The sequence below is a fragment of the Acinetobacter sp. H1(2024) genome, assembly GCF_046557555.1.
GTDB classification, from domain to species: Bacteria; Pseudomonadota; Gammaproteobacteria; order Pseudomonadales; family Moraxellaceae; genus Acinetobacter; species Acinetobacter seifertii.
Genome location: NZ_JBKGFO010000002.1, coordinates 57,672 through 173,014, shown reverse-complemented (window position 1 = coordinate 173,014; position 115,343 = coordinate 57,672). Strand labels below are relative to the sequence as shown.

The following is a 115,343-nucleotide window of genomic DNA, read 5'->3' as shown; positions in this document are numbered from 1 at the left end:
AAAACTCCACCTCCAATTAAGAAGTTTATTCCTGAGTTTATTAGTTTAAGACTAGAGTTTGATTCAGTGGCTTTGCCAGATGAAAAAACTGAAAATCAGGGTGAAGAAATAACCGAATACTTTAACTCTCAAGCTTTTACAAAAAAGATGGGAAAGTAAAATTGTTTTAATAGGTTCAATTTTTCAGTAATCGCCTTCGGGCGATTTTTTTTAATCATCTTGTCATAATCAACAGCTAATTTAAGCTTATAAAAAGAAAAGATGAAGATTGTTGCGAACAACAAAATCAAAAAGCAATTTTCAAGTAAAGCTGGTCTGTTGTAATTAAGCTAATTCGAAAGAATTGGCTTTTTTGTTTTAAGCAAGTTTTGCTTCTAAAAGTATAGTGATTTGAATTGTTGAGCTTCTTTAAAATTATTTTTATGGATTGTTTAGAGCTAATATCTAATTGAATTTTATAAATAATGAATGAGTTAATCAATCATTAAAACTAAATTGACCTCCCAAATTATAGGCATTATTCTTCTTTCTTTTATGGTAGAGCGGAAGTGGGACACCTTTTGGTGTGCTGGTGTCTAACCAGTCTGTCAACCTTCTTTCGTTTTGCCGCCATCATGCAGTTTTGTCGTTTAAATTAAGTTAAATTAACATTTAGTTTAATTATCTAATTGAATGAAAAATAATAATTATTTCACTATTTTCTATTCAATACGACATTGACACTCTAAACCTTGCCGATTATCCTTTGCCTGTTGGCCTACATTGCCAGCCGACTTTGACAGGTCGGATACCCAAAGCACACGAAAAAGAATTTCTTTTTTGTGGGCATCCCTGCGTGCCCCCTCTGCGGCGGAACGGGAGGGGGACACCTTCGGGTGTGCTGATCTTTTGGGTATCAGTCTGTCAACCTTCTCTCGTTTCGCCACCATTATTTGACAGTAATATGGTGAAACTTCTTTATTACCCAAAGGAGTTCGCACATGCGTACTAATTCTTTTTCATTCTTGGCCTTTGCCAAATTCTCTCTGCCCATACCACTTAAAAAGTCTATAAAACGGTTTAATCGACTCTAGGTTTTCTACACCTTAAGAATCGTTACGACCAAAAATCATAGCCACAATAAAACCGAGATAGGCGAGCACACCATTATTGTGCGGCTTTCTTATGCCTGTATTTAGCACTCATTTTAAGAGTGAGGGTATTTATATCTCTTTTATATACAACAAAAAATTATTTTAAGCGGTAAAACTATGCGAAATTTAGAAACATCTTCCAAAAAACTACATGTAATTCAAACTACCATTCAACTCATGACGATACATGGGTTCCATAATGTAGGCGTAGACCTGATTGCTAAAGAAACCAAAATTGCAAAAGGTACGCTTTACAACTATTTTCACTCAAAAGCAGGCCTTATTGAAATATGCCTGTTACTGCAAAAAGAAACGCTCATGGAAAAAGTAAGAGAGGTACTAGAAACAACCCAATATTCCACTTTGACTAATAAACTCAGACAAATTTATCTATTACATGCCGACTTAAATAGCGCTTATTACCTACTGTTTAAAGCGGTTTTTGAAACTAAATTACTTTATCCTCATGCTTACCAAAGTGCTGTGCGTTATAGACGTTGGCTAAAAAATGAGATTTTCTGCCTTATAGCAGAAACTAAAAAAATGGCTTCATATACAGAAGCTGAGTTGTTGGTATTTATGATAGACGGAGCAATTTTGAGGCTTTTAATTTCAGATAAAATTGAAGAACAAACTAAGTTGTTAGATTACTATTTGATGAGGGTAATCTAACAACTCATTGCTGCCCAAGCTATTGAGCTTGGGTTGCTAAATACCTATTACTGTAATGCCATCATATTTGTTTTCGACTCTCTCAAGAAATTTGGTAATTTCTATGATCATGTTGAGAGCTTGTGGTTTAAAAAAATTGAAGTGATTTGCAAACCATTTTGTTTCTTTTTCGAAAATGAGCTTTAACATCTTATCGTATTTATCTAACTGATTTATAAATGAATGAAGCTTATACAAATCTTTTATAATTTCTTTGATATTTTCAGAGTCTATAAAAGTATTTCCCCAATGAAAAAACTTTTCTTTATCTCGGTTAAATAAATTTTCAACGAGTGAAAAAGCAATTTCATCAACAACTATAGAGTCGATACAATTTTCATTTCTATCGAGGTCCATAGGTATCACTTGAATATTTAATGATCCTACTAAACCAGAAACAAATTTAACGTCAAAATTAATTTTCATATTAAATAGCTGAATAAATTAAATTTTATATATTCCAAATTAAACTATTTATCTTACATATTTTTATAGAGATGCAAAAAAAATTAAGCAAAAGATACTTAGTATTCCAAAGATGACCACAAAAGTAGAGAGAGCCTTAGCATATCTTTTTAAAAGAATAGATAGAGTAATTAAACAAGCGAGATAAGAGAGCAGGGATACAACTATACATATCGATATCCAAGCATAACCACGCCCCCCTTCAAAGTTGGATATATTAATTGTCAGAAGTTGGGCAATTAAACTACCAATGGCCAGACTGGCTGGTAAACCTAATATGAGATAACAAATGATAAGTCCAATAGGGGTATGTTGCTTAAATGATGAATTTAGTAAATTATTATCTGTTTTCATAAAGTATTACTTGTAACGTTTTATATCTAAATTATTGAAATAAAAGGTGATAGCCTCATTTTAATCAGAAGCTATCCGAGATGAACATAAATTGATTTCTTTAGAAAATATAGTGTCTGATTTAGATGGTCTCTAGTTCAATTAATGTATTGATATAGTTCCATGTTTTCTCTGGTTCAATTGGATTCTCTTCGCAAACCGAACCGTTGATTAAGCCATCTAGAAGCGAGAGAAATAGGTGAGTGAGCGTTATAGGGTCCTTTATTTCTAATTCCTTAACAATAGAAGTAGTGGTGTCAAATAACCAATTCCGATATTCATCTAGCACGACATGAATAGTTGGATATAAGTTTCCTACATCCATTCGTGCTTTATGAAATGGACACCCTCTGGCACCATTTAGATTTACCCAATTGATATACCACATATAGAGTTGTTCTAATTTTTCCAAAGGAACTGATCGTGTAGATATTTGCTCTTCTACCGCAATCTGGATATCAAGTTTTAGTTCCTGTAGGCAAGCGGCCACCAGTTCTTCTTTAGATGGGAAATGTTTATAAAAGGTCGCTTTGGCAATATCAGATTCAGCAATAATTCGGTCTATACCGACAGCAATATAACTTTCCTGAATAAAGAGCTGAGTTGCTGTTCTTAGAATAATTTCTCGTTTTGATGGTTTTTTTAATTTTATTTGTGCATTCATAAGGGCTTATTGCATTTTGTTGAAGAGTTAAGCTTGGTATTTTAGTTGATAGAGGGACTGTTAGACTAGTCGATATGGTTGAAATTTAAACAAAAGAAAGACAGAACTGTATGTATTTAATCGCATATCTTGGATTATGATCTAATCTATAAAAATGTAATGTTTAATTTAATAAGATTTATCAAATTTTAGAGATTTTTGCTTCATTTGGCACATCGTTCGATATGTCTCTATTTTCCAGATAAATTCTTAAATAGTTGTTTTTTTCTTAAAGTTTAAATGAGTAAGATATATTATTTTTTTATATTAAATAACTGAATAATTTAAATTTTATATATCTGAAACTAGAAAGATTTACCTTAAAAAAATCTACTCAGTTAGATAAACATAAATGAGCCGAATAATTAACGATATAAAACTATTGGAGAAAGCTGTGGATGAACACAAGTTAAAAACAAAAGTCGGCACACTTGAAATGGTCGTAGCCATGCTGCTTTCAGGTAGTATTGGCCTATTTGTGATTAAATCAGGTCAATCACCAATTAACATCGTATTTTTCCGCTGCCTTATATCAGCCTTATGCTTAATACCCATCTGTTTGTTTTATGGTCATTTTAAAAAAGTATATTTTGGCAAAAAAGAACTATTTCTAATGGTGAGTTCAGGCTTACTTATTATTTTTAACTGGGTTCTGCTGTTTGCTGCTTTCCCTAAAACATCTATCTCTTTAGCTACGATTGTTTATCACGTAAACCCGTTTGTGATTTTATTTTTAGGGGCTTTGGTCTTTCATGAAAAGTTAAATAAAAATGATGTGCTATGGACCCTAGTTGCTTTTGCTGGGCTAATTGTAATTATTGGTTTAGGTAGTGCCTCGGTCAACTCCAGTGAGTTAGCAGGTTTAGGCTTGGTTCTTATAGCTACTACACTGTATTCAATATCGGTTCTAATCACTAAAAAACTAACTAACACGCCGCCTTTATTAATTGTGCTTATACAAACCTTAAGTGGAGCCATTGTTATGACTCCGTTTATTTCGGTTTTTGCAAATCCACCGATAGGCCAACAATGGTTATTTGTACTTGGGTTAGGGGTTTTACACACAGCATTTCTTTATTATTTGATGTACTCGGCAATTAAGAAAATACCTTTAAATAACATTGCGATCTTATCTTTTATCTATCCTATATCGACCATAGTAATTGATTATTTCTTCTTTGATCATGTGCTGACCAATACTCAAATTTTAGGTGCAGCTTTAATTTTATTGGGTGTGCTCGGAGTAAAGTTGCATTGGAATGTTTTTGGGTTGAAAAGATTAAAATAGCAATACCAAGAGTTTTGCTTATCAACAAAGTTGCGAAAATAAGTCATTAAATATTAAATTGCAATTGAGGTGAGCAAAATGAAAAATCAGTGGATAACAGACGAAGATAGATGGCAAGCAATTGTTGATCGTAATGCAGAAGCTGATGCATATTTTGTTTATGGCGTGAAAACCTCAGGTATGTATTGTCTGCCATCAAGTACAAAAAGACTGCCTAAAAAAGAAAATGTAGTTTTCTTTGAGAACGTCGCGCAAGCCGAGAAAAATGGTTATCGAGCAAGCCAAAAAATACAAAACAGACTTTCAAATGCACACGATCCAAAGCTTGTAGAGAAAATCGAGAAAGCGTGTAGATACATCGAACTACATGAAGAAAACTTGTCTCTATCAGATGTGGCCGATCATGTAGGAATGAGCGCATATCATTTTCACCGAGTTTTTAAGCAAATTACTGGCCTAACGCCTAAAGGCTATGCCGATGCCCATAAAAGTAAAAAGCTAAGAGAAAACCTAGACGAAAATATCAGTGTGACTGATGCAATATTTAATGCAGGTTTTAATTCAAATAGTCAGTTCTATGAAAATTCAAATTCGCTATTAGGTATGACAGCGAAAGAATGGAAATCTGGCGGTAAGGGTGTACGCATTTTTTTCGCCATAGGAGCGTGCTCTTTAGGAGACATTTTAGTTGCCCAAAGCCAGAAAGGCATTTGTGCAATTTTATTAGGCGATGACCCTGAAAAGCTTTTAAATGATTTGCAAGATAAATTTCCGGAAGCCGATTTGATTGGCTGTGATGATGAGTTTGAGCAACTGATTGCCCATATTGTCGGGTTTATTGAAGCGCCACAAATCGGATTAGATTTACCACTAGATATTCAAGGGACTGCATTTCAACAAAGAGTATGGCAAGCCTTGAAAGAAATTCCTGCGGGGCAGACGGCCAGTTATTCTGATATAGCCCAAAAGATAGGTTCACCTAAAGCGGTTCGGGCTGTTGCAGGGGCGTGTGCAGCAAACATGTTAGCTGTTGCTATTCCATGTCATCGTGTTGTTCGAAATGATGGTTTTATTTCGGGGTATCGTTGGGGCGTGGAGCGTAAACGTGCATTATTAGAGAAAGAAGCAGAACTGGCACGAAACTAAAATTGTTTTAGTAGGCTGTTTTTATAGAGTTAATTTTTTCAAAACAGCAAGAATCAGAGAGTCTATTTTCTTCGGGTTACTCAAAATATATCCATCAATTTAATAAAGATGGAATTGTGAGTATGAGCAGATTAAAAGACAAAGTGGCTATTATCACGGGTGCAAGTTCAGGTATAGGTTTAAGTGCCGCATCGCTATTTGTAGCCGAAGGGGCGAAGGTTATTCTTGTTGCACGTCGTGAGCGTGTTTTAAAAGAGCTTTGCGATAGTTTGAATCGAGACGGCGCCGTTGCGCACTTTATTGCAGGGGATCTTAATGACCCCACAACCATGCAAAAAGCAATTGATATGGCTACGCAATATTATGGCAGGTTAGATATTGCATTTAATAACGCAGGCCTGTTGGGAGAATATCAACTGACTCACGACACAACCGATGACAATTGGAATCATGTGATTCAGAGTAATTTAACCAGTGCTTTTCAGTCTGCCAGAGAGCAGCTTAAAGTCATGTTAAAGCAGGGCTATGGTTCAATACTGTTTACATCTTCTTTTGTTGGTCATCATATCGGGTTTCCTCAAATGGCGGCTTATGCTGCAAGCAAAGCAGGACTCATTGGTCTAACCAAAGTGATGGCAGCAGAATATGCAACGTCAGGCATTCGAGTAAATGCACTTTTGCCCGGTGGGACAAATACTTCAATGGGTCAAGAAGCGGCACCTTCTTCAGAAGTCTTAGAGTTTATAAAAAGCATACATGCCATGAAACGTTTAGCTGAACCCGATGAAATTGCAAAGGTGGCGCTCTTTTTAGTGAGTGATGATGCAAGCTTTATTACAGGGAGTGCTGTACTCGCCGATGGTGGAGTGACTATTTGTAAAACCTAGATAAACAATGAATAAGTTGGTCGTAAAAAAGTGAGGCTGCTAGAGCCTCACTTTTTATATGTACTTATTTTCCTTTTTTGGTTTTTAAATACTCGGCATAAGCTTCATCTGCGAAGCGTCTTAAAGAGTCACCAATTGCAGCATATTGGTATTCATTAAGGTTAGCCAATGACGCACGGGCAGAAGGGTGCTGCACACCAAAACCAGAACCCGGCAATAAAACCACACCTGTTTCATCTGCTACTCTAAACAATAGCTCTGTCGGATTTTTATTTTTCATCACCCAGTCGGCAAACTCATCACCATAGAGAGTGCGTGAGGTATTTTCAAGGTTAACAAGGGTGTAGTAGTCCACAGCATTTGGATCTGTTGGAACCTCGACACCAAGCTGTCTATAAAGTGCTGCATCGCGTTCACGTACAACAGATTTGACCGCTTTTTTATAGCTTTGGCGTGAGTCCATCATATTAAACAATGCAAATAAAACCATTTGCACTTGTTGTGGGGTAGACAGGCCCGCAGTATGGTTTAGGGCAACATTACGGCTGTCTGCAACTAAACGGTCAATAAACTTAATACTTGATGGGTCTGTAGTTAAAGATGAATAGCGCTCTTCAAGCTCTTTCTTCTCTTTTTTCGATAAGTTCGCAATTTGTTTATCAAGCACATTGTTATTTGAAAGTGCAATGACACCAAGTCGCCAACCAGTCGCACCAAAGTATTTAGAGAACGAGTAAACCAAAATGGTGTTATCAGGACAGATCGCAAAAAGTGATTTGAAGTTATCGGCAAACGTACCGTAAACGTCATCGGTCAAAATAATCAGATCGGGGCGTTTTTTGACAATATCCGCCAAAATCGCAAGACCTTCATCACTCATTTTTACCGATGGCGGGTTACTTGGGTTGACTAAGAAGAATGCTTTAATAGACGGATCTTCTAACTTTCTAAGCTCTGACTCTGGATATTGCCAGCCGAGTTTAGGGTCAGCCTCAATGAGCACTTCTTCAAGCTGGTAGTCATTAAGTTTTGGAATTTCCAGATATGGTGTAAAAATAGGACTACCAATGGCAATGCGGTCGCCGTTTTTAATAATTTTATTTTCTTTTAATGAGTTAAAAATATAGGCCATTGCGGCTGTTCCGCCTTCAACAGCAAACAAATCTAAGTCTCTTTTTTGCATACCTTGTACGCCCATTTCTCGTAAGACGTACTCTTTAATAATCGTTTCACTTACTCGGAGCATACGGTCTGGTACGGGATAGTTACAGCCCAGAATACCTTCAACCATTTCAAGTAAAAAAAGATCTGGGTCTAAGCCTAATTGGTCGCGTACATAAGATACGGCTTTACCTAAAAAGACAACGCCTGGTTTATCGCGGTTTTCCAAAATGAAGCTGTCAAAACGTGACTGGAGTCCAACAGGGCGAGGGAAGCCACCTAGACCTTCTGGCATATATGAAAACGAAAACTCGGATTCGGTTGCCGAAAACAGACCTAGTTGAAAGAATGCTCGGCGTGGGATAGTCGCAAGAAAGTTCGGATTGCCTCGGCCAGCATTTAACATCATGCGGTCAGTTCGGCTTTGAGCTAATTCTATTAAATTATCTTTCAGTTCAAACGGACTGAGTTTTGCGTATTTAGAATAATCGACTTTCCCCATGGGATGTCTCCTTAATTATAGTGAGATGAATAAAATTTCTAATTCAATGTATAAAATCAGGCTAAGCCTACGATTAGTGGTCCGAGTAAGGTCAAGAACACATTTGCGAGGGCATAGGTGATTGCGAAAGGAACAGTCGGAATTGAGTTGCCTGCTTTGTCTAAGATGGCACCAAAAGCAGGGTTTGCACTACGTGAACCAGATAGCGCTCCAGCCATTACCGCAACGTTGCTATAACGCAGAACATAACGAGCAAACAGCATGGAAAGCAGCAACGGAACCAGTGTTACAACTACTCCAATCATAAAGAGTGAAAGACCACTTTCTTTAATGGTTTGAATGGCCTGTAAACCTGATTGTAAGCCAACCGCTGCAACAAAGCCTGCCAGACCCAAGTCTTTAAGAAGCTGTGAAGCCGCTAATGGCATATTGCCATGCACCTGATTTCTACTACGAATCCAACCAAACAGAAGACCTGACAGTAAAGCTCCACCGCCAGCACCAAGCGTTAATGGCACATCACCTAAACGAATCACAAAAAGACCAATCACTAAACCAACGACAAGACCTGCACCATGAAAAATCCAGTCTGTTTTTAGGCTTTCAGGTAAGGCTTTACCAGCTTCTTTCACTAAACGGTCAAGGTCACTTTTTGTACCATAGACAGTAACGACATCACCTTGCTTTAGAACGGTGTCGTCACTTAAAGGTTGAGTTTCATCGTTACGTTTAATCGCAAGTACATAAATACCGTGCTTCAAATAGGCTGGAGTATTGGCCTTAATATCCCCTAAGGTACGGTTAATGTATTTGGAATTTCTTAAGATGACATCGCTGGTATCCATAATCATTTCCATACCCTGCGATGATTGCAATTCGGGTCCGATTTGCTCGGCTACGGAAACTACACTGGCACGGCGACCGACCAGCAATACCACATCGTCTGTTTGTAAGGTGAGTTCAGGAGCAACATCAATAAACTGATCTTTACGTTTTAACCGTTCAATCGTAATGCTTGCTTCTTTTGCTTCAAGTTCCGCAATAGTGTGTCCATTGGCTTGTTTAACTTTATAAATACGCCCAACAATTTCCGGCATTGCCAGTTCCTGACCCGGTGCGAGTTCAAAAGCACCTTTAAGTCGTTCACTTTGAGCTTTTAGAGCATCGTCGTGAATTTCTTTACCCATAAATTTAGGCAAGATATTTACACATACAATGATTGCGCCCAAAGAACCGAAAATGTAAGTCACCGCATAGCCAATCGCGACATTTGCTTGAAGTCTTTGAATCTCAGCCAGAGGCAGATCGAGTCTGGAAATAGCATCTCCGGCAGTACCAATAATCGCAGATTGAGTCATGCCACCAGCCGCGAGTCCGGCCGCCAAACCTTTATCGAGATGGAAAATTTTAGCCATAACTAAAACGGTGACTAAACCGCACACGGCCATAAATACGGCTAACAAAATTTCTTTTATAGACTGTGGCCCGAGTGATTTAAAAAACTGGGGTCCACTTTCAAAGCCTACCGCGTAAATGAAGAGCGCAAATAAAATTGCTTTAACGCCGTTATCAACAGGTACACCGATAAGACTTAGAACAACTGCTACAAGTAGGGAGCCTGCGACTCCACCAAACTGAAATTTTCCAAACTGGAACTGTCCAATCCAGAAGCCAATTGCGAGTGATAAGAACAATAATATTTCGGGGCTATGTTTTAAAACACCTTGTAACCATTCAATCATTTTGATCTCACTTTTATTATTAGATCTATCTTTAATATATAAATTTATTTATTTTTCATTTTTAAAATACTATATGAAAATTACTTAAGCAAACCTTCAAGTCTAATGATTTTCTTAAGTTTAGTTATAGAAAATAAGTCATTTAAAGTGCTTGTGATGTATGTATGTCACTAATTCTGAGTGATTAAATCAGCTTTGGTTTTGAATGCAAGGTAAAATTTTTTTACAATAATATAAAGAATATTTTATGAAATAAAATTGTCTTTGAATTAATTTTTTTTGCATATGTTTTTTGTAATTTATTGATATATAGTAATTTAATATTTTTTACTGTCGTTTAAGTAATGGTTTTTATTCAAATTAAAAAATAATCTACTTAAAAATGAGTTTCTGTTAACTAGATAGCATAATTTAAAGTTTAATATATTTAGAATATATTTAAATAAATCTTCATAATAAGACTTATTTTAAAGAAACAATATAAACTCAACTTGAGGGATTTTCATTTTTAAATAAAAAGCTTCGTGTTATGGAAGCTTGATATTTAAAAATATTTATTACCTCAAAAATAGTGGTTTATAGCGATTTAAAACTTTGAAATTACTGTTTCGAAGCTAACATTTTTAAGTAACTATCTGCTCGTAGCGCATGACCAAAGCACCAATCTTCTGGGCTATTTTGCACAATCACAAACATGACATCTTGCTCTGGAATCTTAAATTTTTGATGGAGCTGTGCTGTTACATGCTGCATTAAATCTGATTTTTGCTGAGCTGTTCTGGCTTTACCGGAAGTGATGTATAGCAGCATGAATTTTTCAGTGCGGGAAGACTCCACCCAGTAATCAGGATCAACATATATATTGCCTTGAGCCAAGTGCTCAAAGAAATGAAAGCAATCATTTGGGGGAGTATCAAAATAACTTTCCATACAAGTCTGCACAATTTTTGATATCTGAGCTTTTTCATGATCTGTATATGCATAACTGGTTGTAAAGCGAATCATGGGCATGACCATATCTCCTCTGGCATATGTTCAAGTGCTGAAATTGCCGTAGGTAAGCCTGCATAAAAAGCAATATGGGTAATAGCTTCAATAATTTGTTCTTTCGTGATGCCTTCAGTTAAGGCATTTTTTATATGCCATTCAAGCTGCGAATAACGCCCTTGTAAAACAAGCGCAGTGATCGTAATAAAACAACGTGTTTGAGTATCAAGCATCTGTCTTTGCCAGATATCCGCAAATAAATAGTCTTTGCCGAACTTATAAAGTTTGGGCGAAATCATTTCCAAATTATGAATATCAATTTTTCTGAACATTTTAGATCTCAACATTGATGCTGTTGTTGCTAATATGGCAGTTTGGTATAGTTAAAAAAATCAAAACTTTTCTAACTAATAATTCGGTTTTTATGAATGATTATACTAAACCCCCAACCAATCTTGATTTAGATGCCTTACGTGCATTCGTTAAAGGAATCGAGCTTGGGAGTTATCAGCTAGCAGCACAACACTTATGTCGTTCACCGGCCGCAATTAGTGCGCAATTAAAAAAGCTAGAGCAACAAACAGGTTGCCAGCTTCTTAGAAAACAGGGGCGGCTATTAGAATTAACCCCAAGTGGTGAATTATTGTTGAGCCATGCAAAAAACATGTTGGCTTTGAACGATACTGTGCTTTTAAAGCTGCATCAGACTCAAGCGAGTGGAGTCATTCGTTTTGGTTTACAAGAAGATTTTGCTGAAGGAACCTTACAGCAACTTATCGCTCAGTTTATGTTGCAGCATCCAAACGTACAGTTTCAAATTCGGGTTGACCGCAACCTTAACTTGATTGATAAAGTACAAAAGCAAGAGCTTGATTTAGCACTTATATGGCAGCAAAAACCAGTAATTGAAAACTTTCATGAGCTTAAAAGTGTAGAGACAAAATGGTTATTCTGTCCTCATCCCCATATCTTGCAAATCATTGAAAATAGAGCCTCCATACCACTTGTGGTATTACAGCAACCTTGTATTTTAAGGCAAATGGCGATTGAGGTACTTGAGAAAAAGGGTATTGCTTGGCATATTGCTTATGAGTGTAACTCAGTCCAAGGGCTATGGCCTGCTATACGGGCGGGGATTGGCATTAGTCTAAGATCATGTTTTCAAATTCCACTAGATATTCAGACCATAGAAACTGATGTACTGCCTGAACTTGAGACTTTAAACTTTGGTCTTTATTTCAATTCCACCACACAATCAGTACATATTATTCAGCAGTTTCAACAATATATTGAACAGCATCTGCGGTAATTTTTTATTCTCAAATTTGTATTGCCCAGTATAGTTTTTAGATTGCTTTATATTTTAATTTAACTTAGTAATAAAAGAGTTTGTGTAAAACAGTTAAATAATAGCCCTTAGAGTATGCCTATGAAGCTTAAAGAATTAGCAGGTTGCGAGGAGTGCGATACCGTCTATCGTAGAGTTCCGCTTGCTTATGGAAAAAGAGCTTATTGTGTTTGCTGTGGTGCAGAGCTTTATCGGCATACTAAGCCATTTACGACTTTATTGGCCCTCATTTTAACGGCCTTAATCGTATTTGTTATTGCCAACAGCTTTCCGATTGTAAAGATTGAACTGCAAGGGAATATATCTGAAACCACTTTATTGGGTGCCGTATGGGTCATGTTTCATTATGATCGGGCTTTTGTCGGTGTCTTAATTTTAATTACCACGTTTATTGTGCCACTTTCATATTTGTTATTAATGGCCTATGTACTGGGTACGGTCAGTATATTTAAAAGACGACCAAAGTTTTTAGTAGTTGCCTTACGAACGCTTTATTTTATGAGAGTGTGGGGAATGGTTGAGGTATTCCTGATTGGAATTTTGGTCACCCTTGTAAAGTTAATGGGTATGGTGCTTGTTATTCCGGAAATTGCCTTGTGGGCATTTGCGGTCTTGAGCTTATTGATGGTTTATATTACGTCCATAAAGGTCAGTGACATATGGAACGAAATTGATAGGTCACCACTATGAAAACAATAAAAAAAGTGACTGCACTCAAGGCCGAAAATACCGATATGGTTCTAAAGCAATATCCACGAGCCAAAGATCTATCGCTGATATTGTGTCACTGCTGTGGGTTATTAAACTCATCAAAAATAGATAAAGTAGTCGCTGCTAAAAAGAATAAAGTTTTACGCTGCGTTAGATGTCGTAGTGTATTGCATGAGCGCAAACAGGGAAGTCTAAACCGTACCTTTGCTCTAGTTGTTGCTGCAACTATTTTGTATATACCGGCTAATGTACTGCCGATGACAATAACCGATTCACTTTTAGGCAGCCAGAAAGACACCATCATGAGTGGTGTGATTTATTTTTGGCAAAATGGAGACTATTTAGTGTCGGTGGTCATTTTCATGGCCAGTATTTTTATTCCGATGCTTAAGCTATTTATTTTGTATTTCCTATTATTGGTTGTATATATACAGTCATCGGCAGCTTGGAAATTTTCACCAGAGCAATGTATCAAACTTTACCGAATTGTAGAGTTTGTCGGACGTTGGTCTATGATTGACGTCTTTGTGGTCGCTTTATTAACTGCACTTATTCAGATTCAATCGCTTGCGACTATTTTGGCAGGGCCAGGTTCAATTGCTTTTGGTGCAGTTGTAGTCTTAACCATGTTTGCATCTTTAAGTTTTGACCCACGTATTATTTGGGATAATTTTTACGCATCCCAAAATACCAATAAACCCAATGATTTTTCTTCGGAAAAAACCACAGTTATTCAGGCGGAGCATTCGTCCTTGAATAATGATTCCATTAATCCCAGTCAATAAAAGAAAAATGAGTATGTCTGAAAACAAAACAAACGGCGGTACATCAGATCATCATGAGACTGATGTTGAACTGGAAAACATGAATGATTTACCAGAACCGCAAGAAAAGAAAAATCGGTGGAAACCTCTATTAATTTGGATAGTTCCATTGGTTGCACTTTTAATTGCACTTTCACTCGCAGTGAAAGCGTTGCTCTCTAATGGGCCAACAATTGAAGTATCTTTTCGTACAGCAGAAGGCTTAGTTGCAGGTAAAACAACTGTGCGCTATAAGCAGGTTGATATTGGTGTTGTACGGCAAATTGATCTAGCCGATGACCGCTCACATATTATTGCGCGAATTGATTTACGTAAAAATGCTAGCAACTTTGCCGCGCAAGATTCACGTTTTTGGGTAGTACGACCACGTATTGGGACAGGTGGCGTTTCAGGCATAGACACTTTATTGTCAGGTTCATATATTGAAGTAGATGGCGGTAAGTCACCCGAGAAAAAACTTGAATTTACGGGTTTAGAAATACCACCAGTGATTACTTCCGATGTGCCGGGTAAAGAATTCTTTTTGAAAGCCGATGACTTGGGATCTTTAGATATCGGGTCGCCGATTTATTACCGTCGAATTAACGTCGGACAAATTACTGCTTATAAGCTAGCTGATGACGGTAAAAGTGTGCAGCTTCAGACTTTTATTCGTGCACCATACGATAAGTTTGTGACTACAGATGCACGCTTTTGGCAAGCAAGTGGTATTGATGTGAGTTTGAATGCTTCAGGCTTTAATTTAGATACTCAGTCGCTTGCGAGTATTGTTGCTGGCGGTATTGCTTTTGGTTTCCCTGAAAACTCAAATGCGACTGTAGCGGCCAATAAGAGCAGCTTTAATCTTTGGGACTCAAAATCCGATGCGCTCAAAGAACCAGATGGTCAGCCACGTGGCGTGATTATGTACTTCGATCATTCACTTCGCGGTTTAGCTGCTGGTGCGCCAATTGATTTCATGGGTATTGAAATTGGTAATGTTAAATCGATTAATGCGGAGTTCTATAATAACTATAAGCAAATTCGTATGCGCGTTGAGGCGGTCATTTATCCGTCACGTGTTGAAAATGGACAGGCACTCAATCCAAATAGCAACATTTTCAAAGATTTTGTTGAGCATGGATGGCGTGCGCAAATGAGAACGGGCAACCTCTTAACAGGCCAAAACTATATTGCCTTAGATAAGTTCCCTAAAGCGAAACCAGCTAGCTTACAAATTTTGAGTGATAACCGTGTGGTGATTCCAACCACTCCAACTGAGTTGAGTGGCTTACAGGCACAGGTTTCTCAAATTGCCGATAAGTTAACTAAATTCCCATTAGTTGAAATTGGGCAAGATGTTCGTAAAACGCTTAAAAATATGAATACAGCCATTGAGTCTACCGACAAGCTGGTTAAACAGTTAGATGGTAAAGTTGCACCTGGTTTACAAGCAACCTTAGACGATGTTCGTAAAACTGTAAGATCGTCCGAGTCTATTTTGTCGAGTGATGCGCCGTTACAACAAGACGTACGTAAAGCATTGCAGCAAATGACACGTGCAGCAGCTTCATTACAGCTCATGGCAGATTATATTGAGCAACATCCTGAATCAATTATTCGTGGTAAGACACCAGAGGCCGATGATGAAAAATAAAAACACTCTATCTTTTCAACATCTCAAAGCAGCCAAATGGCTGCTTGGGAGCGGCCTGTTTTTAACGGCAGTTGCTATGACGGCCTGTTCGAGTTCACCAACGCCGAACTACTATACGATTAGTCCTAAAATAACTCCGGCAGTTAGTTCAAGTATTCGAGTCATTGAAGTTCTACCTGTTGGACTGCCAGACCGTTTAGATCGTGCGCCTTTGGTGCTACAAGACAGTAGTGGCAAGTCTACGGTGTTAAACAATGAGCGCTGGACGTCGACTATGAGTACACAATTACGCGATACTCTGTCCGCAGGTTTACAGCAAAAATTAGGCGCAATCGACAGTTATAGCAGTGGGCTTGCTGGAAACAATCAGCCTTTATATCGAGTTTCTACAGACTTTTCTCATTTTGATATTGTTGATAAAAGCTATATTAATATTGCGGTGTCTTGGGTCGTGAAGCGTCAAATACCCCCAACTCAATTAGAGTCATCTAATCCAAAAGTCATTACCAATGCAGGATCTCAGCTTAATTGTAGAATTGCGTTTAAACAGCCAATTGATCAGAAAGCTAAGAAAATGGATGCAATTGTAAGTGCTTCAAGTGAGGCGATGGGCCAGATTATTAATTCGGTTTCTTCTTCAATTATGGCATTAGATTCAAACAAAAAAGTAGTGATCACGAATGGTGTTTGTTCGTAGTAAAATTTTCTAACACAAGCCTTTATCTGTCTAAAAACAGATAAAGGCTTTTTTATTTTAGTTGCCTCTATAGGTTGAGTAACCGTAAGGGCTAAGTAGTAACGGAATATGGTAGTGGTTTACGCTGCCGTCCACTTTAAAAATTACGGGTACTTCACTAAAGAACGTTTGCTGTTTGTTCTTTTTAAACCAGTCTTCAGTTTTAAAAGTAACTTTATAAACGCCTTGCTCAAGTTTCTTATTTTCTGGATAGAGTGCAGTAATACGACCATTTGAATCGGTCACTTGCTGGTTGAGTTTTACCCACTGATTATTGGTGTTTTTTTCTAAAACGACTTCAACCTGAGAAGAGGGTAAACCCGTTTCTAAATTTAACACATGCACACTCAGCGGATTAGTTTGTGCAAATGTAGCCGAAGCTATAAATAACGAAGATAAAGCAATAAATGATTTTGTCATGTTGAACTAACTCCTTATGAATTAAAAACGGTTTCAATGGCTTTGCTTGCACATTGATTGTCATTTTGTGCACCGCCAGCACCCGCAACGCCAATTGCTCCGATTACTTGGTTCTCAAAACGGACAGGTACGCCACCGCCTAACAAAAGTAAATTCGCTACGGTGGTTAAATTTTTTGCATCGGGGTTTTGGTTACTGTTTTGGCTTAAAACTAAGGTCGATGTTTTGGTAGATAACGCGGTATAGGCTTTTTTCTCGGCAGCCATTAAATTATGTGGCCCTACCAGCTCATGCCGTTCGGCAGTTAAAGGATTACCGCCGCGATCTACAACAACAACCGCAATGTTTTGATTTAATTTTTTGCATGCCTCTTTAGCACTGTCAGCTAACAGGTGGGCAGTTTTTAGATCTAACGAATAAACTTGATTCAAAGCAGGGGGCTGTGCAAAAGTACTATTACCGAATAGCACCGCTGCTAACATCAGCCAGTTCAATTTTTTCATGTTGATTGCCTCTAAGTCGCTTTGAAAATCTTAAACAAATTGCTTAACTTCAAGCGTGACAATCACATTACAAAGTTGTCATCTTTCAAATGAGTCTCTACAAAATGCGTATCCTTATTATTGAAGACGAGATCAAGATCGCCACTTATTTGGTCAAAGGATTAAAAGAATCTGGATATCAAGCGGAGTGTGTTCACTTAGGGATGCAAGGTTTGGAAATGCTAAAGAGAGATCAATATGACTTGCTTATTCTTGATGTGATGTTGCCGGACATAGACGGCTGGAGCGTATTACAAGTACTCCGCCAGTTTTCAAAAATTCCGGTGATTTTCTTAACGGCAAAAGATCAGGTCATAGATAGAGTGAAAGGATTAGAGTTGGGTGCAGATGATTATCTGGCTAAACCGTTTTCCTATATTGAACTATTGGCACGCATTAAAAGTTTGTTAAGACGACAGCAATATCTGCAAGAAAATGAACTGTCTATTAGCGATTTAAAAATGGATTTGGTTGGTCATAAAGTTTGGCGTAGTGGCAACTTAATCGAACTGAGTAAAACCGAATTTAACTTATTACGTTATTTATTGATCAATAAAGAGCAAATCGTGACGCGCAGACAAATTGGTTCCGAAGTTTGGAATATTAACTTTGACACCGATACCAATTTTATTGATGTCGCTGTACGCCGTTTACGAAGCAAAATTGATGAAGGTTATGAGTTAAAACTCATTCATACCATACGTGGCTTGGGCTATAAAATATCGGTTAGCTTATGAACTTTAAATTTCTGCGTTCGCTTGAAGTCCGTATTACATTACTGGTCACGCTTTGTTCTGCCTTAATTTTATGTTCCGTCGGCTTTATGACCTATTTAGGCATTAACCAGATTTTATTGAAGCAACAAGATAAAGCTTTAGCAGAGCGAATTAACCGTTTGGAAATTTTGCTACAAGACAGCGAAAATGTAGAGCAAATTATTGCGCGGCCTAAACTATATCAAAACATGCTTGGCAACCAAGACAACTTGTTTCTGCTCATCCATAAACACAAAGCTTTAATTAATATCAATCCGCTTCATATTCAGTTACCTGAGTTTGCAGAAAAAAACACTCTTCAATTTCAAGATTTAGCCAATAACCCATATCCAACCCGAATTGCTTGGAAAACCATAACGATTAATCAAGAGCTTTATTTGCTTATTGCAGGTAAACAGTGGTCGGAACGCATCAATATTCTTTTACCTTTTCAAGAAAGTCTCTTGATGTATGTGATCGGGGGCGTGTTTGCAATCTTTGCGCTTTGCATTTTAGCGTGCCATTTAGGTTTACGGTCGTTACAAGAGCTTCGCAAGCAAACTCATTCTATTAACGTAAACCAGCTACAGAAACGGTTAAACCTCTCAAATTCTCCTTTAGAAGTTGAGCTGCTTTCAAAAGATATAAACCACATGCTTGAGCGTATTGAAAAAGGCTATACGCAGCTCAACCGTTTTTCTGAAGATATCGCTCATGAGTTCCGTACGCCTTTAAATAATTTGATTGGGCAAACCGAGATTGCTTTAACTGGCGAACGTTCGATTGAGCAATATGAAGATTTGATGGTGTCTCATTTAGACGACTACCACAGATTAAAACGCATGATTGATAGCATGCTTTTCTTGGCAAGAGCCGATCAGAGGATGGTTCTTGTAAACAAACAATATATAAATGTCCAAGACGTTATAGATAACCTATGCCAAATTTTTGAATATCAAGCTGAGGAACAAGACTGCCATTTTAGTTTAAATTTAGAAGTCCAAAAGTTATTTGCAGATTCTGAGCTATTTCAAAGAGCAGTTTATAACTTGATTTTAAATGCGCTGGTTCATGGTGGGAATAAGCGAACTATTTTTATTAAAAGTAAATATAAGACACTTGATCACAAGAAAGTGGTGAGTCTAAGTGTGATAACCAGTGGTATTTCAATTGCTGAACATCAACTTGAGCATCTTTTTGAAAGATTCTATCAATGCCACTCAAGTCGAAGTGATGAGAACCAGACAGGTGGATTAGGTTTATCAATTGTCGCTTCAATTATGGATTTACATGAGGGTCTTTACCGCGTTTATAACACGGTTGAAGGTGTGTGCTTTGAGCTTGATTTTCCAGTTCTAGACACTTCAAAAATATTAAATTAAATACTTAATAGCGCTCATTAATTTTTAAAATTCACACTTTGTTCACAGCACACTGCAGTATGGTTAAGCATATTAAATAAATATAGGAGGATCATTGTGAAATTATCATTTAAATCACTTGTTGTGAGTACTGGCCTTGCTATGGTTAGTGTAGCGCTTCCTTTTAGTACGTATGCAGACAACAACACGAAACCTGTCGCGGTTGAGTCTATTGATATTAATAAATACGCAGGTAAGTGGTATGAAATTGCACATTTACCTATGTTTTTTCAGCGTAATTGTGTAGCCAATACAACAGCAAACTATTCTATTAACGCGGACAAAACCGTAGGTGTATTAAATAGCTGTACCAATAAAAAAGGTGAAATGATTTCATCTGAAGGTGTGGCTTATCCGCAAAATGACGGTAACAGTAAATTAAAGGTGAGCTTTTTACCTTCTGGCCTCAGATGGATTCCTTTTACCAAGGGTGATTATTGGGTTTTAAGAGTAGATCAGGACTATAAGGTTGCTTTAGTGGGTGGCCCTAGCCATAAATATTTATGGATTCTTTCTCGTAGCCCTCAACTTGATGAAGCGACATACCAGTCTTATCTGCAAACTGCGAAAAAGTATGGTTATGATGTTTCTAAACTTGTTAAAACTACACAGTCTAAATAGAAAATAACTGATGAAGAAGATCTTAAATTTTATTCGTAATTTTAAGATCTTCACATAAAATTCATTGCGCATTTTCTAAATTAAAAACAGAAAAGAAATGCTTTAGATCAGGAAGAATCAATGTCTAAATTTTTTCTACGCTGGATCGATAGCTGGTCAGATTCAGAAAATGCGCAAATGAATACGTCTAGCGAATATGTCATTGAGAAGAAAATTCAATGGTTAAGAATTATTCCTTTTATTTTATTACATATCGCTTGCTTGGCTGCGTTTTGGGTCGGCGTGTCTTGGTTCGCTGTGATCTTTATGCTCGGTTTTTATTTTATACGTATGTTTGCGATTACCGCTTTTTTTCACCGTTATCTTTCGCATAAAACTTTTCAAACCTCACGTATTGTTCAATTCATATTTGTACTCATTGGAACCATGAGCGCGCAGCGCGGACCATTATGGTGGGCAGCGCATCACCGTTATCACCATCATTTTACCGACACCGATCAAGATCCTCATTCAGCGAAAGCAGGCTTTTGGTATTCACATGTTGGTTGGTTTTTAAATGAGCAAAATTTTGCCACTCGAAAAAAAGTCATTAAAGACTGGTTGAAGTATCCAGAACTAATTTTGCTTGATCGATTTTGTCTGCCTATTGTGATTCTGACGGCTTTGGCAATTTATGGTTTAGGTTCATGGTTAGCTCGACATCATCCCGAACTAGGGACAAATGGTTTACAACTTTTAGTGTGGGGATTTGTGATTTCTACTGTTCTTCTAATTCATGCAACTTTATGTATTAACTCGCTTGCTCATCGCTATGGTTCACGTGAGTTTAATACCCCAGATGATAGCCGTAATAACTTTCTACTTTCTCTAATTACACTAGGTGAAGGCTGGCACAATAACCATCACTTTTACGCGGGCAGTGTACGACAAGGTTTTCATTGGTGGCAGATTGATATCACCTTTTATATTCTCAAAGTCATGTCTTTATTTGGTTTGGTATGGGGGTTAAAACCCGTACCGAATAAAGTTTACCAATATAAAAAAATTAAAGATCTACCAATAAAAAAAATTGAAAATGGGGAAGTGTTATGAAGATTGCCATTATTGGTTCAGGTATATCGGGGCTTTATACCGCTTGGAAATTGTCAAAACAACATCAGGTTACGGTATATGAAAAAAATAACTATTTTGGTGGTCATACTGACACGCATGAGCTGAATATAGACGGTGCTAAAGTCGCGGTAGATAGTGGTTTTATTGTGTTTAATGATTATAACTACCCGTTATTTACCGATATGCTAAAAAAATTAGGTGTAGAAACTCAAAGCAGCGATATGAGTTTTTCGGTAAATAATCTGGTGAGTGGGCTTCAATATAACCCTTCAAAAAAGTGGTCGCTGTTTGCGCGTCCACAGAACTTTTTAAACCGAAAGTTTCTGCAAATGTTGTCAGACTTGCTGCGTTTTTATGATGACAATAAAAATATTGATGTGGCAGATATTGAGCCTACTTTAACCATAGAAGAGTATTTGGACCTTCACAAATATAGTCATGAGTTCCGTTATGAGCATCTTTATCCGATGTGCGGTGCCTTATGGTCGGCTCCGGTTGAGCAAGTAGGTCAAATTCCATATCGATTTGTGGTGAGCTTTTTTCAGCATCACCGCATGTTACAGTTAAAAGAACGGCCGCAATGGCAAACGGTTAAACACGGTTCAGCAAGCTATATTCGTGCGATTCAAAAGAACTGTCCATCTCTTGAATGGAAGTTTGCTGAAGTAAAAGCTGTGAGCCGTTCGCAAGAAAAGGTGTTGATTGAAACCGTTGAAGGACAATCACAATATGACTGGGTCATTTTTGCAAGCCACGCTGACGATAGCCTAAGTTTATTAAAAGATGCGTCATCTCTGGAACAAGAAATATTAAGCCAATTTGGTTATCAAGATAATCGAATGGTGGTTCACCGTGATCTATCGATTATGCCTAAAAGCCGTTTGCAGTGGGCAAGTTGGCATGTACATGTAACGCCAACATCACAAGTTGAAAATGATACGTCTGCTATACATTACGGGTTTACATATTGGATGAATAATTTGCAGAACTTATCCTGCAAAACTCAAATTTTCTCTACCTTAAATCCAAATATGAAAATTAAACCCGAGGATATTTTGGTGGAACGTCAGTATCGTCATCCGGTATTTGATGCAAAAGCAATTCAAGCCCAATCACGCTGGCACGAAATTAATGGACAAAATCGTACTTCATTTTGTGGAGCGTATTGGGGATGGGGCTTTCATGAAGATGGGGCCCGTAGTGCAGCTCGTGTTGTAGAGCAAATCTTAGCGTTATAAATTTTAAAAGCAGGAGGCTTCTCAAATGTTATTAAATAAACTTGCTATAGCTCCTGCACTTATTCGTCATAGACGTTATAGCCCTAAAGAGCATCAATTCACTTCGACTTTAAATTATTTGTGGTTCGATCCAGATCAATTAAATGAAATTTCAAAAGATTGCTCACTTTGGTCTACCGATCATTGGAATGTACTAAAACTATCTGAAAATGATTTTTTAAATATGTATCGTGGTTCTATAAGGGATAGAGTAGAGAAAGCAATACTTCAAAATAACAACTCACATTTCCGACCAGATTGGCAAATCAGAGTATTGGCTTTACCTCGATGTTTAGGTTTTCGTTTTAACTCGGTCGTATTTTATTTTGTTCTAACTAAAACTGGAAAACCTGTATTTATTGTTAGTGAAATTACCAACACCCCTTGGAATGAACGAAAAGTTTATGTTCATGATTGTACGAACCAATACAGTCACATAAAGGATTATGAAAGTTTCGATTTTAAATTTGAAAAATCATTTCATGTTTCGCCGTTTATGCCTATGCAGTTGACTTATCGTTGGCGTTTTAGTTTTTCAGATCAACAAAATGTCATTCATATGCAGCTCTTTGAAGAACAAAATCAAGTCTTTGACGCCACTATGCGCTTTGAACTTATACCCATCACATTTCCTTCACAACAATATCGATATGCTGTTAATAACAGCTTGGCGCCTTTTAAAATGCTGTTTTCAATATATTTAGAGGCATTTAAGTTGTGGCGAAAAAAAGTGCCATTTTATCGTCACCCTAAAAAGATCAAGGTAGATAAGACATGATAAAAACATTTCTATATGGTGAAGATGACTCAGTACCATTACTACTCAAAAGCCTTCTCAAATTACGTCATGGGCAGATTACTTTTCAGGGTGCATGGAATGGTACGGTGGGTGAAGTATCAGACTTGCATGCTGTGGTTGAAGTACATAATCCTTTATTGATGGAACTCATTTTAAAAAATGGCGTTTTAGGTGCAGCAGAAGGTTATATCCGTGGAGATTGGAGCAGCCAGCAACTTGTCGAGTTGATTCAGATCTTGGCGCGTAATCGAGATGTATTAGACCAGCTTAATCAAAATATGTTTGCCCAAGCGAGCCAGTTTTTTCTTAAAGCTTGGTATAAAAATAGAAAGAACTCTATAAGTGGTAGCCGTAAAAATATTGCCGAGCACTACGATCTAAGCAATGATTTTTTTAAATTATTTTTAGATCCATCTTTAATGTATTCGAGCGCCGTTTTTGAAAATGAAAATATGACACTCGAAGAAGCATCAGATTTAAAAAAAGAAATTATCTGTAAAAAGTTGGATTTAAAACCATTAGATCACTTGGTGGAAATCGGAAGTGGTTGGGGTGGTTTTGCAATTTATGCAGCTCAGCATTATGGCTGCCGAGTCACTACCATTACCATTTCGCAAGCCCAATACGATGAAGCGATTACCCGCGTAAATGAAGCAGGTTTAGCACATCGTATTGATGTGCAATTAAAAGACTACCGTTTGCTCGAAGGTAAGTTCGATAAGCTGGTTTCAATTGAAATGGTTGAAGCAGTTGGTGCACAGTATCTATCGACATATTTTGATCAATGTAGAGCACTTTTAAAACCTAAAGGTTTGGCTCTTATTCAAGCCATCACCATTGAAGATTTTCGCTATAAAAAAGCACTCAATACTGTTGACTACATTAAACGCTATATTTTTCCCGGTAGTTTCATTCCGAGTGTGAGTGTATTAACTCAAACCGCGTCTGAGAGTGGTTTAAGGCTAAAGTATTTAAATGACATTGGTCTAAGTTATGCGCAAACACTTCATCATTGGCGAGAGCGTTTTTTAGCTGCAAGGGAAGAGGTATTGGCTCTAGGTTTCGATGAAAACTTCATTCGCATGTGGGATTTCTATTTATGTTATTGCGAGGGCGGTTTTAAAGAAGGCGTAATAAGCAATGTTCACTTGTTGTTTGAAAGTACCAGTTACTAGTTCAAACACCTTCAGCAAGGAGACAGCTCATGTTATGGAATTTGCTCATTCTGGACTTACTTATCATGTTGATAAGCTGGTTACTTGCAACTCTAAATGGTCGTGCTGGAATAGTAGATGCTGCTTGGAGCTTCTGTCTGGCAATTAATATTATTGTGTCTTCTTTACTCATTTCAGTTGCTCCAGTTGAAGTAAGGCTATTTATCGGCGTGTTTAGCGGTTTATGGTTTTTAAGACTATTTTGGCACCTGTTAAGACGTTATCAGTCTGAACAAAAAGAAGATGGTCGATATGCAAATATGCGTCAGGCCATGGGTAAGTTCCAGCATTTTGGCTTTTTATTATTCTTTATATTTCAAACATTTTTAGTGTTTCTGTTCTTTTTACCGATGTGGACATTGCTTAACGTAGAAGCAGGCTTATGGAGTAGTGAATATAAAATCGCTTTAGTGATTGCAGCTGTAGTTATGGCGATTGCTTTCATAGGTGAGCAGCTTGCCGATCAGCAATTATACAGATTTAAGTTAAATCCGGAAAACCATGGCAAAACCATGGATCAAGGATTATGGCGTTATTCACGACACCCAAATTACTTTTTTGAATGGTTACATTGGTTTGCCTATCCCATTATTGGTTTAGCTGCAGACGAATATTTATTGTGGATTTATCCTGTGTTGATGTGGCTATTTTTATACTACGTCACGGGTATTCCATTTAGTGAAAAACAAGCAATCAAAAGCCGCGGTCAAAATTATCTTGATTATCAACAAAGAACTTCAATGTTTATTCCGCGAAGACCCAAAAAATAGGTGCTCATATGGATTTTATTGTTCATCAGTCTCTAAAAATTGTTGAAAGTGGTGTGATTCCTGATCATGCAATTAGAGCTGCAATTCGTGCTTTAAGTAAAAAGCGCTTAATTCAAGAAGGCCGTTATGACCCTGAGCAAGGGGCACAGCGCTATATGGACGTTCTTAATTTACTCAAAAAGAGTGAAATTGCTGTAGAAACAGATAAAGCAAATGAACAGCACTATGAGTTACCGACCGAGTTTTTTCAGACAGTACTTGGAAAAAGGCTTAAATACAGTGCATGTTACTTTCCAACCAAAACAACAACTTTAGATCAGGCAGAAGAGTTGGCACTTCAGCTTTACTGTGAAAGAGCACAACTTAAAAATGGTCAACAAATTTTAGAGTTAGGCTGTGGATGGGGGTCTTTAACCTTATGGATGGCAGAAAACTTTCCACATTCACAGATTACGGCAGTTTCAAACTCTGCTACCCAGAAAAAGCATATTCTAGGGCAAGCAAAGTTGAGAGGTTTAACGAATGTTGATGTACTCACCTGTGATGTAAATGTACTCGAATTAGATAAAGGTCAATTTGATCGTGTTGTATCGGTCGAAATGTTTGAACATGTCCGGAACTATCAACGTTTATTTGAGAAAATTCAGGGATGGTTAAAGCCAGACGGGCTACTCTGGTGTCATATTTTTTGTCATCGCTTTTTGCATTATCCTTTTGAAGTAAAATCAGACTATGATTGGATGTCCAAGTATTTCTTTACTGGCGGTTTAATGCCTTCAACGTCAACTTTTTTGCATTTCCAAGAGCATTTAGAGTTGGCTCAGCACTGGCAGTGGTCGGGTGAGCACTATATGAGAACGGCAAATGCTTGGCTTGATAATATGGATAATCAAGAGGAAGAGCTCAAGCCGTTGTTTCAGAAAATCTATGGAAAAGATGCCAATATTTGGTGGCAACGCTGGCGTATTTTTTTCATGGCTTGTGCTGAACTTTTTGGGTTTGAGCAAGGACAAGAATGGGTCATTGGTCACTTTTTATTTAAAAAGAGACCTTTGTAATTTCTACAGCCTATCCCGGCGATAACGATATGATAAGAACTCGACGCGATGGCAAATCTAGCCATCCATTAGCCAAAATGTTCAATCGATATTATTGGTTGCAGATTGCTCTAATCGCATTATCGATTGTGGTCGGGTTGGCTTGTAGTGCTTGGGTAATTAAGGGTTCTTTACTTAAAACTGCTTTAGAACAGGAAATGGAACATTACTGGTTACGTATAGATCGTAACCCGAACGCAGATTTGCCAGATACTAAAAATTTATATGGATATCGATGGAATACCCAGATAGCACCTCAACCTTTTAAAGATATGCATTTAGAGAGTGGGGTACATCGAATCTTTATTGATGGTAAAGAACGTATGACCGTATACGGTGAGCGTAATGGACAGCATGTACTTTTGGTATTTGGCGAGAGTAACGTCAACAAGCTGATTTGGTTATTTGGACTTGCTCCACTGATGTTCAGTTTATCTGTTTTATACAGTTTTTTGTGGTGGTCAAACCGAAGAGCAAGACGCTATTTTTCCCCAATTACCCGTTTGGCAAATGCATTAGAAAATATTGATTGGGCACATCAAGACACACAAGCTTCACCTTTTAAAGATATAAATACCAATGGCAATATGGAAGCAGAGTATCTGAAACAAGCCTTGGAAAAATATCATCAGGTCTTAAGTGAGTTTATTCGACGCGAGCGAGAGTTCACTGGAGATGTAAGTCACGAACTTCGTACTCCACTTACGATTTTAAAGGGTAATGTTCAGCTTTGTCAGGCTAGATACGGTGATGATAAAGCCTTAGTTCGACTTCATAATACGATTGAAGATATGCAATTATTAGTCGACACTTTACTCGCAATTGCACGTAATACAGTAAAAAGCCTACCATCGGAAAAAAATTTCCTATCACAAATTGTGCGAGACTTAGTTGAAAGCTTGCAAGTCATGAGTGAGAGTAAGGGTATACATATTCATATTCACCCAGACTCAGCAGAACAACCGCGCTGGTTATATCCTTCTATGACCAAAATGGTTCTAGGTAATATTTTGCGCAATGCCCTCAATTACTCTCAAGGCTCACAAATTGATATTATTCAGCAAAAAAACAGTTTGATTATTGCTGATAATGGTATAGGGATTTCTTTACCTAATGATGTAAAGGTGCAAGAGCTTAGCGATTCACAGCTTTCTTTAAAAGTTAAAGGTCATGGCATTGGGTTGCAACTGGTACAGAAGCTTTGCAAACAATTAGGATGGAGAGTCGAACTGTTTGATCGGCAATACTATTTAGCTACACATCCTGAATTAGACTTAGAACAAGCAACAGGTTTAATTGTTGTGGTATATCTAAGTTAATCGGCCGAATTTTCCAAAGCAATCTTTAAACCGACACCTGCTACTGTGTGTAATAGTTTAGGGTCAAATGGTTTATCTACCATTTTTCTTAAGTTATAAATATGACTGCGTAAAGCATCACTTTCAGGTTCTTCGTCTCCCCACAGCTCCATCATAAGCTCTTGCTTGGTAACCACTTTCGGAGACTGGCGCATCAAAATTTTTAATAGTTTAAATTGGATAGGTGGTAATTCAATATTATTTCCAGCGCGAATTACAGTTTGTGTTGCGCTATCAAGAATTAAATCATGAATCTGAATTTTATGATTCGCGACTTCACCCGCAGCTCTCTTAATTAAGGCACGAATACGCATCACTAATTCATTAAAATCAAATGGCTTAACTAAATAATCATCTGTGCCAGCAGTAAATCCTTTAAGTTTGTCGTCTAACGTATCTCTGGCTGTCAGCATCAGCACTGGAATATCAACCCCTTGTTCAGTACGTAACCAATTACAGAGGTCATAACCAGAACCATCGGGTAAATTTATATCAAGAAGTAAAAGATGATAGTGCTGTGATTTTAGAAAAGAACGGGCTGCATCTAAATTACGTGCATGATCGATGACATAACCATGCACTTCAAGAAATTCACAGACTGTTGCCGCCAGTTCAAAATGGTCCTCAACCATGAGGATAAAGTGATTACCCATAAGATTTTATTAAGCCATTAATTTAATAGTTGTTGTTTTAATTTAGCATTAAATGGTTCGCTACCAAACCAGATTTTAAAATATTGATTTGCATTTGGATTATTTATAGAACCCAATAGTTTTTGATTTAATTTTAACTCCAGTTTTTGATTTTCATGTTGGTAATAAAGACTATATAAATCTCCGCTCTTAATTGGTCTATAAAGCTCATTAATATGATTAAGTGGAGATTTTGCATCAAATCCACTAATATTTTTCTTCAAATAGTGTGCTGCCGCCCGCTTAAATGCCCATTCGGGAATATCCCGGTTATAGCTAAAATCCATTTTTATGCTTTGGTTTTGCCAGCTTTTTAAGCAATCCTCAGCAAAGTAACTGACATTTCCTACTTTTTGACTCGTTACCGTTAAAGGTGCTGAACTACATTTCTTTAGTTCAGCTGCATTTGTGTGAGATGCAATTAAAATACCCAGAAGTATTAAGATTCGGTTTTTTTGAACGGTAATATCCATTTATAAACTCCTCCAAATACAGGTAAAGAACGATAAAGACCGTTTGCTGGGTCCCAGAAATCTTGTTGAAAAATGATTTTCTGTTGATCATTAATTTTGATTTGGCTAATTCCGTAGGAAGCCATAGTTTTTGAGCGTCCTAGCATTTTAAAGTCATAGGTCATATACCAATGGATATAAGCGCTATCTTGATGATGTGTTGCACTTATGAGTTTGACTGTGACGTTACTGACGCGTGTGTTCATACCCTCAAAGTGTTTAATCAAATCTTTTTTCTGAGAGAACTGTGAGAGTGTATCGTTGATATAGAGCTGATCTGCATAAAGATTACTTGCATTACTTACAAAGGATGGTGTGCCCAAAGTATTAAATGCAGCAACAAAGTGATTACCAATCTCTAGTGCTTGTTCATCATTTAATGTAACACCAGTAATTTGTTGTTCGGCTTTACCATAATCACCTGAATAACTAGGCACACTTTTGCATGCTGTTAGACCTACTAAGGTAATCAGCCCTAGGGCAGTAGTTATAATTTTCATGAATGAATCCTAACCAACTTTATAAGATTAAATTAAAGAGGCTGTCGTGAAATTTGCGTGAATTCTTATATTTTTTGATGTGCGTTTAATGGTGGCTTCTTTGAAGTAAATAGATCTTCATTAACTTAAAGTTTTCTATAAGAATAATAGTTATGAAGAAAATAATAGATCTTTTTCGAAGAAGATAACATCCATATCCATATAACTAGATGAGTTGGTTTTTTCAAAACCAAGCTTATTTAATAGGTTGTGAGCAGGTAAATTATCTTTTTCTGAAAAAGCGATCACATGCTTAAAATTTCGATTTTTCATGTCATCTAGTAACTTAAGTGAAGCTTCAACAATATAGCCTTTATTTCGTTGAGTTTTAATAAGTCTAAAACCTAGTTCAGCTTCTGTTTTGCCATCAACTTCACAAGTTTCAAACCCACAATAACCAATAATTTGATGAGTATCTTTTAAGACCACAGCCATTTTGCCAAAATTATACTTTTTATAATGCTCTAATATTTCAAAAAAACGAGTCGTTGCAGCCTCAAGTGTTAAGTGACCATAAGGTGAAAAAGCCATAAAATCTTTGTCTTGTAACATCTCAATGACTGTAGATAAATCTTCTTGAACAAATGGTTTTAAGATTAAGCGGTCTGTTTCTAACATAAAGTTTTTATTAATTAGTTTTAAAAAATATATTTTATAAAATAGTTTATAGATTTAATAAAGAGAGCAATTTCCTTCTAGTCGCATTTAGCTTTTTATGGCTATAAAGAATAGATCAAATACAAGGACTGAAACGAATGAAAACGATTGGTTTAATAGGCGGAATGAGCTGGGAGTCTACATCGCTTTATTATCAACAAATGAATAGAACAGTTCAGAACAAATTAGGCAAGTTACATTCGGCTAAAGTCATTTTAAATAGTGTCGATTTTGAAGAAATAGCCGCTTTACAAGCAAAAGGTTTATGGCAAGAGGCAGGCGAATACTTAGCTCAGCAAGCAATTAATTTAGAGAAAGCTGGGGTAGATTGTATAGTGTTATGTACCAATACCATGCATAAAGTAGCTCCTCAAATTGAAGAGGCGATTACGGTTCCCTTTATACATATTGCTGATGCCACAGCAAAAGAAAGTTTAAGTCAAAATATCCGAAAAGTTGCACTGTTGGGAACAGCTTTCACTATGGAGCAAGACTTTTATAAAGCCAGATTACAAAACCATGGAATTGAGGTGATTATTCCAAATGAAACCAGTCGCAAAACAGTACATCGCATTATCTATGACGAATTATGCTTAGGCGTGATTAACCCAGATTCACAACAAAAGTATATGACCGTGGTAGAGGAGCTGATTGCGGAAGGTGCCGAAGGTATTATTTTAGGCTGTACTGAAATTTGTATGTTGATTGGTGATGTTAAATTTTCTGTACCGTTATTTGACACCACCACCATTCATGCAAAAGAAGCTGTAAATTTTGCTTTAGAGCAAAAAGCTAACGCTAACTCTGTTGCAGATAAGTCTATATCAGTATGACCTAAGCTTTTAATCCTTTTTAAAATAAGAACGGATAACTGTCCAATTTGTTGAAAGCCAGCAGATGAGTGAACCGGCTGTAACCATAGCTGTTCCTTGCCAAAAGCTGATTGATAACTCGGTTTGTAAAACCAACATGGCAAGCAGAGAAGAGATGATGGGCGTAAAGTAAGAAGCTACTACTAGCATGGTGGTATTGCCATGAATAATGCCAATATTCCATGCCGCATAACCTAGTCCAATTGCAGTGGATGCAAAGACTAGAGATAAAGTCGTATTTAAATCGAGTGATGGCAAAACGGCTTGACCACTAAACAACAACTTTAGCCACAAGGTTGCAGCAACGCCAATAAAGAAAATAGAAATAGGGTTTTGCCCTTTACCTATTTTCTTAGTCAACACGCAGTAAAAAGCCCAAATTATGGCACCTATAAAAGCCAAAATATAACTTAGAGGATTGCTATAAAAGTTGTCGATAACTCGACTTAGACTAAAATCTCCATTTCCGGTCTGTATAAAAATAATGCCGAAAATTGAAATGATTAAGCCCAAAATAATAAATACATTAAATTTTAGCTCTTTAAAAATGACAAAAGCTAAAACCGTCAAGCTTGGCCAAAGGTAGTTCACAATGCTTACTTCAATCGCTTGTTGAGCAGTTTTTGAATAGGCAAGTGCAAACGAAAAACATAGTTCATAAGCGATAAATAAAATTGCACCTAAAATTAAATATTTTTTAGAAATTAACTTAAAATTTGGCACTCTAAAAATAATTAGGAGTAGCAACGCACTTAAGGAGTAAATCAGTGTAATGCCAATATCTGGGCCGATGACAGTCGTGATATGTTTTACAAAACCCACCATAGAGGCCCACATCAGGATGGCACTTAAACCAATCAGTGTTGCTAAATTTTTTGACATAAGAAATAAATGAACTGAATTAAATGCCTGAGCTAACGTGAAAGTTAAAAATAGTTAAAGTAGGTCAGGGTAAAGGAATTTTTAATTAAAAAATAGTGCATTTAAAAAGCTAACTTAAAAAAACAAATCGTAAATATTTAGAATTATTTTAATTTTTGATAGGTATGAACTTAATCCTTATTTCGTCAGATAAATATAAAACCAACTTTAGTAAAGTTCGGCGGTCATTAAACGTTAAGCTTGTGTCGTGAAATGTAAAGTGGCCCATATCCTAACTGTTGTAATTTTGGTTATTGCTTTTATAGGCACTCAATAAAAAACCAAAATATGGAATAGGACATGACGTTGACGAAAGCTATACGTTTCTATGGAACAGGAACGCCAGAAGTAATGCGCTATGAGGATGTAGAAGTAGGAGATCCCAAAGCAGGGGAAGTACGCCTACGTCATGTGGCAGTCGGTTTAAATTATGCCGATACATATTTTCGTAATGGAACCTATCAAATTCCAATGCCTAATGGCATGGGCGTCGAAGCTTCAGGTGTTGTTGAAGCTTTAGGTGAAGGAGTGACTCAGCTTAAAGTAGGTGATCGAGTTACTTATACAGGTTTTTTAAATACCTTAGGTGCATATAGTACCCACCGTCTAATTCCAGCAAATGCTTTAATTAAATTACCCGAAGAAATTTCTTGTGAAACAGCAGCAGCCATGACCATGAGAGGACTGACCGCTGCTTATCTGATGCGCCGCATTTATGACTTTAAAGCAGGCGACTCAATTTTATTACATGCAGCCGCAGGTGGTGTTGGGCTGATTGTTTCTCAGTGGGCTAAATTACTTGGCTTGACTGTTATCGGTACCACATCTTCAGAAGAAAAAGCTGCCGTAGCGCGAGCTCACGGTTGTGATCATGTCATTAACTACAGCCATGAAAATGTTGCCGAACGCGTACGTGAGTTAACAGGTGGAGTGGGTGTAAATGTCGTGTTCGATAGTGTCGGTCAAGCGACTTTTATGAGTTCATTAGACTCTCTCAAACGCCGTGGTTTGCTGGTCTGCGTAGGAACTGCATCGGGTCCAATCCCTGCTTTTGATCCGGTATTACTTGCCGTGAAAGGATCATTGTTTGTCACACGTCCAGCTTTGGCAGATTACATTGCAGATCCTGTTGAGAAGAAAGAACTGGCAAATGAATTATTTGATCATGTTCGACATGGACGAATCAAAATTGAAATTAATCAGCGCTATGAGCTAAAGGATGCCGTGCAAGCTCATCGTGATTTGGAAGCACGTAAAACAATAGGTTCATCAATCTTTGTAATTTGAAAGGATTTCTTATGCAAATTGAACAGTTAACTTGCAATATTGGTGCAGAGCTCAGTGGCGTCAAACTTGCTGATGCGATTTATGATGATGGATTATTTGCTGAAATTCGCACACAACTACTTAAACACCGTGTGTTGTTCTTGCGAGATCAGCACTTAACTCGTCAGGATCATGTCGCATTTGCAGAAAAATTTGGACAGCTCGAAGATCATCCTGCGGTAGGCAGCCATCCTGATCATCCGGGTTTGGTGCAGATTTACAAGCATCCCGAAAGTCCCGTCGATCGTTATGAAAATGCTTGGCACAGCGATGCAAGCTGGCGCAAGGTTCCACCGATGGGATGTGTGCTGCACTGTGTTGAATGCCCACCTGTAGGTGGTGACACTATGTGGACCAATATGGTCATGGCCTATCAGTCTTTACCTGACGATATTAAAGAGAAGATTGCAGACTTACGCGCTTATCACAGCATAGAAGCGAGTTTTGGTGCAGCCATGCCACTTGAAAAACGCTTGGATTTAAAAGCAAAGTTTCCCGATGCTGAGCACCCAGTGGTGCGTACTCATCCTGAAACAGGCGAGAAAATTTTATACGTCAATGCGTTCACAACTCACTTTAGTAACTATCACACCAAAGACCGAGTCAGATTTGGACAAGATGCCAATCCGGGCGCAGCTGAACTACTGCGTTACTTAATTTCTCAAGCTTATATTCCAGAGTTTCAAGTGCGTTGGCGTTGGAAGCCTAACAGCATTGCAATCTGGGATAACCGCAGTACACAACATTATGCAGTCATGGATTATCCACCTTGCCACCGAAAAATGGAGCGGGCCGGCATCATTGGTGACGCAACCTATTAAATCTATAGGTTAATAATTTTATCTAATTGAAAATTCTAAAAATACATAAGGAGATGCACATGCAATTCTTTGACGACTCATTGCACCCAGAAAATATGGAAAAAGTGGTAATCACGGTTGCGCCATATGGACCCGAATGGATGCCAGAAGACTTTCCCGAAGATATACCAGTGACCATGGATGAGCAAATACAAAAAGCTGTTGAGTGTTATGAAGCGGGCGCGACGGTGCTGCATTTACATGTCCGTGAGCTTGATGGTAAAGGCTCTAAACGTTTGTCAAAATTTAATGAACTTATCGCAGGTGTTCGTGAAGCTGTGCCTGACATGATTATTCAGGTAGGTGGTTCGATTTCATTTGCACCCGAAAGTGAAGGTGAGGCTGCATTATGGCTAAGTGACGACACCCGACATATGTTAGCTGAACTTACGCCAAAGCCCGATCAGGTTACGGTGGCAATTAACACTACCCAAATGAATATTATGGAATTGCTCTATCCTGAATATTTAGAAGGGACTTCATTGGCACATCCAGCGACTCAGGCAGCATATGCAGAAATGACTGTGCCAGCTGGCCCTGCATGGGTCACTGAACACATCAAGCGCTTATGTAAAAACAATATTCAACCGCACTTTCAGTTAACCGGTATGCACGGACTTGAAACCCTAGAACGTATGGTGCGTAAAGGATTGTACATGGGGCCTTTAAACTTAACTTGGATTGGAATCGGTGGCGGTTTTGATGGTCCAAACCCATTTAATTTCTTTAATTTTATTCATCGCGTACCTGATGGATGTACTTTGACATCAGAATCGCTACTCAAAAATGTATTGCCTTTTAACACCATGTCGATGGCAATGGGTTTACATGCCCGTGTGGGTAACGAAGACACGATCATTGATCATCACGGACGCCGTTTTTCATCTGTAGAGCAAATTAAGCAAACCGTTCGGATTGCCCATGAACTAGGCCGTGAAATTGCCTCAGGAAAAGAAGCCCGTGAAATTTATCGTATTGGGGTGCAATACAACAGTATTGAAGAAACCCTAATCGCAAATGGTATGGCACCCAACCGTAAAGCAGGACAAAAGGGCGTGCCGCAACGTAACTAATGTGACAAGGTCTAACGGAATGTAGACCTCAATTGTAGTGCAGCTGATTCGCTTTAATTTTAAAAGTGCGTTGCTGCACTAGCTAAATAGAAATTATAAAAAATACAAGGAGGTCGTATGAATGCACATCAGTATTCAGATCAGATGAGCGATGTTGATACGTCAATCAATATACCTCGTCGTTATGCATGGCTTGTTTTTGCTTTGACATTTGGTTTGCTCATTTCAGATTACATGTCACGACAAGTCTTAAACGCAGTCTTTCCTTTACTTAAAAATGAGTGGTTACTCAGCGATAGTCAGTTAGGTTTGCTCAGTGGCATTGTCGCCTTAATGGTGGGTTTATTGACTCTGCCGTTGTCATTAATGGCAGACCGTTTTGGGCGAGTGAAAAGCTTAGCCATTATGGCGACGTTATGGAGTTTGACGACTTTAGGATGTGCACTGGCTGAAAATTATGAGCAAATGTTTATTGCTCGTTTTATGGTTGGTGTGGGTGAAGCTGCTTATGGCAGCGTTGGAATCGCGGTGGTTGTGGCTGTTTTCCCACGAGAAATGCGTGCAACACTCGCCAGTGCTTTTATGGCGGGTGGTGTATTTGGCTCGTTTTTGGGTGTGGCTTTAGGTGGTGTACTCGCACAGCATTTCGGTTGGCGTTGGGCATTTGGAGGAATTGCTTTATTTGGTCTTATTTTGGCTTTTCTATATCCAATTTTAGTGAAAGAAAACAGAATAAACGCAGCACCTCAAAATAAAATTCGTAGTAAAACTCAGCACATTAAAAGCCCTTTAAAAACTTTATATTCAAGTCGTTCAGTCATTGCGACTTACATTGGTAGTGGTCTGCAATTATTTGTTGGTGGCACAGTGATTGTCTGGATGCCGAGTTATCTCAATCGCTATTACGGCATGAGTACCGACAAGGCAGGTGTGATGGCAGCGGTCATTTTGCTATGTAGTGCAGTAGGCACAATTCTATGCGGCATGTTGTGTGATTATTTGGGCCGTAACTGTCCAGATCGTAAAGTCAGTTTAGCGATTACATACTGCTTGCTCGGTTGTGTTCTTTTATTCATTGCTTTTGCTGTGCCTGCGGGACGTAACCAGTTACTTATCATCTGCCTCGGAATGTTTATTGCTCTAGGAACCAATGGGCCATCTAGTGCCATGGTGGCCAATCTCACACATAACTCAGTTCATGGCTCTGCATTTGCAACACTCACCTTAGCTAACAATTTTCTTGGTTTAGCGCTTGGTCCTTTAGTCGTTGGCAAAGTATCTGATGTGATTGGTTTACATAGCGCATTTCAACTGATGCCATTGGTCAGTATTGCAGCCGCAGCCGTATTTTTTTATGCCAAACGCCATTATCACAAAGATATCGCACGCTTTGAGCAGCAAGGAATAACTGAGCTTAAAAATCATTCAGGTAACCAAATACAAAAATGCGGGATGAATAACAAATGATGATTCGGCAATTACACATTGATGTATTTTTTGACTTTATTTGTCCTTGGTGTTTGATCGGAAAACGTCAGTTACTGATTGCTATAAATAGATTTTATCAGCTATACCCTAAAGTCAAAGTTGTCGTGCACTGGCGAGGTGTTCAGCTCATACCTGATTTAGCTGTTGAAGGTGTACCGTTTCAAACGTTTTATTTGAAACGGTTAGGTAGCTTGACAGCAGTTCGTATGAGACAAGAACAGGTCAATAAAGCTGCAAATAAAGTTGGGCTCAAGATCGATTTTGAGCAAATTAAACGAATGCCAAATACGGCCAAAGCTCATCGCTTATTTGATAAAGCTTTAAAGATAGGAACTCCTGAGCAGTGCAATGCGTTGTTAGAACATCTCTTTGCTGCATATTTTTATGATGGGTTAGACATCGGAAATACCACCACTTTATACAAAATCGCCAAACGCTGTGGTTTCCCGCGTGATCTGATCAAAGATTTGCTTATTCAAGATCATCAAGATTTTATCTCTGCAAGTACAGGAGGTAACGGCGTGCCTTACTTTATTTTTGATCGGGCTTCAGCCTTGGTGGGCGCGCAATCAGCAGATGCACTTTATCAAGCGATGCATGAAGCACTTTTGGGGCAAGGAGAGTTGATATGACCAACCGATTTGAAGTGCCTTTTGAAAAAATTCCCAATTCAGGTGAGCGAGCTTTTTTTAAAATTGGAGATAAAACTCTCGCACTATTTAACGTTACGACTCAATTTTATGCAATCGATGACAGCTGTCCTCATCAGGGCGCATCGCTATTTAGTGGACGTCTAGAAGGACGAGTGATTCAGTGCTGTGCCCATGGTCTACGTTTTGATTTAACAAGTGGCTGTTTGGTTAATTCCTCTCAGCTCAGAGTTGCAACTTATCCCGTAGAAGTGATCGAGGACAAGGTATTTATTGTGATAGGTTGTGGGGAAAATCATGAGTAGTTTAGTTTTGAAAAATTTTTCCCAGCGTACAAGAGAATTAGCACCAGGCTTTGTGGTCAGTTCGGTCGTTGCTGCGGCTGCCTGTTTTTTATCAGAGCACTATGGTGCGCCAGTCATGCTATTTGCACTACTGCTCGGCATGAGCGTGAATTTTTTAGCTGCTGAAAGTAGATGTAAGGTAGGTATCGAGTTTACCGCACGTAGTGTGCTCAGAATGGGCATCGCGTTACTCGGCATGCGTATAACTTTGGGGCAAATTACCGCACTAGGTTGGCAACCTGTTGCGTTAGTTGTCACTCTGGTTATTGTCACAATCGCCGTTTCTGTTATTGCCGCTAAAATCTTAGGCTTCCAAAAACTATTTGGCATGCTCACTGGTGGATCAACGGCAATCTGCGGTGCTTCAGCCGCATTGGCACTATCGGCTGCTTTTCCAAATCATCCGCAAAAAGAAAAAGCGACTTTGTTTACCGTGATTGGCGTGTCGGCACTTTCAACCTTTGCCATGATTGTTTATCCAATGATTGCAAAGTGGTTGGAGTTATCGCCACAAGCTGCTGGTGTGTTTCTTGGTGCTACGATTCACGATGTGGCGCAAGTGGTCGGCGCTGGTTATAGCATGTCTACTCAAACAGGTGATACGGCGACTGTAGTTAAACTGATGCGTGTGGCGATGCTGCTTCCAGTAATCGTTTGTGCGGCTATGATTACCCGCATGCAAGGTGCAGATTCAACAGGAGAGCGACCACCATTACTGCCTTGGTTTGCTGTTGGCTTTCTACTACTCGCTTGTATTAACAGTACAGGATGGGTGCCAACGATGGTTCAAAATGGAATTAATGACTTATCACGCTGGTTTTTAGTCATCGCAATAAGTGCTTTAGGAATGAAAACTCAGTTAAAAGAATTAGCATCGGTCGGCATTAAACCGATTCTTTTAATGATCGGCGAAAGCATATTTTTAGTGGTATTGGTTCTTGGGCTTATGCGCTTGTGGTTTTAATTTTAAAAAATTAGACTTTTAAGGAAGTTCTGGAGTGGTTTTCCAGCTTCCTTATATTTTAAATGACTTGATTGGGCTTCACATAAAGAGCAATTAATTGAGCAGGGCTTTATTGCGACTACGCCACATATTCGGTGACATACCAAATTGGCTAATGAACCAGCGCGTAAAAGAACTCGGCATTGAGTAACCTAAAATATCAGACACTTGAGCAAGTGAGTAATTTAGATTTTTTAAATAACGAAATACGAGGTCTTTGCGTACTTCATTCATTAAATCACTAAAACTCGTTTGAGCTTCTTCTAATCGACGCTGTAAGGTCCGTACATGAATACCATGTGTTTGAGCGACTTGATCAATCGTAGCGCGACCCATTGGCAAAAGAAGATAAATACTTTTACGAATATCAAAAATCATGGTCGATTCATTACTATTTTGCAAAATATCTAAATAACGCTGTGCATGGTTGGCCATAGCCAGATTTGCTTGAGGGTTTGTTGTATCAAGTTCGGCCGCCGTACAAACAATGCCATTAAAGTCACTACCAAACTCGAGCGCACAGCCAAAAATGCGCCGATGCAAAGTTAAATCGCTAGGCGGGTTATGAGTGAAATGTACACTTAACGGCCGCCATTTTTGCATCATGAGTGCTGCACAAAAACGATGGGTGATTCCTAAAGCAAGTTCCGTTGCTTGGCGGCTATACCCGCAAGTTGTGGTTATAACTTCTTCTCGAATAACAACTGTATCGTCAATTTCTTCTATATATATTTCAAGTGAGTTATTGAGTAAATTCCTATAACGAACAATCGTTTGTAGCGCTTCTCTCAAAGTATATTGGTAGCTTAATAATAAGCTCAGTTCACCAAAATCCGCGATTTCGCGTTGCTCAGCCATATGTAAACCGAATACATCGCAATTACTCATTTGGGCTGAGTCTTCAAGCAAGGTAATGGCTTTATCTACAGGAATACGTTGTTTAAGATCATTCAATTGAGTTTGGCTAAGCCCAACACGTGATAATAAATGGTAGGGATTCAGATCTAATTGCTGAGCAACTGCCAAATAATTTTTTAAAGAGGCGGTATGCGCAAGAGGCACCATTTTATTATCTCCTGTTCTTAATCAGCCATATTCCTTACAGCTCATACCTAGTTATAACTAAAATATCTGCATTACAAAAGCTTTTATTTAAGCGCCTAATCATGATGTCGATTCAATTTTAAAGTTATTCTTTTAATTCATTTGTAATTACAAAAACTAATTTAATTAATTTACGAAATTTTAAAAAGATGTGTCGTCAAATGAAAAGTCCGTGACGTCTTATGTACACCATTAACTGAAATGAGCCTTTATTGTGAATGGAGTTTTATAAAAATTCTTAAGCCTCCTAGATGGCAAAATTCACAGGCGTCGAAATGGAAAAAATACAAACTAAAGCAACAATTTTAATTATTCCAGGGTTACGCGATCATGTTCCCGAGCATTGGCAAACGATCTTAGAAACAAAGCTAGCAAAGGTTCGCTCTGTACCACCTGTAGAAACTAATAAACTCAATTGTGAAAATAGAGTTGCTGCTATTCAGGCACAACTCGAACAAATACAAGGGCCTGTCATTTTAGTTGCACACAGCGCAGGCGTATTGATGACAACACACTGGGCTGCAAAATATCAAAGAGCAATTCAAGGTGCTTTGCTTGTGGCTCCACCTGACTTAAACGAAAGCTGGCCAGAAAATTATCCAAGCCCAACCGTACTTCATCAAGAAGGATGGAGTCCTTTACCTAATCAAACACTACCTTTCCCCAGCATTTTGGTTGCAAGCACCAATGACCATTTAGCTCGGTATGAAGCTGTAAGTGAAATGGCAGAAAAGTGGGGTAGTCAACTCGTAAATTTAGGTGAAGTGGGACATTTAAACCCTGCATCTGGCTTTGGCTATTGGCCTTTAGCTGAACAATTCATTCAACAATTAGATCAGGTCGAACAACCTGCCTAGTACAAAAAATATCTGCTTATGTAAACCATTTAAAAGCCAATGGATGGCTTTGAGTAATAAGCAATAAATAAAAAAAATCATATTTATAGGGAGATAATATGATGGGTCATTACGTCTATTTAAATCAAAGAAATAATTACGTTTTATATATTCAAAGAATAGGTGTTTCATTAAGTCTGATTTTATTTATGTCTAAAGCAAATGCAGCTAGTTTTGATATTGATAAAGACTGGAAGTTCGATACAAAAACGACATTAAGCTTAGGAGCCAGTTGGAGTACGCAAGATCCATCCGTTTCATTACTTTATCGGCCTGACGCAAACAAAATAGGCAAACAAGGTGCTAGCATTGATGTGAATGGTGATGATGGGCGAATGAATTTTAGTAAATATGATGCCATTTCACAGATCATCAGAGGTATAACTGAAGTTAAGCTAAATGGAAAACAGCAGGGTGCGGTCATTAGCACTAAATACTGGTATGACCATGCCTATGAGACAGGACAAGGAGACTTTAAACCCTTTAATGATTCAGCATGGCCAAGGCTCGCAAAGTTCAAAGGTATCGATTTATGGAATGCCTATATATGGAAAGATTTTGAATTGGGCGATGGAAAAAGCATCAATTTAAAATTAGGCAAACAGACTTTAAATTGGGGGAAATCTCAGTTTTTTCAAAACGGTTTAAATTCGGTGAGTGCATTTGATTTTGCTGCAATTAATCGACCGGGTGGTGACGCAAAAGAAAGAATCATTCCAACCGAAATGTTTTCGTTCGACACAAGCATTAATAAAAATTTGAAAATAGAAGGGTTCTATCAATTTAAATTTAGACCTTCAGTTGTTGATGGTAACGGAACTTTCTTTGAGATTTCAGACTTTGTGCCCGAAAATGCAGGTCCAGTTCTGATTGCTGGAGGTGGAGATAAATTATCAGATACCGCAATTCGTTTACGTACCTATATTCCACGTGCAGAAAGTAGAAAAGCAAAGGATAACGGCCAATATGGTATTGCTTTAAAACAGACATTACCAAGTTTAAATAATGCTGAGTTAGGTATTTACTATGCGAACTACCATAGCCGTAATGCAAACTTTGATGGAACCGCTGTAACAGCAGCAGGACCCGAACATTTTAATAGCGCAAGTTATTTTTCTATCTATCCTGAAAATATCAAAATGTTTGGATTAAGTCTGACTGGGAAAGTTGGAACAACAACCATTTTTAGTGAATTAACCCACAAACCTAATCAACCTTTACAACTAAACGGTACAGACATTGTCTATGCTCAAGTGCTATCGGAAGGAACACCATTTGCGCCGCCGGGAAAAACTGTTGAATTAGGTCAATATCTTCAAGGATATGTACGCTTACCTGTAACACAATTTTCGGTTGGTGCAACTGATAGCATATTCAATATTTGGGGTGCAAATTCGCTGACGTGGTCTACAGAGTTTGGCTTAAACCATATTGCAGATATTGGTAATCATAGGTTTGGCCGGACAGGCGCATTTGGCCGTAGTGAACTTTCAACAGGGGCTTATAATCCTGAAACAGGCGAATTTAAATGTACGCCGTATAGTACAGCTCATCTTACCAATGCAGAAATAGACAGCTTAAATGAACGCTTTTGTAATAAAAACGGTTTTTTTAATGAATGGTCATTTGGCTACCGATTACGTGGCGCATTAAATTACCAAGATATTTTACCCTCTACAGTGATTACGCCAAGTCTTAGTTTTAGACATGATGTTTATGGATATAGCCAAAACTTTCAAGAAGGGCAAATGAGTGTAAGTGCGGCGTTATCTATGACTTATCAGCAAAAATATACAACAGAGATTGCCTATAATAACTTTTTTGGTTCTAATGAATTTAGCACGGTAGATGATCGAGATTTTGTATCATTAACATTTAAAGCTAATTTTTAGTTCAATTATTTTATAAAAATATAGAAAGACTCGTTATAAATGAGATTTAGATGTAGAGGATAACTTTTGAAATTTAGATCAAAAATTGATTGGTGGCTTTTATTAATATTTGTTGTGATCACTGCCAATATTATTTTTAAAATTTATCAAGAAGTTCATCATTCTTCTATAGGCACCAATTTTTCGCATCTCATGATTTATAGTTTAGTCATTTTGGTTATTTGGCTTCCGGTCTTTAACACGTATTACGTAGTAGAAAACAACACATTAATCATTAAGAGCTTGGTATTTCGATGGAAAATTAATATCAATGATATTACTCAAATAGAACCTACCCATAATCCACTTTCTTCTCCAGCACTATCATTAGATCGGCTCAAAATTAGTTATATGAAAAATGGAAGAATAGCGAAGGTGATGATTTCTCCAAAAGATAAAGAGGGCTTTTTAAATACTTTACGTAAAAATCCTAATGCTAAGTTTTAATTTGTAGTTATGATGAAGGGGATTTAAGTGCCTAGAAAACACTCGGTTATGTATTAAAATTTTTAAAATATAGACTGTACTGCTCAGCACAGTTAAATAAATAAACTATAAGTCTCTCTTCTAAAGCATTACCCTGTGCATATTACGAAAAAATAAGAAATGGAGATAAAAGATGCTTACACGTTTTTTACTGCCGACTTTAGGTACTACTGTTGTATGTGTACTTGCAGGATGTGCTTCATCCTCTCAATATCCAATTACCGAGAGTTACGGTCCAGAACCAAAGTTACCTGAACCAAAAACAAGCTTAATTCCAACCGTAAATATAGCACCAGCGAAGGGCTGGCCTAGTGGTGTTGCACCAACTCCGGCAGAAGGCTTAAAGGTAAAAGCATTTGCTAAAGGACTTGAACATCCACGTTGGCTCTATGTATTACCGAATGGTGATGTACTGGTCGCTGAAACAGATGCTCCGCCTAAACCGGAAGACAGCAAAGGCATTAAAGGTAAAATTATGACTTTTGTGATGAGACGGGCAGGCTCATCTCATCCGAGTGCTAACCGTATTACTTTACTCCGTGACACTAATGGAGACGGAGTTGCTGATCAGAAAACGGTATTTCTTCAAAATTTAAACTCACCATTTGGTATGGCACTGGTAGGGAATAACTTATATATCGCCAATACGGATGCACTTGTGCGTTTTCCTTATCAAGAAGGTGAAACAAAAATTACTGTAAGTGGCACTAAAGTATTGGACTTACCTGGTGGCCCTTTAAACCACCATTGGACCAAAAATGTCATTGCCAATCGTGAAGGGACAAAGCTCTACATTACCGTCGGTTCTAACAGTAATGTTGCTGAAAATGGTCTAGATCAAGAAAAAGGCCGTGCACAAATTATGGAGTTTGACATCGCAAGCGGGCAGTCACGTCCATTTGCAACTGGACTGCGTAATCCCAATGGTATGGCGTGGCAACCTCAAAGCGGTAAACTCTGGACGGTTGTTAATGAGCGTGATGAAATTGGTAGCGACCTAGTACCCGATTATATGACATCGGTTCAAGATGGCGCTTTTTATGGTTGGCCTTATAGCTACTATGGTCAACATGTAGATATACGTGTAAAACCACAAAATCCTGAAATGGTGGCTCGGGCAATTAAACCTGACTATGCATTAGGTAACCATACTGCTTCTTTAGGTCTCGCATTTTATGCAGCCGAATTGATGCCACAATTTAGAGGGGGGGCGATCATCGGTCAGCATGGTTCATGGAACCGCAAGCCACACAGTGGGTATAAAGTCATTTTTGTACCATTTAGAAGTGGTCAGCCTTCTGGTCCACCGCAAGATATTTTGACTGGATTCCTCAGCGATAAAGGCAAAGCCTATGGACGCCCTGTGGGGGTAGCAATTGATTTTTCAGGTGCCGTATTAGTTGCAGATGATGTAGGCAATACAATTTGGCGTGTTTCACCAGTTGCAGAGACAACTTATGAGACCCCATATAAAAATAAATAGCTTTTACTCGGTTGATGTCTTCATTATTTTGATTTTATTTTGATATTTTAAAATAACTAACTAATTTATCCTTATTTTAGATTGATTAGTTAGTTTTATTTATCCATCTATCTTTTAGTTTGAGTTAAATGGGGTTCTTTTTACAATTAATAATTAAATTTTGTTAGCATGCGCCGTATAGATAAAAAGAATTGTTGATATGAATTATGACCGATCAATTAAGAGCAAGATTTGAAAATTTAGAGCTTAATGCAGGTTTAGGAAAAATTAGTGCTTTTATTTCCATGGCATTAAGCCTACTTTGCCTTTTCGGTGCTTTATGTTTTTTATTTCCCAGTGTGCTGACAACCCCAGAGTTACGTCCGCTTTATGCAAAGCACTATAGCCTTTTTTATTATGGACTAATCACAGGCATTATTATTAGCGCTGGTTTTGGAGCATTTAGTGCAATCATACGACAAAATCGATATGGCTTTTATGGTTTATGTTTTGCACTCATAGCAGCAGTATTAGGCTGTGGTGTTATTCATGCTCCAGTCATTCCAAGCGTACCATTTTATGCAGGCATTGATTATTTTGTACTTACCCTAGTCATCTTGGCTTTTATTTTTATACCCCTTGAAGGCTTTTTTGCTAAAAACCCTGAACAAAAGATCTTAAGAGTGGGCTGGGTGACCGATATGAAATATTTCATGGTCAGCCATATTGGTATTCAACTATTTAGCTTCTTAACGGTTATGCCAATTCAATATTGGATTACGCATTTACCTGATAACCCAATTGTGCCATATGTTCAAGCTCAGCCGATTTGGCTGCAATTCATTGAATTGCTCATTGTGGTTGATTTTACGGTGTATTGGTTACATCGAGCCATGCATGAAGTGAACTTTTTATGGCGTTTTCATGCGATTCATCATTCGACTGAATATATGGATTGGTTAGCATCTTCCCGTTTACACGTTGTCGAAGTTTTAATGACTCGCTTTATTGCCACTTTACCGATTTTTCTTTTAGGGTTTCATACTTCTGCTGTTTTTGCCTATTTAATTTTTATTTCATTTCACGCTATTTTTATTCATTCTAATGTACGTTTTCGATTTCCATATTTACGTTGGTTTATCGCAACACCAGAATTCCACCATTGGCATCATTCCTCTGAAAAACCTGCGATTGATAAAAATTACGCTGCTTTTATTCCACTTTATGATGTTATTTTTAAAACCGTATATATGCCAAATCACTTGGCGAGCGTGTATGGTACGGTAGGGTATAAAATTCCAAATAGTTTTATAAAACAGTTTACTTGGCCATTTAAAAAGTATGTAAAACGCTTTTTAAAACGCTGGCGTGACCAGTAAATATTAAAAAAAAAAGCCTCAGTTCGAGGCTTTTTTATATAGTTATTTATTTTTAAAATTTTTAAAAATCATGAAAAGGGCAACAAGTGATAGTAAGACAATAAAACAGATGTAGCTATTTGCCGTACTCATCAGCCCAATTTTTCCTACAAAATACCCAGCTAAAATTGCAGGAATACTAAAAGCCAAATAACTTTCAACGAAAAATGCTGCCATAAGTCCAGCACGTTCTTCTGGAAGAGCCAGCGGCATTACACTACGAATGGCTCCCATAAAAGCCGTACCAAAACCAACGCCAGTAATAATAGAACCTAAAAATAAAACTACAGCATTGGTTAGGTTAATGGCGATGAATAAGACAATGGCACCAATAGCAATCGAGAGAGTACCGGTTAATAAAATACGAAAATTTGTCGACTTTCTAAGCGTTAATATACCTGCCGCACCAGAAAGGGCGAGCGCCATAAACATAATACCGTTTAGCCATGCCGATGAAGTATGGAAAATTTTTGCTAGTAAAGATGGCATGAGTGACAAGAAGAAACCACTGACCATCCAAAGTGCAATATTAATTGGGCTAATACTTAATAAAGCACTTTTGGTTTGCGGAGGAATAGCCATCGTTGGTTTTAAAGAAGCAAGCGCACCAGCTCTTTTTTGTGCAGTCTCTGGGGTAAGAAAACTTAAAATGAGTTCACAAATAAGAAGAAAACATAAGAATTCAAAAACAAGCTGTAACGGGTGAGCGGAGAGCTGCAAAATAGAACAAGTCAAAAAAATCCCAACAGCCATACCTATCATTGGTGCAATACTATTAATCAGTGAGCCATGAAGCTTACTAAAATCTAAAATGGCTGCTCCTATAGCTGAAACAGCAAGCCCTGTTGCGATTCCTTGTAAGCCTCGTGCGATAAATAGCATCGAAACATCTGAAGCAAATAAAAAGAAGCTCATTGAAATAATTTGTAGAGAAATGGCTGCAATAATGACTGGTCGACGCCCAATATAGTCAGACAGAGAACCAATAATCAGTAATGATCCCAGCAGCGTAAAAGCATAAGTTGCAAAAATTAAAGTTAATGTAACTGGTGAAAATTGCCATATCTGTTGATATAGGCGGTAGAGCGGCGTTGGTGCACTAGATGCAGCCATAAATGTCATAAGCGTAATTGTGTTGAGTGTCAAAGCGCTTGTAGCATCTAATTGAAAAACAGCTCTCGACCGTTTTGAACTTGAATTGTTCATAGAACATGAATAACATAAAAGCGAATATTTAGCTTTTATACATTATTTTGACACTAAAGCAAATCCTTAGCTTTAGTGTATTTTGTATATAGATATAAATATTTATAAATTTTTTGATCCCTTTACAGAGTTTATAAATGGCAAAAGTTGTTAGTGGATTACGCCCTGGTGGTCGCAGCGAGAGAATACAAACTGCGGTACATAATGCTGTAAAAGAATTACAAAAAGATTTCGAGCAAAGCCAAATTACAATTCCAATGATTGCAGCACAAGCAGGGGTAACGCCTTCAACCATTTACCGTCGATGGGGCGATATCAATCAGCTATTTTCAGATGTAGCTTTAAATGAACTCAAACCAGATATGGAACCCAAAGATTTAGGTTCATTTGAACGAGATATCACAGCATGGGTTGAACAATATTTTGAAGAATATGCTTCTGAAGTTGGGCAAGATTTATTACGAGACGTACTCTATACGTCAAATTCGGATTCTAACAATGCCCGTAAATGTGAAACCTTAATTATTCAACAACTCGACATTATTCAAAATCGAGCAAAATTACGTAATGAGTTCACTATACCGAACCAAGAAATAATCGAGACTGTAATCGCACCTATGCTATTTCGGATTCTATTTACCAATCAGGAACTAAATTTGGATTACGTACATAGTCTTTTAAAACGCCTATTCGTTTAAGCATATAAGCCTCTTCGTTTTTTTTAGATGAAAATGGCTAATTTAAATAGCGGAATATATAGGTTTTTGTTTTTATTAAATAATTATATATCAATTTTTCTTATTATTTAAAAATTAAATTCTCATAATTTAAAATAAACATGAAGTTGCTTTAATCATTTATTATTGAAATGTGTATTTAGTTAGTTCCAAAATTAGATTTAAAAGTCTTTAGCTAAATTACTAACAGAATAAATTTAATAATAAACATGTTCTTATGAGATTTAACAATAATTTTTATCAAATTTAATTGTTAAATAGTGCAGTAAAATATGAACTTTATATACAATAAATTACATGATTTTTGGTTTTAACATTTTTTAAATTTATGACACAGGGTGTTTTTTATTCTTTACAATGGCTTCACTTCCTTTAAAGCAGCTTGTGGTGCCCGCTTTATATTTTATTTTTTTATCCCCATCGAACAGGTATTTAGATAATGGATTTCAATACCCTTGACCAAGAAACGGTACAGAAAAAACAGAAATTTCACCAAATTTTGTATGTACAGGTCATATTTGCAATTATTTTAGGCGTTTTAATTGGTCATTTTTACCCCGAACTTGGACAGAGCTTAAAACCGCTTGGTGATGCATTCATCAAAATCGTTAAAATGATTATTGCTCCCGTAATCTTTTTGACTGTGGTTACCGGTATTGCCAGCATGACGAACATGAGTCGGGTTGGACGCGTGACTGGTAAAGCAATGCTATATTTCATTACTTTCTCAAGTCTTGCACTTGTGGTTGGTATGATTGTGGCAAACATTATTCAACCAGGTAAAGGTCTAAACATTGATCCAGCAACCTTAGTCAGCGATAAGGTAAATACTTACGTTGAGAAGGCTCATGCCACTAATATTACTGACTTCTTCATGAATATTATCCCGCAAACACTGGTAAGTCCGCTTGCTGGTGGTGAAATTTTGCAGGTTCTATTTGTGGCAGTACTATTTGGTATTTCTTTAGCTGCTTTAGGCGATCGTGCACGTCCAATCACTGATTTCCTAAATAACTTAACGGCACCAGTTTTCTACTTGGTTGGCATGTTAATGAAACTTGCGCCAATTGGTGCTTTTGGAGCTATGGCATTTACTATTGGTGCTTATGGAATCGAATCAATCGGTAATTTATTACTATTGATTATGACTTTCTATATCACGGCTGTACTGTTCGTACTAATCATTTTAGGTGCTGTAGCGCGTTACAATGGCTTTTCAATTATTGCTTTGATTCGCTATATCAAAGATGAACTCTGGTTGGTTTTAGGTACAAGTTCATCTGAAGCAGCTTTACCATCTTTAATGGATAAAATGCAAAAAGCAGGCTGTGAAAAATCTGTAGTGGGCTTAGTTATTCCTACAGGTTATTCATTTAACCTTGATGGTACTAACATTTATATGACTATGGCTGCTTTATTTATTGCACAAGCATGTAATGTAGACTTATCTATTAGCGAACAACTTGCATTACTTTTAGTGGCAATGGTGAGTTCAAAAGGTGCAGCAGGGGTAACTGGTGCAGGCTTTATTACACTCGCTGCTACTTTATCAGTTGTCCCATCTGTACCTGTGGCAGGTATGGCGCTCATTTTAGGTATTGACCGTTTTATGTCTGAGTGTCGCGCATTAACTAACTTAATTGGTAATGCATGCGCAACAATTGTTGTTGCTCGTTGGGACAAAGCTCTGGACAAGGACGTTCTAGATAAAGCATTAGGTAAATCTAAAACGAATTAATTATTTAAAATTTTAATTCGAAATAAAAAACCTGTAGCAATTGGCAATTTGGGAGAGGCGCCATGCTACAGGTTTTATTATATCTAGTCGAAAATTTAATTTAAAAAAACTATCTTGTATGTAAATGCTTAATTATGGGAGGCCAATATAAAATTTTCACAAACTCTCATATAGATCTACTTTGAAAGTAGAACTTTTAAGTTGCCTATACTGAAAATAGTATATGCAAAACAGCTCAAGCTTACGCTTTTAAGTGATCCTCAAATTCTTCACCTAATTGCATTGCTAAAGCATTGCCTGCCAAATCACACGTGACTAAGCCATACTCTTTTTTAAAACTGAAAGTGAAACCTTTTCCATCGGCCAAGTTTTTAACCGAATACCCTAATTTTTCTAACCAAATACGGAACGCAATTAAATTTTTAGCTTTAACAACCTTTTTCACGTGAGAACTCCTTCTTCTATCCGTGTCTTACACCTTATTTATTAATAGGGATTTACCTAGATTTTTTAAAGGGGGAAAACTTTGTTTTATTTTGCAACTTGTAAAAAAAGTAAAATAGATAATGTAATCTCTTTCACTTTATAAAATTATTCGGTTTTTATGTAATCAATTTATGTTTGTTTAAAATTTAAATAATTGTTTTTTATGTAAATTTTAAAATATAAAGTTTGGGGTAAAATTTAATCAAAGTAAGTTAATTTAAAATCAATAAATGTAAAAAATAATTTCATGAAACACGCGCTATTCAAAAAGATACAGTTTTTAAAACTGAACTGTATCTTTCTATAAATCCGATTAACTTAGAAATTATCTTTTAAACTACGTAAATGAGCGAACTCTTCCACACTTTCAGCACGTAAAAATGGATTAGTAGCCAATTCTAGTTCAATACTACTTGGTAAGGTAATTTTACCTTCCGTGCGAAGCTTACGAACTTGTTCTGCACGTTCTTGTAATGCGTGGTTTTCAGGTTCAACACTTAAGGCAAATTCAGCGTTAGAAAGAGTATATTCATGTGTACAATAGACTTTGGTTGTGGTTGGAAGAGCTGCGAGTCGATTTAAAGAGTTATACATCTGTTCTGCTGTACCTTCAAATAGTCGGCCACACCCCATTGCAAACAAAGTATCTCCACAAAAGAGGGCATTCAGTTCCTCAATAAAATACACAATATGTCCTAGGGTATGACCTGGTGTGGCAATAATCTCTGCCTTTAAATCATTAAATTTTAAATGGTCGTCGTGTTGAAGGGGATGGGTAATACCAGGAATTTTGCTTAGCTCATCTCTTGGGCCATATACAGCCAAATTAGAGTTAGCCGTTAAATCTGCAACGCCGCCGATATGATCTTTATGCCAGTGAGTAAGCCAAATTTGCTTTAAGGTTAAATGATGGTCATTGCAAAATTGAGTGACTAATCCACCTTCTGTTGGATCCACAGCAACAGCTTCACGAGTTTCAGTATCTTCTAAAATCCAGATATAGTTTTGTAGGGCATTTTGCACATCAATAAAATGAATTCTATAACGCATTGTTTTATCCTGAAACCAAATCCAAAGAGTAATCACTAATTTTGATAATAACAGAAAATGGCATTAAGCCATGCACTCAACTTTTTAATGACAAGAGCTTATAAAAACAAAAAAGCCCCCGTTTAGGGAGCTTTCTATATAAATGATTTAGCGGATCTTAGAGAGCCAGTTGCCCAAAGTCTGTACAATTTGCACTAAAAGCAAGAGGATAATGACTGTTAAAATCACAACGCTTGTATCAAAACGTTGATAGCCATAGGAAATGGCTAAGTCACCAATACCACCAGCACCAACTGCACCAGCCATAGCGGTCGCACCAATAAGGCTAATCGTGGCAGTTGTTAAGTTCAAAATAAGAGAACTACGAGCTTCAGGTAAAATAAAGCGTGAAATAATCTGCCAAGGTGTTGCACCCATTGCTTGAGCAGATTCGATAATTCCTTCATTTACTTCAAGTAGGGAAGTTTCAATAAGTCGGCCCATATATGGTCCAACATAAATCGTTAAAGGAACGATCGCCGCCCATGTACCAATCGAAGTACCTACCAAGAACTTGGTGAGAGGAATAACAGCAATAAGTAAAATAATAAATGGCAGAGAACGCAATGCATTTACAATTGGGTTAAGCAAATGATAAATGAATTTGTTTGGTAAGATTCCTTCTGGGCGAGTTACAAGCAGAATAATGCCTTGGATGAAGCCCCAAATACCACCAAATATAAGCGCAAAGAACACCATATTAAAGGTTTCTTGTAATGCAGTTACAAACTGGTCCATAGAAAGGGAACTTTGCCAGAAAGGCTGAGTAAGTTCAGTTAACCATTGTACGATTAAATCTCTCATACTTGATCTCCTGATTGAACTACGCTCACTTCATTTTTTTCTAAAAACTCAATCGCTTGACTGATCAACTGCGGGTCACCTAAAAGCTGTACAAACATTTGACCAATCACTGTGCCATTAATTTCAGTCATATTGGCAAATAAGATATTTAAACTAATATCATATTGTTTAATAAGTGACTGAATTACAGGTTCTTGAGCCGAACGCCCTAAGAATTGTAGGCAATAGATGCTGTGGTGATGTTGATTTTCTAATTGATTTAGAATGTTAACTGGTAACTGCTGATGTAAGACAGTTTGTATAAAGTTTTTAGTTGTTGGATGCTGAGGATTACTAAAAATATCAATAGTTGAGCCTTGCTCAATCACTTTACCAGCTTCCATAACTGCAACATGGTCACAAATAGATTCAATGACATCCATTTCATGAGTAACCATAACAATTGTGATTTTCTGTTCTTGATTGATTTTCTTTAAAAGCTCTAGAACTGATTGAGTAGTTTGCGGATCTAGTGCAGATGTGGCTTCATCACATAATAAAATTTTAGGATGATTTGCCAAAGCACGAGCAATACCAACACGTTGCTTTTGACCGCCAGACAGTTCATCTGGATAGGCATCTTTTTTATGCTTAAGATCAATAAACTCTAATAATTCATTTAAACGCTTTTCACGTTCTGCTTTTTTGTAATTTAGCAGGCGCATTGGCATTTCGATATTTTCAGCAACTGTTTTGGTTTGAAGCAAATTGAAATGCTGAAAAATCATACCAATATTTGCACGCTCCTGACGTAATGAACGTGCATCTAAAGCAGTGAAGTCCTTTTGATTAATAATAATCTGACCTTCATTTGGTCGTTCGAGTAAATTAATCAGGCGAATTAAAGTACTTTTACCTGCACCACTATAGCCAATAATGCCGAAAATACTGCCCTCTGGAATCTCTAAATTGATTTGATCGAGTGCGCGTATGGTTTGGCTTTTGAGCTGATAGTGCTTTGAAATGTTTTTAAATTGAATCATATCGTCAGAAACTATGCTTGAAAGAAAAAACAGGCAAAGATAATTTGCCTGTTTCACGTTTGGGCTATTATATTACTATTTAGCTTCTGAGAGATAGCTGATTGGTTTGTCTACGTCAACTTTTGTTCCACCAAAGTGTTCTTCAATGTATTTTTTAACAGCTGCAGTGTGGTAAAGCTTACCAACTTTTTGCAAGACAGGATCATTTTTACGTGATTCAGCAGTTGCTAGAACGTTTACACTAATTTTTGAGATTTGATCAATAGGTTCATAGAACATAGAATCTTTGAGTACGTTTAAACCTCCCTCGAGTGCTATGGTATTATTTAATACAACTGCATCAAATTCATTTTTAAGACGTAATGCAGTTTCCATTTTGATTGGTTTGATGTTGATCTTTTTGGGATTTTCGATAACATCAATTGGACTGCCCTGAACAGGATTATAGTCAGCTTTAAGCTTGATTAAGCCAGCAGTTTGTAACAAGAGTAGCGCACGAGATTCGCTGGCAGCATCATCCGGGATTGAAATAATTGCACCTTCAGGAAGTTCTTCAATTTTTTTGTATTTACTTGAATAAATCCCCATTGGCTCAATATAAGTGGTAGAAACCGCTGCAATCTTATCCGGGTTTGAATTATTAAATACAGTAAGATAAGAATAAGCTTGGAATGCGTTCAAATCTACTTCTTTATTTGCAACTGCTGTATTCATTGAAACGGAGTCTGAGAAGTTTTTTACTTCTAACTTCAGTCCAGCAGCTTGGGTTTCAGGTAAAGATGCGATATAACGCCAAATGTCAGCATCCGAACCTGTAGAGGCAATTACTACCGTTTGTACTTTGGTACTATCATTGTTTTGTTCGGCTTGTTGAGCATTTTCTTGTTTGCTACATGCTGTCAATAATACTACTGACATGCTTAAAAAAAGGCTGATCAGCTTTTTCATTTAAAAAAGTCCTGATTAAGATATAGAACAATAACGATTGATCTATATCAATATGAAAAGAGAGGAGTTGGAATTACAACTAGTCTAAACTCTGTGATCTTTTTCTGGGGTTCCATAATTTGCTTGCATATTTTGGCTATAACAGAGGGTAATTGTTTAATAAACAAAAACTGTTTCCCCAAACAGTTCATCCCCAACAGTAGCCAAACGAGCATTCATAAATTTAGAATATTAAAAAACTCTCTACAGGCATAATTTGTAGAGCAAGTCTTTATGGAAATTATTAAAACAGCAGTGTCTGATGACAGTTACAACTATGTACTAATAATAGCAATAAAAATGTAGTTGATATAGAGGGCTTTTTTCTATTTGTTGATATCTTAATAAATCTTCTAAAAATTTATATCATTTTCTTCTATTGGTGCACAAAATAAAAAAAGCTTCCTAAATAGGAAGCTTTTTTTTGCTAACTTTTATTCAGCTTTTTCACGAGCAATCGCGCGGTAACCGATGTCACTACGGTATTGCATACCTGTGAAAGTTACTTGGCCGCATACTTCTAAAGCATTAATTTGTGCTTCAAGAACGCTGTCACCTAAAGCAGTTACGCAAAGCACACGTCCACCAGAAGTCACAATGTGACCATCTTCACGAGTTGCAGTACCTGCATGGAAGATTTTAGTATCTTCAGGTGATTGGCCGATACCAGAAATCACATCGCCTTTACGTACGCTATCTGGGTATCCTTCTGCTGCAAGTACAACACCGATTGACTTACGCTCATCCCACTCAGCTTCTTTCGGTAAATTACCTGCAATACCTGCTTCAACCAAATCAACAAGAGATGACTTTAAGCGCATCATGATTGGTTGAGTTTCAGGGTCACCAAAACGGCAGTTAAATTCAATTACGCGTGGTTGACCTTGTTCATCAATCATTAAACCAGCATATAAGAATCCAGTGTAAACATGTCCGTCAGCAGCCATACCGTCAACAGTTGGACGCATAATTTCCGTCATTACACGTTCAAAAACATCTGGAGTTACAACTGGAGCAGGAGAGTAAGCACCCATACCACCAGTGTTTGGACCTTGATCACCTTCAAAAATACGTTTGTGATCTTGTGAAGTTGCCATTGGTAAAATATTTTTACCATCAATCATACAAATGAAAGAAGCTTCTTCACCAGCAAGGAACTGTTCAATTACAACGCGTGAACCAGCATCACCAAATTTGTTGCCTGCAAGCATGTCATCAATCGCTGCAAAAGCTTCTTCGTTGGTCATTGCAACGATTACACCTTTACCAGCAGCAAGGCCGTCGGCTTTAATAACGATTGGTGCACCATTTTTTTCAACGTAAGCTTTCGCTGCATCAACTTCAGTAAATACATCGTAAAAAGCAGTTGGAATGTTATGGCGTTTTAAAAAGTGCTTAGCAAATGCTTTTGAGCCTTCAAGTTGTGCTGCATATTGAGTCGGTCCCCAAATTTTTACACCAGCTTCACGTGCAGCATCTACTACACCATTTACTAATGGTGCTTCTGGACCAACAACAACGAGTTCAACATTATTTTCTTTAGCAAAAGCAATAATTGCTGGGTTGTCTAAAATATCAAGTTGAACATTAACGCATTTTTCTTCTGTTGCAGTACCAGCATTACCAGGTGCAACAAAAACTTGAGTAACTTTGGTATCTTGCGCGATTTTCCATGCTAAAGCATGTTCACGACCACCACTACCTAAAACTAAAATATTCATTTTTAATTTGTTCCTTAACTTTAATCCTTTTTCATCCCCCTCTATTTCTCAAAGTGGAGAGATAGTTCCATTATTGTGGAAAACCCTCCTGAATAAAAGGAGGGTTAGGGAGGACTAAATTTAAATTAGTGGCGGAAATGGCGCATACCAGTGAAGACCATTGCAATGCCAGCTTCATCAGCTGCTGCAATGACTTCTTCATCACGCATAGAACCACCTGGTTGAATAATGCACTTAATACCAGCTTTAGCTGCATTATCGATACCGTCACGGAACGGGAAGAATGCATCAGAAGCCATAACAGCGCCTTCAACAACCAAACCAGCATGTTCCGCTTTAATTGCAGCAATACGCGCTGAGTTAACACGGCTCATTTGACCCGCGCCTACACCAATAGTTTGACGGTTTTTTGCATAAACAATAGCATTTGATTTTACATATTTCGCAACTTTCCATGCGAAAATAAGGTCATCAATTTCTTGTTCAGTTGGAGCGATTTTAGTAACAACTTTGAGATCATCTTTCGTGATCATGCCCAAGTCTTGGTCTTGAACAAGTAAGCCGCCGTTAACGCGTTTATAGTCAAGTTGTGGAGCACGTGCATCAATTGCAGGTAATTCACCACATACTAAAACACGAACATTTTTCTTCGCACCAGTCACTTCAAGTACGCCATCAGCAATACTTGGAGCAATAATAACTTCAACGAATTGACGGTCAACAATTGCTTGAGCAGTTGCAACGTCTAACTCGCGGTTAAATGCAATAATGCCACCAAAAGCAGATTCTGGATCTGTTGCATAAGCTAAATCATAAGCAGCTTTAATGCCGTCTAAAGAAACCGCAACACCACAAGGGTTAGCATGTTTTACAATTACACAAGCTGGTTTAGCAAATGATTTAACACATTCAAGTGCAGCATCTGTGTCAGCAATGTTGTTATAAGACAATTCTTTACCTTGTAATTGTTTTGCTGTAGAAACAGATGCTTCTTTTGCGGTTGCTTCAACATAGAAAGCAGCAGATTGGTGTGGGTTTTCACCGTAACGTAAATCTTGTGCTTTATTCAATTGAGTGTTGAACGTACGAGGGAATAAATCAGCTTCACCTTCGGTCTTACCAACGCGAGCGCCTAAGTAAGAAGCGATCATGCCGTCATATTGAGCAGTATGTTCAAATGCTTTAACAGCTAAATCAAAGCGTGTTTCATAAGAAAGTGAACCAGCAGCTTTTAATTCGTTAATCACTGTATCGTAATCTGAAGCATTTACAACAATACCCACAGAAGCGTGGTTTTTAGCAGCAGCACGAACCATTGTTGGACCGCCGATGTCGATATTTTCGATAGCATCAGCAAGTGAGCAGTTAGGTTTAGCAACTGTAGCTGCAAATGGATAAAGGTTGACTACAACTAGATCGATTGGATCAATGTTGTGTTCTTGCATAACTGCTTCGTCTAGACCACGACGAGCTAAAATGCCGCCATGAATTTTTGGATGTAGTGTTTTTACACGGCCATCCATCATTTCTGGGAAACCAGTATGTTCAGATACTTCAACAACAGCAATGTTATTATCTTTAAGCAACTTATATGTGCCGCCTGTAGATAATAATTCTACCCCTAAAGCTGCAAGGTTTTGAGCAAATTCGACAATTCCTGTTTTGTCTGATACAGAAATCAAAGCACGTTTAATAGTCATGATGTTCAAGTCAACAATTTCAAGTCTACGGATTAAAACCAATTAGAAGCATAAAAAAATGCCCACGACGTCGTGAGCATTTTATCATTTATTCACTCATTAAACCGTGAGCTTTTAACTTTTTGCGTAAAGTGCCGCGGTTTAGTCCAAGAATCTCTGCGGCACGTGTTTGGTTGCCACGAGTATATTCAAGAACTACAGATAAAAGAGGTTTCTCCATTTCTGCTAGCACCATGTCATATACCTGAGATGGTTGCTCACCTTGCAATTGTGCAAAATAATGACGAACTGCGCGATCCACGTGGATGCGAAGAGCAACATCAGATTGTGCAGTAAAAATAGGAGATTTGCTATTCATGCGAGTTAATCCGAAAATCAAATACTAGCTTGGGTAAAGTAGTATATAAATGTGGTCTAAAATACGGAGTCCTGTTTTAGATCCTAAAACAGTGACTCTAAAACATAAGAACAATTAGCTTGCCATAAATCTTCGTATTGAGTAAAAAATAAGCGTAACAATAGTTAAATATTTGTTACAGCCCCCTCAAAAACAAAAAAAGTTAGGCTATGCGCTTAATTTAGAAAAGCACACATGCTTAACAGTATATTTTTTGAATTGAGAGCGAGGAGTATATGAGTCAAAGCTTTCGTGGCGCGTATCATACCATTGTCTAGGAAAAAGTGAGCAAATTAACTGCATTTTTTTTTATTTTTTTTTCACTTTTTTTACAATTTAGGGGTGGACAATTTCTAATCGATAATTTAGTAAGCTCTTTTTGCTTTTATTTAAGACAAATTGGAATCTAAAAGGTGTATTGGTTGGAATACGTTGAATTCCACGTAAATTTTCTACCAAGTACTGATTAGGTGTGAAAATGATTTGTTCTTGATCAGTTTGTGAACCAAAACTGAGTTTTAGGCTTGGTAGCTCAATACTTTTATTATTTTGATTGACCAAAACACCTGAAACTTGAGTATGTTCTGAATCAATTCTACGTAGTTTCACTTTCTCTATATTAAGAAGTTCGTATTGTTCAGCTGACTTACTGCAATGCAAAATTTCGCATACATAATTAAATGCATGACTAATAGCAGGACTCTGTTGCATGAGTTTTGGGTTAAACCAGAGAATCTGAAAAGTGAAAACCAAAAGCAGAATCAGATTTGCCGAACTCCAAAGCGTATAATATAACCAACTATGTTTTTTACCATGATCTTGTTCGGGGGAGGTTGCTTGCTCTGCTAAGTTGAGATTCGGTAGTGCATTGATTGGTTCATTATGAAAATAATTTAAATTATTTAAATATGTCAGAAGATCAATATTAGAGTTTTCAACTTTTTGATCAAAGATATCTAACACATGAGAGTGAGTCATATATCGTGTTTGAATAGAACCATTGGCTAAAACAGATGAGTTTGTTGGTTCTGGCAGTTCGATACTAACCAAGTTGGTAAGAGCATTAAAATTTAAATTACATTTAGGGCAACAAACCATACCCTGAGCAACAGTTAACTGGGTAAGAGAAACTTTATAAACTGTTAAACACTTAGGGCAGCGGGTTTGTTTTTCATTCATGAGTTAAATAGTCTCAGTTTATTGTTTTGCATTTTCCTGAAATGCGACACCAATTTTCTTCGCGCTTTTCAATATCTAATATATCAAAAAATTCAGAATAAACACCTGAAACATCAGCAACTTGCTCTTCAATTACACCAGCAAGTGCGAACTCACCATCAGATTTAACTAATTTTGCAAACTCTGGCGCAAGTGCCATTAAAGGTCCTGCTAAAATATTTGCAACTAAAACATCTGCTTGTTGAGGTTTGAATTCTTGATCAAACTCTTCAGGGAGGCCAACATATAAACCATCTAGAACGCCATTGAGCTCAGCATTTTGTTTTGTTGCTAAAACAGCTTGTGGGTCAATATCTGTCGCATAGACTTTTTTAGCACCTAATAATAAAGCTGCAACACCTAAAATGCCTGAACCACAACCATAATCAATTACGATTTTATCTTTAACATCAGTTTTGCCTAACCATTGTAAGCATAAGAATGTACTTGCATGGTTACCTGTGCCGAAAGCTAGACCTGGATCAAGTTTAATATTGGTCGCGTCTGCTTCTGGTGGCTCTAACCATTCAGGTACGATCCAGAATTTTTCCCCAATTTGAATAGGTTCATAATAATCCATCCATGCGCGTTCCCAAACTTGGTCTTCAAGTTCTTCATGACGCATTGGCACATCTGGAAGTTGAGCTTTTAAGAAAGCTTCTAATGTATCGACATCGATTGGGTCTTGTTCGTCTTGTTGATAGATACCTGTAACAATGACTTTATTCCATAAAGGTGTTTCACCTGGTAATGGTTCAAGTAGAGCCTGATCTTCGGCATCATCCAGAGTTACGCTTACCGCACCTAGAGACATTAATAGTGTTTCTGTGAATTCAACTTGTTCTTGATCAACGGTAATGTGTATTTGTAACCACTTCACGAAAAGGACCTAAAATTTTATTTAAAGGTCTATTGTAGCCGACTGGAGTATTTTAAAAAAGAAAACGGCCCATCTTTAATGGACCGCTTTTTGAAAATCATACTGTGTTATAGAAAAACTCAAATGTTCTTCTACATATTAAATTTAAATTACATTAAGGAGCAGGGGCTTTAAACTGTAATTTGCCGTTTTCATTTGGTTGGCAAGTACCGTTAAAAGTTGCGCCATTATGGCTATAAGATACCCATTCACCCTGACGTTTTTTAGCACAAGCTCTTAGCTGTTTTTGCATCTCTGATTTGCTTGAATCGGCAGCATGATGAGTTGCTTTGCTGGATTTAGCCGTATGAGTCGACTTTGCAGTATGATTGGTCGCAGCGTGGGTCAACGTTACGCCTGAAAAACAAAGGAGAGATGCAGTTAAGATTTTTAACATGGTGCTTTTCATTTTGTGTTCCTTCTAGTTACGTTAGTTTTAAAGTCATATAAGTGCTGTACAATTTTTATTCTAAAATGAAATATTTCAAAAAACATTCACTTTGTATTGAATTCATGCAACAAAATGTCAAAACATGTGGTGTAGCGTAAATCATGTGATGACAATTTTGTAATTATGTACATCAATAACCAGATAATTTTGCTATAATGTTCCGTCTTTTTTTTCTGGTGTTTTTGTACTCATGCACTATCCTAAAGTTTATGATGTTATCGTTATCGGTGGCGGTCACGCAGGTACGGAAGCGGCACTTGCTGCGGCGCGTATGGGACGACAGACTTTGCTTTTGACCCATAACATTGAGACTTTGGGTCAGATGAGCTGTAACCCAGCAATTGGTGGTATTGGTAAATCACATTTAGTACGTGAAATTGATGCACTTGGCGGTGCGATGGCTTTGGCTGCCGATAAAGGTGGTATTCAATTCCGTATTTTAAACTCACGTAAAGGTGCGGCAGTACGTGCAACGCGTGCTCAGGCTGACCGTGTTCGCTATAAAGCTGCAATTCGTGAGACTTTAGAAAACCAAGCAAATCTTGATATTTTCCAACAAGCGGCCGATGACCTGATTGTTGAAGGTGATACTGTTAAGGGTGTTGTTACCCAAATGGGTATTCGCTTTGACGCAAAAACTGTTGTGTTGACTACAGGTACATTCTTAGGTGGTGTTATTCACGTTGGTTTAGAAAAATCAAGCGGTGGTCGTGCAGGAGATCCTCCTTCTATTGCACTTGCTCAGCGTCTTCGTGAATTAAAACTGCCAGTAGGTCGTTTAAAAACTGGGACACCACCACGTATTGATGCGCGCTCAGTTGATTTCTCTGTTATGACACCACAACCGGGTGACTTTCCGTCTCCAGTGATGTCATTCATGGGTGATGCTTCGATGCATCCTGAACAAGTGAACTGCTATATTACGCATACTAACGAAAAAACACATGACATTATTCGTGGTGGTTTAGATCGTTCACCAATGTATACCGGTGTCATTGAAGGTGTAGGTCCGCGTTACTGTCCTTCAATTGAAGATAAGATTCATCGTTTTTCTGATAAAGACTCGCATCAGGTATTTTTAGAACCAGAAGGTCTCGATACTCATGAGCTTTATCCAAATGGTATTTCGACTTCATTACCATTTGATGTTCAGTTTGAACTTGTTCGCTCAATTCGTGGTATGGAAAATGCCCATATTTTGCGTCCAGGTTATGCAATCGAATATGATTATTTCAATCCGCAAGCTTTGAAATTCACACTTGAAACCAAAGCAATTAACGGCTTGTATTTTGCAGGGCAAATTAACGGTACTACCGGTTATGAGGAAGCGGGTGCCCAAGGTTTACTTGCTGGTTTAAATGCTGCACGCCGTGCTTGGGAACAAGAAGAGTGGACACCTAAACGTGACCAAGCTTATATGGGCGTATTGGTTGATGACTTGATTACTTTGGGTACAAAAGAACCATACCGTATGTTCACTTCACGTGCGGAATATCGTTTGATGTTACGTGAAGATAATGCTGATCAACGTTTAACAACAATTGGTCGTGAACTTGGTTTGGTTGATGATGTTCGTTGGGCTGCTTATTGTGAAAAAATGGAAGCAGTTGAGCGCGAAACATCGCGTCTACAACATTTGTGGGCGGCGCCTAACAATCCAATGGGTAAGAAATTTGTCGAAATGACTGGTGCTGACTTGAGTAAAGAATGTAGTGCGATTGATTTACTCAAACGTCCTAATATTAGTTTTGCTCAAATTGCAGAGCTTACAGGTTCGGAAGTTTCTGAACAAGTTGGTGATCAAATTGAAATTGCTGTTAAATACGAAGGTTATATTAACCGTCAGCATGAAGATGTAGCTCAATTAAAGCGTCTTGAAGAAACCAAAATTCCAGCCGATTTCGATTATGATGTTGTTTCTGGTCTATCGCGTGAAATTACTCAGAAATTGAAAACTGTTCTTCCAGAAACGTTAGCTCAAGCGAGTCGTATTCCTGGTGTTACCCCAGCTGCTGTTCAACTTGTAATGATCACGATTCGTAAAAATAACATGATCAAAAAAACAGCTTAATCATTTAAGTAATTAAAAAAGCCCAGTTAAGACTGGGCTTTTTTATTTTCTGATCAAAAAATATATGGAAACTTCCTAAGGAAGAAAATAGATTTCGCTTCCTTTTTTTCTTATTTCACAGGTTTTAAAACGAAGGTTATATTAAATTCACGTTCAAAAAAGAGGGCTTTAAATATGACAATGAAATCGATTCGTTACAATAGAGATGAAATGGCATGCCAATGCTCATGTTCAACATAGCGCAAAACAAGAGGCAGATCAGTTTTGGTGGGGGAGAACATATTGATCTGAACATAACTAAAAATATAAATTCCAATATAAAATTAAGAAAATGATAATTCAAAATCTAAAGAGAACCTTGAGGTTCTCTTTTTTATATCTATTTATTCTCAGATTCAATTTCTCGTACAGCATTGTTTACTTGAATAGGTTCGATACGTAGTAGTTTTTTCCCAAAACTTCGTAACCACCACACTAGTTGAGATGTAAATGGAACGGTTGCTGTAACTTCGACAATGTTTTCTTCAATTGGAGTAATTGTTTGATCTTTACTTAACTGGCTTTCATAAAAAGTTTTAGCGGTTTGCTCAGTCATTGTTAATGTGAGTTGAATAGACTCTGTAGGTTGGTTGTAATCTACTCTAAAACCTAAAGCACCTGAGTCAATATAGTGATCAATATCAAAGTTGACGGGGTGAAGCGCACGACTTTCTAAAACTTTTGCTGATCTGAAACGGTGCAAAGCAAATGTTTGTACTTCAGTTTTGTCATGTCGGGTGCAAATTAAATAAATGACAGCACCTTTTTGGACCAAAGCAAGTGGATTTAAAATATAAGTTTTGTCTTCACCTTGGTTTACACGAGCTTGATATACACATTCAATTTGTTTGTCTTGTAGCAAGCCTTCGTATATAGCTTGTTGAGCAGCACGATCGACCACAGGTGGAATAAGCGGCTGACTTGCTGGCACAATGCGTACACGATTAATCCATTGCCTTACATTATTTTGTGTAGATAGACTCCGTTTTGCCAAGTCAAACCAGGGTCCCATTTCATCTAGTAGGCTAGGTGGAAGCAAATGTTTGAGATGTTCTTCAACCATCATAAAGGTCACCGCTTGAGAGCTTGTCATATGCGGTAAGCTTTGAATTGGAGCATCTGATTGCCAACGCCAGCCTTGAGGTACGGCTTTATTGCTTTCAATTGGAAAACGCTGAGCAATTTGATTTAAATCACGCTGAATTGTCCTTAAACTGATTTCAATACCTTCACGCTCAAGCATTTCTTGTAATTCTCGAGTTCCGATCCATTTACCGGTAGGGAGGCGAGATAAAATCTGCCATTGGCGATATAAACTATTTGAAGTTTCTTTTTCTATTACAGACATAAGCGTAATAAATCTATATCCAATTGCTTTGGTGTCACCACAATAAAAAAACTTTACACATTTAGCAAGTTTGTCAGATTCAGTTTGTGGCTACCGTTACAATCAATGCTAAAATTTAGAAGAAAGTTATAACAATGAAAGCCAATAAGTATTATAGATATATAAGTGGCACTGAAATTGCTTATTTAAAAATGAAATATAGATAAATGATAAGACGAGGTTGCTATGTCAGAACAAGAGAAAGACCTACAAGCCGATATTGAATATTTTTTACAAGAGCAGGCGACCAACGCAGCATTACTTAACCAGAGTCCATCGTTTATAGAAAATCTTTCTGTACAGACGAATTTATTTGAACAACTAAAATCGCAGTTTTTCAATGAGATGTTAGATGATGTAACTTTTAATGGTGCAGCTTCTAAAAAAATTGAGCAATGGTTGAGTATTCGTACCTTAGATGAACTTAAGCAATTAAATGCTCAGGCCAAACAGCATTTTCTCTATCAAGGGATTACTTTTAATGTATACGGTGATAAAGAGGGCGCGGAACGGACGATTCCTTTTGATTTAATTCCAAGAGTTATTGAAAAAAAACAATGGGAAAAAATTGCAGCAGGCTGTGCGCAGCGAGTTAAAGCTTTAAATTACTTTTTAGATGATATTTATCATGGACAACATATTTTGAAGGAGAAATTAATTCCAGAGAATCAGATTGTTTGTCATGAGGCTTTTCAGCCACATATGCTCAAGCATTCACTAAAAGGTAAAATTTATTCTCAAATTAGTGGAATAGATATTATTCGTGATGGCGATGGGGAGTTCTTTGTACTAGAAGATAACCTAAGAACACCTTCAGGGGTGTCATATATGATTGAAAGTAGAAATATTAGTCAACAACTTATGCCTGAGCTTTGTGCTGCCAATAATTTACAAGGAATTGAACATTATCCAAGTTTATTAAAAGAAATACTTCAAGAAAATTCAGAAGTTGATCAACCCTTTATTGTGGTCTTAACTCCAGGGCGTTTTAACAGTGCGTTTTATGAGCATGCTTTTTTAGCGCGTGAAATGGATGTGCCACTGGTTACTAACCGAGATTTATTTGTAGAAAATGATCAAGTTTTTGTTAAAACCATTCGCGGGCGCCAAAAAGTTGATGTGATTTATCGACGTTTAGATGACGATTTCTTAGATCCACTTGCATTTCGACCTGATAGTGCTCTTGGGGTAGCGGGGCTTATGTCTGCTTATTTACAGAAAAATGTAGTGATTGCCAATGCACCTGGTACAGGGGTTGCTGACGATAAATCAATTTATCCATATGTTGATCAGATGATTCAATATTATTTGGGAGAAACACCAATTTTAAAGAATGTACCTACTTATCAATGTCGAGAAAAAGAACATTTGGATTATGTACTCACTCATATTGACCAATTAGTAATTAAAGAGGCTCAAGGTTCTGGTGGTTATGGCATGTTAATTGGACCTAAAGCGAGCTCATGTGAAATTGATGAATTTAGAAAAAAACTGATTGCTACACCGCATGAATATATTGCGCAACCAACATTAGCTTTATCTGTTGCACCGACTTTAACAACATCAGGGGTGGCTGAACGTCACATTGACCTACGACCGTTTGTATTGAGTTCTCCTTATCGCACTGAAATTGTACCCGGAGGCTTAACACGAGTAGCCATGCAGGCAGGATCTTTAGTCGTAAATTCCTCACAAGGAGGAGGTATTAAAGATACATGGGTTGTTGAGACATTACATTCCTAATCGTTGGTTAAAGAGGAAATTTATGGTTTTACTCAATTCGAGTGCACACCACATTTATTGGTTGGGCCGTTATTTAATGCGGATTAAATTTGCTGTATCACACTTGCCATTTACAAATGATGAAAAAGCAAGTCAATTTGCATCAGCATTTGGGTTGGTTATTGAGCAAGCGGAATTACTGAATTGCTATATGTTAGATACTCAACAAACATATTCATTACTGAACCAGTTCGCTATTGCCAAAGATAATATCCATGAATTAAGAGGAATATTATCTTCTAGTGCGTATGCAGAATTGAATCATGCGATTAAGTCTATTCAAGCTAACCCTGAGTCATTAAATCAGGCTTTGGATAAATGTAATCAAATACTTAGTGCTGAACATGAGGATATTGCCCTTTTTCTGCAATTGGGCCAAAAGATTGAACAATTCGATATACAACTACGTTTTCAACAAGACCTTACAGTGCTTTTACAAGATTTGGAAAAATTACTCAAACGACTTAATGACTTAGGGTGGGATAAATTAAATGAAGTGTGGACATTGTTGAAAGATCATCCAAATTGGGAGGGTTACTATAATTTCACACAGCAGTTGGAATATATGTTCGAGGCATAATTATGAAACTGATGATCAATCATCAAACGCATTATCACTATACGGAAACTGCTAAAAACAGTATTCAGTATATTAAAATGATGCCTCAAACATCATTACATCAGCATGTCTTGAATTGGGCAATCAGTGTGCCCGGAGATAAAACTCTCAAAAGGGATATCTTTAATAATATTTGGTTAACGGCTACTCAGCGCTATGAGTATCAGCATTTAACTTTTATGGCGCAAGGGATTGTCGAGCTTCTTAATACAGAAATAGGTGGAGTAGATGTATCTATACCTATGAGCCTATTTCTTCAAAATACGGAAGCCACAAAATATGATTCTGAAATGTTGGATTTTGCTCGGAGAATTGTAACGGTAAAAGATAGAAAACATATTGCTTTACTCAGTGAAAATATTTTGCAAAAGATGCCTTATCAACCAGATAGTACCTCTGTTCATACGATTGCTACAGAGGGTTTTCATGCAGGACAGGGAGTATGCCAAGATCATGCACATGTTTTAATTGCTATGTGCCGTGCGTTACAATTACCAGCACGTTATGTCTCTGGTTATTTATTTGATCAAAATTCCCCCCACCTTGCCAGTCACGCTTGGGCGGAGGTATTTTTAGATAATCAGTGGTATTGTTTTGATGTAAGCAATCAATTGTTTACACCAATGCATCATATTTATCTTGCGGTTGGTCGAGACTATCTTGATGTTGCGCCGATTAGAGGTGTGAGAGAAAAAGGTGGAGTCGAAAATATGATGTCTGTGGTTCAAGTGTTGGCCTGTTGAATGTGAAGAGAGCGAAATGACCTATTGTTGTGCACTGAGATTAGAGCAGGGTTTGGTGTTTATAAGTGATACTCGAACTAATGCAGGGGTCGATCATATTTCTGTGTTTCGTAAACTTCATACTTTTGGTGTGACGGGTGAGCGATTTATTGCTTTGCAAACAGCAGGTAATTTAGCAACAACACAAGCGGTTATCGGGCATTTGCAAAATGCCCTTACTTTGCAGCAAGAGCCTAATCTATATAGTATTAACACAATGTTTGAAGTGGCTGATCTAGTTGGTAAGACTTTAAAAAATGTTTTAGAGGATATTAGCTCGGATACTCAAGAACAAATGAATTACGCCTGTAGTATTTTAGTGGGTGGGCAAATTAAAGGAGGCGATATGCAGCTTTATAATGTTTATCCACAAGGTAATTTTATTTGTGCAACGACAGATACGCCTTACTTTCAAATTGGTGAAAGTAAATATGGTAAACCTATTTTAGATCGTGCTTTATATTATGCTATGCCGTTGGATGATGCGCTGCGCTGTAGCTTAATCTCGTTTGACTCGACGTTGCGTTCTAATGTTTCAGTAGGTTTACCTTTAGATGCGCTAGTCTATACTAAAGATAGTTTTGTAATCCCTATGGGGAAGCGAATTAGTGAAGATGATCCTTATTTTTCACAAATAAGTCATCAGTGGTCGGATACTTTACGCCGTGGACTGCAAGAAATGCCAAAACCTACCGATGATTATTGGCGTTAAAAATGACTTTAAATAAAAAATCCAAGCAGAGCTTGGATTTTTTATTGATTAAATTATTAAGTGCTTTGGCGGACTGGTCGAGTACTTAAGCGACAAAGTAATTCATAACCAATTGTGCCATTTGCATCAGCAACATCATCAACTAAACGATGTTTACCCCAAAGTTCAACTTGAGTACCGAGTTTTACTTGGGTATTTGTGACATCAATTGCAATCATATCCATACTAACTCGCCCTACAACTGGGCAAAGTTTGCCATCAACAGCGACAAAATTTTGCTTTATATAAGCTCGTGGATAACCATCCCCGTATCCAATAGAAACTATTGCGATATCCATAGCCTTTTGAGCGCAAAAAGTAGAACCATAACCAACATGTTCACCAGCTTGAATATGATTTAACGCGATAACTTCTGCTGTGAAAGACATGACTGGTTTTAAATCAAGCTCATGTACTGTTTTATCTGCAAAAGGTGAAGCACCGTAGAGCATGATACCAGGACGTACGTAGTCGAAATTTAGTTCTGGCCATTTAAAAATAGCGGCTGAATTACAACAAGATGCTAAAACTGGATCACAAGCTTGTTTTACGTGCAAAAATTGTTGTTTTTGCTGCTCGTTAAGTGGGTGTTCAACATCTGCATTAGCAAAATGCATCGCAAGTACACAAGTAAATCCTTCAGATTTTAAAGTTTTAATAACTTCAATAATTTCAGGATTTTTAAAACCTAAGCGGTTCATACCGCTATTTAGCTTAACCCATACTTTTAGACCTTGGGCGATATAGGCTTGTTTATATTTAATTAACCACTCAAATTGTTGTTGATGGTGAATTATACATTCAAATTTTTCTTTGATAGCGATAGGCATTTCATCTTCAGAAAACACCCCTTCAATTAAAGTTACAGGTTGCTTAAATCCGAGTTGTCGAATTTCCAAGCCTTCTTGTAGACAGGCGACACCAAAGGCATCCGAGGCATTTAAGGCTGCTAAACAGTCTTTGACTCCATGTCCGTAAGCATTGGCTTTGACCATACTTACGATTTTTGAATTTGCTGCGAGTTGTTTGACACGGTTTAAATTATATTGAAGCGCTTGGCGATCAATATAAACTGTTGCTTGACGCACCCTCATTTACTCCTTTGGGCTAGAGATAGAGTTTATTCTTCATCATCATATTGGCTGTAATACTCAGGAGAGAGATTACTAAAACGAGTATATTGACCTTCAAAGGCAAGACGCACCGTACCAATAGGCCCGTTACGTTGTTTACCAATGATAATTTCTGCGGTGCCTGCTTCTTTAGATTCTTTGTTATAGACTTCATCACGATAAATAAACATGATTAAGTCGGCATCCTGCTCAATCGCACCCGATTCACGTAAGTCAGACATTACTGGGCGCTTATTTGGTCGGTTTTCCAGACTTCGGTTAAGCTGAGAAAGTGCGATAACAGGACATTGCATCTCTTTCGCTAATGCTTTTAAGCTACGTGAAATTTCCGAGATCTCGCCAACACGGTTGTCACCCATACCCGGAACTTTCATGAGCTGTAAATAGTCGACCATGATGCAGCCGATTTTACCATCGTGCATTTTGGCAACACGGCGAGCACGGGCACGGAGTTCGGTTGGAGGTAAGGCTGACGAGTCATCAATATACAAATGCATTTGCTGAAGTTGCAGGATGGTACCTGTAACTTTAGTCCATTCATCAGCATCTAAGTTACCAGAACGCAAATGTCCTTGGTGAACTTTACCCATTGCCGAAATTAGACGCATTGCAATTGAGTCTGCTGGCATCTCCATCGAAAATACCAAAGCTGGAAGTTGGTTGTATTGCAAGACGCTTTCAACCAAGTTCATTGCAAAGGTAGTTTTACCCATAGATGGACGTGCTGCGACAATAATTAAATCTCCCGGTTGCATACCAGAAGTTTTATTATCAAGTTCTAAGAAGCCTGTGGTTAAGCCTGTAATATTGCCATCGAGTTTTGAGAGCTCATCAAGTTTGCTAATCACGTCAGCAGTTACAGAGCTAATTGCTTTAGGGCCAGAATCTTTTTTGTTGTTATTATGCTGTTCTGCTAAAGAAAAAATACTGGTTTCAGCCAAATCTAAAATTTCACTTACACCTCGACCTTTCGTGTCATAAGCATTTTGCAAAATTTCAGTACTGACTTTAATCATGCTACGTAGCGTAGAGAATTCTTTAATTTTGGTCGCATAAGTTTCAAGGTTATAGAAACTCGAAGGCGAGTCAGCCATAAGCTGCATCAAATATTCTTCACCACCGATTGCACTAAGTAAATTTTGTTTTAAAAGCCAGTCATTCACTAAGACCGCATCGTACGGTGAATTTTCCTGTGCCAATTTTTCAATCGCGCGATAAATATATTTATGGCGAGTGGCATAAAAATCATTTTCTTTGAGTAGATCGCTGACTTGCTCAAAAGATTCAGCAACAGTCATCAGCGCAGCAAGCACAGCTTGCTCGATGGCTAAATTGTGTGGGGGAGTGCGAAACTCTTTAAGTTGGCCTGATTCACTCGTCTTATTTTCTGTTGGAGATGAAAGCGTTAAAGAAGTGGCATTCGCCTGAGACATAATTAGACCTGATGATAAAATGTGTACACAAAAAAGGGTTTTAAGCCGAGAACTATCTTAAAACAAAAATAAATAAACTACCTAATTAAAAAACCAATTAAACTGAAGAACTGATCAGGAATTAATATATCTAATTTTATTGCATAAATTTAAGAGATAAAAAAAGAGCATGCGTGAGCATGCTCTTTTTTTGATGAGAAATTACTCAGATACGATAGTAACGAGAACTTCTGCAACAACATCATGATGCAATTGGATTGCGATGTTGAATTCACCAGTGTGACGAAGCGCACCATTAGGTAAACGAACTTCTGCACGGTCAACTGTAAGACCAGCATTCGTTAATGCGTCAGCGATGTCACGAGTACCGATAGAACCGAAGAGTTTACCTTCGTCACCAGCTTTAGCAGTGATAACGATGTTAACTTCGTTCAATTGTTCAGCACGTGCTTGAGCAGCAGCTAAAATTTCAGCTTCTTGCTTCTCAAGTTCAGCACGACGAGCTTCAAAAGCAGCAGTGTTAGCTTCAGTAGCTGCAACTGCTTTACCTTGAGGGATAAGGAAGTTACGGCCGTAACCAGCTTTAACTGATACTTTATCGCCTAATTTACCAAGGTTCTTAATGCGTTGTAATAAGATAACGTCCACAGATCACCTCACTTATGGTTGTCAGTGTACGGAATCAAAGACAAATAGCGAGCTTGTTTGATAGCAAGTGCTAATTGACGTTGATAACGAGCTTTAGTACCAGTGATACGGCTAGGAACAATCTTGCCGTTTTCAGTGATGTACTGTTTTAAAGTGTCGATATCTTTGTAGTCGATGTACGCAACATTCTCAGCTGTAAAGCGGCAGAACTTGCGACGACGGTAAAAACGTGCCATTGATGTTCTCCTTATTCAGCTTCTTGAGCAACTTGCTGTGCTTCTTCGCGTTGAGCTTTACGCGCACGCTTTTCTTCAGCACTCTTAGCAAGCAATGACTCTTCAGTGATTGCGTGTTCACGACGGATGATAAGGTTACGAATGATTGCGTCGTTATAACGGAATAATTCTTCTAACTCATCAAGCGTAGCTTGACCACATTCAACATTCATAAGAATGTAGTGCGCTTTGTGAATTTTGTTAATTGGGTAAGCCAATTGGCGACGGCCCCAATCTTCTAAACGGTGAATTTGACCTTCAGCTTCTTTGATCTGAGAGATATAGCGTTCAACCATACCTACAACTTGATCGCTTTGGTCTGGGTGTACCAAAAGTACGATTTCGTAATGACGCATTGTCAGCTCCTTACGGTTTAAACAGCCCCTAAAAAATTAGAAGCAAGGAGTCATAGCTAAAATATAATATAAATAGCTACGTCGCATAAAATGCGAAGGCTGAATTATAGGTAAAAATTAGACTAAAAACAAATCTTTTGATAAGAAATATGAAAACTTGTTTTAGAGGAGGAAATCCTCCCTTAATTAAAAGAGAGGAAGATTTGGAGCGGGGGATTGATAGGTAAAGCTAAAACTTAAACTTAACAAAGTAATTAAGATTACTGAGTAAAGAAAAAAGCGCTTGGCCCAAAGTTGGTCGTTTTCGGCTTTAAATCCAATAATTGATAAGTAGAACCAATATGCGGTCAACGCATTAAAGGTAATTAAAAAGAATATATTGGTATAGCCAAAACAATATAACCCATTCAAAACAGCTGCAAATAACAGGATATATATTACACATTCAATTTTCGTGCGATAAATTGAACGCGCTACAGGCAAAATTGGAATTCCTGCATTTTTGTAATCATCAAAACGATAAATTGCAATTGCCCAAGAGTGGGGCATTTGCCATAAACCATATGCTAAAAACAAAAGCAGGGCTGCCACATCAAATTGATGAGTTACTGCTGTATAACCAATAACAGGAGGGCTCGCTCCGGAGATACTACCAATAACGGTTTGATGGATTGAGGTACGTTTAGTCCACAAGCTATAAAAACCGACATAGACAACAAAACCAATGACTGCAAATAAAAATGCGTAACCGTTTACACCAAACCATAAAATGCTAAAACCAATTAATCCAAGTACAAATGCATATACAAGTGCAACAGTAGGAGAGATGGTTTTTTTAACAAGTGCACGGTTTTGTGTGCGCTGCATTTTTATATCAATATCTTGATCTATAACATTATTAACAACACAGCCAGAAGCAACAACTAACGTTGTTCCAATAAGGGTGAGTAATAATAATAAGATGTCTATAGAGCCTTGGGCGGCTAAGAAGAAGCCGCCCAAGGTGGTAATGAAATTACCGAAGAGAATTCCTGGTTTAGTCAGGAATAGATACTTTCTCAACATGACAATCAGTTTAGATCATCATATTGTAGTGAAGGTAATTCATAATCCACACAGAACCAATTAAAAGTACAGCGATACATAGAATTGTGTAGATAAATGCAATCATATTCCAACGTTGTTCAGATGATGTATTCATGTGTAAGAAGTACACAAGTTGTACAAGAACCTGAGCAACAGCAGTAATAGCAATTACTGTAACTAAAAGACCGCGGCTAAAACCACCTGCCATCACCATCCCGAATGGGATGATGGTAAGAATAACAGATAGAATAAAACCTACAGTGTATTGCTTAAAGTTACCGTGTGACGCACCAGCAGCATTATGCTCATGACTACTCATTAGAGAACTCCCAGTAAGTAAACGACGCTGAATACACAGATCCAAACGATGTCAAGGAAGTGCCAGAACAAGCTTAAACAAGCAAGACGACGTGTATTCGGTAAAGTCAAACCTTTAGTCTTGATTTGATACATCAATACTAACATCCACACTAAACCAGAAGTTACGTGGATACCGTGCGTACCAACCAAGGTAAAGAAAGACGACAAGAATGCACTATGAGTTGGACCATGACCTTCCTCTACAAGGTGATGGAATTCATAGAGCTCCATACCGATGAAGGTTGCACCAAAAAGGAATGTAATAAATAACCAAGTGATCACTTGATTTACATTCTTTTTATAAGATGCAAGTACAGCAAAACCAAATGTTACCGATGAAATCAATAAGGCAAATGTTTCAGTTAAAACATAGCCTAATGAGTTATGGAACAGGTCATATGCACTTGGAGTTCCTGCTGGAACATGACTGCTTAATACAGCGAACGCAATGAAGAGTGATCCGAAAAGAATCAAGTCACTCATCAAGTATGTCCAGAAACCAAAGACGGTTAAGTCAGTATCATCATGTTCATGATGACCATCGTGGCCGTGGTTGTCGTGATGAAGTACTTCAGCCATTTCCTTAGTCCTTCTTCAAGTGTTTTTCAAGTAAAGCATAGCGTTCGTTTTCAATACGCTCAACTTCAGCAGCTGGAACATAGTAATCAACATTCTTAGTGAATGAGCTTACGATCAAGCTAACAACAGCAGAAACGAATGAAACAACAACGAGCCACCAAACATGCCAGATGAGTGCAAAGCCAAGAAGTGTAATGAACATTGCAATGACAAAACCAGCAGCACGATCAGTCGGCATGTGGATGTCTTCATATTTAGTGTTACGTGCGTATGCTACACCATTTTCTTTGTCAGTCCAGAAACGGTCAACACCGCTAGCATCTGGTTCATGCGCAAAGTTATAGAATGGAGCAGGGGAAGAAGTTGCCCACTCAAGCGTACGAGCATCCCATGGATCGCCTGTAAGGTCCATGTTGTCTTTGCGTTGTAAGAAACCAACAATGATTTGCATTAAGAAACATGCAATACCAATCGCAACAAGAACAGCACCAAATAATGCAATCGCAAGGTATGGGTCCCATTCAGGGTTGTCATATGTATTCAAACGACGAGTCATACCCATGAAACCAAGGATATAAAGTGGCATGAATGCAAAATAGAAACCAAAGAACCAGAACCAGAACGCAGCTTTACCCCATGCTTCATTGAGCTTCCAACCAAACATTTTCGGCCAGTAGTAAATGATGCCGGCAAACATACCAAACACCACACCACCGATAATTACGTTATGGAAGTGAGCGATCAAGAATAATGAGTTGTGTACTAAGAAGTCCGCAGGTGGAACAGCCATAAGTACACCAGTTAAACCACCGATACCGAATGTTACAAGGAAGCCAAGCGTCCATAACATTGGAGTAGTAAAGGTGATGCGACCTTTATACATGGTGAATAACCAAGAGAAGATTTTCACACCAGTAGGAATCGCAATAACCATGGTCATGATACCGAAGAACGCGTTAACGTTCGCACCAGCACCCATCGTGAAGAAGTGGTGAAGCCATACAACGAACGCAAGAACAGTAATCGCGATAGTTGCATACACCATAGACTTGTAACCGAACAACGCTTTACGAGAGAAGGTTGCAACGATTTCTGAGTATAGACCAAATGCTGGTAATACCAAGATATATACTTCAGGGTGGCCCCATGTCCAGATCAAGTTCACGTAAAGCATTGGGCTACCGCCAAGCTCATTTGTGAAGAAATGGAAGCCGAAGTAACGGTCTAGAGTAAGCATTGCAAGTGTACCTGTTAATACAGGGAATGATGCAATGATTAATACAGCCGTACAAAGTGAAGTCCACGTGAAAATAGGCATGTCCATCAATTTCATGCCAGGTGCACGCATTTTAATGATGGTAACGAAGAAGTTAACACCAGATAAAAGCGTACCTAGACCAGAAACCTGAAGTGCCCAGATATAGTAGTCAACACCTACACCAGGAGAATATTGAATGCCAGATAGAGGAGGGTAAGCCATCCAACCAGTTGCAGCAAATTCACCTAATACAAGTGAAAGCATCATTAAACCAGCAGCACCAGCGAATAACCAGAAGCTTAAAGAGTTTAATAATGGGAAAGCAACGTCACGAGCACCAATCTGTAGTGGTACAGAGATGTTCATCATACCTACAACGAGACCCATTGCTACGAAGAAGATCATGATTACACCGTGTGCGGTGAAGATCTGGTCGTAGTGGTCAGGATGTAAGTAACCTTCGCCGCCGCCTTTAGCGAGGAAAAGTTGTAAACGCATCATGATTGCATCGGCGAAACCACGCAGAAGCATGACAACAGATACGATGATATACATGATACCAATTTTTTTATGGTCTACAGTAATAAACCACTCATTCCACAAATATCCCCATTTTTTGAAATAGGTGATACCGCCAAGCACTGCAATTGCACCAATTGCCATAAGGACCATGGTGACAAGTACGATTGGCTCTGTCGGGATAGAGTCCCAACCCAGTTTACCAAAAATCATATCCATGTCTTATTCCCCTTGAGCAGCGTGTTCAGCTGCAGCATGAGTGTCAGCTGTTGCATGTTCAGCAGAATGGTCAACACCATGATAGTTACTCATATAATGGTTGATAACTGTTTCAAACAGTTTTGGTTCAACTGAAGAGTAATAAGTCACAGGGTGCGGCTTAGTCGGGAACGGTTTCATCGCTTCTGCTTTAGCAAGTGCTTCTTGATCACCAGCAGCTTTAGCACGATTTACTAAATGCTCGATTTGGTGCTTAGAACGGTCGCCATCACGTAAGGTTGCCAATTCAGCTTGGTCAAGCGTAGCTTTTTGAACTGCTTCTGGATTAATAGTTGAACCCTTACCAGCTTTAACAGCTGCTACCCATTCATTGAATTGTTGCTCTGTAACGCTATGCGCTTTGAAACGCATTTGAGAGAAACCATAGCCTGAGTAGTTAGAAGAGAAACCACGATATACACCAGTTTCATTTGCTAACAAATGAAGGTGAGTTTGCATACCTGCCATTGCGTAAATCTGACCGCCTAACTGTGGAATGAAGAATGAGTTCATTGTGAAGTTGGAAGTGATTTTGAAGCTTAACGGAGTTTTTTCTGGGAAACGTACTTCGTTAACAGTCGCAATGTTTTGTTCAGGATAAATAAAGATCCACTTGAACTGTTCAGCAATAACCTGAATAGTTAAAGGTGCTTTATCTGATTCTAAAGGACGGTATGGGTCATACTTGTGGGAACCCCACCAAGTTAACCAAGCTAAAATACCAATAATAATGACAGGGATACCCCATACTACAACTTCAATTGCAGTTGAGTGTGCCCATGTAGGTTTATAGTCTGCATCTTTATTTGACGCACGATATTTCCAACCAAACCATAATGCCATGATGATTGAAGGAATCACCACAAGTAACATTAAATAGATCGCAGTCATCATAAGGTCACTTTGACCTTGACCAACTGGACCTTTAGAGTTTAGAAGTACCATATCACCACCACACCCAGTCAAAAGTGCGGCAAGCGTTGATAAAGACAATACAGCTAAAATCGTTTGTCTCATTTTACAACCTCGGTGAAGAGTCCCATTCCCTAATTAAATATGGGATAGCGATTAAAGTGTCGCATGATTGAGAATGCTAGTCTTAAAAATTTAGACTTCTCAATGATGCGACACCGCTACGTTGTAGGGCATTATGCCTCATATCGACAAACTAAGCTACACATAAAGCAGCTTGAAATAATTGTTTTAAAACCCGATTTTTTTTGTAGGGTATCGAATCTTGATAGAGCTTTTATTTAAATATCAATTCTCTATAGAAAAAAGGAGGTGGGGTTCCTCCTTTTTTTTAGACTTTAAATGAATGAGTCATTCACACTCATTTGATCACTTTTGTTCTTGCAATTTTGTCATGTAGAGCCTGTCGTTTTTGGCCTAATGCAAAAGCATAGTCAATAATTGTGCTAATAGGCATAAACAGTAAGTTCAATATAATGAAAACGATACTTCTGAGTAAGAAGACACGCGTTAAATTAACTTTACCATTAGTTTCAGCATCTACAATCTTAATTCCGACAATTTTCTTACCTATACTTTGACCAAATTTGGTTAAAAGAAAAGCTTGGATAGCGAGCATGATGACGACATAAACTAACATAGTATGCCATGCTTCAATCGGGATAAGCGTAAAAAGCTGTTGTTGAAGTTCTGCTGCTTTAGTTGAGGCAACTTCTGCAGATTGCATCTGTTTTTGTAACTCAAAAAGTTGTTTATATTGAGCTTCGTTAAAGAAGAAAGAAGGAATGGCTGCAATAGGTAACCAAAGTAATAGGTCAATAATTTTTGCAAGAGCACGAGATGAAATTGAAGCAAGTTCATGTGCTTTAGTTTCTACACGGATGTGCTGAATTGTCTCATTATGAGTCGTATTTGTATTTGCTGAAAAAGCAGAATAACCCGTAGGTTGATATACAAGTTTACCTTGGGTTAATTCTCCTAAAGCTTTCCACTCTGTCATGCCTTCATGCCAAGCTAAATCAGTGAGTAAAACCTGTTGGCTTGCCAACATCTGATTTAGTTGTTCTAAGGTATAAGGCCCAGCTTGTTGATTATTACGTGCCAAGTAAATTTGCATAAGTAAAAATTCTCTATTCTAAAGATGAAAAAAGACCCACGGATGGGTCTTTTTCTATAACAAATTAGATTTGCTTGATTTTTTCTTCAGCAAGGAAGAACCATGTATCTAAAACTGAGTCAGGGTTAAGAGACACTGACTCAATACCTTGTTCCATTAACCATTTTGCAAGGTCAGGGTGATCAGATGGTCCTTGACCACAGATACCCACATATTTGCCAGCTTTACGACAAGCATGAATTGCCATAGAAAGAAGTGCTTTAACAGCAGCATCACGTTCGTCAAATAAGTGAGAAACAATACCTGAGTCACGGTCTAGACCAAGTGTTAATTGAGTCAAATCGTTAGAGCCGATAGAGAAGCCATCAAAGTGTTCAAGGAATTGTTCAGCTAACAATGCGTTAGTTGGTAATTCACACATCATGATTACTTTTAAGCCGTTCTCACCACGTTTCAAGCCATTTTGAGCAAGTAGCTCAATTACACGTTTTGCTTCTGATACTGTACGCACGAATGGAATCATGATTTGGATATTGGTTAGACCCATTTCATCACGAACTTTTTTAAGTGCACGGCATTCGAGTTCAAAACAGTCACGGAAGTTATCTGAAACATAACGGCTTGCACCACGGAAGCCAAGCATTGGGTTTTCTTCTTCCGGTTCGTATAACTTACCACCAATAAGGTTTGCGTACTCATTTGACTTAAAGTCAGACATACGAACGATTACTGGTTTGTCAGCAAACGCTGCAGCAAGTGTTGCAATACCTTCAACTAGTTTTTCAACATAGAATTCTACAGGTGATGCATAGCCAGCTGTACGTGTCATTACAGCAGCACGAGTTTCACGAGGTAAGCTTTCAATATTAAGAAGCGCTTTAGGGTGAACACCGATCATGCGATTAATAATGAACTCTAAACGAGCAAGACCAATACCTTCGTTTGGAATTTGGGCAAAGTCAAAAGCACGGTCAGGGTTACCTACATTCATCATGATTTTGAATGAAAGTTTAGGCATAGACTCAACAGAGTTGCGTTGAACTTCAAAATCTAATGCACCTTCGTAGATGAAACCAGTGTCACCCTCAGCACAAGAAACAGTAACTTCTTGGCCGTCAGTCAATACCTCAGTTGCGTTACCACAACCTACGATTGCCGGTACGCCAAGTTCACGAGCAATAATTGCCGCGTGACACGTACGACCACCACGGTTAGTGATAATCGCGGCAGCACGTTTCATTACTGGTTCCCAATCTGGATCAGTCATGTCAGATACAAGTACGTCACCGTCTTGTACTTTATCCATTTCTTTAATTGAGCTAACAATACGAACTTTACCAGAACCGATACGTTGACCAATTGAACGACCTTCACAAAGAACAGTACCTCTTTGTTTGAGTAGGTAGCGCTCCATTGTGCCGACATTTTGACGGCTCTTAACGGTTTCAGGACGAGCTTGGACAATATAGATTTGACCATCGTCACCATCTTTTGCCCATTCAATATCCATTGGTGCACCGTAGTGCTGCTCAATAATAAGCGCTTGTTTTGCTAATTCTTGTAATTCATGATCATTTAATGCGAATTGTTGACGCTCTTGTTTTTCAACATCAACAACAACAACTGATTTGCCAGCTGAACCTTCTTCACCATAAATCATTTTTTGGTGCTTAGAGCCTAAGTTACGGCGTAATACCGCATGTTTGCCAGCATTTAATAATGGTTTAGATAGGTAGAATTCGTCAGGGTTAACTGCACCTTGTACAACCATTTCACCTAAGCCATAAGATGCAGTAATGAATACAACATCACGGAAACCAGACTCAGTATCGAGTGTAAACATTACACCCGCAGCGCCAGTTTCAGAACGAACCATACGCTGAACGCCCGCAGATAATGCGACAACATCATGATCGAAGCCTTGGTGTACACGGTAAGAAATAGCACGGTCATTATATAAAGAAGCGAATACTTCTTTAATCGCGATAAGTACGTTATCAATACCACGAATATTCAAGAAAGTTTCTTGTTGACCTGCGAAAGATGCATCTGGTAAATCTTCAGCAGTTGCAGATGAACGAACGGCAACCGCGATATCAGGGTTGCCGTTAGAGAGTTCTGTAAAAGCGGCGCGAATTTCTTGTTCTAAGGTTGCAGTGAGTGGAGTCTCTACAATCCATTGACGAATTTTAGCGCCTGTTTCTGCAAGTGCATTTACATCATCGACGTTAAGTTGAGCAAGTTCTGCTTGAATTCGAGCGTTAAGACCGCTTTGGTCTAAGAACTCACGATAGGCCTCAGCAGTTGTTGCAAAACCACCAGGTACCGATACACCAGCATTTGATAAATGGCTGATCATTTCACCCAAAGATGAGTTTTTCCCACCTACGAGTTCGACATCGTGTTTCCCTAATTTTTCTAGACCGATTACGCGCGCTTCCAAAGTTTTCACTCCACTTTTGCAGTATTAATGTCTATCTTGGCATGAAATTAAAAAAATAAAGTGCTTAGTTGAGAATTTTACTAAGCGACAGTCATGTAAGATCAGTTTACTATAAAGATTATATAGCACTAAGACAAATGTTTAAGGAGAATTTTAATGTCAGAAAGTAAACAGTATAAGCGGAGTGTTTTTTTTATTTCTGATGGAACTGCAATTACTGCCGAGACTCTTGGACATTCGTTATTAGCACAATTCCCTAATGTAGATTTTGACATTCACATCATGCCTTATATCACAACTGAAGAGGCAGCAATGGCTATTGTGGTTGAGATTAATAAATGTCAAACCCGTGATGGATGCTTACCATTAGTATTTGATACTTTAGTTGATCCGCATGTACGTGAAATTATTAATACTGCAAAAGCGGTTAATTTAGATGTATTTGAAGGACTAATCAGTAAACTTGAGCAGGAGCTTGGAACGCCGCCAACGACACTGGTTGGGCAAACACATGCAGTTACTGATTCTGAGTATTATAAAGCACGTATTGATGCAGTGCATTTCGCACTTGATAACGACGATGGGGCGCGTACCCGTCATTACGATAAAGCAGATTTGATTTTAATTGGTGTGTCTCGCTCAGGTAAGACCCCAACTTCTATTTATCTTTCACTACAGTTTGGTATTCGTGTAGCTAACTATCCTTTGACAGAAGAAGATTTGGACGATAACCGTCTACCAGCAGTATTAAGAGAGCATCGTAGCAAACTGTTTGGTTTAATGATTGATGCAGAACGGTTGGTTGCTATTCGAAGCGAGCGCAAAGCAAATAGCCGATATGCAAGTTTTAGTCAGTGTCAAATGGAATTAAGAGCGATTGAAGGTATTTATATTTCAGAAGGTATTAAATATTTAAATGTCACTGAAATGTCAATTGAAGAAATCTCTACTCGTATTTTACAAATGACTGGTTTAAAACGACGTATCGGTTAATTAAATCAACTGTTTATTTTGGCCATTCAATTTAAATAATTTAAAGTTAATTAGATTGAATGGTTTTAAATTTATATACATATCAAAAATAAAAGTTTTAAATATAAAACGCCAAGTTAATGAATCGTTTCTGATTAGTTATCAGCGAGTAAACTCTTACACTACAGTTTGTGAGTTAAAATAAGCTTTTTGAAAAAAAATGTATATAAACTAATAATCTATGTTTTTATAAATATTTGTTTTTAGTTATTTTTTAAAAATACAAATACTTTTTTTATTCATATTTTACATTTGTTGTAAATATCATGCGCATTTTGATTATTGTGATGAAGTTCACATTTTTAACTATAATTTCCCATCTCGATATGGGACTATCCGATTATCAAAATGCTAAAAAAATGTGTTTTTTCATTGGTATATCTCTTGCCAATTCAATTGTACGCCGCTCAAGTGGATGTCTTGCGTGAGCAGGCTATTCAAGATTATAGAGCAGGGCAAACTCAACACGCTGTTTATCAGCTAGATCAATTGTTAAAACAGTACCCACATGATCAAAAATTGTTGGCTGATTATTTAATTGTTATGTCTAATGAAAAAAAGGATCTAACTAAATTTACAGGTTTATTGGTAAATATTAATTATGTGAATTTTCCGGAATATGCAAAGCTACCTTTAATTCAAAATTTTCGAGATTTTAAACATTTTAAAATAGCGATTGAATGGGCAAATAAGCTTAATATTCAAAAAACGATTGATGGGCGCATTTTATTATCTGTTTTATATGCTGAATCGCAAGAAACGGGGAATGCTAAGACTCTGTTATCTAAAATCAATATTAAAAATTTAAATGCTGATCAATTGGTACGTATTGCATATGCTTACCGTCTAATTAATTTGCCTGTAGATGCTTTAGCTACAATTGAGCATGCTTATCAGCAACAACCTAAGTCTTCATCCGTTTTACAAGAGTATGTCTACGACTTGATTGCTATTGGTGCATATAAAAAAGCTCTGCAATTACTCCAAACAAGCGAAAAAAATCAGCAAACTGTGCAATTACAGCAAAATTTACAAGTCAGTGAATTTTCTCAGCAGGTCAATAATGCAATTACCCGTTATAAATATTTAAATCGCCAAGGCTTATCAGATGCAGAAAGTTTTGCTGAATTAGATAGCGTGTTAGAAAAGGGGAAAAAGCTACAACGGCAAATAAAGCCAGAAGATCCTAACTATTTAAGGTTTCACTACGATTATTTATATGCATTAGATTTCAGAGGCCGAGCAAAAGCGGTTTTAGATAATTTTACTCAATTAAATATTCCGCTTGAAAAATTACCTGCATATGTACGTCATGCAATTGCTGATAGTTATTTAGCTGAGCAAAAGCCGAAGCAAGCTGAACTTGTTTATAAGACACTTTTAACCGAAAAAAATTATCCGGATATGATCGTCTATAGCGGGTTGTATTATTCTTATATTGAACAAGAAAAATATAAGGAAGCGGAACAGCTTTTGGCAAAAGTTGATCATCTTATTCCGACCTATAAATATAGTCAGGCAAAGGGTGTAGATAAAACGAGCCATCCTGACCGAGACGATTATATTGCTTTAAAAGGAATGCATTTAGCTTATGCAAATCATTTAGAACAAGCTGAAAAACACTTTCAAAAAACAGTAGAGCAGGCACCTGCAAATGAGAGTTTGATTAATAACCTTGCCCGCGTAGAGCGCTGGAGAGAAAAGCCTTTAGAAGCAAAAAAAACAATTTCTCGTTTAAATGGTATAGATCCGATTGCTAAAGATACTCGCATTAATGAAATGCAAAATGCTCAGGCTTTAGGGGATATCCAGACATGGCGTAAAACAACGCAAAACTTAGTGCAGTTTTATCCCGAAGATAGTGGCGTTATTAAAAGCCGCAAAGAGTTGGATGATCGTAATAGAGCTACGATTTCACATTCAACGACTTGGGGTCAAAGTAAAGCTAATAATAGCGATTCTGTAAGTGGACAAAACGGTTTAAAAGACCGTGAAATGGAAACTCGCCTTAATAGTCCGTGGATAAAAGATAATTATCGTTTATTCGCTTGGCATCAAGATCGTTATGGCGAATACAATTTTGGCGACGTGCATAACCAGCGCTATGGTGTTGGGGCCGAATGGCAAGCCAATCGTAAGGCGTTATCTGCGATCTTATCGCAAAGTACAGATGGCGGACAAGCTGGTGTTCGTCTTGATTGGTCGCAGTGGTTAAATGATCACTGGCAGTATCAATTGCAATATAACAGTCAGGCTGACATTCCTCTACAAGCGATTGATGCAGGAGAAGATGGTCAATCTTACCGAGCTGCGTTGACGTGGCAAAAGGATGAATCTCGTCAAATTGGCGCAAGTTACGGTCTGACTGATATTAGTGATGGCAATAAACAACAAGAATTTTCAACTTTTTGGCGCGAAAGACTATTTGCAGCGCCGCATCACATTACTTATGGCACTGTCCGTGGTTTTTTCGGCAGTAATAGCCAAGATCAAACTGCTTATTTTAGCCCAAGTTCGCATTACAGCGCAGAGTTGAACTTAAGTCATGACTGGATGACTTGGCGTGAATATGAGCGTTCATTTAAACAGCATTTCGAGGCTGGGGTGGGCTTTTATAAACAAGCCGATTATTCCACTAAACCAACCTATTCTTTGCAGTATCAACATCAATGGCAGCTATCACGGACATGGCAACTCAATTATGGAATTGGCTGGCAATACCATCCTTACGATGGACATGGTGAACAGCATACCTATGGTATTTTCGGATTTGAAGGGCGTTTTTAATGAATAATTTATTTTCGAAAATGTTGGGCTGTGCTTTGGCCTCGACATTGTTACCTCTGCAATTTGCATATGCCCAGATAGAAAAAGATTTACCAAAAAATCATGTGGTTTCTTTAACTTTTCATGACGTCAGAGATGATGTTTTAAAAGAGGGCGATCGGGATATTTATGCAATTCAAACTAAAAATTTAGCGCAGTTCTTTGACTGGCTCAGTCAATCTGAGTGGAAGCCAATACGCTTAAAAGATATTGAAAAGGCTCGTAAGCAAGGCAAAGAGCTACCTCATAATGCCATTTTGTTAACCTTTGATGATGGTGCTTTAAGTAGCTACAGTCGTATATTTCCACTGCTTAAGCAATATCAGATTCCGGCAGTTTTTGCACTCCCAACCAGTTGGCTAAATGGTAATACAAAAGCTGGCTATGAAGCCTATGGACAAGGGAACTTGGTCAATTGGAAGCAAGTACGAGAAATGCAGGCTTCTGGCTTAGCTGAGTTTGCAAGCCATAGTGATGATTTGCATCATGGTGTGCTTGCTAATCCTCAAGGGAATGAACAACCCGCGGCAACTTCTTATATGTATTTAAAATCACAAGCGCGTTATGAAACGGACGCGGAATATCAACAACGTATTTTGAATGATTTAAAAAAATCTCATAATGTCTTAAAAAAAGAATTGGGTGTAGAGCCGAAAGCAATTGTATGGCCGTATGGTGCAGTAAATCAGCAGTTAGAGAAGCTGGCTCAACAAGCAGGTTTCACTTTTTCTTTTAGTCTTGGACGTGATGGCGTAAATCAGATTAATGATCTGACCTTTAAGCGTAGTCTTATGGTCGACAACTCTACAGCTGAACAGTTGACTGAGACGTTGCTTAACATTTTGAACTCGGCAGAGAAAGATTTATATAAGCAGCCAAAACATTTTGTAAGTATGGACTTAAAGCAATTAGCTGCTTCAAGCAATACTCAGTCAGATGAAAAACTAGGGTTATTGTTGTCCAAACTTTATAGCTTAAAAAACAATACGCTGATATTGAAGCCGTTAGATGACCAAGATGGAGATGGGCAATATGACGTTGCTTATTTCCCAACAACTCAAATGCCAGTTAAGCAAGATATTTTGAACCGTAGTTTATGGCAGGCACAAACGCGGGCAGGTCAGGCGGTTATTTTAGAACTACCTATTTATCCTCAAAAAAATAAACCGTTTTTGGTGGCAGATTTAGCGAAAGATATTGCGCGTTTTAATAGCAATTTAAGTGGTATTCAACTTAATGCTGGAGCTGCTTTAAATTGTGCAATGCAAAACACAACGCTGAACGAAAGCAACTGTGTTGAACAAGTAAAGCAATTATCACAACTGAGTCAACTGACTCAAAAAGCTGCAAAGCCTTATTTGAATATGAGTAATCAGGCCCAGTTTAGTTTGTTGCTAACACCAGACTTAGAGCATATTGAACAGTTACCAGTGCTTTTAAAATCACTCTTAACCCAACATGATTTAGTGAACCTAAAATTTAATATGGTGGGTAAGCAAAAACAATTTAAACAAGCCTTAGAACTTTTAAATACTCTTGATGCCAAATACAAACAACGAATTATGCTGACATTAACATTGCCAGAAAATGACCAGAGAAATGCTTGGCAAGAAGTAAAACAAGGTCTTTTTGATATTCAACGTATAGGTATTCAGAAATTTGGTGCTGATGGCTATGACACTGAAAATGCAAAAAATGTTCATGAGTATTTATATAACCCAATAAGCTTGAATTCGAGTTCGGTGATGTATCAGCCCTTTGCAGGTCTAGCGAATGAGGGGAAAAAGTAATGAGAGTATTACTCGATATTCTATTTGCTTTTGCCTTTTTATATCCGCTACTTATGGCGTGGACATGGATGGTAGGTGGCCTTTGGTTTTTCTTTAAACGGGAATACCATGAACAGCAATTACCTGAGCCTTCAAATGAAGGGTGCAGTATTATTATTCCTTGTTTTAATGAAGAAGCCCAAGTGCGGCAAACCATTCGTTATGCCTTGCAAACAAAATATCCAAATTTTGAAGTCATTGCTGTAAATGATGGTAGTAGTGACAGAACTGCAGAAATTCTTGATGAGTTAGCAGCACAAGATGCTCGATTACGAGTTGTACACTTAGCAGAAAACCAAGGTAAGGCAGTCGCTTTAAGATCGGGAGTATTGGTCAGTAAATACGAATATTTAGTTTGTATTGATGGGGATGCTTTACTACATCCTCATGCTGTACTTTGGCTCATGCAGCCATTTCTAAAATTTCCGCGTATTGGTGCCGTCACTGGTAACCCTAGAATTTTAAATCGCTCAAGTATTTTAGGAAAATTACAGGTTGGAGAGTTCTCTTCAATTATCGGATTAATTAAACGTGCGCAGCGAACATATGGCCGTATTTTTACAGTATCCGGGGTAATTGTAGCGTTTAGAAAAACTGCTTTGGTTCGTGTCGGTTTTTGGTCTGATGACAAAATTACAGAAGATATTGATATCTCTTGGAAGCTTCAAATGGACCATTGGGATATTCAATATATTCCTCAAGCTCTTTGTTATATCTATATGCCTGAAACCTTTAAAGGACTTTGGAAACAGCGGTTACGCTGGGCACAAGGTGGGGTAGAGGTTTTATTAGAATATATTCCTAAAATGTTCAAAGTTCGCTTGCGCCGTATGTGGCCAGTCATGCTGGAAGCTTTAGTCAGTATTATTTGGTCATATGTGATGATATTTATTTTCTTACTTTTCTTGATTGGGCTATTTATTGAATTACCTCAGCAGTGGCAGATCAACTCTCTAATGCCACAGTGGTATGGTGTGATATTAGGGGGAACATGCCTTATTCAATTTTTAGTCAGTTTATGGATCGATCATCGTTATGACCGTGGGCGTCTTTTTAGAAATTACTTTTGGGTCATTTGGTATCCATTATTTTTCTGGCTACTAACGTTATTTACCAGTGTGGTTGCGGTACCTAAAACTATATTTAACACGAAAAAACGTGCCCGCTGGGTTAGTCCAGACCGAGGCTTCCGTGGAGATAATTCATGAAAAATGAAGAAAATACTGAAGTAGAAGTTTTAGATATACCTGAATATATTGATCAGCCTGAATATGTAAAAAATAAGACCGCGAACTATACCTTGCAAACAATAGGTTGGTTCTGTTTAATGTGGCTGCTTTTTCCACTGGTTTCTTTATTTTTGTGGTTTTTTGAAGGGCATCTTATTTATGACTATGTATGGGTAGATCATATTTCGGAAGTCAAAACTTTACTGCATTTACTTCTTTTAATTTGCTTAAGTGCTTTGGTTCTAATTTTATGGGCAAGTTATAACTGGCTTAGATTTCATGGTGATGATCGACGTAGTAAAGCGCCAAATAGTTCTGATGATTTATTGGCTTTTAAATTTACAGTAAGTACAGCGTCATTATCAGAATTGCAAAAAGCTCAACGTGTCATTCTGCATTATGATGAGCATGGGCATTTGCAAAAATATGATTTGAACTGAATGAAAAAAGCATGGTATTTCAACCATGCTTTTTTATTTTCAAGAAGTTGTTCTAATAATGACATCAATGGTTTGCTGAGTGCCATCCATACTGTATATAGCCGTTTGAGTAACTTTCACAATTGGCCAAGTCTGTAATTTACAATTTGGTCTCTGTAGAGCCGTATAATAGTTATCAGATTTAAAAAATGTTTTATTGGCTTTTGCAGTATTTGGAGTCAAAAGACGCTTCAGCCATGTTTCATTTACTTGGGTTTCCAAAAAACGTAGAGCTAAGATACTTTTTACACGGTTGTTAAATAGCCTCCTGTTTTTAGCAATAAGTGGATGGGTAATGAGACGATGTATACCAATTTGACTATGGGGCAAAATAAAGTGTGGTGTGATTTGAAATACAGTTACAAACTTTGCATGTTGGCAGATTTTGTCTAAGTGTGTGACAGTTTCCTGATCCGTTCCAATAATCGCTACATTTAAATTAGAAAAATCATATGCTTTGATTGTATTTGATAAAAGAACTTGACCATTAAAAGCGTCAAAATCCTGAACTGAATTTTGAAAAGTAGCTGATTTTGCAACACTATTTTTAAGTTCAATACTCATTTTCCAAAAGTCCTTTTGGTTTTCATTTATGATGATTTTTTATCGTTTTAATATAAATAACCAAGCAAGGTAGCTGGGTAAAGTATTTTCAGATGGGTGGTTATCTCAGGCTTGGAACTGAGCCAAGCATGAGACTTTGTATAGATATTAATGACTTGATTTTAATTGCATTAATTGAGTAAAGCTGTCTAAACGTTTATTTGTATCATAGATGTCACAAGTAAAAATAAACTCATTGACTTCATATGTAACCAAAAGCTTTTCTAAACCTGAACGTACTGTTTCAGCAGAACCGATTTGTGCCATCTGATAGAAATTTTCAACTGAAAGTTGTTCTGCTGTGTTCCATAGTCCTTGCATTGAATTAACTGGTGGCTTGAGTTTTAAGCTTTCACCACGAATTAATCCTAAGACACGTTGGTATGCGCTTGTTGCTAGGAACTGAGCTTCTTCATCTGTATTGGCAACTACAACAGGTACGCCCATTGAAACATAAGGCTTGTCCAAATATTCAGAAGGTTCGAAATTTTCACGATAAAGTTCAATCGCTTGACCAAGCATGCGTGGCGCAAAATGCGATGCAAATGAATAGGGTAATCCTAGCTTCGCAGCCAATTGAGCGCTAAATAAGCTTGAACCCAATAACCAGACAGGCACATGAGTATTTTGTCCAGGAGTGGCAATAATTCTTTGGCCGGGTTGAGGCGCTTTAAAATATTGCAAAATCTCAACAACGTCTCTAGGAAACTGATCTTCCGTTTCCTGATGTCCGCGACGTAAGGCACGCATAGTGACCTGATCTGTACCCGGAGCACGACCTAAACCTAGCTCAATACGATTTGGATATAAGGTTGCTAATGTACCGAATTGTTCTGCAACCACTAATGGTGCATGGTTTGGTAGCATGATACCACCTGAACCTAAACGAATGCGCTGGGTATGAGCCGCGATAAAGCCAAGTAAAACAGCAGTTGCTGAACTCGCAATTCCATCCATATTATGATGTTCTGCAAGCCAAAAACGGTCATAACCTAATTTTTCTGCATGTTGGGCGAGCTCTAATGCATGACGTAATGAAAATTCGATTGTTTTATCATCACGTATAGGAGCAAGCTCCAAAATTGAAAATTTGGTGTCTTGAAGTGATCGCATGCGATATTCTCAAAAAACGTTATATCGAAATAATACGATATAAATGAGGTGATGTATATCGATTTTTTTCGATATAAATTTCACTCCCAAATAAAAAAGCACCGCTAGGGTGCTTTTTGATGTCTGTATACCAATTAGTGATGTTTATACCATCCACGGTGTAAGCCATTATCATGACGATAATAAGCGCGATCATTGTAATAACGACGGTCTTCACGATCATAGCGACGATCGTAACGGCGGTCATCTCGATCATAACGACGGTCATAACGGTCATCATAGTTACGGTCTTGACCAACTTTACGACCTAAAGCAGAACCACCAGCGGCACCTACTGCTGCACCGATGTAACCACCGTTTGTACCACCCATGTTTTTACCAACGGTATAACCAGCACCACCACCTAAAGCGCCACCAATAGCCGCTTCTGTACGGTTACGACGGTCACTTGCTGCGGCTGCACCACCAGCACCACCTAAAGCAGCACCAATTGTTGCGCCAGATGTACCACCAATACTTCTACCAATTGCTGTACCGACTACACTACCTAGAGCCGAAGTTGCTGCTACACGGGTACCATTATCTGCATGTGCAACTGACACCATAGAGGTTGTTGCGATTAATGCACTTGCTAACCAAATATTCATTTTCATTTTGGAACTCCATGCTCATTTTGCTAAAGAGCAATCTTTATGTCTTGAGCTAAATGTAATTAAAAATTTCGTGAAAATTATGGAGAAGCGCAATGCCGATACAATAGTTTTGTGTCTGCTTTGTATTGGTTGTATTAAGATGTGAATAAATCATGAGCAAAAGATTTTAAGACCACAAAATTTTAACTATAAAAAAACACCCGAAGGTGTTTTTAAGTCTATGTCTTCACTGTGATTAGTGGCGATGACGGTGTTTTTTCTTCCAGTGTTTAGAAGATCGATCATAATCGCGGTCTTTAGAAATTTTATTACCTAAAGCACCACCACCTGCCGCACCTAAAGCAGCACCGATGTATCCACCATTTGTACCACCCATGCTTTTACCAACAGTATAGCCAGCACCACCGCCTAAACCACCGCCAATTGCAGATTCTGTACGGTGACGACGATCACTAGCAACTGCTGCACCACCAGCACCACCTAAAGCAGCACCAATTGTTGCGCCAGATGTACCACCCATGCTTTTACCAATTGCAGTACCAGCAACACTACCTAAAGCTGAAGCAGCTGCTACGTGAGTTGTATTATCAGCATGTGCTACAGTCACCATAGAAGTAGCCAAAACAGCACTACATAATAAAGTATTTAATTTCATTACTTACTCCATGTCCCAAGTTGCAGGACCATATATCTTTCGTTACGGCAAATGTAACAAAACACTTCTCTTTAAATGTGGAGAACCCTCATTCGATTATTGGAGTTTAGTGTCTCGTTTGTATGCTTTCTATTAAAAACGTATGTAAAACCATCAATCTGACCGAAAAGTTGACCAAGAAAAATGTTTGAAAATAAGTAGTGAGCGTTTGATAGGGAAAATATCTAATTTAATGTACTTAGGAATGCTGAGAAGACTATTCTAAAGTTCAGGAATTGAAGGATTACATATGTCATTTAATCAGCATAATCTGTAAACTATGCGCTATTTTTATGATTTGGCTTATCTTCTTATATTTATCTAGATAAGTTTTTTGGACTTTTGAGATATTTCCTCTTATGAAAGCGTCACTCCGTTTACGACTTGATCAACTCTGTGATCGTCATGAAGAACTTACCGCATTGCTTGCAGATGCAGAAGTGATTTCCGATAACAAACGTTTCCGTAAACTGTCTCGTGAACATAGTGATTTAAGTGAAATTACCGAAGTTTGGGGCAAATACCGTCAAGCAGAAGAAGACATTGAAACTGCTGAAATGATGAAGTCGGACCCTGACTTTAAAGATATGGCAGAAGAAGAAATTCAGGCGAATAAAGCATTGCTTGAAGAACTAGAAAGCCAGCTCAATATTTTGATGATTCCAAAAGATCCAAATGACTCTAATGCTGCTTATTTAGAAATTCGTGCGGGAACAGGTGGTGACGAAGCGGCAATTTTCTCAGGTGATTTGTTCCGCATGTATAGCAAATATGCCGAGACACAAGGCTGGCGTATTGAAGTCCTTTCTGAAAATGAAGGCGAACATGGTGGCTTTAAAGAAGTCATTTGTCGTGTAGATGGTGATGGTGTGTATGGCCGCTTGAAGTTTGAAAGTGGTGCGCACCGCGTACAACGTGTGCCAGCCACTGAATCACAAGGTCGTGTGCATACCTCAGCTTGTACAGTTGCAATCTTGCCTGAAATTGATGTTGATACTAATGTTGAAATTAACCCAGCAGACTTACGTATTGATACTTACCGTGCGTCAGGTGCGGGTGGTCAGCACATTAACAAAACTGATTCGGCAGTGCGTATTACTCATATTCCAACGGGTACAGTTGTTGAGTGCCAAGAAGAACGTTCACAGCATAAAAACAAAGCTAAAGCGATGGCCTTGTTAGTATCACGTTTAGAAAACGCAAAACGTGCAGCAGCCGATGCAGCGACTTCTGAAATGCGCCGTGATTTAGTTGGTTCTGGTGACCGTTCTGAACGTATTCGTACGTATAACTACCCGCAAGGTCGTATGACTGATCACCGTATTAACCTAACTTTATATAAGTTAGATGCAATCATGGAAGGCGATTTAACTGAATTGCTCGATAGCTTACATCGTGAATATCAAGCAGATCAGCTTGCAATGCTTGCACAGGAAAATGGCGGCTAATGAATATTGCTCAAGCGCTTGCAATTCGTGGTGAGCCTGACAGTTATGAACGACAAGAAAATGCTTGGCTGCTTGAGCATTTTCTAAAAATCAATTCACTCGAATTAAAGTTTAGACTTGAGCAAGAGTTAACAGCCCAGCAAGAGCAAGACTATGTTGCTGGTATTGAGCGCATTCAAAACGGTGAACCTTTAGCTTATGTGACGGGTTCACAACCATTTTGGACGCTCGATTTAAAAGTAACATCTGATACTTTAGTACCGCGTCCGGATACTGAGGTTTTGGTTGAAACTGTTTTAAATCTAAATTTGCCAAATAACGCAAATATTGTGGATCTGGGAACGGGGACAGGTGCAATTGCACTTGCATTAGCAAGTGAACGTCCAGATTGGCAGGTAACCGCAACTGATATTTATGCGCCTACGTTAGAAGTTGCAAAAGAAAATGCACAAACACATGGCTTGCAACATGTGAAGTTTGCTTGCGGTGCTTGGTTTGAAGCATTAGAGCTACAACAATTTGATTTAATTGTTTCTAATCCGCCCTACATTGACCCTGAAGATGAACACATGCAAGCTTTGGCAACAGAGCCGCGCCGTGCGTTGGTTGCAGACCATCAGGGATTGGCTGATATTGAAATTATTATTGCTCAAGGGAAAAACTGGTTAAAACCTCAAGGGTGGATTGTACTTGAACATGGTTATGATCAGGGGCAAGCTGTTCGAGGCATTTTCACAGAGCATGGTTTTAGTGAGATAAAAACCATTCAAGATTATGGCCAAAATGATCGAGTCACTTTGGCACGCTGGATTTAAAGTTATTTTTGTAGCGTATCACGCCAACGTAATAACCAGTTTTCTATAAGTTTCATTAAGCTATCGGTTATTTTACCCAATAGTGCCAATAAAATAATTGCAATGATAACAATATCAGGCCGAGACGTTTCTCGGCCATCACTGAGTAAATAACCAATCCCTTGAGTGGCTGCAATCAGTTCAGCTGCAATCATAAACATCCACGATAAGCTTAAGCTGTTGCGTAAACCCGTTAAAATGCCCGGAGATGCTGCTGGTAAAATAATAGATATAATCCGCTGAAAAGCATTAAGCCGATAAACTTTTCCAACTTCAATGAGCTTTCTATCTACGTTATGAATTGCTGCAACTGTATTGGTATAGGTTGGAAAAAATGCTCCAATTGCAATAAGCGTAATTTTTGAGCCTTCGTCAATTCCTAACCAAAGTAATAGCAGTGGAATCCACGCAAGACTTGGGATCGACTTAATTGCTGAAAAGGTCGGTTCTAAATAAGCTTCTGCTTCTTTACTTAATCCCACCCAAATCGCAAAAGTTAAACCTAAACCGCTTCCTATAATAAAGCCGAATAGAACACGCCATGTACTAATATAAATATGGGCAAATAGGTCGCTATGAGCTAAATCTAAAAAAGATTGCCATAAACTAGTCGGTGCAGGGAGTAGATAAGCATCGATATAGCCATTTCTGACTAAAAACTCACAAGCCGCTAAAAAGATGAGGGGAATGAGTAGCGCTTTAAACCACCGTGTAAATTTATGGTTTAGATGCTTTTTCTGAGATTTTAAAGCCTGCTGAGCTAAGAAATGATTTAGCTCAGCTTTGTTAAATGAATCACTCATAAACTATTTCACGACTTTTTGAGCAAAACGTGGGTCTAACAACTGATCAACCACTTGATTGACATTGGTACCTTTTCTAACCAAGTCTTCTTCTGTCAAAATTTTTCCAGAACGCTTTAGCGCTTGTGCTTGAGTTGCTGATGGAATGCTTTGATCAAAGTTGGTTCGGCTCAGTTGTAGTTTAGCCACAGGTAGAGGGAGTTTTGATTCTTGAGCTAAAAGTGCTGCTACTTTATCTGGATTGGCTTTTGCCCATTTTCGGGCTTGTTCGTAGGCTTTAATAACGGCTTCTACCGCTTCAGGGCTTTGCTTTGCAAAGTCTTCTTTCACGCTAAGCACGCTATAACTATTAAATGCTACATTACGATAAAGTAATTTCGCGCCCGATTGAATTTGAGCTGAAGCCATTAATGGATCAAGCCCCGCCCAAGCATCTACTTGGCCACGTTCTAATGCGGTTTTACCATCTGGATGTTGTAAATGGACCAGTTGTACATCGCGTTTACTCAAACCGACAGTATCTAGTGCTTGTAGTGTAAATAAGAAAGGATCTGTTCCTTTGGTAGCTGCAATTTTCTTACCTTTTAAATCTTTTAGGCTTTTAATTGGTGAATTTTTTGCGACAACAAGCGCGGTCCATTCCGGTTGGCTTTGTACATAAACCGTTTTAATTGGACTACCATTTGCTCGGCTTAATACAGCAGCCAATCCAGCAGTAGAAGCAAAATCGATGCTGTTACTATTGAGATATTCTAATGAGCGGTTGCTACCTTGACTGAAAACCCATTTAATTTGAGTATTTGGGAGTGCTTTTTCAAGAAGCTTTTGATCTTTTACCACCAAACTGGTTGGGGCGTAGTAAGCGTAATCAAGTTTAAGCGTAGTCGGAATTGCTGCAAAAGTAGATGAAGCAAATACAAACCCCAATGTTGATGCCAACAAAGTCTTTGGTATAGAAAATTTTGATTTTAAAGACATGATAAAAATAAAACCGAACTAAAATAATAAATCATCCTTTCATGTGTTTAGTGGCTTACAAACTTAGTTATTTTGATTTGTAAATCAGTTTGAAAGATAAAAGTTTAGATAAAATTATAAGTTAATGTTTTATAGGCATTATTAAGTTTTAAATAATGCGTTATATGAAATATTCAATTTAAAAGACATAAATATCATAAGCTTAAGTTTTAAAACTTAAAGCTTTGTTGGATGCATATGCTATTGCTTGTGCGTAGTTAAATTATCTCGGTATGCACCTGGGCTAACACCTGTCCATTTTTTAAAGGCACGGTGAAAAGCACTTGGGTCGTGGAAATTTAAGTCCTCACTAATGTCTTGTATTGAATCATTACTTTTGCTTAAGCGTTCAATCGCAATATCACAACGAATTTCATTTTTAATTTGTTGATAACTTACCCCTTCATGTTTGAGGCGGCGTTGAACAGTGGCTTCTGAAATATTGAGTTGTTGTGCTACATCTTTGAGTTCGGGCCATTGGGCTGGGTGAAGCTTTAATAAATGACGACGAATAAGAACACTCAAAGCATTTTCATTTTTAAAACGAACCAAAAGATTTTGTGGAGTTTGTTCTAAAAAATCATAAAGCGCTTTTTTGTCTTTTTTAATTTTAATATCTAAGTAGTGGGCATCAAACTCAACCTGATTTATCTCGGCATTAAATTGTATATCTTCACAAAAACGGACTAGATAATCTTGAATATCGTTTGGTTTTGAACAGCGTACAGCAATACTGTTTAAACTAATTCGCTGGTCTATTAACCAGCACATAAGCCCATGTACCAACATTAAAAAGGTTGCGTAAGTAAACATACGTTTAGTTTGTTCACGATCACGAATGACCAAATAAGCTTTTTCTTGTTCTCGAATTAACTCTCCACGTATATCATCAAGCACAAAATTAAAAAAATTCAAAATATCGTAGAGAGCCTTTTCTAAAGTTTCAGCCGTACTGACGAGTTTTGTAAGTAATTTATAGCTGCCACGGCGCATAGGGTGGCTATCCATACCGAAAAATTCATCATTCATGGCATTGGCAAGTTCAATCCATAATTGTGCATACGTTGCTACCGGAACACGCGCTTTAGGTGTCATGAGCAATTCAGCAGGAATGCCAGCTTTATTCAAAATAATTTGAGTATTTAGCCCTTTGGTATAAGCCGCACTTAATGCTTCATGTACCAGTGCAATCGAAATTGTTCCTTTACTTAAAGAAGATTGGACAACCATGTCAAAGACTCATTTTTTTACGTATTTCAAATGAAATATTTCATATTCAAAATTTGGATTGATCAAAAGCTGCAAGCATTTTGAGGTTTTTTGAAATTGTATCGGAAAAAAACAAATTTTACTCTCACTACTAAGGTTAAAGAACATTTCTATAGGACGTTACATAATGAAAATTCAAGGAAAACATTTCGTGATTACAGGTGGTGGCTCTGGTTTAGGAGCTGCAACGGCTGAATATTTAGTGCAACAAGGCGCCTCAGTCACATTAGTAGACATGAATGTAGAAGCAGGTGAACAGCAAGCAAAACAGCTAGGGCCAAAAGCTGACTTTGTTAAACTTGATGTAACTGATGAAGCTGCTGCTGATCAGTTCTTTAAAGATTTGTTGGTTAAACATGGTCATTTACATGGTTTGGTTAACTGTGCAGGTATTGGCCCTTCTGCAAAAGTAGTTGGCCGTGAGGGTGTTCATGACTTGGGATTATTTGCAAAGACTTTAAATATTAATGTCACAGGTACATTTAACATGCTGCGTTTTGCAGCAGATGCAATGAGTAAAAACACGGTTGAAGAAGGTGAAGAGGACCGTGGTGTTATTGTGAACACTGCTTCTGTTGCTGCATTTGATGGTCAAATTGGGCAGGCAGCTTATTCTGCATCAAAAGGCGCTATTGTGGCGATGACTTTACCGATCGCTCGTGAGCTAGCGCGACATGCCATTCGTATTATGACAATTGCACCGGGAATTATGGAAACTCCAATGCTTAAGGGTATGCCACAAAATGTACAAGATGCTTTGGGGCAAATGGTTCCGTACCCATCTCGTTTGGGAAAACCACAAGAATTTGCTCGTTTGGTTGCCCATATTGCTGAAAATTCCTATTTAAATGGTGAAGTCATCCGTTTGGATGGTGCAATTCGTATGGCAGCAAAATAATAAAATAAGGATGTTGAAATGATTCTAAATGCTGAACAAAGCATGGTTCAGGAGATGATGCGTAACTATGCGCAAAATCAGTTAAAACCAACAGCTGCACATCGCGATAAGACCCATGAATTTCCGGCTCAGGAGTTAAAAGATTTAGGTGCACTAGGTGCTATGGGGATGACCGTGCCTGATGAATGGGGCGGTGCGGGAATGGACTATGTTTCTTTGGTGCTTGCGATTGAAGAAATTGCCGCAGGTGATGGTGCTATTTCGACAATCGTAAGCGTACAAAACTCTTTAATTTGCGGCATTACACTGGCATACGGTTCAGAGCAGCAAAAACAAACCTATTTGCCAAAATTTGCTTCTGGCGAATGGCTGGGATGCTTTTGTTTAACTGAGCCACATGTCGGTTCCGATGCGAGCGCGATTTTATGTAAAGCTGAGCGAGATGGCGACAATTGGGTGCTCAATGGTGTAAAGCAATTTATTACCAGTGGTAAAAATGCTCAAGTGGCTTTGGTGTTTGCGGTTACAGATAAACAAGCTGGCAAAAAAGGCATTTCATGCTTTCTTGTACCGACCAATACACAAGGCTACTTGGTGACTCGAATTGAAGACAAAATGGGTCAACATGCTTCGGACACAGCGACCATAACGTTAGAGGACTGCCGAATTCCTTTAGAAAATTTGGTTGGACAAGAAGGTGAAGGTTATAAAATTGCGTTATCTAATTTAGCAGCTGGACGTATTGGTATTGCTGCTCAGTCTGTTGGTATGGCAAGAGCGGCTTTTGATGCAGCCGTGCAATATGCAAACGAGCGTAAGGCCTTCGGTGTAGAGCTGGTTCAGCATCAGGCGGTTGGTTTTCGCTTAGCCGATATGGCAACCCAGATTGAAGCTGCACATCAGCTAGTTTTACATGCTGCGACTTTAAAAGATGCAGAGCTACCTTGTTTAAAAGAAGCCTCAATGGCGAAACTCTTTGCATCAACTATGGCTGAGCGAGTATGTTCGGATGCAATCCAGATTCATGGCGGTTATGGCTACGTCAGTGATTTCCCTGTTGAGAGAATTTATCGGGATGTACGTGTAAGCCAGATTTATGAAGGTGCTTCAGATATTCAACGTTTGGTGATTGCTCGCGAAGTGGCTCAAGTTTAGATCATGAGATATTGAGTTTTTAAACTTAAAACTGCAAGAAACCGCACATCATGTGCGGTTTCTTGCAATTGAAATGGAGCATTTTTGCTATTAGTTTTGTTTGAAATAGATGGAAAAGTTGAAGAAATATTCTTCGAGCTTTAGCTAAAACAATAACAGTCAGGACAGATTTTGTGGCCTAACACAAAATTAATCATCAAACGGAATGAAGGTGAGCATCATGAAAACTTTGGCAGAAGCTTATCAACAATTTGATCTTGCAAAACTTATTGAAGGGCAACTTGTTGGGCATCCCCAAGCAATAAATGCTTATGTTGAGTGCTGTGAGCGTTATGTAGGAAAAAATAAAACAGCGCTCATTTGGGAAGGAAAAAATGGACAGGCAGAGCACTATACGTTCGAACAACTTGCGGAACTTTCTGGAAAACTTGCTAACTTCTTTAAAGCACAAGGAATTCAATCTGGAGATTGTATTGCAGGGCTTTTACCAAGAACGCCTGAGTTATTAATTACAATTTTGGCAGCGTGGCGTATAGGCGCTATTTATCAGCCTTTATTTACTGCCTTTGAAGCAAAATCGATTGATCACCGTATTACGACTGCTCAAACTAAATTGATTGTGACTAATGATGAACAACGACCTAAACTGAATACTTTAAATGTTCCTGTTATTGTCACTGTTCATCAGACTGGTCCTTTGTCTGAGCATGACTTTGATTTTTGGCAATCTTTACAGCGCTATTCTGAGCAATGTGAGCCAGTAAATCGTAGCTTTGAAGATGACTTTTTAATGATGTTTACTTCTGGTACAACTGGACTTGCTAAGTCTGTACCCGTTCCACTAAAAGCAATTTTGGCATTTAAAGGTTATATGAGCCATGCTGTCGATTTGCGTGAAGAGGATATGTTTTGGAATCTAGCAGATCCGGGATGGGCATATGGTTTGTACTATGGCATTACTGGGCCTTTAAGCTTGGGGCATAGCGTTATTATGGATGAGCGTTCATTTAATGTAGATCAGGCAATTGAGTTAATTAAAAAGTATAAAGTAAGTAATTTAACTGGTTCGCCTACAGCATTTCGAATGTTCTTTGGGTTTAAGGAAAAATTTGACCCTTCAATTAAACAACATTTACGCGTAGTGAGTAGTGCAGGTGAGCCATTAACTCCAGAGGTTGTGAACTGGTTTAAAAAGGATTTAGGGGTTAATATTTTTGATCAATATGGCCAAACTGAGCTAGGAATGGTAATTGCGAACCACCATACGCTTGAGCATCCATTAAAAGTAGGCTCGGCTGGTTTTGCAATTCCTGGACATCGTTTTGCGGTGTTAGACCAAAATTATCAAGAATTACCAACAGGTGGTGTGGGTATTTTGGCAATGGACTCGGAGCAATCGCCATTAATGTGGTTTAAAGGCTATGGTGGCAATAATCGCAAATCATTTGTTGGTAAGTATTATTTAACAGGTGACACGGTCACTTTAAATGAACATGGCGGCATTGATTTTGTGGGGCGTGCTGACGATGTCATTACAACATCAGGCTACCGAGTTGGACCATTCGATGTTGAAAGTACTTTGTTAGAGTGTGAGGCGGTATTAGAGTCAGCCGTAATTGGTAAACCAGATCCGGAACGAACCGAAATAGTAAAAGCTTTTGTGGTGCTTAAACCTGCTTATCAAGCATGTGAAACATTAAAAGATAAACTACAGCAATATGTTCGTAACCGTTTATCTCGTCATGCGTATCCAAAAGAAATTGAGTTTGTGGATAGTCTACCGAAAACCACGAGCGGAAAAATTCAAAGAGGATTATTGAAGCAGCAAGAAATTGCAAAAATGCAGCAAGCCTATGCAAGCTAAATTGAACAAAGGGAAATATTTAAATATTTCCCTTTATTTCTTTATATTAGAGATCGGCTTTCACTTCTTCACCAATTAAGTAAAACGTTCCACCTGCAATATAATGCAGGCTTCGAAGTTCTTTTGGCGCATCTTGAAAATGCCAGTGCCCATCTCTAAAAACGCGACTATCTGCCCATGCACCTACAACAGAACCAATAAATAAATCATGAGCTGACTGATTGTGCGGTTCAGGAATAAGTTTACAAACCAGCCATGCGATACAACCTGATACAAGTGGGCTAGTAAGACCTTCTTGATAAAATAGCTCAACTCCGCAGTGCTCAAGTTTTTGTGGGTCATCTAATTTACTAATGGTACCAAGTTGCTTGGTCATATTGAGCTGTGCATAGCAAGGAACTTGTAGTGTGAAATAGCCACTTTGCTCGACAAGCTGTCGGGTTTTAGTGCTTTTATCTAAAACGACGGTCACTTTGGCAGGCTTGAACTCTAAAGCACATGCCCATGCGGCAGCCATTACATTGCGGTCGTCACCATGTTGTGCAGAAACCAGCACAGTTGGACCATGATTTAATAAACGATAAGCTTTTTCTAACTCTACTGGTGCAATATATGATTGGGACATATTTAGCCTAAGTAACAAAGAAACTAGTTGGTTCTATTGTTGCAGAAAGTTTGAAAGAAGTAATGTGAACAATAGAGCAGTAACCGAATAAAAAACTGTTTCTATTTTATAGCTTTCCTAATGACGAACTTAGTCATAAAATCATTTGGCTTCTAAGTGAAAGGATTAACGTGTGACCGAGCTTCAAGATATCGATTTTGTAGAGTTAAGTGATGAAGAAATGCATCTCTATAGCCGTCAGATTTTACTTGATGGATGGGATATTGAAGCTCAGGAAAAACTCAAACTTGCCAATATACTGATTGTCGGTGCTGGTGGCATAGGTTGTAGCAGTGCAGATCTACTCGCACGAGCAGGAGTTGGAAAAATTACACTCATTGATGCAGATACCATTGAGATAAGTAATTTACAGCGTCAAATTGCATTTGGTCATGAAGATATTGGTCGTTATAAAGCTGAAGTTCTGGCAAAACGGTTACAGAAAATTAACCCTTATATCTGTGTTGAATACTACAACGAACGTTTAGACGAACATAACATTGATAGACTTGTTGAACACCAAGATGTGGTACTGGATGGCTGTGATAACTTTACAACTCGCTATTTAGTAAATAGTGCTTGTAAGAAACATCAGGTCGCATTAATTAGTGCCTCCGCAATTGGCTTTCAGGCGCAAATGTTTATGGTAGAAGGTGATTCAGCTTGTTATGAATGTTTGTTTCCAAAAGAACAGCATGATAATGAAGGTCTGCGCTGTGCAGAGTCAGGAGTGCTTGCAACGACTCCTGTAATGATAGCGTCATTACAAGCACATCACACTTTGTTATATTTAGGGCTTAATCGCACTCCTCTGAAACAAAAACTGTTACTTTGGGATGGATTAAATATGACACAACGTATTGTTAATTTTGATAAAGATATAAATTGTCCACTTTGTCAGGCAAGCTAATCAGCAAATAAAGCAAAATTTGCTACACTTGAGATGAATATTCTGGTTCTAAAGAAATATGAAAAAAAATATTTTATTTGATGGATTGCGCTCAGTTGCCCGTATCGGTGAAACCGCAGTGGTTGCGGCTAAAGCTGGTATTAAGTACGCAACTGATAAGCCAAGTAATGCCAAACTCATGCGTGAGACTTTTGAGTCGCTTGGCTCAACATATATTAAGCTTGGTCAGTTTATCGCGAGTACACCATCGCTATTTCCGCGTGAATATGTAGAAGAATTTCAAGGTTGTTTAGATCAGACACCAACTCTGCCATTTAGTTATATTCAAGGTGTACTTGCTTCTGAATTTGAAGGACGAGATTTAAGCCAGATTTTTAGCTACATCGATGAAAAACCTTTAGCTTCTGCTTCAATTGCTCAGGTTCATGCGGCTAAACTGACGACCGGTGAAGATGTCGTTATCAAAGTACAAAAACCTGGTGTTGAAACCATTTTGTACACTGACTTAAATGTGGTGCATTGGGCAGCCAAACTACTTGAGCGTGCAGTACCTAAAATCAAGTTTGCTGCTCTTTCTGATATTGTCGATGAAATTAAAACCCGTATGGTGCGTGAAGTCGACTTTATTGAGGAAGCTCAGAACTTAGATGACTTTGTAGAGTATTTAAATATTTCTCAAAACCATGCTGCGACAGCCCCTAAAGTTTATCATCAGTTTTCGACACGCCGTGTTTTGACCATGCAACGTTTATATGGTGTGTCTTTGACAGACTTTAGTGTCGTAAAACAATATGCTAAAGACCCATCACAAGTGTTGATTACTGCTATGAATACATGGTTTGGTAGTCTTATGCTCTGTAAGAGTTTCCATGCGGACTTACATGCTGGAAATCTTATGTTGCTCGAAGATGGCCGAATTGGTTTTATCGATTTCGGTATTGTGGGTCAGTTAAAACCAGAAGTCTGGACAGCGTGTATTGCGTTTATGGATGCCTTACAAAAAACTGATTATCAGGCAATGGCTGAAAATATGCTCAAAATGGGTATGACCCACAACAAGGTCGATGTTCAGGTTTTAGCTCAAGATTTAGAGCGTTTGTTTAATGGTGTATTAATGGCCGATCCACAGCAAATTTTGTCTTCAAATCCAGCCGATTTAAATGACATCATGATGGATATGGTAGGGGTTGGTGAGCGCCACGGTATTAAATTCCCTCGAGATTTTGCCTTATTATTTAAGCAAATGCTTTATTTCGATCGTTTTATGCGCGTACTCGCACCATATACTGATATTTATGCAGACCAGCGTTTGAAAATGGTTCAAAATATGGAACCTGCTTCGTTGTTAAAGCACTAAGGTCAGTTTAAATTTATGGATGCCATTATTATTGAAGGCTTGAAGGTTGAGACAGTGATTGGCTGTTTCAACTGGGAAAGACAAATCATTCAACCTTTAATGTTGGATTTGACCATCCATAATGATTTGAGTCGAGCTGCAGCGTCTGACAAGCTTGAGGACACACTCAACTATGCACAGATTTGTGAGTTATCGGCTCAAACCATTCAACAAGCCAAACCTGAATTAATTGAGCATGCAGCCCATCTGGTTTTGCAGTGTTTATTTGAAACCTTTCCAACAATTGAAAAAATTACCATAACCATCCGTAAGCCAGCCATCATTGCAGAAGCAAACGCTGTAGGAATTCGTCTTGAACGCACCAGAAACAATTTTTGCGCTCGCCCTAGCGAGTAATTTAGACGCAGATCAGCACTTTACTTTTGCTTATACGCAATTAGCAACTTTGGGGAAAGTGCAGTTTTCATCTGTTTATCAAATTCCATGCCGAGATGGTATTGGAGATGATTACTGGAATTCAGCATGTCTATTAAAAAGCACTTTATCGTGTGACCAAATAGAATCTTTTTTAAAGAAACTTGAGTCAGATTCTGGACGTGTTCGACCATCGCATCATATTTCTTTAGATGTTGATTTGATTGCATGGGGAGCTAATCTGGACCATATGCAATTTAATTCTAAAAAATTGCCTTTGGCGCTTGATGTAAAAATTCCCTTATATGAACTTTGGCATTGTGAAAGACTAAAGGCTGATAGTACGTTTTACCCAGTTGTTAATTTTAAATTTTAAGGTCTTTCAAACTAAAATTTACGCAAAATTTACGCGGCCTTTGAGTTCCTCAATAGAGAATTTACGAGCATTTTATCCATACTGAAATCCACTAAATTAGTGTTACTTCAGGACAATAAAGATGCTTATAAATTCTCAAATGCGCATCTTGCATCAGTCTGGCATAGTCTTATGCGGACTAAAAACAAATGATATTTCCCCATCTCTCCTTATTTCCATTTTGGCAAATCAAGCCAAGGGATCTAGAGGAGAATAGCCATGTTAGAACTTATCCTTGTTTTATTTATTGCTATTTTTTTAGCATGGTGTCTCAGCAAATATCTATCCAAAGTGATGACAAATCAGCCGATGGTTGGCGATGGATTATTTCGTTGGATTGAAAATCCTGTATATCGCTTGTTAGGTATATCTCAACAACAACAAATGAACTGGAAACAATATTCTTTAGCATTTGTTGTTAGCTGTGTTTTTCTAGCTATAGCCGTTTTTGCTATTTTTATGACGCAAGCATGGCTACCATTAAACCCAAATCACGCACCAAACATGAGCTGGGATTTAGCATTACACACGACTATTTCATTTTTAACTAATACCAATCAACAGCATTATTCTGGTCAAGCTCAATTATCTTATTTGTCGCAAATGACAGGTATTGTGGGTTTGCAAGTCATCACACCAATGATGGGACTAGCTTTAGTTGTTGCGACTTTAAGAGCTTTCTTTTATCAACGTCCTAGCCATATTGCAGCGGATGTTGCTGAACAGCCAGATCAAATTTTAATTGGTAACTATTGGGCAGATGTGATCCGCCCTACAGTCCGTTTCTTGCTTCCTCTGTGTTTTGTCTGGTCATTATTGCTCAATAGCCAAGGCGTGCCTTCAACTTTTCAAGGTGGGCCGGAAGTACAGCTTATTGATAAAGCGAATACAGTACAAACCCAAAAAATTCCATTAGGTCCAGTTGCACCAATGGTTGCTATTAAACAATTGGGTAGTAACGGTGGGGGCTGGTATGGTCCAAATAGTGCTGCACCTTTAGAAAATCCAACGCCGTTATCTAACTTCTTGGAAATGCTTGCGATTTTACTTATTCCAATTACAGTCATTTTTATGGTTGGGCATTTCACTCAACGCAAAAAATTTGCCTATTTTGTGTTTGGTAGCATGCTTTTAATGTCGGTTATTTCAGGTGCAGCAGCTGTCTGGTCTGAAAGCATGTCATCGACAGCATCGCAAATTGCTGTAATGGAAGGTAAAGAACAACGATTCGGAGCTGCATCATCGGCAGTTTGGGCTGCGCTGACCACACAAGTGAATAATGGTTCGGTCAATATGATGCATGATTCTTCGGCACCTCTTACTGGGCTGGTTGAACTCATTAATATGTTGATTAATGCCATTTGGGGTGGTGTGGGCTGTGGTCTGCAACAGTTTATGGTTTATCTGTTACTTGCGGTATTTATTGCAGGTTTAATGACAGGCCGTACGCCTGAGTTGTTTGGGCGCAAAATTGAAGCCGCGGAGATCAAGTTACTCGCAATTATTATCTTGATTCAGCCTCTTATCATTCTTGCTTTTACAGCTCTAAGCGTCAGCATTCCGGGCTTATCAGGCATCACAAACCCAGGACCACATGGTATTACCCAAGTGTTCTATGAATATGTCTCTGCATTTGCAAACAACGGTTCAGGCTTTGCAGGCCTTAAAAATACGACAGTCTGGTGGAATGTGACATGTAGCATTGCACTTATTTTAGGGCGCTTCCCAGCATTAATTTTGCCATTAATGATTGCGACACGTTTAGCAGCAAAAAGAAAAGCACCCGAAACAACATGTAGTCTTCAAGTTGAAACACCAACTTTTGCGTTAACACTGATTACGATTGTTGTATTGCTTACCTTATTACAATTTATGCCAGTTCTTGTCCTTGGGCCAATTGCCGATCAACTTTTGTTGGTTAAAGGCTAAGGAGGCGAGTGAAAATGAATACACAAACTCATGTAAATAGCCATAAAACGACTGTGGCAGTACCAAGTTTTGAAGTTTGGAAAAATGCTTTTGTAAAATTGCTACCACAGCATGCAATTAAAAACCCTGTCATGGCAATTGTATGGCTTGGAACCGTAATCACTGCTCTAAGTACCTTAATGGGATATGCCACACTGGTGTTTGGTTTGGTTGTCACAGCAATTCTGTTTATTACCATTTTATTTGCTAACTATGCTGAAGCGGTTGCAGAGGCTAGAGGCCGTGGGCAGGCATCTTCATTACGTGCAGCAAGAGAAAATTTAACGGCTCGAAGACTCAACTCTTTGACAGACCGTCAAGCGACTCAAGTTGCAGCCACTGAACTTCATTTAAATGATTATATTGAAGTTCATGCAGGTGAGCTTGTTCCAGCCGACGGTGAAATTGTAGAAGGCTTTGCCACCATTAATGAATCGGCGGTTACAGGTGAGTCAGCACCCGTGTTACGTGAAGCTGGAACTGACCGTTCAGGTGTTATTGGCGGAACCAAAGTTCTTACAGATCGTATTGTTGTGCAAGTGACTGCTGAATCTGGTCAAAGTTTCTTAGACCGTATGATTGCTTTGGTTGAAGGTTCAAATCGCCAAAAAACTCCGAATGAGATTGCGCTTGGCTTTTTGTTAATGGTGATGACAATCACGTTTTTAATTGTCGTGATTAGCTTGCCATTTATTGCCAAGTATTTGCATATTGAACTTGATCCAGTTGTGCTCGTGGCGTTATTGGTCTGCCTGATTCCAACAACGATTGGTGGCTTATTACCTGCGATTGGTATTGCGGGGATGAACCGTGCACTCAAAGCCAATGTTTTGGCAAAATCAGGTAAAGCGGTAGAAGTTGCGGGTGACATTGATGTACTTTTACTCGATAAAACAGGAACCATTACATATGGTGACCGTCAAGCGACTTCTTTTTATCCTTTAACCTCGGTAACCGAGTCTGAATTAAGAGCTGCTGCTTGGGTAAGCTCACTTGCTGACCCGACACCAGAAGGCAAGTCGATTGTTAAATTAGCAAAAGAACAGGGTTTAAAACAGCAAGAACCTGAGCAAGCCGAATTTATCTCTTTTAGTGCTTCGACTCGAATTTCTGGTGTGAATTTACCGAATGGTGATCAAATTCGTAAAGGTGCTTTAGACGCAATCTTGAAGTTTGTAGATGAAGATTATTCTCAAGATCTAGAGTTAAAAGCACGTGTTGAACAAGTTGCCAAAAAGGGTGCAACACCATTGGTTGTCGCAAATCAACATCATGTATTAGGTGTGATTGAACTTTCAGATGTGATTAAACATGGTATTAAAGAACGTTTTGCACGCTTAAGAGAAATGGGTATTAAAACTGTCATGGTCACAGGTGATAACCCATTAACTGCTGCCGCGATTGCTGCGGAAGCTGGTGTAGATGATTATATTGCCGAAGCAAAACCAGAAGATAAATTGGCTTGTATTCGTACTGAACAACAGCAAGGCCGTTTAGTTGCAATGGTTGGTGACGGAACCAACGATGCGCCAGCATTGGCACAAGCCGATATTGGTTTGGCTATGAACTCAGGTACACAAGCTGCTAAAGAAGCCGGCAATATGGTTGATTTAGACTCTGATCCGACCAAACTGCTTGCTGTAGTTGAGATTGGGAAACAGCAGCTAATTACCCGTGGTGCGTTAACAACCTTTTCGTTAGCAAACGACGTCTCTAAATACTTTGCCATCTTGCCTGCATTGTTCGCTGCTGCGATTCCACAAATGCAAGTATTGAATGTGATGCACTTAGCAAGTCCAAACAGCGCAATTTTATCTGCATTAATTTTTAACGCGATTATTATTCCGTTATTAATTCCAATCGCACTTCGAGGCGTGAAATTTAAACCTTCAACTGCAACTCAGTTACTACGCCGAAATATGTTGATTTATGGAGTGGGTGGTGTGGTTCTACCATTTATTGCCATCAAAGCGATTGATGTAGTGATTGTTCAATTATTTGGTTTGTAATCTGGAGTTTGAAATGAAAACTTATGCACAAAATTCAGAAGCAAATTTGGGTCAGACCTTAAGAGCATCTTTCGGACTTCTAATTTTTACCCTTGTCGGTTGTGGTGCTGTTTATAGTGCGATCGCTACAGGTGCAGGACAAGTGTTATTCAATAATCAAGCAAATGGTAGTTTGATTGAAATAGACCATAAAGTTCTAGGGTCAAAATTAGTCGCTCAGCCATTTGTTGGAGAGGCTTATTTTCATCCACGTCCTTCAGCAGTTGCTTATGACCCAATGTCTATGGGGGCCACAAACTTAGCCCTTACCAATCCAGAGCTTCAAAAACAAATTGATGCTCAGATTCTTGCGGTTAAACAACAAGACCACACAGGTAATACCCCTATTCCAAGTGATTTAGTGACGAAATCAGGTAGTGGTATTGATCCGCATATTAGCCCAGAATCTGCTCAGTTACAGGTTGCCAGAGTGGCTCAAGCGCGTCATTTAGACCCTAAAGTTGTAGAAGAGTTACTTCAAAAGCATATTGAACCAGTTCAGTTTGGTGTACTAGGGCAAGCTCGTGTTAATGTATTAGAACTCAATATCGCTTTAGATCAATTACAATCTACACATTAACTTGAAAATAAAATTGTTAGTTTACCGGATGATATCAAGTGCAAAGCAATCGCGAAAATCAGGCTGAAGCCTTATTAAATCATGTCAACAGATATCAAGCCGGTCGACTAACGGTCTTTCTCGGTGCAGCGCCCGGTGTCGGCAAAACCTATGCTATGCTTGCCCGCGCTAAAGAGTTATATCAACAGGGCGCAGATGTTGTTGTGGGTATTGTTGAAACCCACGGAAGAATAGAAACTCTAAAAATTTTGGAAGGCTTGCCTCAAATTGCTAGAAAGGAAATGCAATATCAGGGGCATACTTTAGAAGAAATGGACTTGGATGCTATTTTACTCAGGCATCCGGAAATTGTTTTAGTTGATGAGTTGGCTCATCGCAATATACCAAATAGTCGCCATGAACGACGGTGGCAAGATGTCAATGAATTGCTAGACGCTGGTATTGATGTATTTACCACCATGAATATTCAGCATTTAGAAAGCTTAAATGATGTGGTACATCAGATTACGGGCATTCGAGTAAATGAAACTGTGCCAGATCGTGTATTTGATCGTATTCGAGACATTCGTTTAATTGATTTACCTGTTAGTGAACTCATTGAAAGGCTCCATCAAGGAAAAGTTTATGTGCCGGAGCAAGCGAATCTGGCATTGCAAGGCTTTTTTAGCATTTCAAACTTAACTGCATTGCGTGAACTGGCAATGCAATGCGTTGCTGAGCATGTCGATTTAGATTTAAAACAGAGTTACACCTCTAAGGGTTTGAAGTCTATCTCGTTGCAAAATGAATTGATGATTGCGATAGATGGACAAGGTTCATCTGAATATTTAGTACGGGCAGGTTGTCGGTTAGCTGAACGCTATGGAGCAACATGGACTGTAGTGAATGTTGCTAAAAGTTTGGACTTTGGACAGAGTTCAGCAAATTCATATAAAAAAGAATATATTGAAATTGACCGTGCATTTGAGCTGGCTCGACAACTCGGTGGTCGAACAGAAGTTTTATATGGGCATCGAGTTGCATCAGTGTTAATGGATGCTGCACTTGATCGAGGTATTTCCAATTTGGTCATTGGCAAAAGTATTTCGCCGTGGTGGTTAAAGTTATTTAAGAAAAATTTAGCTCAGCAATTATTAAATCAAGAAAATTCGATTGCTTTAACGATTTTGCACCCAGAACAGGGCACTAAAAAGACAACTCAACTTGAAAAGCCTTCATTTTTATCATTAAAAGAAAGTGTTTTTGTATTAGCGGTTACATGTGTCAGTATTTTTATAGCTCACTTTGCCGAAGTTCTATTGGGTATTGAAGACTTTTCTGTCATTTTCATTATTTCAGTTTTAATTGTAGCAACCAAAACTAGAATGCTCGCTGCGGTAGTGGCTGCTCTTATTTGTTTCTTAGCCTACAATTTTTTCTTTATAGCACCACGTTTTACATTTCAAATTTCAGCACATCAAGGGGTAGTCACTGTTGTTGCCTTTTTTGCAGCAGCGTTAATCGCTGGACGTTTGGCCTCTCAATTACGTCAGCAGGTTTTGTCTTTAAAAGCTGCCAATGCTTACACCACAGTGATGCAAGACTTGGCACGTAAGCTTTCTAGTGCTGTGAATCTTGAAGAAGTCATGCAAACAGGACGTATGACTTTAGAAACCCAGCTTCAAACTAAAGTGTGGATTTCTATTCAAGATAGAGTCATTTCATCTGATATTGAGCTAAACGATAAAGAAAAAGTAGCCGCAGAATGGTGCTTGAAACATCAACAACCGTGCGGGCGTTTTACGGATACTCTTAGTCAATCAAACTGGTGGTTTTTACCTCTTTTAGAACAGAAAAATAGCCTAGGTATAGTAGGAGTTTACTTTAAGGATGACGTAGTTTCTCTAAATTTTGAGCAAAAGAAATTGACGGAAAGTGTAATCGAATATATTGCACAGGCAGCACTTCGAACCCAATTGGTCAATGAACTTGAACAAGCAAAAGTGACCAGTGAAACAGAGCGCTTACGTTCTGCTTTATTATCTTCAGTATCGCATGATTTACGTTCACCACTTGCTTCTATTATTGGCGCAGCAGACACACTTGCGAATTTTAAAGCTGATATGTCAGAACAAGACCAGCAAGATCTGCTTGAAACAATTCATTTAGAAGGTGAGCGTTTAGACCGTTATATTCAAAACTTGCTTGATATGACACGCTTAGGCCACGAAGGCTTAACTTTAAAAAGAGACTGGATTGGAGTAGATGAGTTAATTGGTTCGGCAACCCGCCGTTTAAAGCGTTATAAACCAGATACTCAAGTGGTTGTTCAGTTACCTGAGAAACCCATTAGTTTGTATGTTCACCCAGCGCTGGTAGAGCAAGCTATTTTTAATGTTTTAGAAAATGCCGCAAACTTTTCACCTCCAGATGAATCTGTCATGATTCGTGCTCAACTTTCATCAGAAGATGAAGTAAAAATTGAAATTGAAGATAGAGGTGTGGGAATTCCTGAAGACGAAAGACATCGTATTTTTGATATGTTTTATACGATGGAACGAGGAGACCGTGGAAAATTTGGCACTGGTTTAGGACTTACAATCGTAAAAGCGATTATTGGTGCTCATATGGGTACAATAGAAGCATTTTCAGGGCGCCAAAATAAAGGTACTTTAATTCAAATCAGATTACCCATTCACCCAGTAAAAGAATAAGTTGTAAATTCATGATAAGTTCCGAAACATCACCTGTAGAAACACGCATTGTGATTATTGATGATGAGCCTCAAATTCGTAAATTTTTAGACATTGCTTTAAGAACTCAAAAGTACAAAACCACGCTCTGCGAAACGGGTTATAAAGGTCTAGAAGCTTTAGCAACACAAGGGGCGGATTTGGTTATTCTAGATTTGGGCTTACCCGATTTAGATGGGAAAGAAGTGCTTCAAGAGTTACGTAGCTGGTCAAACGTGCCGGTTATAGTCCTATCTGTTCGCGCTGATGAATACGAAAAAGTTGCTTTGCTCGATGCTGGCGCAAACGATTACATGACCAAGCCTTTTAGTGTGCAAGAGCTTTTGGCGCGCATTCGTGTCATATTAAGAAATCAACCAATCCAGCAAGAAGCGCATATTTATGACGATGGTTATCTCAAAGTTGATGTTACGCAACGTTTGGTTTGGGTCGAGCAGCAGCCAATTACGTTAACTCGAAAAGAATTTCAACTTTTGACCCTATTAATGCGCTATCAAGGACAGCTTTTAACCCAGCCACAGCTCTTAAAAGAACTGTGGGGGCCAACCCATCAGGAAGATACGCATTATTTGCGTATTTTGGTGGGTAAGTTGCGCAGTAAACTAGGAGATAACGCGATTCAGCCACGCTATATTGCTACTGAACCTGGTGTGGGATTACGCTTTTTAGCTAAACAGAAAAATCATTAATGAGATATAAAAAAACCTTAGGGTATTTCTCCCTAAGGGTTTGCAAAGTGGTTTATAGTTTTTTGCTTTTTTTTATTTATATATCCCAATGCTGCTCTGCTTCAGTCATTTGGCTGTAAATATTTTGATATTCAGCCTGCTTAACCGTGTACCAATGCTCTACAAAGTCAGCTCCTAAATATCCTTTTAAAATAAGGCTTCCTTTAAATATTTTTAAGGCTTCTGGTTGGTTGTTGGCTAATAAAATATGCTCATCTTGAAACTTCAAAAGATGTGCAGGTTTTGGTAGCGGTAACTTATGAGATAAGCCGTAAGATACACCCGCTAAAATAGTGGCTGTAACCAGATATGGGTTACAGTCAGCTCCTGCAACACGATATTCTAAGCGTTGATTTTGTACATCTGAGCATGGAATTCGGATTGCGACATTACGATTATTGGTATCCCAATTGGCTTCTAATGGCACATGATGACCAATTTTAAAACGTCTATAAGAATTAATATTAGGCGCTAAAATCGCCATAGATGCAGGCATTAACTCAATGAGTCCGCTAATCGCGCTGAGTAATTTGGCTGCAAGCGCATCTTTTTCTTCTTCTGAGCTAAATATATTTTCATGGTATTGATTGAGCATGCTCATATGAAAATGCATGCCACTTCCAGCTTTTGCCAAGTTCGGTTTCGCCATGAAACAAGCAGTTAAGTCATGCTTTCTTGCAACTTGCTTTACAATTCTTTTTAAAGCATTAATTTGATCGCATAGCTTCAAAATGTCATGGCTGTGTTGCAGATTTAGTTCATATTGTCCAGGGGATGACTCTGCAACAATAGCGGTAATTTCAATAGATTGTAGTAGGGCAGCTTTTTCAACTTCATCTAGGACTTGTTGATAGTTATTGGGTGCATCTATATCAAAGCATTGGTTTTCTATACATGTGTCAGCCTGATGCTGAGGTGAGAAAAGATAAAACTCTAGCTCGGCAGCCATGACAGGAAAATAATTATGATCGTGTAACTGATTTAATATTTTTTTTAATATATTGCGTGGTTCATAACGGCAGTCTGTACCATCTTCTTCTTGCATGGATAGGTAAAGCTGAGCATTTAATTCATGAGATAAAGCACTAGGTTGTAAACTGCCTAAAATGGGTAGACAAAGTCTATCTGGTTCACCAATATATTTTCCTAGGCCTGTTTCTTCAATCACTTTTCCATCAAGACTCATGGCGTAAACAGAAAGTGGAAAATAACATCCATTCGATAGATTTTTTAGACTCTTAACATCAATACGTTTACCACGAATATGCCCGTTTAAATCGTGTAGACAAATATCAATGTGTTGAGTCTGAGGATATAAACTTAAATATTCATCAACTTCTTTTAAAAAAAGTTCTGAGTTAAAGGTATCGATTTTCGTTTGTGGAATAAAATCATCTGATATTTTAAATGCCTTAAAGTGAGAATCTTTTAAGTTTAAATTGGGGTAAATAAGCGTACTCATTATAAAAAACCTTGGTGGTTATTTAACTCAAATCCTACCTGAGCCTTTGAAGGAAATCGCGTAAAAAAAGAGTAAAGATGGTTGAAGAATATTTTATGAAAAATTTAATTTTTTACATTTACAATCAATGTATTGGGATTTATTTTGATAATGGATTTTTAAAGTAAAATTAGCGTATATCAATAGTCGGAGAGATATAAAACTTCTACGGATTTCACTTTCTAAAGTTAAATGTGGTTGGAAATTGAACTCTATCATTTGGTCAGATGGTGAAACTGATTTAAACTTAAAATGCTTATCCAGTTAAACATTTATGTATAAGTCTCGAATAAAGTAGGACTTATATAGGTATGTAATGGAATTTTATTTTTTGCGTTTTTTTAAATTTTATTTTTGAGTTCTCTTAATATGAAAAATATCGGTTTAGCCATTTTAGCAATCAGCCTCTCGGGTTGTGCTGCAATGAGCGTAGAAGAATGTAAGACGGCAAATTGGTCATTAGTGGGTGAGAAAGATGGAGCAAAAGGTTCTTCACCTCGTTTAGATCAATATTACAAAGCATGTGGAAAAGCTAATATTGTTCCAGATCAAAAGTCATATGAACGTGGTTACAAAGAAGGTCTAGGGTATTATTGCCAGCCATCAAACATTTTTTATAACGCTTTAGAGGGGAACGGTAATATTAATGTATGCCCAATCGAACAGCGTAATCGTTTAAGACCTTATTATCGAGCTGCCTCAGATTACTACAATGCAAAAAATGAATACGACCGTTATGATGAAAAGTTTAAGCAGTATTCTGACAGTGCTTATAACGAAAAATTAAAGCCAGAAGAACGTGAACGTTATCGTAAGCTTTTAAGAGATCTACAAATTGATCGTGACCGTATTAATCGTAACTATTGGAACTCAATTCGAGATATTGAACGTTTCAAATATGATCACGGATTAAAATAAGATTTGAAAAAAGGATTGATCCATTCAAGATCAATCCTTTATTTTTTTAAAGGTAATAACTGGTTTTAGTCATTAATTTTGAAATAGCGGTCATACTGATTTTTACAGCATAAGGTAATTCAACACCACCTGCTTCGAGCGCTGTATGACGATGATGTAATTCATCTTCATTCATTTGCTCTAAAATTTTACGAGAGCGTTCATCTTGAGCAGGTAATTGGTTTAAATGATCTTGCAAATGCATGCTTACCTGACGCTCAGTTTCAGCAACAAAGCCTAAGCTATATTTATCACCAGCAATACCTGCAAGAGCGCCCATACCATATGATAGCCCGTACCAGATAGGGTTTAATAAACTTGTATGGCTATTCAACTCCTTTAAACGATCTTCGCACCAAGCTAAATGATCTTGTTCTTCAATCGCTGCCTGTTGCATTTCGCGGCGCACATTTGGCAATTTCGCCGTTAATGCTTGTCCATGATAAAGCGCTTGAGCACATACTTCACCACTATGGTTAACACGCATTAAGCCCGCAACATGGCGAGCATCTTCTACTCCAAGTTTTGTTTCAGCCGTTTCAGCTGGATTTTGGCGCTGTGCTGCGGTTGCACCTGGGACAAGACTACGTAATGCCTGATCAAAGGAGTTAATAAGTTGATCAATTCCTGTGTAGTGGCGCATAAATTAGTCCTCCAAAGAAAGATGTGCTGTGGCAAGCATTGGTTTTAGTCGGGCGAGAAGCCAGATACTAAAGATTGCACTAAGTACAGCTGTAATAATAAATAGTATTTTAATATCAATTTTTAAAACACTTAAGATTAAGATTGAGAAAATTGCAGAAGAAACCATGAATACAGCATTTAAAATATTATTCGCTGCAACAACACGGGCACGATGTGAGCGTGGTGAGTAAGCCTGCATCATGGCATATAAAGGAACAATATAAAAACCACCACTGATACCTAATAAAGTCACAGCAATCATGACGTGGTAGTAAACCCAAC

The 115,343-nt window shown here is 38.2% G+C and carries 111 protein-coding genes (2 of these 111 cut by a window edge); 60 read left to right on the top strand and 51 right to left on the bottom strand.

Going from position 1 to position 115,343, the window contains the following annotated elements; genetic code table 11:
- Both ACLCEG_RS06445 and ACLCEG_RS06440 read left to right on the top strand, forming a co-directional pair.
- Positions 1–159: the final stretch of a hypothetical protein gene (locus ACLCEG_RS06445; RefSeq protein ID WP_151685474.1), read on the top strand. 297 nt of this gene lie to the left of the window's left edge; only the last 159 of its 456 coding nucleotides appear in the window; the start codon falls outside the window, past its left edge; its stop codon occupies positions 157–159.
- Between the two features lie 1,091 nt (positions 160–1,250).
- A complete protein-coding gene (locus tag ACLCEG_RS06440) occupies positions 1,251–1,805 on the top strand; it encodes a TetR/AcrR family transcriptional regulator (protein ID WP_019458401.1) in 555 nt (184 codons plus the stop codon).
- Positions 1,806–1,841: 36 nt separating this feature from the next.
- Here the strand turns inward: ACLCEG_RS06440 and ACLCEG_RS06435 are convergent, their stop codons facing one another.
- The 3 genes from ACLCEG_RS06435 to ACLCEG_RS06425 form a co-directional block, all read right to left on the bottom strand.
- Positions 1,842–2,270, bottom strand: a complete 429-nt coding sequence (locus tag ACLCEG_RS06435; protein ID WP_410566715.1) for a hypothetical protein — start codon at positions 2,268–2,270, stop codon at positions 1,842–1,844.
- A gap of 63 nt (positions 2,271–2,333) precedes the next feature.
- Positions 2,334–2,663, bottom strand: coding sequence for a hypothetical protein (locus ACLCEG_RS06430; protein WP_151766600.1), 330 nt, complete (start codon positions 2,661–2,663; stop codon positions 2,334–2,336).
- A gap of 121 nt (positions 2,664–2,784) precedes the next feature.
- Positions 2,785–3,366 carry a TetR/AcrR family transcriptional regulator gene (locus ACLCEG_RS06425; protein WP_410566713.1) on the bottom strand — a complete coding sequence of 194 codons (582 nt, stop codon included), beginning with the start codon at positions 3,364–3,366 and terminating at the stop codon, positions 2,785–2,787.
- A 433-nt stretch (positions 3,367–3,799) separates the two neighbouring features.
- Between ACLCEG_RS06425 and ACLCEG_RS06420 the strand changes: the two genes are divergently transcribed.
- From ACLCEG_RS06420 to ACLCEG_RS06410, 3 genes are all read left to right on the top strand, one after another.
- Positions 3,800–4,693: a DMT family transporter gene (locus tag ACLCEG_RS06420; RefSeq protein WP_410566711.1), complete on the top strand. Its 894-nt coding sequence runs from the start codon at positions 3,800–3,802 to the stop codon at positions 4,691–4,693.
- 78 nt (positions 4,694–4,771) lie between these two features.
- Positions 4,772–5,839 carry a bifunctional DNA-binding transcriptional regulator/O6-methylguanine-DNA methyltransferase Ada gene (ada, locus tag ACLCEG_RS06415; protein WP_191106142.1) on the top strand — a complete coding sequence of 356 codons (1,068 nt, stop codon included), beginning with the start codon at positions 4,772–4,774 and terminating at the stop codon, positions 5,837–5,839.
- A 122-nt stretch (positions 5,840–5,961) separates the two neighbouring features.
- A complete protein-coding gene (locus tag ACLCEG_RS06410) occupies positions 5,962–6,726 on the top strand; it encodes an SDR family oxidoreductase (RefSeq protein WP_410566708.1) in 765 nt (254 codons plus the stop codon).
- A gap of 64 nt (positions 6,727–6,790) precedes the next feature.
- Here the strand turns inward: ACLCEG_RS06410 and ACLCEG_RS06405 are convergent, their stop codons facing one another.
- The 4 genes from ACLCEG_RS06405 to ACLCEG_RS06390 all read right to left on the bottom strand — a co-directional run bounded on the left by ACLCEG_RS06405 (position 6,791) and on the right by ACLCEG_RS06390 (position 11,450).
- Positions 6,791–8,389 carry a bifunctional aspartate transaminase/aspartate 4-decarboxylase gene (locus ACLCEG_RS06405; protein ID WP_019458396.1) on the bottom strand — a complete coding sequence of 533 codons (1,599 nt, stop codon included), beginning with the start codon at positions 8,387–8,389 and terminating at the stop codon, positions 6,791–6,793.
- A gap of 56 nt (positions 8,390–8,445) precedes the next feature.
- Positions 8,446–10,131: an aspartate-alanine antiporter gene (gene aspT, locus ACLCEG_RS06400; protein ID WP_004700714.1), complete on the bottom strand. Its 1,686-nt coding sequence runs from the start codon at positions 10,129–10,131 to the stop codon at positions 8,446–8,448.
- A 600-nt stretch (positions 10,132–10,731) separates the two neighbouring features.
- Complete coding sequence (locus tag ACLCEG_RS06395) at positions 10,732–11,142, bottom strand: tautomerase family protein (protein ID WP_216133872.1); 411 nt, start codon at positions 11,140–11,142, stop codon at positions 10,732–10,734.
- Positions 11,133–11,450: a carboxymuconolactone decarboxylase family protein gene (locus ACLCEG_RS06390; protein ID WP_410566706.1), complete on the bottom strand. Its 318-nt coding sequence runs from the start codon at positions 11,448–11,450 to the stop codon at positions 11,133–11,135. The genes ACLCEG_RS06395 and ACLCEG_RS06390 overlap by 10 nt, the downstream gene beginning before the upstream one ends.
- A 92-nt stretch (positions 11,451–11,542) precedes the next feature.
- Here ACLCEG_RS06390 and ACLCEG_RS06385 point away from each other — a divergent pair, with 92 nt between their 5' ends.
- The 5 genes from ACLCEG_RS06385 to ACLCEG_RS06365 all read left to right on the top strand — a co-directional run bounded on the left by ACLCEG_RS06385 (position 11,543) and on the right by ACLCEG_RS06365 (position 16,334).
- The gene (locus ACLCEG_RS06385) at positions 11,543–12,427 is read left to right on the top strand and encodes a LysR substrate-binding domain-containing protein (protein WP_410566704.1); all 885 of its coding nucleotides are present in this window, start codon (positions 11,543–11,545) and stop codon (positions 12,425–12,427) included.
- Positions 12,428–12,547: 120 nt separating this feature from the next.
- Positions 12,548–13,156 (top strand): paraquat-inducible protein A, encoded by a 609-nt coding sequence (locus ACLCEG_RS06380; RefSeq protein WP_019458393.1) that lies wholly within the window; start codon positions 12,548–12,550, stop codon positions 13,154–13,156.
- Entirely contained in the window at positions 13,153–13,962 is an 810-nt protein-coding gene (locus tag ACLCEG_RS06375) for a paraquat-inducible protein A (protein WP_049063254.1), read from the top strand. Before ACLCEG_RS06380 ends, ACLCEG_RS06375 begins: the two co-directional genes overlap by 4 nt.
- Positions 13,963–13,969: 7 nt before the next feature.
- Positions 13,970–15,637, top strand: coding sequence for an intermembrane transport protein PqiB (locus tag ACLCEG_RS06370; protein ID WP_029767837.1), 1,668 nt, complete (start codon positions 13,970–13,972; stop codon positions 15,635–15,637).
- A complete protein-coding gene (locus ACLCEG_RS06365) occupies positions 15,627–16,334 on the top strand; it encodes a membrane integrity-associated transporter subunit PqiC (RefSeq protein WP_410566701.1) in 708 nt (235 codons plus the stop codon). Before ACLCEG_RS06370 ends, ACLCEG_RS06365 begins: the two co-directional genes overlap by 11 nt.
- Positions 16,335–16,391: 57 nt before the next feature.
- Here ACLCEG_RS06365 and uraH read toward each other — a convergent pair whose 3' ends face one another.
- Positions 16,392–16,793: a hydroxyisourate hydrolase gene (gene uraH / locus ACLCEG_RS06360; RefSeq protein WP_005068395.1), complete on the bottom strand. Its 402-nt coding sequence runs from the start codon at positions 16,791–16,793 to the stop codon at positions 16,392–16,394.
- Between the two features lie 14 nt (positions 16,794–16,807).
- Complete coding sequence (locus tag ACLCEG_RS06355; RefSeq protein WP_410567281.1) at positions 16,808–17,275, bottom strand: GlcG/HbpS family heme-binding protein; 468 nt, start codon at positions 17,273–17,275, stop codon at positions 16,808–16,810.
- A gap of 125 nt (positions 17,276–17,400) precedes the next feature.
- On the opposite strand from ACLCEG_RS06355, the gene ACLCEG_RS06350 reads away from it, so the two are divergent.
- The 10 genes from ACLCEG_RS06350 to ACLCEG_RS06305 all read left to right on the top strand — a co-directional run bounded on the left by ACLCEG_RS06350 (position 17,401) and on the right by ACLCEG_RS06305 (position 27,721).
- Entirely contained in the window at positions 17,401–18,072 is a 672-nt protein-coding gene (locus ACLCEG_RS06350) for a heavy metal response regulator transcription factor (RefSeq protein ID WP_410566699.1), read from the top strand.
- Positions 18,069–19,472 carry a heavy metal sensor histidine kinase gene (locus ACLCEG_RS06345; protein ID WP_410566697.1) on the top strand — a complete coding sequence of 468 codons (1,404 nt, stop codon included), beginning with the start codon at positions 18,069–18,071 and terminating at the stop codon, positions 19,470–19,472. Before ACLCEG_RS06350 ends, ACLCEG_RS06345 begins: the two co-directional genes overlap by 4 nt.
- A gap of 96 nt (positions 19,473–19,568) precedes the next feature.
- Positions 19,569–20,132, top strand: a complete 564-nt coding sequence (locus ACLCEG_RS06340; protein WP_410566695.1) for a lipocalin family protein — start codon at positions 19,569–19,571, stop codon at positions 20,130–20,132.
- Between the two features lie 120 nt (positions 20,133–20,252).
- Positions 20,253–21,224 (top strand): acyl-CoA desaturase, encoded by a 972-nt coding sequence (locus ACLCEG_RS06335; protein ID WP_107972236.1) that lies wholly within the window; start codon positions 20,253–20,255, stop codon positions 21,222–21,224.
- A complete protein-coding gene (locus ACLCEG_RS06330; protein ID WP_410566693.1) occupies positions 21,221–22,483 on the top strand; it encodes an NAD(P)/FAD-dependent oxidoreductase in 1,263 nt (420 codons plus the stop codon). Before ACLCEG_RS06335 ends, ACLCEG_RS06330 begins: the two co-directional genes overlap by 4 nt.
- A 25-nt stretch (positions 22,484–22,508) precedes the next feature.
- Complete coding sequence (locus ACLCEG_RS06325; RefSeq protein WP_019458383.1) at positions 22,509–23,300, top strand: DUF1365 domain-containing protein; 792 nt, start codon at positions 22,509–22,511, stop codon at positions 23,298–23,300.
- The gene (locus ACLCEG_RS06320) at positions 23,297–24,496 is read left to right on the top strand and encodes a class I SAM-dependent methyltransferase (RefSeq protein ID WP_410566691.1); all 1,200 of its coding nucleotides are present in this window, start codon (positions 23,297–23,299) and stop codon (positions 24,494–24,496) included. Before ACLCEG_RS06325 ends, ACLCEG_RS06320 begins: the two co-directional genes overlap by 4 nt.
- Before the next feature lie 29 nt (positions 24,497–24,525).
- Entirely contained in the window at positions 24,526–25,305 is a 780-nt protein-coding gene (locus tag ACLCEG_RS06315) for a DUF1295 domain-containing protein (protein ID WP_019458381.1), read from the top strand.
- A gap of 8 nt (positions 25,306–25,313) precedes the next feature.
- Entirely contained in the window at positions 25,314–26,363 is a 1,050-nt protein-coding gene (locus tag ACLCEG_RS06310; protein ID WP_410566689.1) for an SAM-dependent methyltransferase, read from the top strand.
- A 29-nt stretch (positions 26,364–26,392) separates the two neighbouring features.
- A complete protein-coding gene (locus ACLCEG_RS06305; protein ID WP_004700750.1) occupies positions 26,393–27,721 on the top strand; it encodes a sensor histidine kinase in 1,329 nt (442 codons plus the stop codon).
- Here the strand turns inward: ACLCEG_RS06305 and ACLCEG_RS06300 are convergent.
- The 4 genes from ACLCEG_RS06300 to ACLCEG_RS06285 all read right to left on the bottom strand — a co-directional run bounded on the left by ACLCEG_RS06300 (position 27,718) and on the right by ACLCEG_RS06285 (position 30,121).
- A complete protein-coding gene (locus ACLCEG_RS06300) occupies positions 27,718–28,413 on the bottom strand; it encodes a response regulator transcription factor (RefSeq protein WP_077162911.1) in 696 nt (231 codons plus the stop codon). The genes ACLCEG_RS06305 and ACLCEG_RS06300 overlap by 4 nt on opposite strands.
- Before the next feature lie 17 nt (positions 28,414–28,430).
- The gene (locus ACLCEG_RS06295) at positions 28,431–28,925 is read right to left on the bottom strand and encodes a chalcone isomerase family protein (protein ID WP_410566687.1); all 495 of its coding nucleotides are present in this window, start codon (positions 28,923–28,925) and stop codon (positions 28,431–28,433) included.
- Positions 28,892–29,464: a nuclear transport factor 2 family protein gene (locus ACLCEG_RS06290; RefSeq protein WP_068933184.1), complete on the bottom strand. Its 573-nt coding sequence runs from the start codon at positions 29,462–29,464 to the stop codon at positions 28,892–28,894. The genes ACLCEG_RS06295 and ACLCEG_RS06290 overlap by 34 nt, the downstream gene beginning before the upstream one ends.
- Before the next feature lie 150 nt (positions 29,465–29,614).
- Positions 29,615–30,121, bottom strand: a complete 507-nt coding sequence (locus tag ACLCEG_RS06285; RefSeq protein WP_410566685.1) for a GNAT family N-acetyltransferase — start codon at positions 30,119–30,121, stop codon at positions 29,615–29,617.
- A gap of 137 nt (positions 30,122–30,258) precedes the next feature.
- Between ACLCEG_RS06285 and ACLCEG_RS06280 the strand changes: the two genes are divergently transcribed.
- Positions 30,259–30,993 (top strand): aspartate/glutamate racemase family protein, encoded by a 735-nt coding sequence (locus tag ACLCEG_RS06280; protein WP_410566683.1) that lies wholly within the window; start codon positions 30,259–30,261, stop codon positions 30,991–30,993.
- A 9-nt stretch (positions 30,994–31,002) separates the two neighbouring features.
- Here ACLCEG_RS06280 and yddG read toward each other — a convergent pair whose 3' ends face one another.
- Positions 31,003–31,914, bottom strand: a complete 912-nt coding sequence (gene yddG / locus ACLCEG_RS06275; RefSeq protein WP_039251533.1) for an aromatic amino acid DMT transporter YddG — start codon at positions 31,912–31,914, stop codon at positions 31,003–31,005.
- 339 nt (positions 31,915–32,253) lie between these two features.
- On the opposite strand from yddG, the gene ACLCEG_RS06270 reads away from it, so the two are divergent.
- The 7 genes from ACLCEG_RS06270 to ACLCEG_RS06240 all read left to right on the top strand — a co-directional run bounded on the left by ACLCEG_RS06270 (position 32,254) and on the right by ACLCEG_RS06240 (position 38,658).
- Positions 32,254–33,240 carry a quinone oxidoreductase family protein gene (locus tag ACLCEG_RS06270; RefSeq protein WP_231764915.1) on the top strand — a complete coding sequence of 329 codons (987 nt, stop codon included), beginning with the start codon at positions 32,254–32,256 and terminating at the stop codon, positions 33,238–33,240.
- Between the two features lie 11 nt (positions 33,241–33,251).
- Positions 33,252–34,100, top strand: coding sequence for a TauD/TfdA dioxygenase family protein (locus tag ACLCEG_RS06265; RefSeq protein WP_410566680.1), 849 nt, complete (start codon positions 33,252–33,254; stop codon positions 34,098–34,100).
- Positions 34,101–34,159: 59 nt separating this feature from the next.
- Positions 34,160–35,212, top strand: a complete 1,053-nt coding sequence (locus tag ACLCEG_RS06260; protein ID WP_004791385.1) for a 3-keto-5-aminohexanoate cleavage protein — start codon at positions 34,160–34,162, stop codon at positions 35,210–35,212.
- A 117-nt stretch (positions 35,213–35,329) separates the two neighbouring features.
- On the top strand, positions 35,330–36,679 hold the full coding sequence (locus ACLCEG_RS06255; protein ID WP_410566678.1) for an MFS transporter: 1,350 nt from the start codon (positions 35,330–35,332) through the stop codon (positions 36,677–36,679).
- Positions 36,676–37,332, top strand: a complete 657-nt coding sequence (locus ACLCEG_RS06250; RefSeq protein ID WP_410566674.1) for a DsbA family oxidoreductase — start codon at positions 36,676–36,678, stop codon at positions 37,330–37,332. The genes ACLCEG_RS06255 and ACLCEG_RS06250 overlap by 4 nt, the downstream gene beginning before the upstream one ends.
- 14 nt (positions 37,333–37,346) lie before the next feature.
- On the top strand, positions 37,347–37,655 hold the full coding sequence (locus tag ACLCEG_RS06245; RefSeq protein ID WP_410567279.1) for a Rieske (2Fe-2S) protein: 309 nt from the start codon (positions 37,347–37,349) through the stop codon (positions 37,653–37,655).
- Positions 37,648–38,658: a YeiH family protein gene (locus tag ACLCEG_RS06240; protein ID WP_240061503.1), complete on the top strand. Its 1,011-nt coding sequence runs from the start codon at positions 37,648–37,650 to the stop codon at positions 38,656–38,658. The genes ACLCEG_RS06245 and ACLCEG_RS06240 overlap by 8 nt, the downstream gene beginning before the upstream one ends.
- A gap of 93 nt (positions 38,659–38,751) precedes the next feature.
- Here ACLCEG_RS06240 and ACLCEG_RS06235 read toward each other — a convergent pair whose 3' ends face one another.
- On the bottom strand, positions 38,752–39,762 hold the full coding sequence (locus ACLCEG_RS06235) for an AraC family transcriptional regulator (protein ID WP_240061504.1): 1,011 nt from the start codon (positions 39,760–39,762) through the stop codon (positions 38,752–38,754).
- A gap of 290 nt (positions 39,763–40,052) precedes the next feature.
- Here ACLCEG_RS06235 and ACLCEG_RS06230 point away from each other — a divergent pair, with 290 nt between their 5' ends.
- The 5 genes from ACLCEG_RS06230 (at position 40,053) to ACLCEG_RS06210 (ending at position 45,955) form a co-directional block, all read left to right on the top strand.
- On the top strand, positions 40,053–40,658 hold the full coding sequence (locus tag ACLCEG_RS06230) for an RBBP9/YdeN family alpha/beta hydrolase (RefSeq protein ID WP_410566671.1): 606 nt from the start codon (positions 40,053–40,055) through the stop codon (positions 40,656–40,658).
- 101 nt (positions 40,659–40,759) lie between these two features.
- A complete protein-coding gene (locus ACLCEG_RS06225) occupies positions 40,760–42,589 on the top strand; it encodes a DUF1302 domain-containing protein (protein WP_410567277.1) in 1,830 nt (609 codons plus the stop codon).
- A gap of 66 nt (positions 42,590–42,655) precedes the next feature.
- Entirely contained in the window at positions 42,656–43,075 is a 420-nt protein-coding gene (locus tag ACLCEG_RS06220; RefSeq protein ID WP_022575472.1) for a PH domain-containing protein, read from the top strand.
- Between the two features lie 172 nt (positions 43,076–43,247).
- The gene (locus ACLCEG_RS06215) at positions 43,248–44,597 is read left to right on the top strand and encodes a PQQ-dependent sugar dehydrogenase (RefSeq protein WP_304591138.1); all 1,350 of its coding nucleotides are present in this window, start codon (positions 43,248–43,250) and stop codon (positions 44,595–44,597) included.
- Positions 44,598–44,803: 206 nt separating this feature from the next.
- The gene (locus tag ACLCEG_RS06210; protein WP_022575474.1) at positions 44,804–45,955 is read left to right on the top strand and encodes a sterol desaturase family protein; all 1,152 of its coding nucleotides are present in this window, start codon (positions 44,804–44,806) and stop codon (positions 45,953–45,955) included.
- Between the two features lie 42 nt (positions 45,956–45,997).
- On the opposite strand, the gene ACLCEG_RS06205 is transcribed toward ACLCEG_RS06210, so the two are convergent.
- Entirely contained in the window at positions 45,998–47,200 is a 1,203-nt protein-coding gene (locus ACLCEG_RS06205; RefSeq protein ID WP_410566668.1) for an MFS transporter, read from the bottom strand.
- Positions 47,201–47,337: 137 nt separating this feature from the next.
- On the opposite strand from ACLCEG_RS06205, the gene ACLCEG_RS06200 reads away from it, so the two are divergent.
- Entirely contained in the window at positions 47,338–47,898 is a 561-nt protein-coding gene (locus ACLCEG_RS06200) for a TetR/AcrR family transcriptional regulator (protein ID WP_410566666.1), read from the top strand.
- A 478-nt stretch (positions 47,899–48,376) separates the two neighbouring features.
- Complete coding sequence (locus tag ACLCEG_RS06195; RefSeq protein ID WP_019458359.1) at positions 48,377–49,675, top strand: dicarboxylate/amino acid:cation symporter; 1,299 nt, start codon at positions 48,377–48,379, stop codon at positions 49,673–49,675.
- A gap of 241 nt (positions 49,676–49,916) precedes the next feature.
- Here the strand turns inward: ACLCEG_RS06195 and ACLCEG_RS06190 are convergent, their stop codons facing one another.
- The 11 genes from ACLCEG_RS06190 to ACLCEG_RS06140 all read right to left on the bottom strand — a co-directional run bounded on the left by ACLCEG_RS06190 (position 49,917) and on the right by ACLCEG_RS06140 (position 60,427).
- Positions 49,917–50,120 carry a hypothetical protein gene (locus ACLCEG_RS06190; protein ID WP_000758190.1) on the bottom strand — a complete coding sequence of 68 codons (204 nt, stop codon included), beginning with the start codon at positions 50,118–50,120 and terminating at the stop codon, positions 49,917–49,919.
- A gap of 359 nt (positions 50,121–50,479) precedes the next feature.
- The gene (gene gloB, locus ACLCEG_RS06185) at positions 50,480–51,211 is read right to left on the bottom strand and encodes a hydroxyacylglutathione hydrolase (RefSeq protein ID WP_410566664.1); all 732 of its coding nucleotides are present in this window, start codon (positions 51,209–51,211) and stop codon (positions 50,480–50,482) included.
- Positions 51,212–51,358: 147 nt separating this feature from the next.
- Positions 51,359–52,054 carry a methionine ABC transporter permease gene (locus ACLCEG_RS06180; RefSeq protein ID WP_004708028.1) on the bottom strand — a complete coding sequence of 232 codons (696 nt, stop codon included), beginning with the start codon at positions 52,052–52,054 and terminating at the stop codon, positions 51,359–51,361.
- Entirely contained in the window at positions 52,051–53,076 is a 1,026-nt protein-coding gene (locus tag ACLCEG_RS06175) for a methionine ABC transporter ATP-binding protein (protein WP_004708029.1), read from the bottom strand. Before ACLCEG_RS06175 ends, ACLCEG_RS06180 begins: the two co-directional genes overlap by 4 nt.
- 75 nt (positions 53,077–53,151) lie before the next feature.
- The gene (locus ACLCEG_RS06170) at positions 53,152–54,024 is read right to left on the bottom strand and encodes a MetQ/NlpA family ABC transporter substrate-binding protein (protein WP_004700802.1); all 873 of its coding nucleotides are present in this window, start codon (positions 54,022–54,024) and stop codon (positions 53,152–53,154) included.
- Between the two features lie 473 nt (positions 54,025–54,497).
- A complete protein-coding gene (purD, locus tag ACLCEG_RS06165; RefSeq protein ID WP_004700803.1) occupies positions 54,498–55,784 on the bottom strand; it encodes a phosphoribosylamine--glycine ligase in 1,287 nt (428 codons plus the stop codon).
- A 125-nt stretch (positions 55,785–55,909) separates the two neighbouring features.
- Complete coding sequence (gene purH, locus ACLCEG_RS06160) at positions 55,910–57,484, bottom strand: bifunctional phosphoribosylaminoimidazolecarboxamide formyltransferase/IMP cyclohydrolase (protein WP_004700806.1); 1,575 nt, start codon at positions 57,482–57,484, stop codon at positions 55,910–55,912.
- 88 nt (positions 57,485–57,572) lie between these two features.
- Positions 57,573–57,842, bottom strand: a complete 270-nt coding sequence (fis, locus tag ACLCEG_RS06155) for a DNA-binding transcriptional regulator Fis (RefSeq protein ID WP_001086304.1) — start codon at positions 57,840–57,842, stop codon at positions 57,573–57,575.
- A gap of 375 nt (positions 57,843–58,217) precedes the next feature.
- A complete protein-coding gene (locus ACLCEG_RS06150; protein WP_004700807.1) occupies positions 58,218–59,060 on the bottom strand; it encodes a zinc-ribbon and DUF3426 domain-containing protein in 843 nt (280 codons plus the stop codon).
- Between the two features lie 13 nt (positions 59,061–59,073).
- Entirely contained in the window at positions 59,074–59,979 is a 906-nt protein-coding gene (gene prmA, locus ACLCEG_RS06145) for a 50S ribosomal protein L11 methyltransferase (RefSeq protein ID WP_410566661.1), read from the bottom strand.
- A gap of 154 nt (positions 59,980–60,133) precedes the next feature.
- Positions 60,134–60,427 (bottom strand): hypothetical protein, encoded by a 294-nt coding sequence (locus ACLCEG_RS06140; RefSeq protein ID WP_004700812.1) that lies wholly within the window; start codon positions 60,425–60,427, stop codon positions 60,134–60,136.
- Between the two features lie 232 nt (positions 60,428–60,659).
- On the opposite strand from ACLCEG_RS06140, the gene mnmG reads away from it, so the two are divergent.
- Positions 60,660–62,540, top strand: a complete 1,881-nt coding sequence (gene mnmG / locus ACLCEG_RS06135; RefSeq protein ID WP_151761548.1) for a tRNA uridine-5-carboxymethylaminomethyl(34) synthesis enzyme MnmG — start codon at positions 60,660–60,662, stop codon at positions 62,538–62,540.
- A gap of 379 nt (positions 62,541–62,919) precedes the next feature.
- On the opposite strand, the gene ACLCEG_RS06130 is transcribed toward mnmG, so the two are convergent.
- Positions 62,920–63,927 carry a helix-turn-helix transcriptional regulator gene (locus tag ACLCEG_RS06130; RefSeq protein ID WP_019458349.1) on the bottom strand — a complete coding sequence of 336 codons (1,008 nt, stop codon included), beginning with the start codon at positions 63,925–63,927 and terminating at the stop codon, positions 62,920–62,922.
- A 225-nt stretch (positions 63,928–64,152) separates the two neighbouring features.
- Here ACLCEG_RS06130 and ACLCEG_RS06125 point away from each other — a divergent pair, with 225 nt between their 5' ends.
- The 4 genes from ACLCEG_RS06125 to ACLCEG_RS06110 are packed head-to-tail and all read left to right on the top strand — an operon-like array spanning position 64,153 to position 67,861.
- Positions 64,153–65,709: a circularly permuted type 2 ATP-grasp protein gene (locus ACLCEG_RS06125; protein WP_240061515.1), complete on the top strand. Its 1,557-nt coding sequence runs from the start codon at positions 64,153–64,155 to the stop codon at positions 65,707–65,709.
- 22 nt (positions 65,710–65,731) lie between these two features.
- A complete protein-coding gene (locus ACLCEG_RS06120; RefSeq protein WP_216134238.1) occupies positions 65,732–66,328 on the top strand; it encodes an alpha-E domain-containing protein in 597 nt (198 codons plus the stop codon).
- A 2-nt stretch (positions 66,329–66,330) separates the two neighbouring features.
- A complete protein-coding gene (locus tag ACLCEG_RS06115; protein ID WP_004700822.1) occupies positions 66,331–67,110 on the top strand; it encodes a transglutaminase domain-containing protein in 780 nt (259 codons plus the stop codon).
- A gap of 16 nt (positions 67,111–67,126) precedes the next feature.
- Positions 67,127–67,861: a proteasome-type protease gene (locus ACLCEG_RS06110; RefSeq protein ID WP_004700824.1), complete on the top strand. Its 735-nt coding sequence runs from the start codon at positions 67,127–67,129 to the stop codon at positions 67,859–67,861.
- Between the two features lie 56 nt (positions 67,862–67,917).
- Here the strand turns inward: ACLCEG_RS06110 and alr are convergent, their stop codons facing one another.
- The 12 genes from alr to ppsA all read right to left on the bottom strand — a co-directional run bounded on the left by alr (position 67,918) and on the right by ppsA (position 80,346).
- Positions 67,918–68,988: an alanine racemase gene (alr, locus tag ACLCEG_RS06105; RefSeq protein ID WP_410566658.1), complete on the bottom strand. Its 1,071-nt coding sequence runs from the start codon at positions 68,986–68,988 to the stop codon at positions 67,918–67,920.
- Positions 68,989–69,020: 32 nt separating this feature from the next.
- A complete protein-coding gene (gene dnaB, locus ACLCEG_RS06100; RefSeq protein WP_004700827.1) occupies positions 69,021–70,466 on the bottom strand; it encodes a replicative DNA helicase in 1,446 nt (481 codons plus the stop codon).
- A gap of 201 nt (positions 70,467–70,667) precedes the next feature.
- The gene (gene rplI, locus ACLCEG_RS06095; RefSeq protein ID WP_004700828.1) at positions 70,668–71,114 is read right to left on the bottom strand and encodes a 50S ribosomal protein L9; all 447 of its coding nucleotides are present in this window, start codon (positions 71,112–71,114) and stop codon (positions 70,668–70,670) included.
- 8 nt (positions 71,115–71,122) lie between these two features.
- The gene (gene rpsR / locus ACLCEG_RS06090) at positions 71,123–71,350 is read right to left on the bottom strand and encodes a 30S ribosomal protein S18 (protein ID WP_000090661.1); all 228 of its coding nucleotides are present in this window, start codon (positions 71,348–71,350) and stop codon (positions 71,123–71,125) included.
- Between the two features lie 11 nt (positions 71,351–71,361).
- Positions 71,362–71,745 (bottom strand): 30S ribosomal protein S6, encoded by a 384-nt coding sequence (gene rpsF, locus ACLCEG_RS06085; protein ID WP_004700831.1) that lies wholly within the window; start codon positions 71,743–71,745, stop codon positions 71,362–71,364.
- 186 nt (positions 71,746–71,931) lie between these two features.
- A complete protein-coding gene (gene cyoE, locus ACLCEG_RS06080; protein ID WP_039251506.1) occupies positions 71,932–72,810 on the bottom strand; it encodes a heme o synthase in 879 nt (292 codons plus the stop codon).
- A 10-nt stretch (positions 72,811–72,820) separates the two neighbouring features.
- Entirely contained in the window at positions 72,821–73,150 is a 330-nt protein-coding gene (locus tag ACLCEG_RS06075; RefSeq protein WP_000094534.1) for a cytochrome o ubiquinol oxidase subunit IV, read from the bottom strand.
- On the bottom strand, positions 73,150–73,770 hold the full coding sequence (gene cyoC, locus ACLCEG_RS06070) for a cytochrome o ubiquinol oxidase subunit III (RefSeq protein WP_002049203.1): 621 nt from the start codon (positions 73,768–73,770) through the stop codon (positions 73,150–73,152). The genes ACLCEG_RS06075 and cyoC overlap by 1 nt, the downstream gene beginning before the upstream one ends.
- A 4-nt stretch (positions 73,771–73,774) precedes the next feature.
- On the bottom strand, positions 73,775–75,766 hold the full coding sequence (cyoB, locus tag ACLCEG_RS06065) for a cytochrome o ubiquinol oxidase subunit I (protein ID WP_019458343.1): 1,992 nt from the start codon (positions 75,764–75,766) through the stop codon (positions 73,775–73,777).
- A gap of 3 nt (positions 75,767–75,769) precedes the next feature.
- Positions 75,770–76,822, bottom strand: coding sequence for a ubiquinol oxidase subunit II (gene cyoA, locus ACLCEG_RS06060; RefSeq protein ID WP_004700839.1), 1,053 nt, complete (start codon positions 76,820–76,822; stop codon positions 75,770–75,772).
- A gap of 316 nt (positions 76,823–77,138) precedes the next feature.
- Positions 77,139–77,894, bottom strand: coding sequence for an RDD family protein (locus ACLCEG_RS06055; protein WP_019458342.1), 756 nt, complete (start codon positions 77,892–77,894; stop codon positions 77,139–77,141).
- 64 nt (positions 77,895–77,958) lie between these two features.
- Positions 77,959–80,346 (bottom strand): phosphoenolpyruvate synthase, encoded by a 2,388-nt coding sequence (ppsA, locus tag ACLCEG_RS06050; RefSeq protein ID WP_171057798.1) that lies wholly within the window; start codon positions 80,344–80,346, stop codon positions 77,959–77,961.
- Between the two features lie 147 nt (positions 80,347–80,493).
- Between ppsA and ACLCEG_RS06045 the strand changes: the two genes are divergently transcribed.
- The 5 genes from ACLCEG_RS06045 (at position 80,494) to pgaD (ending at position 87,693) form a co-directional block, all read left to right on the top strand.
- Positions 80,494–81,330, top strand: coding sequence for a pyruvate, water dikinase regulatory protein (locus tag ACLCEG_RS06045; protein WP_004700844.1), 837 nt, complete (start codon positions 80,494–80,496; stop codon positions 81,328–81,330).
- A 387-nt stretch (positions 81,331–81,717) separates the two neighbouring features.
- A complete protein-coding gene (gene pgaA, locus ACLCEG_RS06040) occupies positions 81,718–84,156 on the top strand; it encodes a poly-beta-1,6 N-acetyl-D-glucosamine export porin PgaA (RefSeq protein ID WP_410566656.1) in 2,439 nt (812 codons plus the stop codon).
- Positions 84,156–85,985, top strand: a complete 1,830-nt coding sequence (gene pgaB, locus ACLCEG_RS06035; RefSeq protein ID WP_410566654.1) for a poly-beta-1,6-N-acetyl-D-glucosamine N-deacetylase PgaB — start codon at positions 84,156–84,158, stop codon at positions 85,983–85,985. Before pgaA ends, pgaB begins: the two co-directional genes overlap by 1 nt.
- Positions 85,985–87,232, top strand: a complete 1,248-nt coding sequence (gene pgaC / locus ACLCEG_RS06030) for a poly-beta-1,6-N-acetyl-D-glucosamine synthase (protein WP_410566652.1) — start codon at positions 85,985–85,987, stop codon at positions 87,230–87,232. Before pgaB ends, pgaC begins: the two co-directional genes overlap by 1 nt.
- The gene (gene pgaD, locus ACLCEG_RS06025) at positions 87,229–87,693 is read left to right on the top strand and encodes a poly-beta-1,6-N-acetyl-D-glucosamine biosynthesis protein PgaD (protein ID WP_410566650.1); all 465 of its coding nucleotides are present in this window, start codon (positions 87,229–87,231) and stop codon (positions 87,691–87,693) included. The genes pgaC and pgaD overlap by 4 nt, the downstream gene beginning before the upstream one ends.
- Before the next feature lie 39 nt (positions 87,694–87,732).
- Here pgaD and ACLCEG_RS06020 read toward each other — a convergent pair whose 3' ends face one another.
- The 4 genes from ACLCEG_RS06020 to ACLCEG_RS06005 form a co-directional block, all read right to left on the bottom strand.
- Positions 87,733–88,296, bottom strand: a complete 564-nt coding sequence (locus ACLCEG_RS06020) for a flavoprotein (RefSeq protein ID WP_410566648.1) — start codon at positions 88,294–88,296, stop codon at positions 87,733–87,735.
- Between the two features lie 147 nt (positions 88,297–88,443).
- Positions 88,444–89,448, bottom strand: coding sequence for an LLM class flavin-dependent oxidoreductase (locus ACLCEG_RS06015; protein WP_410566646.1), 1,005 nt, complete (start codon positions 89,446–89,448; stop codon positions 88,444–88,446).
- 134 nt (positions 89,449–89,582) lie between these two features.
- Positions 89,583–90,101, bottom strand: coding sequence for a hypothetical protein (locus tag ACLCEG_RS06010; RefSeq protein ID WP_004700859.1), 519 nt, complete (start codon positions 90,099–90,101; stop codon positions 89,583–89,585).
- A gap of 235 nt (positions 90,102–90,336) precedes the next feature.
- Complete coding sequence (locus ACLCEG_RS06005; protein WP_039251491.1) at positions 90,337–90,756, bottom strand: glycine zipper domain-containing protein; 420 nt, start codon at positions 90,754–90,756, stop codon at positions 90,337–90,339.
- Positions 90,757–91,154: 398 nt separating this feature from the next.
- On the opposite strand from ACLCEG_RS06005, the gene prfA reads away from it, so the two are divergent.
- Positions 91,155–92,243 carry a peptide chain release factor 1 gene (gene prfA / locus ACLCEG_RS06000; protein ID WP_004700863.1) on the top strand — a complete coding sequence of 363 codons (1,089 nt, stop codon included), beginning with the start codon at positions 91,155–91,157 and terminating at the stop codon, positions 92,241–92,243.
- Positions 92,243–93,058, top strand: a complete 816-nt coding sequence (prmC, locus tag ACLCEG_RS05995) for a peptide chain release factor N(5)-glutamine methyltransferase (protein WP_410566644.1) — start codon at positions 92,243–92,245, stop codon at positions 93,056–93,058. The genes prfA and prmC overlap by 1 nt, the downstream gene beginning before the upstream one ends.
- Before the next feature lie 2 nt (positions 93,059–93,060).
- On the opposite strand, the gene ACLCEG_RS05990 is transcribed toward prmC, so the two are convergent.
- From ACLCEG_RS05990 to ACLCEG_RS05980, 3 genes are all read right to left on the bottom strand, one after another.
- Positions 93,061–93,900 (bottom strand): ABC transporter permease, encoded by an 840-nt coding sequence (locus ACLCEG_RS05990; RefSeq protein WP_410566642.1) that lies wholly within the window; start codon positions 93,898–93,900, stop codon positions 93,061–93,063.
- Between the two features lie 3 nt (positions 93,901–93,903).
- Positions 93,904–94,878, bottom strand: a complete 975-nt coding sequence (locus tag ACLCEG_RS05985) for an aliphatic sulfonate ABC transporter substrate-binding protein (RefSeq protein WP_022575493.1) — start codon at positions 94,876–94,878, stop codon at positions 93,904–93,906.
- A gap of 240 nt (positions 94,879–95,118) precedes the next feature.
- Positions 95,119–96,147, bottom strand: coding sequence for an AraC family transcriptional regulator (locus ACLCEG_RS05980; protein ID WP_410566639.1), 1,029 nt, complete (start codon positions 96,145–96,147; stop codon positions 95,119–95,121).
- A gap of 166 nt (positions 96,148–96,313) precedes the next feature.
- Here ACLCEG_RS05980 and ACLCEG_RS05975 point away from each other — a divergent pair, with 166 nt between their 5' ends.
- The 3 genes from ACLCEG_RS05975 (at position 96,314) to ACLCEG_RS05965 (ending at position 100,103) form a co-directional block, all read left to right on the top strand.
- The gene (locus ACLCEG_RS05975; protein ID WP_410566637.1) at positions 96,314–97,084 is read left to right on the top strand and encodes a 3-hydroxyacyl-CoA dehydrogenase; all 771 of its coding nucleotides are present in this window, start codon (positions 96,314–96,316) and stop codon (positions 97,082–97,084) included.
- Positions 97,085–97,102: 18 nt separating this feature from the next.
- Positions 97,103–98,239 (top strand): acyl-CoA dehydrogenase family protein, encoded by a 1,137-nt coding sequence (locus ACLCEG_RS05970; RefSeq protein ID WP_410566635.1) that lies wholly within the window; start codon positions 97,103–97,105, stop codon positions 98,237–98,239.
- A 220-nt stretch (positions 98,240–98,459) separates the two neighbouring features.
- Positions 98,460–100,103, top strand: coding sequence for an AMP-binding protein (locus tag ACLCEG_RS05965; protein ID WP_410566633.1), 1,644 nt, complete (start codon positions 98,460–98,462; stop codon positions 100,101–100,103).
- A gap of 46 nt (positions 100,104–100,149) precedes the next feature.
- On the opposite strand, the gene ACLCEG_RS05960 is transcribed toward ACLCEG_RS05965, so the two are convergent.
- A complete protein-coding gene (locus tag ACLCEG_RS05960; protein ID WP_410566631.1) occupies positions 100,150–100,728 on the bottom strand; it encodes a flavin reductase family protein in 579 nt (192 codons plus the stop codon).
- Positions 100,729–100,900: 172 nt separating this feature from the next.
- Between ACLCEG_RS05960 and ACLCEG_RS05955 the strand changes: the two genes are divergently transcribed.
- The 9 genes from ACLCEG_RS05955 (at position 100,901) to ACLCEG_RS05915 (ending at position 111,880) form a co-directional block, all read left to right on the top strand.
- Complete coding sequence (locus tag ACLCEG_RS05955; protein WP_410566629.1) at positions 100,901–101,677, top strand: HesA/MoeB/ThiF family protein; 777 nt, start codon at positions 100,901–100,903, stop codon at positions 101,675–101,677.
- A 58-nt stretch (positions 101,678–101,735) separates the two neighbouring features.
- Positions 101,736–103,034, top strand: a complete 1,299-nt coding sequence (locus ACLCEG_RS05950; RefSeq protein ID WP_410566627.1) for an ABC1 kinase family protein — start codon at positions 101,736–101,738, stop codon at positions 103,032–103,034.
- A 15-nt stretch (positions 103,035–103,049) separates the two neighbouring features.
- Positions 103,050–103,430: a dihydroneopterin aldolase gene (folB, locus tag ACLCEG_RS05945; protein WP_000338781.1), complete on the top strand. Its 381-nt coding sequence runs from the start codon at positions 103,050–103,052 to the stop codon at positions 103,428–103,430.
- On the top strand, positions 103,387–103,824 hold the full coding sequence (locus ACLCEG_RS05940) for a 2-amino-4-hydroxy-6-hydroxymethyldihydropteridine diphosphokinase (protein ID WP_410566625.1): 438 nt from the start codon (positions 103,387–103,389) through the stop codon (positions 103,822–103,824). The genes folB and ACLCEG_RS05940 overlap by 44 nt, the downstream gene beginning before the upstream one ends.
- Positions 103,825–104,082: 258 nt before the next feature.
- Positions 104,083–105,792 carry a potassium-transporting ATPase subunit KdpA gene (gene kdpA / locus ACLCEG_RS05935; protein WP_410566623.1) on the top strand — a complete coding sequence of 570 codons (1,710 nt, stop codon included), beginning with the start codon at positions 104,083–104,085 and terminating at the stop codon, positions 105,790–105,792.
- A gap of 8 nt (positions 105,793–105,800) precedes the next feature.
- Entirely contained in the window at positions 105,801–107,840 is a 2,040-nt protein-coding gene (gene kdpB / locus ACLCEG_RS05930; RefSeq protein WP_410566621.1) for a potassium-transporting ATPase subunit KdpB, read from the top strand.
- A 13-nt stretch (positions 107,841–107,853) separates the two neighbouring features.
- On the top strand, positions 107,854–108,459 hold the full coding sequence (gene kdpC, locus ACLCEG_RS05925) for a potassium-transporting ATPase subunit KdpC (protein ID WP_134261799.1): 606 nt from the start codon (positions 107,854–107,856) through the stop codon (positions 108,457–108,459).
- 38 nt (positions 108,460–108,497) lie between these two features.
- A complete protein-coding gene (locus ACLCEG_RS05920) occupies positions 108,498–111,152 on the top strand; it encodes an ATP-binding protein (RefSeq protein ID WP_410566619.1) in 2,655 nt (884 codons plus the stop codon).
- An 11-nt stretch (positions 111,153–111,163) separates the two neighbouring features.
- On the top strand, positions 111,164–111,880 hold the full coding sequence (locus ACLCEG_RS05915) for a response regulator (protein ID WP_004886519.1): 717 nt from the start codon (positions 111,164–111,166) through the stop codon (positions 111,878–111,880).
- A gap of 76 nt (positions 111,881–111,956) precedes the next feature.
- Here ACLCEG_RS05915 and ACLCEG_RS05910 read toward each other — a convergent pair whose 3' ends face one another.
- Entirely contained in the window at positions 111,957–113,381 is a 1,425-nt protein-coding gene (locus ACLCEG_RS05910; protein WP_410566618.1) for a glutamine synthetase family protein, read from the bottom strand.
- Positions 113,382–113,789: 408 nt separating this feature from the next.
- Between ACLCEG_RS05910 and ACLCEG_RS05905 the strand changes: the two genes are divergently transcribed.
- Complete coding sequence (locus tag ACLCEG_RS05905; RefSeq protein WP_410566616.1) at positions 113,790–114,338, top strand: DUF2799 domain-containing protein; 549 nt, start codon at positions 113,790–113,792, stop codon at positions 114,336–114,338.
- Positions 114,339–114,384: 46 nt separating this feature from the next.
- Here the strand turns inward: ACLCEG_RS05905 and coq7 are convergent, their stop codons facing one another.
- Together coq7 and ACLCEG_RS05895 are read right to left on the bottom strand one after the other, a co-directional pair.
- The gene (coq7, locus tag ACLCEG_RS05900; protein WP_004700887.1) at positions 114,385–115,020 is read right to left on the bottom strand and encodes a 2-polyprenyl-3-methyl-6-methoxy-1,4-benzoquinone monooxygenase; all 636 of its coding nucleotides are present in this window, start codon (positions 115,018–115,020) and stop codon (positions 114,385–114,387) included.
- A 3-nt stretch (positions 115,021–115,023) separates the two neighbouring features.
- A protein-coding gene (locus ACLCEG_RS05895; protein ID WP_077164885.1) for an MFS transporter crosses the window boundary here: on the bottom strand, positions 115,024–115,343 show its end. 1,003 nt of this gene lie beyond the right edge of the window; only the last 320 of its 1,323 coding nucleotides appear in the window; its start codon lies beyond the right edge, outside the window; the stop codon is at positions 115,024–115,026.

Excerpts from the sequence above, each read along its gene's own strand:
- ACLCEG_RS06270 (WP_231764915.1), top strand. The coding sequence starts at position 32,254 with ATGACGTTGACGAAAGCTATACGTTTCTATGGAACAGGAACGCCAGAA.
- purH (WP_004700806.1), bottom strand. The coding sequence starts at position 57,484 with ATGACTATTAAACGTGCTTTGATTTCTGTATCAGACAAAACAGGAATT.
- prmC (WP_410566644.1), top strand. The coding sequence starts at position 92,243 with ATGAATATTGCTCAAGCGCTTGCAATTCGTGGTGAGCCTGACAGTTAT.
- ACLCEG_RS05910 (WP_410566618.1), bottom strand. The coding sequence starts at position 113,381 with ATGAGTACGCTTATTTACCCCAATTTAAACTTAAAAGATTCTCACTTT.
- ACLCEG_RS06200 (WP_410566666.1), top strand. The coding sequence starts at position 47,338 with ATGGCAAAAGTTGTTAGTGGATTACGCCCTGGTGGTCGCAGCGAGAGA.
- ACLCEG_RS06120 (WP_216134238.1), top strand. The coding sequence starts at position 65,732 with ATGGTTTTACTCAATTCGAGTGCACACCACATTTATTGGTTGGGCCGT.
- ACLCEG_RS06255 (WP_410566678.1), top strand. The coding sequence starts at position 35,330 with ATGAATGCACATCAGTATTCAGATCAGATGAGCGATGTTGATACGTCA.
- ACLCEG_RS06125 (WP_240061515.1), top strand. The coding sequence starts at position 64,153 with ATGTCAGAACAAGAGAAAGACCTACAAGCCGATATTGAATATTTTTTA.
- ACLCEG_RS06320 (WP_410566691.1), top strand. The coding sequence starts at position 23,297 with ATGATAAAAACATTTCTATATGGTGAAGATGACTCAGTACCATTACTA.
- kdpA (WP_410566623.1), top strand. The coding sequence starts at position 104,083 with ATGTTAGAACTTATCCTTGTTTTATTTATTGCTATTTTTTTAGCATGG.
- yddG (WP_039251533.1), bottom strand. The coding sequence starts at position 31,914 with ATGTCAAAAAATTTAGCAACACTGATTGGTTTAAGTGCCATCCTGATG.
- ACLCEG_RS06055 (WP_019458342.1), bottom strand. The coding sequence starts at position 77,894 with ATGCAAATTTACTTGGCACGTAATAATCAACAAGCTGGGCCTTATACC.
- ACLCEG_RS06335 (WP_107972236.1), top strand. The coding sequence starts at position 20,253 with ATGTCTAAATTTTTTCTACGCTGGATCGATAGCTGGTCAGATTCAGAA.
- ACLCEG_RS06425 (WP_410566713.1), bottom strand. The coding sequence starts at position 3,366 with ATGAATGCACAAATAAAATTAAAAAAACCATCAAAACGAGAAATTATT.
- ACLCEG_RS06395 (WP_216133872.1), bottom strand. The coding sequence starts at position 11,142 with ATGCCCATGATTCGCTTTACAACCAGTTATGCATATACAGATCATGAA.
- rpsF (WP_004700831.1), bottom strand. The coding sequence starts at position 71,745 with ATGCGTCATTACGAAATCGTACTTTTGGTACACCCAGACCAAAGCGAT.
- prfA (WP_004700863.1), top strand. The coding sequence starts at position 91,155 with ATGAAAGCGTCACTCCGTTTACGACTTGATCAACTCTGTGATCGTCAT.
- pgaC (WP_410566652.1), top strand. The coding sequence starts at position 85,985 with ATGAGAGTATTACTCGATATTCTATTTGCTTTTGCCTTTTTATATCCG.
- pgaD (WP_410566650.1), top strand. The coding sequence starts at position 87,229 with ATGAAAAATGAAGAAAATACTGAAGTAGAAGTTTTAGATATACCTGAA.
- ACLCEG_RS05975 (WP_410566637.1), top strand. The coding sequence starts at position 96,314 with ATGAAAATTCAAGGAAAACATTTCGTGATTACAGGTGGTGGCTCTGGT.
- uraH (WP_005068395.1), bottom strand. The coding sequence starts at position 16,793 with ATGACAAAATCATTTATTGCTTTATCTTCGTTATTTATAGCTTCGGCT.
- ACLCEG_RS06205 (WP_410566668.1), bottom strand. The coding sequence starts at position 47,200 with ATGAACAATTCAAGTTCAAAACGGTCGAGAGCTGTTTTTCAATTAGAT.
- ACLCEG_RS05950 (WP_410566627.1), top strand. The coding sequence starts at position 101,736 with ATGAAAAAAAATATTTTATTTGATGGATTGCGCTCAGTTGCCCGTATC.
- aspT (WP_004700714.1), bottom strand. The coding sequence starts at position 10,131 with ATGATTGAATGGTTACAAGGTGTTTTAAAACATAGCCCCGAAATATTA.
- ACLCEG_RS06260 (WP_004791385.1), top strand. The coding sequence starts at position 34,160 with ATGCAATTCTTTGACGACTCATTGCACCCAGAAAATATGGAAAAAGTG.
- rpsR (WP_000090661.1), bottom strand. The coding sequence starts at position 71,350 with ATGGCACGTTTTTACCGTCGTCGCAAGTTCTGCCGCTTTACAGCTGAG.
- ACLCEG_RS05965 (WP_410566633.1), top strand. The coding sequence starts at position 98,460 with ATGAAAACTTTGGCAGAAGCTTATCAACAATTTGATCTTGCAAAACTT.
- ACLCEG_RS06350 (WP_410566699.1), top strand. The coding sequence starts at position 17,401 with ATGCGTATCCTTATTATTGAAGACGAGATCAAGATCGCCACTTATTTG.
- ACLCEG_RS06355 (WP_410567281.1), bottom strand. The coding sequence starts at position 17,275 with ATGTTAGCAGCGGTGCTATTCGGTAATAGTACTTTTGCACAGCCCCCT.
- ACLCEG_RS06370 (WP_029767837.1), top strand. The coding sequence starts at position 13,970 with ATGAGTATGTCTGAAAACAAAACAAACGGCGGTACATCAGATCATCAT.
- pgaB (WP_410566654.1), top strand. The coding sequence starts at position 84,156 with ATGAATAATTTATTTTCGAAAATGTTGGGCTGTGCTTTGGCCTCGACA.
- ACLCEG_RS06140 (WP_004700812.1), bottom strand. The coding sequence starts at position 60,427 with ATGAAAAGCACCATGTTAAAAATCTTAACTGCATCTCTCCTTTGTTTT.
- folB (WP_000338781.1), top strand. The coding sequence starts at position 103,050 with ATGGATGCCATTATTATTGAAGGCTTGAAGGTTGAGACAGTGATTGGC.
- ACLCEG_RS06300 (WP_077162911.1), bottom strand. The coding sequence starts at position 28,413 with ATGGGTAATCACTTTATCCTCATGGTTGAGGACCATTTTGAACTGGCG.
- ACLCEG_RS06435 (WP_410566715.1), bottom strand. The coding sequence starts at position 2,270 with ATGAAAATTAATTTTGACGTTAAATTTGTTTCTGGTTTAGTAGGATCA.
- ACLCEG_RS05905 (WP_410566616.1), top strand. The coding sequence starts at position 113,790 with ATGAAAAATATCGGTTTAGCCATTTTAGCAATCAGCCTCTCGGGTTGT.
- kdpC (WP_134261799.1), top strand. The coding sequence starts at position 107,854 with ATGAAAACTTATGCACAAAATTCAGAAGCAAATTTGGGTCAGACCTTA.
- ACLCEG_RS06175 (WP_004708029.1), bottom strand. The coding sequence starts at position 53,076 with ATGATTCAATTTAAAAACATTTCAAAGCACTATCAGCTCAAAAGCCAA.
- ACLCEG_RS05985 (WP_022575493.1), bottom strand. The coding sequence starts at position 94,878 with ATGTCTTTAAAATCAAAATTTTCTATACCAAAGACTTTGTTGGCATCA.
- ACLCEG_RS06020 (WP_410566648.1), bottom strand. The coding sequence starts at position 88,296 with ATGAGTATTGAACTTAAAAATAGTGTTGCAAAATCAGCTACTTTTCAA.
- ACLCEG_RS05980 (WP_410566639.1), bottom strand. The coding sequence starts at position 96,147 with ATGGTTGTCCAATCTTCTTTAAGTAAAGGAACAATTTCGATTGCACTG.
- ada (WP_191106142.1), top strand. The coding sequence starts at position 4,772 with ATGAAAAATCAGTGGATAACAGACGAAGATAGATGGCAAGCAATTGTT.
- ACLCEG_RS06345 (WP_410566697.1), top strand. The coding sequence starts at position 18,069 with ATGAACTTTAAATTTCTGCGTTCGCTTGAAGTCCGTATTACATTACTG.
- ACLCEG_RS06215 (WP_304591138.1), top strand. The coding sequence starts at position 43,248 with ATGCTTACACGTTTTTTACTGCCGACTTTAGGTACTACTGTTGTATGT.
- ACLCEG_RS06440 (WP_019458401.1), top strand. The coding sequence starts at position 1,251 with ATGCGAAATTTAGAAACATCTTCCAAAAAACTACATGTAATTCAAACT.
- fis (WP_001086304.1), bottom strand. The coding sequence starts at position 57,842 with ATGAATAGCAAATCTCCTATTTTTACTGCACAATCTGATGTTGCTCTT.
- ACLCEG_RS06195 (WP_019458359.1), top strand. The coding sequence starts at position 48,377 with ATGGATTTCAATACCCTTGACCAAGAAACGGTACAGAAAAAACAGAAA.
- ACLCEG_RS06375 (WP_049063254.1), top strand. The coding sequence starts at position 13,153 with ATGAAAACAATAAAAAAAGTGACTGCACTCAAGGCCGAAAATACCGAT.
- dnaB (WP_004700827.1), bottom strand. The coding sequence starts at position 70,466 with ATGTCTCAGGCGAATGCCACTTCTTTAACGCTTTCATCTCCAACAGAA.
- ACLCEG_RS06315 (WP_019458381.1), top strand. The coding sequence starts at position 24,526 with ATGTTATGGAATTTGCTCATTCTGGACTTACTTATCATGTTGATAAGC.
- ACLCEG_RS06280 (WP_410566683.1), top strand. The coding sequence starts at position 30,259 with ATGAAAACGATTGGTTTAATAGGCGGAATGAGCTGGGAGTCTACATCG.
- ACLCEG_RS06015 (WP_410566646.1), bottom strand. The coding sequence starts at position 89,448 with ATGCGATCACTTCAAGACACCAAATTTTCAATTTTGGAGCTTGCTCCT.
- ACLCEG_RS06285 (WP_410566685.1), bottom strand. The coding sequence starts at position 30,121 with ATGTTAGAAACAGACCGCTTAATCTTAAAACCATTTGTTCAAGAAGAT.
- ACLCEG_RS06110 (WP_004700824.1), top strand. The coding sequence starts at position 67,127 with ATGACCTATTGTTGTGCACTGAGATTAGAGCAGGGTTTGGTGTTTATA.
- ACLCEG_RS06390 (WP_410566706.1), bottom strand. The coding sequence starts at position 11,450 with ATGTTCAGAAAAATTGATATTCATAATTTGGAAATGATTTCGCCCAAA.
- cyoC (WP_002049203.1), bottom strand. The coding sequence starts at position 73,770 with ATGGCTGAAGTACTTCATCACGACAACCACGGCCACGATGGTCATCAT.
- ACLCEG_RS06330 (WP_410566693.1), top strand. The coding sequence starts at position 21,221 with ATGAAGATTGCCATTATTGGTTCAGGTATATCGGGGCTTTATACCGCT.
- ACLCEG_RS06005 (WP_039251491.1), bottom strand. The coding sequence starts at position 90,756 with ATGAAATTAAATACTTTATTATGTAGTGCTGTTTTGGCTACTTCTATG.
- ACLCEG_RS05990 (WP_410566642.1), bottom strand. The coding sequence starts at position 93,900 with ATGAGTGATTCATTTAACAAAGCTGAGCTAAATCATTTCTTAGCTCAG.
- ACLCEG_RS06180 (WP_004708028.1), bottom strand. The coding sequence starts at position 52,054 with ATGAGAGATTTAATCGTACAATGGTTAACTGAACTTACTCAGCCTTTC.
- ACLCEG_RS05915 (WP_004886519.1), top strand. The coding sequence starts at position 111,164 with ATGATAAGTTCCGAAACATCACCTGTAGAAACACGCATTGTGATTATT.
- mnmG (WP_151761548.1), top strand. The coding sequence starts at position 60,660 with ATGCACTATCCTAAAGTTTATGATGTTATCGTTATCGGTGGCGGTCAC.
- ACLCEG_RS06410 (WP_410566708.1), top strand. The coding sequence starts at position 5,962 with ATGAGCAGATTAAAAGACAAAGTGGCTATTATCACGGGTGCAAGTTCA.
- ACLCEG_RS06225 (WP_410567277.1), top strand. The coding sequence starts at position 40,760 with ATGGGTCATTACGTCTATTTAAATCAAAGAAATAATTACGTTTTATAT.
- ACLCEG_RS06290 (WP_068933184.1), bottom strand. The coding sequence starts at position 29,464 with ATGAAAATTATAACTACTGCCCTAGGGCTGATTACCTTAGTAGGTCTA.
- ACLCEG_RS06250 (WP_410566674.1), top strand. The coding sequence starts at position 36,676 with ATGATGATTCGGCAATTACACATTGATGTATTTTTTGACTTTATTTGT.
- pgaA (WP_410566656.1), top strand. The coding sequence starts at position 81,718 with ATGCTAAAAAAATGTGTTTTTTCATTGGTATATCTCTTGCCAATTCAA.
- cyoA (WP_004700839.1), bottom strand. The coding sequence starts at position 76,822 with ATGAGACAAACGATTTTAGCTGTATTGTCTTTATCAACGCTTGCCGCA.
- ACLCEG_RS06405 (WP_019458396.1), bottom strand. The coding sequence starts at position 8,389 with ATGGGGAAAGTCGATTATTCTAAATACGCAAAACTCAGTCCGTTTGAA.
- cyoE (WP_039251506.1), bottom strand. The coding sequence starts at position 72,810 with ATGTTGAGAAAGTATCTATTCCTGACTAAACCAGGAATTCTCTTCGGT.
- ACLCEG_RS06310 (WP_410566689.1), top strand. The coding sequence starts at position 25,314 with ATGGATTTTATTGTTCATCAGTCTCTAAAAATTGTTGAAAGTGGTGTG.
- ACLCEG_RS06385 (WP_410566704.1), top strand. The coding sequence starts at position 11,543 with ATGAATGATTATACTAAACCCCCAACCAATCTTGATTTAGATGCCTTA.
- ACLCEG_RS06130 (WP_019458349.1), bottom strand. The coding sequence starts at position 63,927 with ATGTCTGTAATAGAAAAAGAAACTTCAAATAGTTTATATCGCCAATGG.
- purD (WP_004700803.1), bottom strand. The coding sequence starts at position 55,784 with ATGAATATTTTAGTTTTAGGTAGTGGTGGTCGTGAACATGCTTTAGCA.
- ACLCEG_RS06380 (WP_019458393.1), top strand. The coding sequence starts at position 12,548 with ATGAAGCTTAAAGAATTAGCAGGTTGCGAGGAGTGCGATACCGTCTAT.
- ACLCEG_RS06430 (WP_151766600.1), bottom strand. The coding sequence starts at position 2,663 with ATGAAAACAGATAATAATTTACTAAATTCATCATTTAAGCAACATACC.
- ACLCEG_RS06295 (WP_410566687.1), bottom strand. The coding sequence starts at position 28,925 with ATGGATATTACCGTTCAAAAAAACCGAATCTTAATACTTCTGGGTATT.
- ACLCEG_RS05960 (WP_410566631.1), bottom strand. The coding sequence starts at position 100,728 with ATGTCCCAATCATATATTGCACCAGTAGAGTTAGAAAAAGCTTATCGT.
- ACLCEG_RS06235 (WP_240061504.1), bottom strand. The coding sequence starts at position 39,762 with ATGGTGCCTCTTGCGCATACCGCCTCTTTAAAAAATTATTTGGCAGTT.
- gloB (WP_410566664.1), bottom strand. The coding sequence starts at position 51,211 with ATGCGTTATAGAATTCATTTTATTGATGTGCAAAATGCCCTACAAAAC.
- ACLCEG_RS06075 (WP_000094534.1), bottom strand. The coding sequence starts at position 73,150 with ATGAGTAGTCATGAGCATAATGCTGCTGGTGCGTCACACGGTAACTTT.
- ACLCEG_RS06010 (WP_004700859.1), bottom strand. The coding sequence starts at position 90,101 with ATGAAAATGAATATTTGGTTAGCAAGTGCATTAATCGCAACAACCTCT.
- ACLCEG_RS06115 (WP_004700822.1), top strand. The coding sequence starts at position 66,331 with ATGAAACTGATGATCAATCATCAAACGCATTATCACTATACGGAAACT.
- ACLCEG_RS06265 (WP_410566680.1), top strand. The coding sequence starts at position 33,252 with ATGCAAATTGAACAGTTAACTTGCAATATTGGTGCAGAGCTCAGTGGC.
- cyoB (WP_019458343.1), bottom strand. The coding sequence starts at position 75,766 with ATGGATATGATTTTTGGTAAACTGGGTTGGGACTCTATCCCGACAGAG.
- ACLCEG_RS06170 (WP_004700802.1), bottom strand. The coding sequence starts at position 54,024 with ATGAAAAAGCTGATCAGCCTTTTTTTAAGCATGTCAGTAGTATTATTG.
- ACLCEG_RS06210 (WP_022575474.1), top strand. The coding sequence starts at position 44,804 with ATGACCGATCAATTAAGAGCAAGATTTGAAAATTTAGAGCTTAATGCA.
- ACLCEG_RS06365 (WP_410566701.1), top strand. The coding sequence starts at position 15,627 with ATGAAAAATAAAAACACTCTATCTTTTCAACATCTCAAAGCAGCCAAA.
- ACLCEG_RS06045 (WP_004700844.1), top strand. The coding sequence starts at position 80,494 with ATGTCAGAAAGTAAACAGTATAAGCGGAGTGTTTTTTTTATTTCTGAT.
- ACLCEG_RS06325 (WP_019458383.1), top strand. The coding sequence starts at position 22,509 with ATGTTATTAAATAAACTTGCTATAGCTCCTGCACTTATTCGTCATAGA.
- ACLCEG_RS05970 (WP_410566635.1), top strand. The coding sequence starts at position 97,103 with ATGATTCTAAATGCTGAACAAAGCATGGTTCAGGAGATGATGCGTAAC.
- ACLCEG_RS06240 (WP_240061503.1), top strand. The coding sequence starts at position 37,648 with ATGAGTAGTTTAGTTTTGAAAAATTTTTCCCAGCGTACAAGAGAATTA.
- ACLCEG_RS06150 (WP_004700807.1), bottom strand. The coding sequence starts at position 59,060 with ATGAATGAAAAACAAACCCGCTGCCCTAAGTGTTTAACAGTTTATAAA.
- ACLCEG_RS06305 (WP_004700750.1), top strand. The coding sequence starts at position 26,393 with ATGATAAGAACTCGACGCGATGGCAAATCTAGCCATCCATTAGCCAAA.
- coq7 (WP_004700887.1), bottom strand. The coding sequence starts at position 115,020 with ATGCGCCACTACACAGGAATTGATCAACTTATTAACTCCTTTGATCAG.
- ACLCEG_RS06230 (WP_410566671.1), top strand. The coding sequence starts at position 40,053 with ATGGCAAAATTCACAGGCGTCGAAATGGAAAAAATACAAACTAAAGCA.